Genomic DNA, 115,343 nt, shown 5'->3' with positions numbered 1-115,343 from the left:
AAGCATTAGAAAACTGAAGTTCCGTTGTTACTACCGGTTCCTTTTCACGAAAGTATTCAAGTATGTATTGATAGCGTTGCTGACGGGTCATATAAAAAAATGAAATTAATAAGGTACGCGTACAATAATATATTTGGAAAATCCCTGTCTTCCTTTCGAAAGAACAGGGACCAGAATCTATAAAGCCACAAGAAAGACTATTTTTTCTTTGCAGGAGCATTATTTTCCTCTGCAGAAGTCTCCTTTTTCGCAGAAGCACCCTTATAAGCTTTATTCAAACCTGTAACAACTTCGTCAGTAATATTAAATGCCTTATCAGCATAAAGGAGGTTGTCTCCCGACTTACTTAAAATAAGACTGTATTTCTTATCCACATTATATTTTGCAAGAAAATGTTGAATAGAATCCCTAAGTGCCTTGTTATATTTTTCTGTTTCTGCCTGAAATTCATTAGTGAGACGCTGGTTTAATGCTTGAAGATCATTACCCTGCCTCTGGAGATTAGCCTGAATGCCCTCTGCCTGTTCACGGGTATAAGCATTTTGCTGAAGCTTCTGTTGGAAATTTGCAGCTGCTGCTTGCAGCTGTTGTTGTTTGGCACTCAGCGTGTTCTGTATATTGTTACCTTTTTTCTCGAGAATATTGGCAAATTCCTTACAAAAAGCATATTGGGTCATGATTGAATCTACTTCTACATAGGCTATCTTCAAACTTGAGGGGACATTCTGTTCCGAAACTTTTTGGTCTACTTGTGGATTACTTTTGTTACATGATGTCAAAGCAAAAACTATGGTTGTAACTGCCATTGTTTTGAAAACCATTTTTTTCATAATCTTATATTTTTTATTTTTCCAAATTCAGGCTTAATTCGCTCTTTCCTCCCGGTCCTGATCGATTACGCAATGAATACCGAGTTTGCGAAGCGCGGGATTATCGTGAACATGCTGTGAAGAGAATCTACCATTCTTTCTTGCAATCACCTTTACGCAAAGCAAAGCAACCGCTATAGCAATTATTAACACGCTTAATAGCAATGTTCCAATCATTTTTGTTAAATTTGCAGTGTCAATAATGACAATTATCGGAACAAAGGTAATATTTTAAAATCAAAAGACAAAATAAAATATCATAAAAATGAGTAATGTAGAGTTAAAACCTGCTCGTGTCTTTGAGCAATTTGCAAAAATTAATCAGATTCCCCGTCCTTCGAAACACGAGGAGAAGATGATTGAGTATCTAAAAACTTTTGGAAAGAAACATGGTCTTGAGACAAAAGTCGATGAGACAGGAAATGTGCTTATAAAGAAACCGGCAACACCAGGTTATGAAAATCGCAAGACCACGATTCTCCAAAGCCATATGGATATGGTATGCGACAAACTGGTAGATGTTGATTTCAACTTTGAAACCGATCCGATCCAGACTTATGTAGATGGAGAATGGATGCATGCCAAAGGTACCACATTAGGTGCTGACGATGGCATAGGAGATGCTATCGAACTCGCCATACTCGATTCTGACGACATTGAGCACGGCCCTTTAGAGTGTGTTTTCACGCGTGATGAGGAGACCGGACTCACTGGAGCCTTTGGGATGAAGCCTGGATTCATGAATGGAGACTATCTCATCAATCTCGATTCGGAAGACGAAGGAGAAATCTTCATCTCGTGTGCCGGGGGTATCAATACTACAGCTATATTCAAATATACACGCGAATCTGCCCCTGAAAACTATTTCTTTATGCTCGCCTCTCTAAAGGGCTTGAATGGCGGCCATTCCGGAGACGACATTGAGAAGAAGCGTGCCAATGCCATCAAGATTTTGTCCCGCTTCCTGTATGATGAATCTCAGAAAACAGACCTCCGCCTTGCGCAATGGAATTCTGGAAGAATGCACAATGCAATTCCCCGAGACGGAAAAATCATCTTTGCCGTCCCATTTGATAAGAAAGAAGAAGTCAAAGCTGATTGGAACCTGTTTACGGAAGCAGTTGAGGATGAATACCATATTACCGATACAGCGATGGTATGGACTCTTGAAAGCACCGATGCCCAAACCATTATGCCCAAGGAAACAAGCGAAAAACTGATTCTTGCGCTTCAGGCACTCGATAATGGCGTGTTTGCTATGTGCCAGGACGAGGCACTGGCATGGATGGTGGAGACTTCCAGCAATGTAGCAAGCGTGCAAAGCTCAGAAGACAAAGTCGTTATTGTAACCAGTCAGCGTTCTAATGTTATGAGTAATCTCCGCAATATGGCCAATACCATCAAAGCAACATTCCAGTTGGCTGGTGCGGAGGTTGTCCAAAACGATGGTTATCCTGCCTGGAAGATGCGTACCGACTCAAAGCTTCAGGAAATCACAGTCGAGGCTTACAAAAAACTTTTTGGCAAAGAGCCTAAAGTTCTGGGAATTCATGCAGGACTTGAATGTGGACTTTTCTCTGAAAAGTATCCCAACCTCGACATGGTAAGCTTCGGCCCAACTCTTCGCAATGTGCACACTCCGGATGAGAAACTTCACATCCCGACGGTGCAAATGGTGTGGGATCATTTGTTGGAGATTCTGAAAAACATACCCGAATAAATGAAGCAAAGTTTTGTCATTCTCATATTTCTGTCCGCGGCCATCTTCACTGGCTGCGGACAGAAGCACTATGCCAAACAACTTATATCCGATTTTCTTGATAAAAACCTGAACGACCCGGATATCAGCAGTGTTTCGTATAGCGAACTTGATTCCACAATCTACATTACCGACAGTATTATTCAAGTGATGCATCAACAGGCAGACACGATGAAAGCATTCAGGCCTAAGATTCGATATACGAAAGGAAAACCCACCGAAAAACTGCTTTTCATGACCGTGAGATTCAGGCAAAACGATGAAAAGCATACATATACTTTCTACTTTGACCACGGGCTTCAGAAAGTTTTGGCATTTAAGAGAAACTGAAATAATATAACCTTATCACATAAAAAAGGAGTATGGTAATATGTCATAACATGTCCTTTTTTACTTAAAAATAGTCTATTTAGTATATTTTAGGAATAAAAACCTCCCAAGAATTGGAGCTTTATAGATTTTATTGTATATTTGCAACCAAGTATTAGAGGTAAGAAAAGATCAGACTGTTCAGTCTGGTAGGTTTCTTTTCATGTGAATGACGAGTTTCTCTACTAAATTTATGTATTCCCTTTTAGTTGACTGTTCAAGTGATCATATTCAACTTACCCATGTAGATTATACTTTCATTTAAAGCGATTTAATAATCCTCCGCAAGTGATTTGTAGAGGATTATTTTCATATATCCACATCCATAGACAAAAAAGATCAATAACTGGAACAGTTAGCTAACCCAAAAAGAAAGGCCTCCAATTCAGGAGGCCTCACTTGTCAAATCCACTCTTTCGGTCTGAAAAAAGCAGAAAGCGGCTTATTCATCTATCGGCTCCGCGTCATCAAAGCTTACAAGCGGCGCCTGATCATCAGGAGATTTGCCTTCAAAGACATCACTCTCGTTATCAGTTCCTGTTGCAGAGGTGCTATCACTCTTGATTTCCCCACTCTTCTTTGCCCACTCGGCCCGGCTTTCTTCTTCGACCGTAGCTTCAAGTTCTGAACTCATGACCTTGCAGACGCTTGCAATTACATCATTTTTCTTGGAGAGATTGATGAGACGAACTCCCTGGGTATTCCTGCCCATTACACGAACATCGGCAACGGCAAGGCGGATCGCAATACCGCTCTTATTGATAATCATCAGGTCATTCTCATCCGTAACAATCTTGATGGCAACAAGTCCACCGGTCTTTTCCGTAACATTCAAAGTGCGTACCCCCTTAGAACCGCGGTGAGTCTTGCGATACTCAACAACCTGTGAGCGCTTGCCATATCCTTCCTCACTCACTACCATCACGGTCTCCTCATCCGGTTTGTTGACAACGATCATGCCTATCACGGCGTCGTCGGCACCATCAAGGGTCATTCCCTTAACACCGGTAGCGGTACGCCCCATTGTGCGCACTTCTGTTTCATCAAAACGGCAGGCACGACCATGCTTGTCCGCAAGAATCAACTCGTTCTCGCCATTGGTCAGACGGACATCTACCACTTCATCACCATCAGCAATGTTGATGGCAATCACGCCTTTAGAGCGTGGGTTAGAATAAGCCTTTAAGGATGTCTTCTTGACAGTTCCGTTCTTTGTCGCAAATACTACATAATGGCTGTTCACGAATTCCTCGTCCTCCAGACCGCGGCCACGAAGGCGCAGGAACGCATTGACCGCATCGTCTGCCTCTATATTCAGCAAGTTCTGAATAGCACGCCCCTTAGAGGTCTTGTCGCCCTCCGGGATATTATAGCACTTGAGCCAGTAGCAACGCCCCTTCTTCGTGAAGAATAGCAGCGTCTGGTGCATAGTCGCGGGATAGATATACTCTGTGAAGTCGGTGTCCCGTGTATGGGCTCCCTTGCTTCCCACCCCCCCACGAGCCTGCTCGCGGAAGTCTGCCAAAGGAGTACGCTTGATATAGCCCAGATGGCTGACCGTGATGACAACGGGATCATTCGGATAGAAATCCTCGGCATTAAACTCATGTTCGGCCGGGATGATCTCCGTTCGGCGCGCATCGCCATATTTTTCCTTAACCTCAAAGAGTTCGTCCTTCATCACCTTCTTACAAAGTTCCGGATCATCGAGAATAGACTGCAGGTAGACAATCTGAGCCTGCAGCTCATCAAACTCAGCGTGTAACTGATCCATGCGCAGGCCTGTAAGCTGTGAGAGACGCATATCGACGATGGCCTTACTCTGCAAACTGTCGAGCTCGAAACGCTGCTCAAGGTTCGTCTGGGCTTCTGCCGGAGTCTTGGAAGCACGGATAATATGTACCACCTCATCGATATGATCACAGGCAATAATCAATCCCTCAAGAATGTGGGCACGCTCCTGGGCTTTCCTCAAGTCAAACTTCGTACGGCGAATGGTTACATCATGGCGATGATCTACGAAGTACTTGATGCACTCCCGTAAGCTAAGCAAGCGGGGACGACCTTTTACAAGGGCGATACAGTTAACGGAGAATGAACTCTGAAGCGCTGTCATCTTGAAAAGCTTGTTCAGAATCACATTGGCGTTGGCATCCCTCTTCACATCGACAACAATACGCATGCCTTGCCGGCCGGTCTCGTCGTTGACATTGGAGATACCGTCGAGCTTTCCTTCCTTTACCAAGTCGGCAATATATTCTATGAGTTGCTGCTTGTTCACGCCGTAGGGAATTTCCGTAACGACAATCTTGTCGTGGTTCTCGCCGGCCTCAATTTCGGCCTTTGCACGCATTACGATGCGACCGCGGCCAGTCTCATAAGCTTGACGGACGCCTTCCAGGCCATAGATATACGCTCCCGTGGGGAAATCCGGAGCAGGAATATACTCCATCAAGCCCTCTATATCAATTTCCGGATGATCAATATAAGCGCAGCAACCATCAATTACCTCACCCAAATTATGGGTCGGAATATTAGTCGCCATACCTACCGCAATACCATTACCTCCGTTTACCAACAAGTTGGGAATCTTCGTGGGCATTACGACAGGCTCCTGAAGTGTGTCGTCGAAGTTGTTCGTCATATCGACAGTATCCTTTTCCAGGTCGTCCATGATATGTTCGCCCATACGAGAAAGGCGGCACTCCGTATAACGCATGGCTGCGGGGGAGTCGCCGTCGACGGAGCCAAAGTTCCCCTGTCCGTCGACAAGTTTGTAGCGCATATTCCAATCCTGTCCCATACGGACCAAGGCCCCGTATACCGAACTGTCGCCGTGAGGGTGATATTTACCCAACACCTCACCCACTACGCGGGCACACTTCTTATAGGGGGTGTTGCTGGTATTTCCGATTCCAAGCATTCCGTAGAGGATTCGGCGATGCACCGGCTTGAAACCATCACGAACATCCGGAAGGGCGCGAGCCACGATCACCGACATACTATAGTCGATATAGGAGCTCTTCATCTCTTCCTCGATGTTAATCTTTTTGATCCTGTCCTGATCAATAGTCAGATCTTCATCCATTTTCTTTAATATTTATTTTTCTGATTAATTATAATCGTTTGTTCCGCTGCTTAGAAACCACAAAATCGGCATAGAGGCCCTTTAAACGCCCCAGAATCGATTTTTGCGCTTTCTAACAAGGCTCAAAATTACAAAAAAAAATCGACATGCAAAAACTTTTCAAGCGGTTTTTAAGCCATACGCCACCACTCCGTCCACCATTTTCAGCAGATGACCCTGCCGGAGAGTACTTGCCACACGACAAAATCGGCGAAATCGTAAGACAAAATCGGCGATTTCGTCCCACAATCTCGCCGATTTCGTCAAGCTTGCGACGGCTTTTCACGCCCGACTTCATACGCTGCGGCCAAGCTGGGATTTGCCTTTGTCGGCGCAACACCCATCCAATGGCAAGAGATACATGCTTTTTATATAAAATAAAACGGGCACAAGAAGAAAATCAAAAAAAAGTTGTATCTTTGCCATTGTAATCCAAATACCGGAAAGATGAATACATCCCCAATGTCAACCAACATCGATGATACGGGCTGCGCCCCACTCGTTTCTGCCAGATACCCATATAACAACGAAAAACAACCACATCTATGAGCAAGAAAATCATCATTGCGACCCTATTGATTCTCAACAGCCTTAACCTCCACGCACAACAACCCGGAAGGCTGTCGGCCCATGTGAATCCCATGATCGGCACGGGGGGCATGGGGCATACCTTTCCCGGAGCATGCGCGCCGTTTGGCATCGTGCAGCTAAGTCCCGAGACCGATACCATCCCACACAACCTAAATGGCAAATACCAGCCGAAGGTCTATTCCTATTGCGCCGGCTATCAGTATGACGACACCTCGATCGTAGGATTCTCACACACGCACCTAAGCGGTACCGGACACAGCGACCTTGGCGACATCATGGTGATGCCGCAGACCGGAAAACTAATTTTGAATCCCGGCACCAAAGACAATCCCGATGCCGGCTATCGGTGCCGCTATTCACACTCCACCGAGAAAGCTTTCCCCGGATACTACGAAGTAACGCTAAGCGACAATCAGGTGCGCTGCCAGTTCACGGCCACTCCCCGGGTAGGAATTCACAAATACACATTCCCGGCAGGTACGGAGGCACGCCTTATCATCGACCTTCTGCATGGAATCTATAACTACGACGGCAAGGTTTTATGGAGCTCCCTGCGAGTGGAGAACGACACTTTGCTCACGGGCATGCGCCTGACAAATGGATGGTCGCGCGGCAACTATACCTATTTTGCCATCTCTCTCTCAAAGCCGATTAAGGACTATGGATATAAAGACATGAAAGAACCTTTATACAAAGGGTTCTGGAGGAAGTTCGACACTCATCACAATTTCCCGGAAATGGCAGGCCAAAGCATCGTAACTTACTTCAATTTTGAAAACGATGGGCAACCTATCGTCATGAAAGTAGCACTTTCCGGAGTAAGCACTAATGGCGCTTTAAAGAATTTGGAATCAGAAACCTGCGGGAAGTCATTCGAGCAAATCGTCAGAGAAACCAATGAGGCGTGGGAACGCGAATTAGGTGTCTTGGAGTGCAGAGGAACCGCAGATCAGAAAGTCATGCTCTACACCTCGTTCTATCACACCATGATCAACCCGTCGATTTACATGGATGTCGACCGCCAATACCGTGGCGTAGATGGCAATATACACATAGCAGAAGGATTCGACAACTATACGATTTTCTCCATTTGGGACACCTACCGCGCCGAACATCCGCTGCTCGGGCTGCTGAAGACCTCACGCAATACCGACATGGTCAAATCGATGATTAAACACCAGCAACAGGAACGACTTCACATGCTTCCGGTCTGGAGCCTTATGGGCAATGAGGGGTGGTGTATGACGGGCTATCACGCCGTAACCGTAGTTGCGGACGCACTTGTCAACGGCGCAAGCCTTAACGCGGAAGAAGCATTAAAAGCCATGGTGGAGACCTCAAACTGCAAGTATTTCCCCAGCGTGGAGAAGTATCGCAAGCTGGGCTATGCCCCCTATGACAAGGATGCCACCGCGGCTTCCAATACTCTGGAATACTCGCTTGACGACTTCACCATCTATGCGGCGGCACATAAGCTCGGCAACAAAACCATCGCAGACGAATATGCCAAGCGCGCCCTGTTCTATCGAAATACATTTGACCGAAAGGCCGGATTTGCCTCCCCCCGCTACGAAAATGGAAAGTTCAAGGAGAATCTGGACCCCTATCAGACCTACGACGAAGGCTTCATTGAGGGCAACTCCTGGAATTTCTCCTTCTCCGCACCGCAAGATGTCTATGGTCTGATGAATGAATTTGGCGGCGAAAAGATTTTCCAGAAGAAATTAGACCGGCTCTTCGAGATGAAGCTTCCTGCCAAATACTATGAAGACAACGAAGACATTGAGGCAGAATGCCTGGTCGGAGGCTATGTGCACGGCAATGAGCCAAGCCACCACATACCTTATTTATACGCGTGGACATCAGCTCCATGGAAGACACAGAAATGGATGCGCACCATCATGAACCAAATGTACAGGAACGATATACGAGGTCTGGGAGGAAACGACGACTGCGGTCAGATGTCGGCATGGTATCTTTTCTCTGCCATGGGCTTCTATCCGGTCTGCCCGGCTACCGGCCAATATGTACTTGGGGCACCCTACCTTCCCTATACTAAAGTAACACTTGAGAATGGGAAGGCGATAACCATCATCGCAAAAGATGTAAGCGACGAGAATCGTTATATAAAAAGCGTAAAGCTAAATGGCCGTCCTTACCGTAAACTTTATATCACCTATGAAGATTTGACGAAAGGGTGTACGATAGAATTCACGATGGGGAGCAAGCCAAACAAGAGCCGAGGCTTGGCCCCGGAAGACAAACCTTTCTCGCTGGGAAGATAAAAGACACAAGAAACGGGAAACGCGAAGGACTCTCTTTTAATTGCCGCTGGCCCTCGCCTTGTATACACAAGTCTGACAAATATCAGTGGTTGACAGTCCTTATTGTCCCACTACGATCTACAGGAAAGAGGCCCAAACGGCTCAAACAGCAGCCCATAAATCCATTAAGACCAAAGTGCTATAACACCGGGAATCCCCTTTTTCACTTTTGGAGAAAGGGGATTCCCGACTCGTCTATGCCCTCAACGCCCTCATTGCGTTGAGAACCGCCAAGACCATCACTCCCACATCGGCAAACACGGCCATGCCCATGGTTGCCAATCCGAAAGTTGCGAGAACGAGCACGGCCACCTTCACGGAAATGGCAAACACAACATTCTGGCGCGCGATACTGATTGTCCGGCGGGCAATTTTTATTGCTGTAGCCAACTTGGATGGCTTATCATCCATCAAAACCACATCGGCAGCCTCAATAGCAGCATCAGAGCCCAGGCCTCCCATGGCTATTCCCACATCCGCACGCGCCAAGACCGGAGCATCATTGATGCCGTCGCCGACAAAAGCGAGGCTCCTGCCGACCGGCTTTGACCGCAGGAGCTCCTCAACCTTAGAGACTTTTTCCGTCGGAAGCAGTCCTGCCTTATAATCATCAAGTCTAAGCCGGGCAGCAACGGAGGCAGCAACCTCCCGTCTGTCGCCGGTAAGCATCACCACTTTCTCCACCCCCAGCTCCTTCAGGCGGGCTATCGCTTCTTCGGCATCAGCCTTTACTTCGTCTGATATTACTATATGTCCGGCATATTCGCCATCAATGGAGACATGAATCGTCGTTCCCACCTGCTCCTTGCACTGCTCACACTCATGGATGCGGGCACCCGAGAAAGCCATCATCTTCGCATTCCCCACGCATACCAACTTTCCATTAACCCTGGCCCTGATGCCGTGTCCGGCAACTTCCTCGACATTCTCGACCGAGCATTTGTCCGGCTCGTCAGGATAAGCCTGGCGCAGAGCCGCGGCAATAGGATGAGTGGAATATCGCTCCACATGCGCTGACAGATGCAAGAGTTCAGTGCCTGAAATTCTTTCAGGATGCACGGCATTGACCGAGAAAATGCCCTTGGTAAGTGTCCCGGTCTTGTCGAACACCACGATTCCGGCCTTCGCAAGCGTTTCCATGTAATTTCCCCCCTTAACCAGTATTCCGCGGCGAGCGGCTCCGCCAATTCCCCCAAAAAAGGTAAGAGGCACCGAAATGACCAAGGCGCATGGACAGGAAACCACCAAGAAAGTCAATGCCCGATATAGCCAAACTGGGAAAGCCCCGGTATAACTGTCTGCAAAGAACGGAGGAATGAATGCCAACGCGAGGGCAAGAAATACCACAATGGGGGTATAAACACGGGCAAAACGGGTGATAAAGCTTTCGCTCTTCGACTTATTTTCCCCCGCATTCTCCACAAGGGCGATAATTTTAGAGGCCGTAGACTCATTGAAAATCTTAGTGGTCTTGACTTTAAGCATCCCGGAAATGTTTACACACCCTGATACGACCTCATCTTCCACGCCCACATCCCGAGGCAGGCTTTCGCCCGTCAAGGCAACTGTATTCAGACTCGAACGTCCCTCAACGACAACTCCATCCAAGGGAATCCGCTCTCCTGGACGAACTATGATGCGCTCTCCCACCCCGACCGTCTCCGGAGAAACCGATAGCACCTCGCCATCGCGTTCTACATTGGCTGTGTCAGGACGAATATCCATCAAGTCGGATATCGAGTCGCGGCTCTTGTCTTCGGCATAATCTTCAAACAATTCTCCTGTCTGAAAGAACAGCATTACAAATACCGCTTCGAGGTACTGGTTTTCCGCGCCAGGCAGAAAACCTATCAGCAACGCGCCCAAGGTAGCTATTGACATGAGAAAGTCCTCGTCGAAAGGGTCGCCCTCGCGTATACCCTCCCATGCCTCAGCCAATATGTCGTAGCTGATCAGCAAGTAAGGAACAAGATAAACCATGAGCATCTGCCACATCGGAAGATTCAAATTCTTCTCCACGAGCCACGCCCCGGAAAGGAGTATGGCTGTAATAATAATTCGCAATAGTTTCTTATTCATTCTGTTGTTTCATTCTTTTTTTCAGACGCAAAGATACGAAGTAAAAGATGCAACTCGGTTGCAAAGTTGCCGACACTCGCTCCTCGCTCCGCGAAAAGCCGCTAATTTGAGAGTAAAACAGCCTGAATTAGTAACTAAAACAGCCTGTTTTAGTCAGTAAAACAGGCTGTTTTAGTTTTCTCTTAACTATCAAGAGATTAGAAAGAATAAGAAAAACCTATCGACATATACTCCTTCAACTGCCAGTAACCATGATTATCAATGCGGGCGACACCGTCGTCGAACCGGGGATAGACAAACAGCTTGGTCGAAATCCACTTGTTGAACTGGAAAGTAAAGGTGTTCTCCCATTCCAGCTCCGCACGCTCATAAGTCGTATATCCATAAAATCGGGTCTTCCAACTGATGTTGTCGCTGAACTTCCAATTTAAGTCTATCGTGAACTGAGAACCGAAATCATGCAGTTGGTGCTTGTTCTCCTCTATGCCATAGCGGACAGCAAGGATGCTCCTATGTACATATTTAAAGTTATAAGCCAAAGGAGCAAGGTGGGCAGTTCCCGTAAGTCGCTTTTTCAACCACATGACATTATAGTCCATACCGAGGGAGATGTTCATCACGAAAGGCCCCATGAACTCGGTAGTAAGTTCGTCGGAATTACTCTTCCACTGTCTCACGAACTGGGTATAGCCCATAACCTGAGCTGTATAATACCATTTCTTCGAGGCCTGCAGGCCGAGCTTGCTGGTAAGTCGGAGCAAGTTCTCGCTGGTGCGGAAGCTGTGTTTTGTGTCCTCGCGCGATGTCTGGAAGCCGAGTTTCATTTCCAGGCGGTTGTCCCATTTCAGTTTCTGCTTATTATTATAGTCGGCATTTAAAGTTATCGATCCTACCATGGAATAGTTGCTCTCGCCGCCCTTATACCAGTTCGACGAGACATAATTCTGGAGGAATTGCAGATAATGGTCTCCCGTAAATGCCCAAAAGTTCGGCTTCAGGATTACCACATCCACTGGCGCGGCAACAGGTTCAATGGCCTTGGGGGCCACTTGATCTACAATTTCCGGCGCATGATCTATGTGAATGAGCTCCGCGTCGACGGTGCCCCCGATATCACTAAGCTGTGCCTCTGTCCTCACGACAAGATCCGGACGGGTCAAATAAAGGCCCAACATGGTCTTGTCGAGCGGGGTCGGAGTCTTGTCCAAGGAGAAGTTATTATGGGAAACGCTCTTATAAAAAGTCGGTGGAAGGAAAAGGGAATTATACTCTATGCCGGGCTTGGAATCACCCATCCTCTCTCGCAAAACCTGATACTTGGCAACCTGTGAAAGCGTTGGATCCGCAAGCAGGCTGTCTAACTTCCGCCGGAAACTATTGAGGGAATCCTCGTATTGGAACAAACGGACATGCTGTCTCCCCCTACCCAAAGAGGATTGTGCAGAAACGGTAAATACTCCAAGACACAGACTTAGAAGCAGTAAATATTTAAACTTCATATGATGAATTCAAAATAACGGCTACAAAGTTAAGAAAAAAATGGAAGAAAGCGCAAAAGCTCGGATTAAAAAACAGAAATAGCTTGTTCTTTTCATATTTTTATAGTATCTTTGCAACCTGAATTAAACATTTAAATATTGTGGCAGAAACAAAGTATATCTTCGTTACGGGCGGAGTGGTTTCGTCTCTTGGCAAGGGAATCATTTCCTCCTCTATTGGTAAGTTGCTTCAAGCAAGGGGCTATAATATTACCATTCAGAAATTCGACCCGTATATCAATATCGACCCGGGCACGCTGAACCCTTATGAACACGGCGAATGTTATGTTACGGTGGACGGCATGGAAACCGACTTGGACCTTGGGCACTATGAGCGCTTTACGGGCATTCAGACCACCAAAGCAAACTCCATGACGACAGGGCGGATATATAAAAGCGTCATTGACAAGGAGCGCCGTGGAGATTATCTCGGCAAAACGATCCAGGTGGTCCCACATATTACAGACGAAATCAAGCGTAATATTAAACTGCTTGGACAGAAATATCATTACGATTTTGTGATTACCGAGATTGGCGGAACAATCGGAGATATTGAGAGCGCGCCTTTCATGGAAGCCATCCGACAAATGAAATGGGAACTAGGAAAGAACGCCGTCAATGTGCATCTCACTTATGTTCCTTATCTCAAGGCCGCTGGTGAATTGAAAACAAAACCCACTCAGCACAGTGTCAAGGAACTGCAAAGTGTCGGCATTCAACCAGACATACTGATTCTCCGGACTGAAAAGCATCTTGAGGAGAATCTCCGCCGTAAAGTCGCGGCATTCTGTAATGTGGATTTTGACTGTGTCATCCAGAGCGAAGACCTCCCCAGCATCTATGAGGTGCCCGTGAACATGCAGGACCAAGGCCTTGATGCGGCCATTCTTAGAAAGATGGGAGAGCCTATTGGCCCCACTCCGGGGTTAGGCCCGTGGAAAGCCTTTCTTGAAAGAAGGAAGAAAGCATCAGAGATTGTCAATATCGGATTGGTTGGGAAATACGATCTGCAAGACGCCTACAAGAGTATTCGAGAGAGTCTTTCACATGCCGCGACCTATAATGACCACAAGGTGAAGATCACCTATGTGAATTCTGAGGAGATAACAGAAGAGAATGTCGCGGAAAAACTCAAAGGCCAGGATGGAGTTGTCATATGTCCGGGATTCGGTCAGCGAGGTATAGAAGGGAAAATCGTTGCTGCCCACTACACCCGCACTCATGATATCCCGACATTTGGCATATGTCTCGGAATGCAAATGATGGTTATTGAATTTGCCCGAAATGTACTTGGATACCTGGATGCGAACTCCCGAGAGATGGACGAAAAGACTCCGCACAATGTCATCGATATCATGGAGGAACAGAAAAACATCACGAATATGGGAGGAACCATGCGCCTTGGCCAATATGAATGCATGTTGAAACAAGGATCGAGGGTCTTTGACATTTATAAGAAAGAAAGCGTTCGGGAGCGCCATCGCCATCGTTATGAATTCAATAGCAACTATGAGCAAGAGTTCGAGCGCAACGGCATGATGTGTGTAGGCCATAACCCGGAAAGTGATTTAGTGGAAATCGTTGAGATTCCCGGGCTAAAATGGTATATTGGGACACAGTTCCATCCGGAATATCAGAGCACGGTGCTGAAGCCACACCCGCTTTTCGTAAACTTCGTTGAAACAGCTATAAGGAATCATAAATAGGATATGGACAAAAATACGATTATCGGCATCATTCTGATAGCCGTAATACTGATAGGATTCAGCTGGTGGAACCAGCCTTCCGAAGAAGAAGTCAAAGCGCAACAGGAACAGTTGGCAAAAGAAAAAGCAGCAAAAGCTCAAGCTGAGAAGACAGCACAGTTCAAAGCGAAACAGCAGCAAAAGACCAGAGAAAAAGTAGAAGAAGATACCACCGCGCTTTTTCATCATGCACTGAAAGGGACTGCCCAAGACATTGTTCTCAAGAATGGGAAAGTGGAACTTACCTTAAGCACGAAGGGGGCTACAGTTGAAAAAGCCATCATCAAGAACTATATTTCCCATGAGAAAACCATCAAGACAAAAAGTAATGATGATGACAAAATGGATGTAACCCTTTTCGATGAGAAAGAACAATCCCTGAATTATACCTTTGCGACAAAGGAAGCCAACATATCTACACAAGATTTGTTCTTCCAGCCATCAGAAGTAACAGATACGACGGTTCTCTTTACTGCCAAAACTGGTACCGATAAAACAATCCAACTAAAATATGTGCTCGGCAAAGACTACATGCTTCATATGAAGATGAGCATTAACAATATGGGCGATTTGTTTGCTCCGAGCACATCGATGATGTTTGTAGACTGGTATGACAAATGTCGTCAGCAGGAAAAAGGGTTTACATTTGAAAACCGCTATGCTACCCTCACCTATCATAAGGCTGCCGGCGGTACTGATTACCTAAGTGAGACATCAGAGAAAGTTGACGAGGTGATTGATGATAAAATTGACTGGGTTGCGTTTAAGAACCAATTCTTCTCGGCAGTAATGATAGCCAAGAACGACTTTGCAGAAAAGTCGCTCATGACATCAATTCCGCAAGAAAAGGAATCAGGGTATTTAAAGAGCTATCGGGCCAAGATGAATGCCTTCTTCGATCCGAGCGGAAAGATTCCGTCTGAATTTGATTTCTATTACGGTCCCAACGATTTCCGCCTACTGCAAAAGATTGAAAACGAAAGCACATTTGGGAAAGACTTACAAATGCAACGCCTGGTTTATCTGGGCTGGCCATTGTTCCGCATCATCAACCGCTGGTTTACCATCTATGTTTTTGACTGGTTAAGCAGGATTTTCCCGATGGGCGTTGTGCTCATTCTAATCACGCTGTTGCTCAAGGCCATCACCTACCCAATGGTCAAGAAGAGCTACATGAGCTCTGCCAAAATGCGCGTCTTGAAGCCGAAACTCGATGAGGCGACAAGTCAATATAACAAGCCCGAAGATCAGATGCAGAAACAACAAGCAATGATGAGTGAATATGCCAAATATGGAGTTTCGCCATTAAGCGGTTGTCTGCCCATGCTGATTCAGATGCCAATCTGGATTGCCATGTTCAACTTTGTGCCTAACGCAATCCAACTGCGCGGACAAAGCTTCCTGTGGATGACGGATCTGAGCACTTACGACCCTGTTTTCGAGTGGGGAAAGAATATTCCGCTGATTGGAGACCATCTAAGTCTTACCTGCATTCTTTTCTGCATTGCCCAAATTCTTTATTCTTGGATGACAATGCGGCAGCAAAAAGACCAGATGGTTGGTGCTCAGGCTGACCAGATGAAGATGATGCAATGGATGATGTATTTAATGCCCTTGATGTTCTTCTTCATCTTCAATGATTATTCTTCCGGCCTCAACTTCTATTATTTCATAAGTCTTTTCTTCAGTGCCGCTATCATGTGGATTCTTCGCAAAACAACAAATGACGAAAAACTGCTGGCTATCTTAGAGACTAAATATAAGGAAAACCAGAACAATCCACAGAAGATGAAGGGACTCGCGGCGAGAATGCAGGCCATGCAGCAACAGCAGCTTGACATGCAGAAGAAAAGAGAGGAACTCGAACGCAAAAAGAACAAGCTTTATGGCAAATAAAATTATAACGCTGTTTGCGGTTCTCACATTGGGCTGCAACAGCATGCAAGCACAGACAATGATAGGCAAAAACAACATTAAGCTCTCGTCGGACCTTATGTCTCCGGAAGCTTTGTGGGCAATGGGAAGAATTGGCGGGGCACAAGTTTCGCCAGATGGGAAACAGGTGGTCTATCAGGTTTCCTATTACAGCGTAAAGGAAAACAGAAGCCATACCATGCTTTTCGTCCAGTCAACTAAGACTGGGAAACAAATTGCCAAGCCGACACAGCTTACTGCAGACGCAGAGAACGAGACAGATGCCGCATGGATTGAAGGCGGGCAAAAGATTGCCTTCCTCCGCGGAGGACAGCTCTGGAAGATGAATCCGGACGGAACCGACAGAGTAAAACTCTCCTCCTCCAAGATTGACATTGAGGGTTTCAAGTTCTCTCCCGATGGAAAACGGGCGCTTCTTATCAAAAGTCTGGAATACCATCAATCCATCCAAAAGAATCCGGAAGACCTCCCGAAAGCAACGGGCAGAGTCGTTACCGACCTCAACTACCGCCATTGGGATCATTATGTAGAATCGGTATCGCATCCCTTTATTGCCGAGGTTTCAGGAAGCAATGTCGGCGATGGAACCGATATCCTTGATGGAGAGCCTTATGAATCCCCCATGGCTCCATTCGGAGGTATAGAACAGCTTGATTGGAGCAGAGATTCCAAACAAGTGGCATACACCTGCAGGAAGAAGACCGGTGTCGACTACGCCATATCCACGGATGCTGACATTTACCTATATGATATAGAAACCAAGACCACGAGGAATCTTTGCAAGCCGGAAAACTATGTCGAGCCAGAGATCAATCCCACCAAGAGCATGCGGAATCAGGCCGTAAATCACCAGCATGGTGATATGAATGTGGGCTATGATGTCAATCCCAAGTTCTCGCCCGATGGCCAATATATAGCCTGGCAGAGCATGGCCCGCAATGGATACGAGAGCGATCGCAACCGCCTGTGTATCTATAACCTGTCTACCGGAGAAAAGAAATATGTAACGGAGAGTTTCGATTCCAATGTCGACGACTACTGCTGGGACAACGATTCCAAGTCTTTATATTTCATAGGAGTATGGCATGCGGTGGAAATGGTTTACCGGACCAACCTGAATGGCGAAGTAAAACAACTCACTGACGGCTGGTATGACTATGGCTCCGTACAAGTATTAGGTAACACCAAGCAGCTGCTTGTTGCCCGCCATTCATATCTGCACCCGGATGATCTCTTTGTGTTAACGCCCAATAAGAAAGAAAAGAAATCGGAGGTCATACAGATTACGGATGAGAACAAACACATTTTTGACCAGCTCGCAACTCCTGCCATACAGCAACGCTGGGTTAAGACGACAGACGGGAAGCAGGAACTCGTCTGGATTATCCTCCCGCCCCATTTTGACGCAAATAAGAAATATCCGGCCCTGCTCTTCTGCGAAGGCGGACCGCAAAGCCCTGTCTCACAGTTCTGGAGCTATCGTTGGAACATGTCGATCATGGCGGCACACGGCTATGTGGTAGTCGCCCCCAACCGCAGAGGTCTTCCGGGATTCGGAATGGAATGGAACGAAGCCGTCAGCCAAGACTGGACCGGACAGTGCATGAACGACTATCTGTCGGCCATTGACGATGCTGCCGCAAACCTCCCGTTCATTGACAAGGATCGCCTGGGGGCGGTGGGTGCCTCTTTCGGCGGCTTCTCGGTCTATTATCTTGCCGGACATCATGACAAGCGCTTCAAATGCTTTATCGCCCACGACGGTGCGTTCAACCTCGAATCGATGTATACTGATACAGAAGAGGCGTGGTTCTCCAATTGGGAATACGACGATGCCTATTGGAACAAAGACCTGACCGAGGCAGCAAGGCGCACCTATGAGAACTCTCCTCACAAGGCTGTCGACAAGTGGGACACCCCTATCCTGTGCATTCATGGGGAAAAGGATTACCGTATCAATGCCAATCAAGGCTTCGGAGCCTTTAATGCCGCCCGCATGAGAGGCATTCCTGCCGAACTCCTCATCTATCCGGACGAGAACCACTGGGTGTTAAAGCCCCAGAACGGCATCCTGTGGCAGCGCACATTCTTCAACTGGCTTGACCGTTGGCTGAAGAAATAGATTGCAAGGACAAGGACTCATCGTTTGAGAGAATAAAACATATAAATATGACTGAACAAATTAAAAAAACACTGAGAGACTCGGCGGCCCTGCGTTGGACGGCCCTCCTCCTTCTGGCATTGGCAATGTTTTGTGCCTACATCTTTATGGATATACTCTCTCCCATCAAAGACCTGATGCTGAGTGAGCGTGGGTGGAGCTCTACGGCATTTGGCACGATGCAAGGGGCGGAAACATTTCTGAATGTCTTTGTGTTCTTCCTGATCTTCGCAGGCATTATCCTCGACAAGATGGGCGTGCGCTTTACGGCCCTGCTTTCCGGCGCGGTGATGCTCGCAGGGGCACTCATCAAGTATTATGCCATCAGCGACAGCTTTATAGGCAGCGGACTTGAGGCCTGGTTTACAGACAATCTCAACCATATTCCCGTATTCGAGCAGCTGGGGGTCTCTCCGTTCTATGAGGGCATGCCTGCTTCCGCCAAGCTCGCAGCCTGCGGGTTTATGATTTTCGGCTGCGGTGTAGAGATGGGAGGCATCACGGTATCCCGCGGAATTGTCAAATGGTTCAAGGGCCGCGAAATGGCGTTGGCCATGGGCTCAGAGATGGCGTTGGCCCGTCTGGGCGTAGCCACCTGCATGATATTCTCACCCTTCTTCGCTAAGCTGGGCGGTAACATCGATGTATCCCGCTCTGTAGCATTCGGTGTCGTCTTGTTGTGCATAGCCCTGATCATGTTTATTGTCTACTTCTTCATGGACAAGAAACTGGACGCCCAGACCGGCGAGGCCGAAGAGAAAGACGGGCCGTTTAAAATCAGCGATATCGGCCAGATTCTCACCAGCAGCGGGTTCTGGCTGGTCTCCCTGCTCTGCGTGCTTTACTATTCGGCCATATTCCCCTTCCAGAAATATGCCGTAAACATGCTGCAATGCAACCTTACATTCACGGAAATACCCGCGGATTCTTTCTGGAATTCCACCTCTATAACTATTATCCAGTATGTAATCATGCTCGTCGTGGCGGCAACAGCTTTCATGTTTAACTTCATGAAAAACAAGACGACGAAGTACAGCATACTGTGTCTTTCGGTCCTGGCACTCATCACCTATTGCTATATGGGCTACATGCGCCAGTCGGCAGAATCCATTTTTGCAGTATTCCCCTTGCTCGCCGTAGGCATTACTCCGATTCTCGGCAACTATGTCGATCATAAAGGCAAGGCGGCCTCCATGCTCGTATTAGGCTCGCTGTTGTTAATTGCGTGCCATCTCACATTCGCTTTTGTCCTGCCGGCTTTCAAAGGCAGCCAAATCGGTGGTGTTGTCGTCGCCTATCTGACGATCTTGGTACTTGGCGCATCGTTCTCGCTGGTTCCCGCCTCCTTGTGGCCAAGCGTGCCTAAACTCGTAGACGCGAAGGTAATCGGGTCGGCCTATGCCCTTATCTTCTGGATTCAGAATATAGGCCTGTGGCTATTCCCGCTATTGATTGGCAAAGTCTTGGACAAGACCAATCCGGGCGTAACGGATGCTACTCAGCTCGACTACACGGCTCCCTTGATCATGCTTGCCAGCCTTGGCGTCGCCGCATTGATTATCGGGCTGATTCTCAAGGCCGTGGACAAAAAGAAGGAACTTGGCCTCGAAGAGCCGAACATTAAGTAGTTCATCGCACAATTAGAACAGAACACTCTCTTCCGAATAATAACAAGGGGATGTGCCAAGGGTCTTTGATAGAATTAGCAGCTGCCGATAACAGGGTTACACGCCGCTTGTAATGTCGTTACAAACAATTGGTAACAGGGTTACACGCCGTTTGTAACACCGTCCACAGACCTCCTGGCACATCCCCCTTATTACCAATCAGGTTAAATTTTGCATGAAAACCAGGCCTAATGACTCCCCCATCAAGAGATGGACCGTACTTATTCTCGTAGCCATCGTTATGATGATGGGGTATGTATTCTGGGATATCGTGTCGCCAATATCCACCCAGATCAGGGCTTCCCTCAGTGAAGGCGGCATGGGGTGGACGGCAGCTGAGTACGGATTCTATGCCGGCAGTTACTCCATCTTTAACATCTTCTTGCTGATGTTATTCTTCGGCGGTATCATCCTTGACAGGTGTGGTATCCGATTTACCGGCTTGCTCGCAACCGGCACCATGCTTCTTGGAGCCCTGATCAATTATTATGCGCTGACAAGGATTTCTCCGGAGCTATACATCGATTTGTCTTTCACGCTATTCGGATTGATTCCTGAACACGCCAAGATACAGGTGCTCGTCTCGGCTTTGGGCTTCGGACTTTTTGGAATGGGATGCGACATAACAGGCATAACCATATCCAAGATCGTTACCAAATGGTTTACGGGTTACGAATTGGCATCGGCAATGGGCATACAGGTGGCATTAGCCCGTCTTGGCACCACCTCTGCCTTAAGTTTCAGCCCGCTCATTGCACAGTCGTTTGGGATTTCCGCGCCTGTCTTAGGCGGGGCACTTCTCTTGCTGTTCGGATTTTCACTCTTCGTTCTCTATGCCTTTATTGACAAGAAATTTGACAATTCCCTCTATGAGCATGCGGAGGCCAATGAGAAGAAAGAAGTTGCAAAAGGCGAAAGCTTTTCATTCCGAGACTTTGTCGTCGTGCTGAAGAACCCAGGCTTTTGGCTGATTGCCATCCTCTGCGTATTTTTCTATAGTTCCATTCGCCCGTTTATGAAATTCGCCACAGACCTGCTGATTAACAAGTTCGGGGTCGCTGACACTTCCGCGGGCTGGATTGTTGCCGCTATTCCGTATAGCACGATGATACTAACTCCGCTGTTTGGAAGCATCTATGACAAAATCGGGCATGGCGCAAAGCTGATGCTCATAGGTTGTATCATCATCACGGTTTCACACTTCTGTCTGGCATTACCCTTTGTCCCTACAAGCGGATTCGCTCTTGGAATCATGATCCTTGTGGGCATAGCTTTTTCCATGGTGCCCAGCATCATGTGGCCCAGCGTGCCCAAGCTCGTCCCATTAAGACAGCTGGGAACAGCCTACAGCATCATCTACTATATCCAGAACCTTGGATTAATGCTCGTCCCGATGTGGGTGGGAAACATTATCGATGAGAATACAAATCCCGCCACAGGCCATGTGGACTATCTCGCGCCCATGTTGGTTTTCACGGGTCTCGGAATCGCGGCAAGTGTTGTCGCGGCACTTCTGCTATTTATGGACCAGAAAAAGCATTATGGATTACAGAAGGCAAATATCGGCGTGAAATAACATCCCCATAAAGACAGACTCCCTGATACCACTTGATATCAGGGAGTCTGTTTTTATATTAAGAGAGTCTCTACTGGGTAACCCGTTCAAGCCATTTTACCATTCCAAGCATTACCCCCATTGAAATGAGGCATACAACAAGAAATACGCTCCAGCACTGCCACAAAGGCATCTTGTTATACATCAGCGGGCCTATCCAGATAAGCAGATTGCCAACGGCCGTAGCCCCCAGCCACAGACCTTGACATACGCCCTGCAAATGCTTGGGAGCCACCTTGGAGACAAAGCTTAGGCCAAGCGGGGAGATAAAGAGCTCTGCAACGGTAAGGAAGAAATAGGTAACGATAAGCACCCATGGCCCTGCCTTGAGGGCCTCCTTAGCCGTAACATCCATTGCCTTAAACTCCTCACCTGAAGGATAGCCACTTGCATAAGAGTAAACCGACAGGAACAGATAAGCCAAACCTGCAATAAACATGCCATAGGCAATCTTTCTCGGGGTGGAGATAGCATGCCCTGCGGCTGTCAGTTTAGAGAAAATCCACATGATGATAGGTGTAAGCACTATCACGAAAAATGGATTCACAGCCTGCCATATTTCAGGGGCAATAGAGTCAGTCTTCACAAAATCACGGGCAAAAACAGAAAGAGACTGCCCGTTCTGGTGGAATGAGAACCAGAAGAAGATAGCGATACCGAGTACAGCGAATAAGGCATACATACGCTGCTTGATTTCCTTAGCCATCGCCACTTTCTCTTCGGGAGTATAGTTGACCGTTTCAGAAGCAGACTTCTTTGCGGGAATCGGGAACTTCTTCTTATAGCCTATAAAAATCGTAAGCGAGATAAGCATGGCTACTACAGAGGCAATGAATGAATAGTGAACTCCTGTATTGAATACCTCCAGATAATTGCTACAAGCATTAGCCATATCGCCCACATTACCGCCAACATCAGTCATCAGCTTGGTTAGATTGGCAGCTTCCTCGTTGCCCATCACTTTACCTTCAATAAACTTATGACAAAGAGCCGGAAGCTCCGCGTTATAAAGCAGTCCCTTAGTTCCCAACCACCATTGACGGAGATAAGGAGCAATGAAAGGGGCTATAAGGCCTCCTATATTAATAAACACATAGAAAATCTGGAAACCGCTATCGCGCTTCCCCTGAACAGCCTTCAAGGCTTCTGGACCTTTTCGTGCTGCCTCGGCTTCAAAGTTGTCGTACATCTGGCCAACAATTGCCTGCAGATTGCCCTTGAACAAACCATTGCCGAAAGCGATAAGCAACAAAGCGAAACAGGTAAATGGCAACAACCAGCTGATATTGGCAGCCGTAGATAGGATGGGGAAAGAAAGCAATACATACCCGGATGCCATGACGACAAGTCCTGCCATGATTGTGCCCTTATAATTCTGTGTACGGTCGGCAATAATGCCCCCCACAAGACTTAGCACATAGATGAGTGCATAAAACACGGAGTAGATAATACCACTGGTTTCATCGCTCAAGCCAAACTTTGAGCAAAGAAAAAGCAGTAAAACGGCATTCATGATGTAATACCCAAAACGCTCGCCCATATTGCTGAGAGCTGCAGGAATCAGTCCTGTTGGATGATTTTTAAACATAATATTATGATTTTAGTTAATGATTATTCTTCTTTGTCTTCGTAATGTCAAACAAATAGGTTAATTTAACGAGTATGTTTCCGAAATTCGAACTGCCAAAATAATCCCTCTTGGTGTCTCCATAGATATTTCCTAATCCATAGTAGTAACGCGCCTCAAGAAGAAAATGCCCTGCTCGGGGTATACTGTATTCCGCGCCAAGACCAAGGGCAATACCATAGTCGAATTTATTTTCTACAGCCATCGTATCCTGCGCCACTATCGAGGTAGCCCTGTCTGCAATATTCCGCTGAGCAAGATCGAAATTCATTGATGTGCTTTCGTCAAGATACACACCAAACTGCGGTCCCAGATTGAGGAAGAAATTGATTCCTCGGTCTTCTTTCCCCCATGCCAGATGAGCCATCACAGGTATTTGAATATAATTAATCGTACGGCTATATTGTTCTGCCATACCCGTTATCGCATTTATTACGGGCTTGTCTTCTCGGGTGAGGATGTCCTCTTTCCACCCAATAGACGCATAGTTGATCTCGGCATATACAGATGCTATCGTCTTAAAATACTTTTCGCAAACATAACGGAAAGATAGCCCCCCGGTCATACCTCCATGCATTTTTTGAGGAACTTCAGGTGTAAAACTAATATTACTGAGCGCATATCCTCCATTGATACCTACAGAAAAACCATTTCGATGCTCACCGATTTGCGCCTGAGCTAGCACAGGAAACAAAAACAATATATATAATAATGCACTTTTCATCTAATAAGTGAAGGATTCTATGGTTTTATTATTCTTATAATGGATGAGCTGGAAATTCTCATTCTGCATGCCGCCGCTTCCTTGCCTTACAAAGTAATAGGTTGTTTGCACTGGCGTTGATGGGTCCTTTTCTTTCCCTCCCTTGAAGTCCTTACCATATTTATGTAGTCCCTGAAGGAAGAACAGAGCCTGATCATATCCCGTAAGGGCAAAGCGAGGAAGAGCATGTTGCATTTCCACACCAAACCATTGATGAAATTTCTTTTCCAACTGTTGTGTTTTCCATGACATCGGGTTATAGTAGAAAGTTGTGGGAATATAGGTGTCAAATGCATAGAAATTGTCAAGATCATAGTTCGTATACATTAGCCACTCGGTATATCCAAACATCGAGATTCCAACTTGTGGATTATTAGCCCTAAAACCATTCAGTTTCTGAAAAGCAATGTTTAACTCCGGAGACCGACTGGTATTGAGCACAACGACATTGGGCTTAGTACGAGAGAATGCCTTTGCAAACATTTCTTCTGATGACTCAAGATTCGTGATGCTGTAGTTAATTCCTTTCTGTTCAAGCTGATTACGCAAACCGAAAGTAAAAACTCCCTTGGTTGAATTCTTATCATTGCAATCTATGAAAACCGGATGACTGCTCTTAAAATGACTCAAGAACGCCTTAATAGCATCATTATTCAGCTTGCTCCCTGTTTGATAAACCTGGAATATATTTGGATTGCGAGTAACCTCATCACTTGCTATTGAAAATGGGATAACCAGTCTAATATCATTTTGCGCACAAAAATCCCCTAATGCCTTTACCTGCGGTGTATAGAGGGGACCAAAAATAATATCAAGACTCTTGACCTCCGGATTTAGAAGCGTTTGCCGAATATCAGCATCAATAGGGACATTCCACGCATGAATCGCAGAAGAAATCCCTTGTGCTTTCATATCTTCAATGGCAAGGAGGAAGCCGCGATAATACTCCACCATGCGACGGCCATCCCCATCGTTATGATGCAAAGGAAGCATGATGCCCACACGAATCTCACGATTACGGACATCTGTCTTCACGGCGGTAACCGGAGCTGGCTTCTGGAGGTCTTGCCCCCGAGGTTTCGCAAAGGGAATGAAAACCGTATCATCCTTTTTGAGATTATAGTTTTCTTTCTTCATTTCCGGATTCGCATCCTTCAGTTCATCAAGCGTAATGCCATACTTCTGGGCAATACTGTACATCGTATCCTTTTTCTTAACCTTATATAAATCTCTCCATTGATTGATCTGGGCATAAGCCATGCTACCCATGAATAGCATCACTCCCACTAATATATATTTAATATATCGCATCATCATCCATATTAGAATTACATATATTCAGTTGCAAAAATACAAAAAATATCTAATCTCTCATCAATAATCGACATTCTTTTTGTAACTTTGCATGAATATTTTGAAAGAAAAAAAATAGAAATGAAACAAATATTAGTTTTCTGGATCAGTCTCTTCGCCGTAGGAAGCATTGCCGCACAAACACCAAGCATAGCACCTTCGGCAACTTTTTCCGATTCGGAAGGCAATGAGACCACCGATAACAAATTCAGCGGCTCTGCCCCCGTAACAGCTCGTTTTTCAGCGAATCCATCCGAGGTCGGAGATTATTCTCCCCATTACGAGTGGCGCTTCTATACAGAGGGGAATGCAGACGCTCCTTACCTTATCCGTTATGAGGAAAATACCAACTACACTTTCACTCGGTCGGGGGTGCATTATATTGTCTGTTACGCTACTTTCACAAAAGGAGCCGACATCATATCATTCACCCAAGAATATTGGCAAAGTGCAGGAGCGTTTCAGGTCTCGATTGCTGAAAGTAAACTCGAAATGCCGAATGCTTTTTCTCCCAACGGCGATGGAATTAATGACATTTACAAGGCCAAAAGTGGTTTTCAGAGTATCATTGAATTTCATGGATATATCTTTAACCGTTGGGGGCAGAAGCTGTTTGAGTGGACTGATATTAACGGAGGCTGGGATGGCAAGTACAAAGGAAAGGATGCCAAGCAGGGGGTATACTTCTGTCTGGTCAAAGCCAAGGGGGCGGACGGCCGTGAATTTCAAATCAAGCGCGATGTCAACCTCCTCAGAGGATTCACCGAAGGAAGCACGACGAAATACTGAATTGCAAAAAGTGGCTTGAAGCCTTGCTTTAAGCCGCTAAAAGGAGAGTAAATAGCCGTTAAAAGGAGAGTAAAAAGCGGCCTTTTGCTTTTCCGCTTAAGGCGAGAAGAAATATGGAAAGAGAAGACGAAAAGATCAATGTGTGGGGAGCCCGTGTGCACAATCTTAAGAATGTGGATGTAGAAATTCCCCGCAACTCACTCACTGTAATAACCGGCTTGTCTGGTTCGGGTAAGTCCTCGCTGGCTTTTGACACTATATTCGCCGAAGGACAACGGCGGTATATAGAGACTTTCTCGGCCTATGCCCGTAACTTTCTTGGTAATCTGGAGCGTCCGGATGTCGACAAAATCACGGGACTGAGCCCCGTGATCAGCATAGAGCAAAAGACCACGAACAAAAATCCTCGCTCTACCGTGGGGACGACAACGGAGATTTACGATTACCTCCGCCTCCTCTATGCTCGTGCCGGAACAGCATACAGCTACCTCTCTGGTGAAAAGATGGTGAAATATACCGAAGAAAAAGTGCTTGAAATGATCCTTGGCGAGTATAACGGAAAGTCTATCTACATCCTTGCCCCACTTGTTCGTCAGAGAAAAGGACACTATCGAGAACTCTTTGAGTCTATGCGCAGAAAGGGCTATCTTTATATCCGTGTGGATGGAGAAATCCAGGAAATCACCCGAGGCATGAAAGTCGACCGTTATAAAAACCACAATATTGAGGTTGTAGTCGACAAACTCCAAGTCCACGGAAAGGATGACGAACGCTTGAAAAAGAGTGTTCGGATTGCCATGAAACAAGGCGATGGAGCCCTCATGATCATGAACAAAGACAGCGGTGAAATCAGGAATTTCTCAAAACGACTGATGGATCCTGTTACAGGAATTTCCTATGGGGAACCTGCCCCCAATCTGTTCTCCTTTAATTCGCCTGAAGGCGCATGTCCACATTGCAAAGGGCTGGGATGGATAAACGAAATAGATCTCAAAAAGGTAATTTCTAACGATAACCTTAGCATTCACGACGGAGCCATTACCCCATTAGGAAAATACAAAAACCAAATGATTTTCTGGCAGATAGATTCCATCCTTCATAAATATGAATTGAATATCAAGACACCTGTAAAAGAGATTCCTAAAGATGCTATGCAAGAAATTCTTTATGGCTCGCTGGAAAATGTAAGAATTCCAAAAGATCTTATCAAGACATCCAGCGACTATTTTGTAACTTTTGATGGTGTTGTAAAATATCTGCACAATGTGATGGAAAGCGACGATTCCGCGTCGGGACAGAAATGGGCAGAACAATTTATGGCCATGACAGAGTGCTCAGAATGCCGTGGACAAAGGCTTAAACAAGAGTCGCTTTCCTATAAAATATGGGACAAGAATATATCTGAAGTTGCCAATTTGGATATGATCGACCTTAAGCATTGGCTTGATCATGTTGAGGAACATCTCGAAATACAAAAACAACAAATTGCCACTGAAATAGTGAAAGAACTCCGATCTCGTGTTGACTTCCTACTGGAAGTCGGCCTGGATTATCTGGCTCTGAACCGGCAATCAGCCTCGCTTTCCGGAGGTGAGAGCCAACGCATTCGCCTCGCGACTCAAATCGGAAGTCAACTTGTGAATGTGCTGTATATTCTTGACGAACCTTCCATTGGCTTACATCAGCGAGATAACGAACGACTGATAATGTCCTTGAAAGAACTTCGCGACATAGGAAATACTGTTATTGTTGTAGAACACGATGAAGATATGATGCGAGCATCCAACTGGATTATAGATATCGGTCCGAAAGCTGGACGCAAGGGCGGACAAGTTGTATTTCAAGGAAGGCCAGCTGACATGCTTAAGTCTTCAACTATTACTGCCCAGTATCTTAATGGGAAGCTGAATATCGTTATTCCATCGGAACGGAGAAAAGGGAGTGGGAAGAAGATATTGCTTCATGGATGTAAAGGCAATAATCTGAAGAATATCGATGTAGAGTTTCCGCTTTCTAAGCTAATTGTTGTTACAGGAGTCTCCGGATCAGGAAAATCTACCTTAATCAATGAGACTCTCCAACCCATACTCTCCCATCATTTTTATCGGTCTCTCAAAAAGCCGATGCCATATGACTCTATTGAAGGAATCGAAAATATAGACAAGGTCGTAAATGTTGACCAAACCCCTATCGGACGCACTCCTCGATCTAATCCTGCCACCTATACAGGTGTATTCTCTGATATCCGTAACCTATATGTAAATCTTCCTGAAGCAAAGATTCGCGGGTATAAACCAGGGCGATTTTCATTTAATGTGAAAGGTGGAAGGTGTGAAGCTTGTGGGGGAAATGGCTATAGGACTATTGAAATGAACTTTCTTCCTGATGTAATGGTACCGTGTGAGGTCTGTCACGGCAAACGCTACAATCGGGAAACCCTTGAGGTAAGATTTAAAGGGAAGTCCATTGCCGATGTGCTCGACATGACCATAAACCAAGCGGTAGAATTCTTTGAGAATGTCCCTAATATTCTTCAAAAAATAAAGACTCTCCAAGATGTGGGATTGGGATATATCAAACTTGGTCAGTCGAGTACAACTCTCTCCGGTGGTGAAAGTCAACGAGTAAAACTTGCGACAGAATTAGCTAAAAGGGATACGGGCAAAACTCTGTATATTCTTGATGAACCAACCACAGGGCTTCACTTTGAGGATATTCGTATTTTAATGGATGTCTTACAAAAACTCGTAGACAAAGGGAATACAGTTATTATAATAGAACATAATCTGGATGTGATGAAACTGGCAGATTACATCATTGATATGGGCCCGGAAGGAGGCCGTGGAGGTGGTCAGGTTCTAAGTACTGGCACACCGGAAAAGGTCGCTGAAAGCCAAGAAGGCTATACTCCAGATTTTCTGAAGCAAGCTTTAAAACAAAAAGAATAACCCCTTGTATACAAATATATTAAAGTAACTCCACCTTGCTCCCTATTGTTGCCTCAAAGTAAGGAGGCTCATCGCGAAGAGAAATATTGTCATAAATGAAATCGGCAACAATGGTATCTTTACCATCTGGTATTATCAATCCCATTTTTCCATCCTTTTCCGCAATGACAGGGAACAGCTGAAGGTCATCAACATATACATAGGGAGTACGAAGAAAATCGTAAAAAGCATGCACAAGAATTTTCCCTTCATGGTCTTTCATGCCAAACTTTCCATTTTCTTCATATATCTTGTGATAACGAATATATTTATCTTTAATACGACTGAGATAATAGGCCATACGCTCCTTGTCATTGACAAGTTTTAACATATAGCTGAAAGTATCACAATAATTTGCAATAGCCCTGGCTAGCACAATCTTGAAATCTAGTCCATCAAGCACCTTACGGTTGAGGTCAATATACAAAGCTATAGCTCGCTCTTTTTCTAACAGCGATAAATCCTTAAGACGCTCTTCGAAACGCTCCATAATGGACTTTGAACCTGACATGCCTTTAATATAGCGGTGGATCTGCCGGGCCATCTCCTTACATACAAATTTGTCTATTTGCATTTCTTCTATCGGGTCGGCAAACTTTTTGTCAAAATTCTCCTGCGTAATCATAAGCATCCTTCATTTGCTTCAAAGTTAAGACTTTTTCAAGAATTAGCCAAATTATTTCTTCTTTATTTTCAGTTTAGGTATTTTTATTTTCTGACCTTCTTTTAATTCCTTAACTCCACCATTTACGGCCTCAACATAGCATTCCATACCCGGTCCAAGATGGTTTTTACTAATCGACTTTAATGTCTGTCCCTTGCGAACAACAACAATCTGATCTATACCTATAATATTATAAGCCCCTGTGCGAATACGCGGATCTTTTTCATATTGAGTTGTTTGAGAAGATTCTCTCACTCTTGCAGTTGTCTTTGATGAAGTTTGTTGAATCGGCACTCCCCTCTTTCTTCCTGCTGCAGACATCGTAGAAGGTGTAACTTTTTCTAATGTTTTTTTTGAAGCAGACTGAGATATGGTCTCCTTCACCTTATTTGTAGCAGTAGCAGACTGCTCGGGTGTTTCTCCGATCTTTTCTGTATGAACAGGTACCTCCTGTTTTACATTATTATTTATATGTATTTGCGTCAGCAAATACTCTATCTGGTTGTCCCGAAGCTTCAGCTGATTAAATACATAAACAGAAGCCCCAATAAATAACAACAGTAGAACCGCTGCTATAATACCAAAAATATTTGTAAGGCGTTTAAACTGTAAAACTTGATCTCGAAGTAATTTATTCGCAGATGAAAGTACTTTATTCTCTGCATTTATCCGATCATTAGCCCATTTTTCTTGAATTCTCGCTTCTGGCTCCAACGAAGCCATTTGCGCTTTAGTATCAACACTATCGGTAAAGTCCAATAAGGGGGTAGCTGAGGCCGCACTCCTCATGGAAACTTGATCTTCTTCCAATATTGAATTATCTTCTGGATTTATAACCGAAGCAGGAGAAAGACCCTTTTCAACTTGTTCGGCCCAAACATCACTTGGTGCAAGTCCCTCCACACTTTCCTCTGTATCTACGGCAATAGGTGAATTATCTACCCTTGTTATTTCGTCTGGTTTATCTATCGAATCCATAGGTCCGGCATTGTCATCTTCTTGGGCTTCATCCAAATCAGATAAGTCTACTTCGTCATTCAAGACAACCGTTTCGAATGAAGCAAATGGCCTGTTTACTAAATCACGCATTCCCGCATCGGGAATATATGAAATTTTTTCGCGCTCTGCAATTTCGATTGGCTCACCTGTATTCACATCAACGCTTTTACGGGCATTCACACTCTGAACTTTAAAAGTGCCCAGCCCTTTAATCTTCACGAGCTTCTCATAACGGAGACCATCATTAAGCACATCCAGCATCTGAGAGATAAACCTATCTGCCGCATCTTGACTCAAACCATGTCGCTGTGCAAGGACTACAGCCAAGTCTTTAAATCCAATCTTACTCATCACCCTGTTCTTTATTTTTCAATTTATCTTTGATATAGATATTCGGCTTGAAATTCAGTACTAACTTTGGAGGCACAAGCATCCGCTTTCCTGTTGAAGGATTGATGACCATCCTCTCAAGACGCTTTCTCACCTCAAATGTCCCAAAATGTGAGAAAGATACCGAATTGCCTTCATCAAAATTTCTCCCCATTTCATCGATAATCGTTGAAATCAATTTCTGTGTATCCGCTTGGGTATAACCGCTTCGCTGAGATAATTCAGCTATAAATTCTTTATTATTCATAAAATTTCTCCATATAAATCAAACTCTGTAGAATCCGTAATTCTTATATTATAAAAAAAACCTGTGCGAAGGGGGCGTGTCGCAGGGATTAACACTTCCGGATCCACATCAGGCGAACAAAACTCTGTACGCCCGATATAATAACTACCTTCCTTTCGGTCGATAATCACTTTCATTGTCTTACCGATCTTAGCAGCCTCTATTTCTAAACTTATTCCCTGTTGAAGGGCCATCAATCTGTCAAGGCGTTCCTGCTTCACATGCTGGGGTACATTATCCTCATAATGCAATTGGCTATAAGTGCCATCTTCTTCTGAATAGGCAAAAGCTCCCATTCTTTCAAATCGCTCACATCTAACAAATTCCATTAATTCCTTAAAGTCTTCCTCGGTTTCTCCAGGAAAACCAACCATGAGGGTAGTCCGCAGATGAATCTCCGGTATTTTCTCGCGAATCTTAGCTATTAAATCAAGCGTTTCCTGTTTGCTGACATGGCGTCGCATACGCTTAAGCACATGGTCGCTTATATGTTGCAAAGCTATATCCAAATACTTACAGATATTATCATGGCGAGCCATTACATCAAGCAATTCCATCGGAAACTGGTTTGGATAGGCATAGTGCAATCGAATCCATTTTACCCCTTCAATATTAGCTATATCTTCAATGAGTTCTGCTATATGAGACTTTCCGTCAAAATCCATCCCATAATAGGTAAGCTCCTGCTCTATCACTTGGAATTCCTTTACTCCATTGGTTACTTGCTCACGGACTTCGGCCAAGATTTCTTCTTTTGGACGGGATATATGCTTTCCTGTTATCAACGGAATTGCGCAATAAGCACAATGGCGGTCGCACCCTTCAGCAATTTTCAAATAAGCATAATGGCGAGGTGTAAAACGGGCACGTGTAGCAAATCTTCTTTCTCGGTCAGTAATGAAATCTCTCTTAGCGTCAGGGATATCTTGAAGAAGCTTTTTAAAATTAAACTTGCCATAATACTTATCAACTTCAGGAATTTCATTCTCAAGTTCTTTCTTATAGCGTTGAGATAAGCACCCCATCACATACAGACGGTTCAACTGTCCCTTCTCTTTTCGTTTAACAAATTCAAGAATTGTATTAATACTCTCCTCTTTAGCTGCTTCTATAAAACCACAAGTATTTATTACGGCGATTTCACCTTCTGGTCGATGAGAATCCGGAACACAACAGTAGCCTTTTTCTTCAAATCGCTTGACAAGTCGCTCTGAATCGACCAGATTTTTAGAGCATCCCATCGTAATAATATCTATCTGATTCTTTTTCATTTCACTAAAAAATGAACTGGGCTATTCATTATTAAAAAGAGAGTCGACAAATTCAAGACGATTAAAGAGCTGTAAGTCTTCGAGCTGCTCCCCAAGCCCAATATATTTCACAGGAACCTTTAACTGATCACTAATCCCAATTACGACACCACCCTTTGCAGTACCATCAAGCTTCGTAATCGCAAGTGAAGTAATCTGTGTGACAGCAGCAAACTGCTTGGCCTGTTCAAAAGCGTTCTGTCCTGTTGAGCCGTCAAGAACGAGCATCACTTCATCAGGCGCTTCTGGAAGAACTTTCTTCATTACCTCCTTTATTTTCTTCAGCTCATTCATCAACCCAACCTTATTGTGTAAACGACCAGCCGTATCAATAAGGACTACATCTGCATTATTAGCCTTAGCACTTTGCAATGTATCAAAGGCAACCGATGCAGGATCGGCCCCCATCTGCTGTTTAATCACAGGAACCCCTACCCGTTCTCCCCATATGGATATCTGTTCTACAGCAGCGGCACGAAAAGTATCTGCTGCGCCCAAATAAACTTTTTTACCAGCATTCTTAAATTGATAGGCCAACTTCCCTATTGTTGTGGTTTTTCCCACGCCATTCACTCCCACTACGAGAATCACATAGGGTTTATGGTCAATGGGAAGATCCCAATTATCGTTATCCCCTGCATTATTTTCTGCTAATAAAGAAGCAATTTCTTCCCGCAGTATGCCATTCAATTCACTTGTCGATACATATTTTTCACGAGCGACATGCTCTTCTATGCGCTCTATAATCTTGATAGTAGTATCTACCCCCACATCAGAGGTAATAAGGATTTCTTCTAAGTTATCCAAGACTTCGTCATCTACCTTAGACTTTCCTGCAACAGCACGGGAAATCTTATCAAAAACACTTTGCTTGGTTTTCTCTAAACCATGGTCCAGAGTTTCCTTTTTCTTAGAATTAAATAATCCAAATATTCCCATTTCTATTCTATTTTCGGCAAAGATATTAAAAAAAAATGAGAAAGCAGCGATGAAATGGACAAAAATTAAGAAAGTACATTATCACATAGACTTAATAGACAGACACATGGGGGCATGTTTTAAATCTGTCGTTGAATTTGGAGGTCTCGAAAAATATAATTACCTTTGTAATCTTAATAATTTAAATATATAAGATGAAAAAACTGCTTATCCTTATTATCGGACTGATGCTCTCTTCTCTATTGAGCGCCCAAATCTACAAAAATCCCAGTATTCCCGTTAAGGACCGGGTGGAAGACCTACTCAAACGGATGACACTTGACGAGAAGATTGGACAAATGAATCAGTTTCTAGGGTTGGAATATCTGAAAACCAATCGAGCAAATCTTGACAAAGGTGATGCAAAAAACAAAAATGAGAATGTTTTCTATCCGCACACTCCCATTGCCCAAATTGAAACTTGGACAAAACAAGGCATCATAGGTTCTTATTTGATGGTTTTTACAGCTGAAGAAGCGAATCATCTCCAACGACTTGCCATGCAAAGCAGATTGGGCATCCCTCTGCTTTTCGGCATTGATGCAATACATGGTAACGCTATGTGCGACAACATGACTACATACCCCTCAAATATTAATGCTGGCTGTTCCTTTGATCCGGAATTAACCTATAGGATTGCAAGAGAGACTGCGGAAGAAATGGTAACCGTAGGTATGAGATGGGCTTTTAACCCGAATGTAGAAGTTGCTCGTGATGCTCGTTGGGGGCGTGTCGGTGAAACTTTTGGAGAAGATCCCTATTTGGTAAGCGTGATGGGAGAGCAAATTGTAAAAGGACTCCAACGAAATCTTGACCAACCGACCGATGTGTTGGCATGCATCAAGCATTTTGTTGCGGGAAGCCAACCGCTTAACGGTAAGAATGTGTCGCCCGCGGATATCTCAGAACGCACACTTCGAGAAGTTTTCTTTCCACCTTTTAAAACGAGTATCGACGCAAGGGCGGCAACACTTATGGTTGCGCATAATGAGGTTAATGGAATCCCTTGTCATACCAACAAATGGCTGATGCAAGATATATTACGCAAAGAGTGGAAATGGCCCGGATTCATCGTCAGCGACTGGATGGACCTCGAACACATCTGGGAAGTACACAAAACCGCACCCAACATGAAAGAAGCCTTCCGGCAAGCCATCAACGCCGGAATCGACATGCACATGCAAGGCATACACTGGCAAGAAATGGTTAGCCAACTCGTCGAAGAAGGAAAAATCAGCGAAGAACGCATCAACCAATCCGTCAGAAGAATACTCACCACCAAATTCCAACTCGGACTCTTCGAGAAACCCTACACCGACGAGAAACTCAGAAAGAAAATCTGCCAAAGCCAGCAACACCTCAACACCGCACTCCAGGCAGCAAGAGAAGGAATCGTACTCCTCAAAAACCAAAACCAAACACTCCCCATCCAAGAAAGCAAATACAAGAAAATACTCGTTACCGGAGTCAATGCCAACAGCCAAAACATACTCGGCGACTGGAGCAACTGGATGGGAGACAAAACCAGCACCGTGCTCAAAGGACTCAAAGAAATAGCACCCAACACACAATTCCTCTTCGCAGACCAAGGCAACAACCCCAGATACATGAAACAGGAAAACATAGACAAAGCCGTGGAAATGGCCAAAGAATGCGACCTCAACATCATCGTAGCCGGAGAATACATGCCCAGAAGCGACTGGAATAACCGCACCGATGGAGAAAACCTAGACCGATCAGACATCAACCTCGTAGGACTCCAAGAACAACTCATACAAAAACTGCACGCCACCGGGAAACCCACCATCCTCGTGCTCATCAACGGAAGACCTCTGAGCACCGAGTGGGCAACCGAGCACATACCCGCCATCATCGAAGCCTTCGCACCCGGAATACAAGGAGGAAAAGCCATCGCCGAAATCATATACGGAAAAGTAAACCCCAGCGCCAAGCTCGCCATTACCATCCCAAGAAACACCGGACAGATCGTCAAAGTATACAACGAAAAACCCGCTGCAGCCTTCCATCCCTTCACACTCACACAAGACACACCCCTCTACCCCTTCGGCTACGGACTGTCCTACACCCAATTCAAATGCTCCGACATCACCCTCTCCAGCCGTGAAATCAACGCCAACGGAGAACTACAAGCAACCATAAACCTCACAAACACCGGAGACAGAGAAGGAACAGAAATCGTGCAGCTCTACATCAGAGACTGCTACAGCAATGTGTCCCGCCCCGTCAAAGAACTCAAAGACTTCATGAGAGTCAGCCTACAGCCCGGAGAAACGAAGACCCTAACCTTTACCCTCCCCGCCCACAAACTCGCCTACTACAACGAAGACATGGAATGGACCGTAGAGCCCGGAGAATTCGAAATCATGATCGGAAGCTCATCCGCCGACGAAGATCTCATCAAGAAAACCTTCCTCGTCAAATAAAATAAAAAAGAAACCCGCGGAGCTCAAAGCCCCGCGGGAAAACAAAAAGGACAGCGTCCCTAGTTGTTCACCGTGCCACCTACGATATCCAGCAATTCGCTCGTAATGGCAGCCTGTCGGCTCTTGTTATACTGCAAGCTGAGGTCGCGCAGCAACTCGTCGGCATTGTCGGTTGCCGTCTGCATCGCCACCATGCGGGCAGCATGCTCCGAAGCATTGCTATCCAGAAGCGCCGTATAGATCATTAAGTTCAACAATTTCGGTACCAGCTTCTGCATCACCGTAGCCAAGTCCGGCTCCACCAAGAAGTTATCGTTCAAAGGAACTGCAGCCTCTTGCTCGCGCTTCTTGCTCGCGCCCTTCTTCCGCAAATACTCCTGAGCCTTTGCCGTTACAAGGTTTGAAGTAAGGTCGCGATCGTTCATAGAGCCAATAGACTCCGTCGATAAGTCGATCGGAAGAAACTGGCGACGAGTAAGAATCTGGCTTCCCGCACTCTTGAAATGATGATAGATCAGCTCTACCTTATCAATCTTGCCACCCATATATGCTTCCGTTAGCGCACGAGAAATCTCCGCGCAAGCACGGGCACTCGGCTTCTCAGCAAGCTCCAGGAAATCACCAGCCGAAGGAATCTGAAGCTTTGCCACCTTCTCGGCAACCTTGCGACCGATCGGATAGACCACAAACTCAGAGACACCCTGCTTCTGATACTCATGGATCACCTGCTCCATCAGCTTGAGCACATTCGAGTTGAAGCCACCACAAAGGGAAGAATTGCTCGAATATACCACAAGAGCAACACGACGAACTTCCGAATGCGACTCCTCGAAGATGCTCCGCGCGTCTGGAGTAGACACCAAGAACGACTTGAGGATATGCTCTAGGAGACTCTCATAGGGAAGCATGTTCTGAATGGCGACCTGAGCATGATGAAGCTTAGACGACGCAACCATCTTCATCGCACTCGTAATCTTACGAGTACTGTTTACACTGGCTATACGAGTCTTGATTTCTTTCAGAGAAGCCATACACACTTACTTTTTATATTGTCCAACAATATTATCCATTGTCTGTTCCAGAACAGCTGTACAATTTTCATCTATTTTACCAGAAGCCAAGACATTGAGTATATCGCCATGCTGCGAACGCATTTGCTCCAAGAATAAATCCTGACAACTACGCACCTCGCTTACTGGCACATCATGCAGCAAACCATGAACCCCACAGTAAAGAATTGCGATCTGTTCGTCCACTGGCATTGGAGAATACTGTGGCTGGATAAGCAACTGATTATTCTTGCGTCCCCGGTCGATTGTCATGGCCGTTACCGGATCCATGTCACTTGAAAACTTAGAGAAAGCCTCAAGTTCACGATATTGAGCCATATCTATCTTCAAGGTACCAGCTACTTTCTTCATACTCTTAATCTGGGCACTTCCACCTACACGCGAAACGGAGATACCGACATTGATAGCCGGACGGAAACCTTGGTTGAAGAGATTGCTCTCCAGATAGATCTGCCCATCGGTAATCGAGATGACATTCGTCGGTATATATGCCGACACGTCGCCGGCTTGAGTCTCGATGATAGGAAGCGCCGTCAGAGAACCTCCGCCCCGCACATATCCTTTCATGCAGTCGGGAAGATCGTTCATCTTCTCTGCAACTTCCTGCTGGTCGTTGATTCGCGCAGCACGCTCAAGAAGACGGCTATGAAGATAGAACACATCTCCCGGATACGCCTCGCGACCCGAAGGACGACGAAGAATCAGCGAAACCTCGCGATAGGCAACAGCTTGCTTAGAAAGATCATCGTATACCACCAATGCACTATAACCGCGGTCGCGGAAATATTCACCGATAGCTGCACCCGCAAACGGAGCATAATACTGCATAGCCGCAGGATCTGCCGCCGTAGCGCTGACAACGATCGTATAAGACAATGCCCCATGCTCCTTCAGAGTCTGCACAAGAGTGGCCACCGTACTTGCCTTCTGTCCGATAGCAACATAGATGCAATATACAGGATTTCCCTGTTCATAGAAACTCTTTTGGTTGATGATGGCATCAACGGCAATCGCCGTCTTACCCGTTTGACGGTCTCCAATAATCAGCTCGCGCTGCCCACGGCCGATAGGGATCATCGAGTCAACAGCCTTCAATCCCGTCTGCAAAGGCTCCTTTACAGGCTGGCGATAGATAACGCCAGGTGCCTTTCGATCCAAAGGCATCTCGAAACTATCTGAGAGGTCTATATCTCCCTTTCCGTCAATGGCCTGTCCTAGTGGATTTACCACGCGACCGAGGAAATTGTCATTCACGCGGATGGAGGCAATGCGATGCGTACGCTTGACCTTCTGCCCTTCCTTGATACCTGCCGTTGGACCCAAGAGCACACAGCCCACATTATCCTCCTCTAGGTTCATGACAATTGCCATCGTGCCGTTTTCGAACTCCAACAACTCGTTGGCCTCGGCATTACGAAGACCATAGATACGAGCTACGCCATCACCGACCGTGAGCACCGTACCTACTTCGTCAAATTTCTCACCCAAGTTAATGTCTTCAAGTTGTCGCAATAGGACTTCCGACACCTCACTCGGTCTTATTTTATCTGACATCTGTTCTTTCTTTTTATTTCTTTAATTCTACGAACATGCTGTGCAATTTCGTCCTCACACTAGCATCCATTCTATAAGTGTCATACTCAAGGATGAAGCCTCCGATGATTTCAGGGGCCACCTCGGTATTGAACTCCACAACACCTTGAGTCCGACTTTCAACCATCTGCTGCATTTTTGCCTCTACTGCATGAGAGACCGCTGTAGCGGTAGTCAGCTTACCACGAATGATATTCTTCTGTTTTCTATAAAGAGTTATATAAGAAGCTGCCATGAATTGCAAGACCTTTTCCCTGCCCTCGTTCAGAACCAAGGCGATAAACTTCTTGGTCAACTCACTGACATCATTGCCACTAGCTGTCTCCAAAAGCATCTGCTTCCTGTCATCCATGAGCATGGGATTCTCTATCGCAGTACGAAGTCCCGGCATGTCCAGATAGCTTCTCGAGAGAGTCTCCATCTCGGCATATACCTTGTCTTCGCTCTTCTGCTCCATGGCACTCTTCAGTAATGCCCGGGCATATCTGACCGATATTACACCTAGATCCATAACCTTCTATTATTCCGACTTTTGATTCACAGAGATTTCATCCAGTAATCGATTCACTAAATCCATCTGCGCCGCATCGCTACTGAGTTGTTCCTTGACAATCTTCTCGGCAACCAGAACAGAGAGCTCTGCAACTTGCGAACGAATATCACGAATTGCGTTTTGTTTCTCAATCTCGATTTCTGCCTTCGCTTCTGATATGAGGCGGGCACTTTCTGTCCTTGCCTTATCTTCTGCCTGTGCGATGATCGTATCACGAGTGCCAGCAGCCTCCTTTAAAATCACGGATTGCTGTTCCTGTGCTTTGCGCAAAATGGATTCACCCTCTTTTTGTATACCGGCAAGTTTTTCGTTGGCCATATGAGCCTTTTGCAGGCTATCGTCTATAAAGGTCTTTCGGTCATTCACCATCTTGATGATTGCTGGGAATCCCCAGAACAACAAGACAACGAAGACAATGGCGAAGACGATGGTCATCCAAAACAACAAGCCACTATCTGGAAGTAATAAATCCATATCTTGGGGTTAATGTTGAGAATAAATTCTTCAGGCTACATAACGACGGCAAGGAAAGCCACAATAACAGCCAAGAAGGCTACACCCTCAACCAATGCTGCCGCAACGATCATTGAAGAACGAAGGTCGCCCATCTTCTCTGGCTGACGAGCCATGGCATCCATAGCCTGACCTCCAATACGACCGATACCAAGACCTGCACCGATTACCGCAAGACCTGCGCCCAAGGCGCCACCCAATTTTGCAACTTCTGCTGCCAATAATAATGATAACATAACTGTAATTTTAAAATTGTTTATAATCTATTTCTTTTCTATCTGATGAGACTACGCCTCTTCTGTACTTTCCTTCACATGAGCCATAGATATGAATATTGCGCTCAGCATCGTGAAGACCATGGCCTGAATGAAGCTCACAAGGATCTCTAGAAGCATCATGAAGACACTTAACGCCACACTGATCACAGACATTCCAGAGCCTGCTAAGGTGTTAACGAGATCACTCTCTGTAAGGTGGAACACGATAAAGATCATCCCCGCAAAAGTCAAGGCGATGGCATGGCCTGCCATCATGTTGGCAAAGAGTCGGATAATCAATGCCAGAGGTTTCGTAAAGATGCCCACAACCTCTATGATTGGCATTAAGGGAACGGGCACTTTCAGCCAAGTCGGCACTTCGGGCCAGAAGATTTCCTTCCAGTATTCCTTCGTTCCCGTAATGTTTGTTACTAGGAAAGTACATACACCCAAGAACGTGGTACAAGCAATATTACCGGTCAGATTACCTCCTCCCGGTGGGAACGGGATTATTCCCATGATATTAGCCACAAATATAAAAAAGAAGCAAGTAAGCAGATAGGGAGCGTACTTTGTCGATTCCTCCTTCATTATGGGCTGGATGATTTCATCATAGACATACATAACAAACATATGCATCAGTCCTGTAAAACCTCGAGGAGCAGGATCATCTATTTTATGTCGTCTACACCAACGAGCCGGCAGCAAGATACACAGGAGTAAGACGAAAGCATCGATAAACAAGACCACGACCGTTTTGGTTATGGATATATCTAGCGGACGAACTTCCTGACCATTCACCGATTCGCAAATCTTATTCGGATAAGTCTCTGCATCGGCATTCTTAATATAAAGTCCGTAAGGTCCGGGGCGATTACCCCCTGCATCCTTCTCCTCCGAGAACTGGCTGCTGCAGAACACATGCCACCCTGTAGAGCTCTTCACGATTATGGGAAGATGGATTACAATAGGCTCATCGCCAATATTGGTAATATGCCATTCATAAGAATCTTTGATATGTCCCCACAAGATTTCCTTCATGTTAATGTCCTGTTTGCCTGCGAACGAAGGCAAGGCCACCAGAGTCAATAGCAACACAAGGAGATATTGTTTGATTGATTTCATACCTTTCTCTTATTTATTAATCTTTTTATTTTTCTCGACTCTTGCAAAAAACAGGCAATCGAAGATGAGTAATAGCAAGTAGAAACTCACGAAAATACCTACAAATCCCAATAACTGTGGTTTGGAATCGCGCAATATGGCCATCCCTGCAAGCACAACGACCAGTGCCAATATCATCCTCAAAGCCGAGGCTGCCATATAGAAATGGGTCAGCACATTCAAAGAACGACGGGCTAAGGATTTCCAGCATATTCCGTAGATGAGCGTAACTACAAGTGAATAAGCAGCCGTAAAGAGCAAACTGTTCACCAAACGCAGATCTGAAGTAACCTGCATAACCAGCAGGCCAACCAGCAAGGCCGCAGCAATCAGCCACAACGACACCTTATTATATAAACGGTATATAGAGTCTATATTCTCCGGGGTTAGCATAGCAAACGCTCCTTACATTTCTACACACAAAGAGATCTCATTCCGTTTCACCTCTACGAAACCTCCCTGTATATTCAATTGCCGTTTTCCGTTGGCAGTTGTATAAACCACCCGTCCCTTCTCCAAGGTTGAAATAATGGGTGCATGATCCTTAAGAATTTCAAATTCTCCGACAGTACCAGGCACGAGCACACTTTCCACCTCACCACTGAAGAGTATCTTTTCAGGAGATATAATCTTTAAATTCAACATAGTCAGAATCCTTGAGCTTATCCCTTCGCGGCCTCTAACAGCTTCCTGCCCTTGGCAATGGCGTCGTCTATCGTTCCTACATTCAAGAATGCCTGTTCCGGAAGATCGTCAACTTCACCGTCCATAATCATGTTGAAGCCTTTAATGGTATCCTCAATGCTTACCATCACACCCGGGACACCCGTAAACTGCTCCGCAACGGCAAACGGCTGAGAGAGAAAACGCTGAACCCGGCGGGCTCTTGCCACCGTCAGCTTATCCTCATCAGAAAGCTCGTCCATACCGAGGATGGCAATAATATCCTGCACTTCCGCATAACGCTGCAACAACTGCTTTACACGCTGGGCGCAATCATAATGCTCCTTACCCACGATCAGCGGGTCAAGAATACGCGATGTGCTGCCCAGAGGGTCTACCGCCGGATAGATACCAAGCTCCGTTATCTTACGCGAGAGTTCTGTCGTTGCATCCAGATGAGTGAAAGTGGTCGCGGGAGCAGGGTCTGTCAGGTCATCTGCCGGCACATAGACTGCCTGCACCGAGGTGATAGAACCTCGCTTTGTCGATGTGATTCTTTCCTGCATGGCACCCATTTCTGATGCCAAAGTGGGCTGATAACCCACTGCTGAAGGCATACGGCCAAGCAGCGCAGAGACCTCGGAACCTGCCTGTGTAAAACGGAAGATATTATCAATAAAGAACATAATGTCGGCCGGTTCCCCATTCTTGCCTCCGTGATCGCGAAACTCCTCCGCGACGGTTAGCCCCGAAAGTGCTACCGAGGCACGAGCTCCGGGAGGTTCATTCATCTGCCCATAGACCAGCGTGGCCTGACTTTTCGACAGTTCTTCTGAGTCGACCAGCGAAAGATCCCACTTACCTTCGTCCATGGCCTTTCTGAATTTCTCACCATAACGAATGACACCGGACTCCAGCATATCCCGAATCAAGTCGTTTCCCTCACGGGTGCGCTCACCCACGCCGGCAAACACTGAATATCCGTCATGCCCTTTGGCGATATTGTTAATGAGCTCCATGATCAGAACGGTCTTTCCTACTCCAGCTCCGCCAAACAAACCAATCTTACCGCCTTTCATATAAGGCTCAAGCAGATCGATGACTTTAATACCTGTGGCCAACATCTCCTTATGCGTAGAAAGCTCGTCAAACTTCGGTGCTTCACGATGGATGGGATAAGCTCCCTCCATATTCAAAGGTGCCATGCCATCTATCGGGGCCCCGATGACATTCATCATACGGCCCTTGATCTGTTCTCCAGCCGGCATCGTAATCGAACTTCCCGTCGGAACAACTTCCAGGTCGCGCTGCAAGCCATCCGTATTGTCCATTGCCACACAACGCACCGTGTCCTCACCAATGTGCTGCTGCACCTCGATTATCAAGTCGCGGCCGTCAAAGCGTTTCACCTTCAGAGCCTCATAAATCTTTGGGAGCACCTTCTCCGGATCTTCTCCTTTAGTATCGAAGTAAACATCGACGACAGGACCGATAATCTGAGAAATGCGTCCGTTAATTTGTGCCATAAACTTTATTGTTAATATGTTTGTTTTTGATATAATCCGTTCGTGGACTTGTCTGCAAAGATAAAAAAATTAATCCAAGCGAGCAAAACCTTTCCCCACTTTTTCTAAATACTCAATTCATCGAGCACCTTTATCAGTTTTCTGTCAAACGGTTTGTCGGAGCGAATGGCCTCCAAAAGAGGGATGTAAACCACCTCATTGTTTCTCACTCCCACCATGATATTGCGCTGTCCCTGGAGGATGGCCTCTATGGCCCCTACCCCTGTACGGGAAGCCAGTATACGGTCATGGGCAGACGGGCGCCCCCCCCGTTGCAAGTGGCCGAGAATCGACACCCGGACATCATACTCCGGGAACTCCTTTTTCACGCGATCGGCATAATAGAGAGCCCCGCACTTTGGACTTTCCGAGACGATTACGATGCAGGAACGCTTGCTTTTGCGAATGCCGCGCTCCATGAATTGTGCCAACTGGTCGACATCGGTGGAATCCTCAGGGATAATCGCCGCCTCCGCTCCCGACGCAATGGCGCTGTTCTGTGCCAGATAGCCGGCATCACGCCCCATGACTTCCACGAAAAAGATACGCTCGTGGCTTTGGGCCGTATCGCGGATGCGGTCGACGCATTCCACTATCGTATTCAGGGTCGTATCATATCCAATGGTAGAATCAGTGCCGTAGAGATCGTTGTCTATCGTACCCGGAAGTCCGATACAACAAACATCAAACATCGCCGCGAATTCCATTGCACCGGTCAGCGAGCCGTTTCCACCAATAACCACCAGGGCGTCTATCTCCTCTCGCCGCATGGTTTCATAAGCTTTCTGTTTGCCCTCGTCGGTCATGAATTCCTTTGAACGGGCCGTTTTCAGGATCGTACCGCCCGACAAGATAATGCCACTCACATTCTCCGTGGTGAAATCCTTCACTTCCCCATTTATCAATCCATCATAACCACGATAGACGCCCTTGATCTTGAATCCATTACATATACCGGCTCTTGTTACCGCCCTGATGGCGGCATTCATTCCGGGAGCGTCGCCTCCAGAGGTCAGGATTCCTATCGTTTTAATCTTCCCCATGTCTCAATTTATGTTTTACAAAATAAAGTACATTGTCAATAGTCCAACCAAGCCGCCCACAAGGCACTTCTGCCCCACATGCATGAAATACCATCCCACATGCAGACGCTCTGCCTTCAGCAGCGCCAAGCCGCTTATAGAACCGATGCAAAGCAAATTTCCGCCCATCGCCGAACAGAACGCGATGATTTTCCAATAATCCGCATTCATCTCCGCAGACGGATTCAGAGTGATGAAGCTCAGCGAGGTCGCGAAACTATCGAGAACCGACGATATGCATCCTGCAGCCATGCCGTATACCCAGACATTATGTATCTGCGCCTCAAGCTGCGCCCAAAGCCAGTCGATGGCACCGGTTTCATTCACCGCCCCCACTGCCAGCATAATGCCCATCACGAAGAGCATCATCTGGATGATCCCATACTGAAAGACCCTCGGCATCCTGCGCTGTATATTGGCATCGGCCGCAAGGAGTTTCCTGTTGACAACTTCATTCACGATCCAGAGCACCGAAAGCACGCATAAGGCGCCGATAAACGGGCTCAGCTTCGTGATACTGTGAAACGACGGAATGAACCACAGCCCGCCAATGCCGACGAAGAGCATCAGCAGACGCTGCCAGATATTCAGCCTTGTGTCGTCGCCACGATAAGGCATCGTGGCGAAATCTGTTTCCACCCGCTCCGGCAGACTGCGCCCGAGCCACCATGTCGGCAATGCCCATGCTATCAGGCAGGGCAGCAAGAGGGACATCGAGAAATCAGTGGCGGAAACAAGGCCGGAATTCCACAGCAGCAGTCCCGTCGAATCGCCGATAACCGTCAGGGCTCCTCCGTAGTTGGCAGCAATCACGATGACCGAGCCATAGAGCATCCTCTGCCTACGGTTCGGGATGATTCCGTGCATGATGGTAAGCATCATCACGGTCGTAGTAAGATTATCGAGATTGGCGGAAATGACAAAGGTAACGATGGCAATCGTCCACAACATTTTCCGGCTCCTCCGCGTTCTTAGCAACTGGCGGATAAAATCAAAGCAGCCATTGTTATCCAGAATTTCAACGATAGACATCGTCGCCAACAGAAAGAGGACAATTTCGGAAGCCCTGCCGACATATTTCAGGAAGACATTCCTCGCTATATACTCCTTGACGGCACTGCTATTGGCAACGGCCCCTTCCAAAAAACTTGAGTACTCCGGGGCATGCCTGGCCATCACAAAGTCAGTCCCGTAAGCGATATACACCATCCAACACACAGTTCCCGCAAAGATCGCGACAGCAGCCTTGTTGATATTGGTAAGCCTCTCCGTGGCTATCAATACGAATGCGAATATCAGGATTGCGGTAATTACGAGTGTTATCATTTTCTGTAATTTGCTCACAAAGATATTGAATTATCTTTTAATATGCAAGAGCAAGCCGCTTTTTTTAAACACGATTAACGCTGGAAAGTTGAAAAAAACAGGCTTTTCCCGATTTCGGCAGTATCCAACCGAATGGTTACAGGCCGCATATAGCCCGATTACAAGCCGCGTGTAATGATGTTACAAACAGCGTGTAATGGCGTTACACACGGCTTGTAACATCTCCGCCAGCCATCTCTACAGATGCCCGATGAGTTTCCGAAGGGTGAAGTAGGCTTCCTCCTGCAGGCGAAACAGCGGCCAGCAAGCGGGATGGCGCATGGGAATATAGCCAAACTTAATTTTGTTCTTGCAGGCAAGCCGCCGCGTATCTATGGACTTCCACGCATGCTTTATCTCGCGAAGACCATACTCATTATCCGCCTGCGACAATTTGTTCCGATGCTTGAAATAAAACATGTAGAGGCCCACGACATTCTGCCACCGCTCATTTTCATAAAGATTTAGGATGCGGTCTCCGCAGTTCATCTCCTCCAGCATCGCCTTCATGTGTGCGTTCGCTTTCAGATAGTCATAGCGGCCCGTGCCAATCTTATGAGTTGAGGAATCTGGGTGTTGTCTGTAAAAATATTTACCTTCACAAAAACGCACCTCTCTCGCGGCCAAATAATGCAGCCGCGTCGTGTTGTCATCACTATAGCTGCGACATGTTTCATCATAAGGATACCGCCTATGAATATCCGTTCTGACCATATACACTCCGTGGATAGTCCATGAAAGGCTTTTCTCGAAGGCTTCCTGTCCGTCCATCACCTCGAAAGGAGGCATGGGATAAGTCTCCTGAAGGGTCTCTGAATAATAATTTATAACATTAAATAACACGCAGTCCGCCAGTGGATTAGATTCAAAAACCTCAACAGCCTGTTGAAGTGCGTCCGCGGCCAGCCAGTCATCCGAGTCCAAAAAGCAGATATAGTTTCCATTTGCCACTTTCAGGCCGGCGTTCCGGGCATGAGCCTGTCCCCGGTTCTCCTCCAAGAACAAGGAGTGGACACAGCTATTTCCGGCGGCATATCGAGCTATGATTTCCCGTGTTCGGTCGGTCGACTTGTCATCAATGACTATCACCTCTATATCCTGTAAGGTCTGACCCAACAATGAGTCAAGACATTTCCCTATATATTTCTCCGCGTTATAGGCCGCTACGAGTATGGTGCAAACGGGTCGGCTCATCGCTTTATCCTCCTCTTCAATGATTCCCACAGGTGCGTCTTGCTCTTCAAGACCGCGACGGAATAAGACAGGCTTGCGCCGAGCAAGGCTCCACCCAGCAGCCAATAGACGACGGGATTGCCTTGACACACGGCTCCATACGACATCAGCCCCAGCAAGAACTGTATGGAAGCATACTTGAGCACAGAGCTCCCTAACCGATAGCCATACTTCCAACGCATATAGACACACAGCACCATCAGCTCCAGAAGCGATGCCAAGGCGAGCGCAAGTCCGGCTCCCCAGAGCCCCCAGGCCTTAAAACCCCAAATAACGAGCAAGACCACGGCAATGTCGTAGACTGCCTCCATCAGCAGATACGATACCGAGTCGCCCTTTGCCAACGGCAGATAGGCTATTGGGAGGGTGATGGCCCGCAAATACATGGCAAAGATTGCCACCTGTATCATCCCCCTCGCGAAGATAAACTCTCCACTATAGAGCAGGGGCAAGAGGATGGGAATGATGACCATCAATGCTACAAGCAGCGGGGAAATTAACAAGATGCTCACCTCTATCTGCCTGTTGACACAGGTATTTAATGAGAACCCTGTGCCTTGAATAGAGGAAAGGCGGGGAAAATAGTCGGTCTCCATCGCCGAGAAGACCATTCCCGCATAGGTCATGATCATCATATATCCCGCATTATAGAGACCAACCGTCTCAAGAGAGCCGGCATTGTTGAGGAAAGAGCGGATGATGAACTCCGCTCCGCTGCCCATAATCCCTGCCAGGACAAAAGCCCCTCCCAGTTTAATCATATTCATGCCTTTCCGCAGAAACTGCCTGTTGAACGACAGGCGAGGCGGGCAAAGCCTGTAGGAGAACCCTATGGTAAGAAGCATCTCTATCAATGCCATGACAAAAAGAGAAGGAACTATTCCCGACTCCGCATAGAAATAATAGATGGGAACACTCGTTATCAATGCCCCGACGACATTATACACGGAAATCTTGGCGAGACTTTTCAGCTGCCGCAGTCCTTTCAGGATGGCGGCTTCACCTCCTGTTATAGCCATCAATGCCACGACCGGAGAGAGAAAAATGAAATGCAAGGTGTGGTCGCCCCAATTAAAAGTCCACCGATTGAGCAGCGGACTCAACACGACGCACAGCGCCATGCCCAGCAATGCGGTAAGAAAGGCCCACGAACGAATCAGGGACACGGAGGCTTCCCGCTTCGCCTTTTCTTCCTGCGGGTCGTAGTCCTCCGAGATTTGCTTCACTCCGCTCATGGCAATGCCAAAGTTCGTGGAATCGGAAAGGAGCTTGACGGTAGAATTAAAAAGGGAAACCAGCCCCATTCCATTTGGCCCGAGAATCATCGCGACAAGCTTGTTGCGAATGACCCCGACCAATATGTTGATCCCTTCTACACCTCCGAAGATTCCGGTATACTTAAGGATATGGTGATAATTAGCTTCCTGGTTCTCCATCTGAAATATGAACGAAGAATTGCATGTTTTAGTATAAAAATCACGAAACATAAACTATATTTCCAGGATTTTCACTATCTTTGCATATATGAAGCTGACTGTCGTCATACCTGTTTTCAACACCGAGAAGACTCTTCGTAGCTGCGTGGGGAGCATTCTGGGGCAGAACTATCCTGACATGGAGATAATTCTGATAGATGACGAGTCGCCTGACGCTTGTCCGAGCATTTGCGATGACCTCGCGGAAGCCGATACCAGGATTCGGGTTATCCACCAGAGCCACGGAGGACTGGGATGTGCCCGAAACTCTGGGGTCGCCTTGGCCAAGGGAGACTATATCACCTTCGTCGACAGCGACGACACCCTTGCCCCTCAAAGCCTTGCCAGGCTTATGGAGATGATTGACGCCCATCCGGAATACGACTTGCTTGAATTTCCCATCGCGGAACGAATCGGACATCCCCGAAAGCAACGCGTGGTCCAGTTTCCACAACAAGAATATGACGACATGAAAGCCTATTGGCTCAAGGGAAAAGCTTATCGTCATGCCTATGCCTGTAACAAGATCTATAAGAGGAAGCTGTTTGACGGGATAAAATATCCCGAGGACAGGAACTTTGAGGATGTAGCCGTACTCCCCCTACTGTTGCAAAGGTGCAGAAAGGTGGCTACCACTCCCGTGGGACTCTATAATTATTACTATAACGGTGAGGGTATCACCGCGAGAGCTACCCCCCAAGATCTCGAAGCTCTCTTACAGGCTCATAATCGGATATTGCCTTTGTGGCATGATTCCGAATACTATGCGCATGTCGTCAACATTGTCCTTGATGTCTACGACCTGTCGGGCCGGGTTCCCCAGTTGGTCTCTCTGCCCTATCACGACAGCTTGAAACTGAAACTGAAACAATCAATAGGATTAAAAAATCTATGCAGACTTCACAAAATATTTCACAGAATCCACTAATCAGTTTTATTATAACCGATTATAATATACCCGGAAAGATGCTCGAAGAATGCCTGCAAAGCATCTTTAGCCTCTCTCTAAGTCCTTCGGAAATTGAAGTAATTCTTGTCGACGACGGGTCTGACATCTCTCCGCTGACCACCATGGAAGCCCTGATTGCCCACAGAAACGAGGTGGTCTATATACGCCAGAAGAACCAAGGGCTTTCTGTCGCGCGCAATATCGGGCTCAAGATGGCCAACGGGAAATATATCCAGTTCGTTGACGGAGACGACTATCTTCTTCGTGCCCCCTATGAGCACTGCCTGGATATTGTGAGATATCACAATCCAGACATCGTCTTATTTGATGAGACCAGTAAGCCGCAGCCCGAAATTCCATTTGCCTTTGAAGGACCTTTGACCGGGACCGCTTATCTTCACAATCACAACATGAAAGCAGCGACATGGGGCTATATCTTTAAAAAGGATATCCTTGGCAAGCTTCGTTTTACCCCGAATCTGCTCCATGAGGACGAGGAGTTTACCCCTCAGCTCATTCTGCGTGCCGAGAAACTGTATAAGGCGGAGGCCAAAGCCTATTTCTATCGCATGCGCAAAGATTCCCTAACCAACACTCCTGACCCGACTATGAAGGAAAAAAGGCTTAACGACACGATGCAGATTATCGCACATCTGCAAGAGTTATCGGAAAGACTTCCGTCAAGCGAGCGAATTGCCTTGGAGCGGAGAGTTCACCAACTGTCAATGGATTTGTTATATAATACGATCAAGGAGACCCACTCCGCAACTCAACTGGAGCACACCATCGCTAACCTGCGAGGAAGAGATCTTTTCCCTCTGCCCGACAAGAAGTATTCCAAAAAGTATAATACTTTCCGAAAGATGGTGAATTCCAGGCTCGGAAGACGAATTCTTTTAATAGGCATCCGGTAAATGAGGATCTTGCTCATAGGCGAATATAGCAGTGTGCACTGGACGCTTTCGGAGGGGCTCCGGGCATTGGGGCACGAAGTCGTCGTTCTCTCGAACGGCGATTTCTGGAAAGACTATCCACGCGACTGGAACCTTGAGCGAAAGCTCACACCGATAGGCGGATTACAATATCTATGCCGCCTGCTCGGATATCTTCCACGGATGAGAGGATTCGATGCGGTCCAACTCATCAATCCCATGTTTCTTGAATTAAAAGCAGAACGAATAGCCCCCATCTACAAATATCTCCGCAGACACAACAAAAGAATCTTTCTGGGAGCTTTCGGCATGGATTATTACTGGGTGAACGAATGCAGTACCCGGAAACCTCTTCGCTATAGCGACTTTAATATGGGAGATGAATTGCGCATGAATGCGGATGCCTTGAAAGAAAAAGCAGACTGGTCAAGTACTCCGAAAGAATCTTTAAACAAGAATATAGCCAATGACTGTGATGGCATCATCGCCGGCCTATACGAATATTATGCATGTTATAAACCCAACTTCTCCTCAAAAACCACTTTCATTCCCTATCCGATACGGTTTGGGAAAACGCCTTCCATCACCCGGCATGACAAACTGAACATTTTCATCGGCATCAATAAAGAGCGTTCAGAGTATAAAGGGACGGATATCATGTTGAAAGCCGCAAAAGAGATCGTCGCCAAATACCCCGACAAAGCAAAGCTCAAAATCGCGGAAAGCATACCTTTCCATGAATACCAAACCATGATGGACGACTCAGATGTCATCCTCGATCAGCTCTACAGCTATACTCCGGCCATGAATGCCTTGGCAGCAATGAGCAAAGGCATCATCGTGGTCGGGGGCGGCGAACCGGAGAATTATGAAATCTTGCACGAAAAAGAACTCCGCCCCATCGTAAATATACAACCCTCTTATGAGAGTGTTTTCCATGAGTTGGAACATCTTGTATTGCACCCGGAAAGCATCATTCCTTTGAAAAAGCAATCGGTGGAGTACATCAAGCGCCATCACGACTATATCAAGGTGGCCAGACAATATATAAAGGCCTATGGCATGGAAAAGGACCTATATCTGTGAGCAATGCGGATACAAAGCGGAGGTCTACGAAGGAAAAGGTCTCTTCGGCCAGCACATTACCCCTATGACTTGCCCGGAATGCCACACCATCCAGAACATTGTGGTAGGCGGGGTCATCGGAGATGTCGCTCCATCGTACAGTACAGAGACAGGCAGACTCTGTCTAAGGTGCGGAAGTGATAAGATTAGGGTATGGAACCTGTACACCTGTCCGAGGTGTGCGGGCGAGATGAGAGTTACCGATGAGAAAGAATTCTGGACTTAATCTATCTCGAGAATCAGGATATTCCTGGTTTCTGCAGTTATCCTGAAACGATTATCGGGCCTTTCGTTCATGATCCAGAGAATGTTGCCACTCACATCTGTTACCACAAGTTGCTCCCGCTTCGACAAAATATCTTTCTTTAAATCCGTGAGAAAATCACTCACAAGTTTCGTCCCTTTCATTCCGAATGGAGCAAAGCTGTCCCCGGTTATGGTATTCCTCACGGTCAAGGGAAACTTCACGAGCTCCGCATCAAGCATGGCCACCGTTTTGCTCTTGTCTATCCTAAAGTCCCCAGGCTTCGGTACTGAACGGATTATCAGTTTTAATCCACTGTTTGGGAGAATATAACTACCCTCTCCGATAATCTTCATTGAAAAGAAATCTTGCTTTTTGATTTTATCGATGACAAAACCATCTCGATCGGTAACCACAACATGTGAGTCTGAATGCCATTCCTTGCCACTCTGGGAACCAATGGCCTCAAGCATCTCTTCTATCTGAAAAGACGAGAAATGAAAGTCTTTCAACACATACCAAAGACTAAACTCGGGAGAGGGGGTTTCCCGTAAGCGCTTGAAAAGTATCTTTTTACCCTCCAGAAGACCGTCCTTAACCGTACTGAGAGCCGCTTTCTCCACCTCTCTAAGGTATAAACTACTTTTATAAATATTCTCAACAGCTTTTGGATTGATTTCTTTCAAAAGAGGTATCACCCGCAAACGAATCTTATTCCGCTGAACATCCTCCACAAGGTTTGTGCTGTCCGTTACAAACTTCTGGGCTCTTTGACTAAGATAATCCTCCAAATCTAAACGGCTGACGCAAAGCAACGGACGGACTATGTGCCCGTTTCTGGGAGCAATGCCGGTAAGGCCCTGAATGCCTGTTCCCCTCACAAGATTCAGAAGAATTGTCTCCACGCTGTCATCGCGATGGTGAGCCACACAGATATCATCGGCCTGTATATCCTTACGAAGTTGTTCAAAATATTTATACCGCAGTTCTCGAGCGGCCATCTCGATACTCACTTTATGCAACTCCGCATAGCTTTTGGTTTCAAAATGAACCCGATGGAGCGGAATGCCCTCCTCTACACAAAGGTCGATACAGAACCGTTCATCCCTATCCGACTCTTCACCACGAAGATGAAAGTTACAGTGAACGGCTTCAATCTGATAGCCTAAGGATTTCAAAATCAATAGAAGTGATACACTGTCGGCACCTCCCGAAAGAGCCACGAGGTACTTCCCGTCTTTTCGAAGAAGGTTATTCTGAAAGATGTATTTTTCTATGATTCTATTCAACATAAAGAACTAAGCCTTTCAAATATTCCCCTTCCGGATGATAGATATCAATAGGATGGTCAGCGGGCTGATGCAACTGATGCAAAATACGCACTTTCCTGCCTGTCTGGGCGGCGGCGGTAAAGACCGCATTGCGGAAATTTTCCTTTGTAACCACTTGCGAGCAACTAAAGGTAAAAAGGATTCCACCCGGCTTGATACGCTCCAACCCTTTGACATTGAGCCGTATGTATCCCTTCAATGCGTTGTGTAATGCACTGCGGTGCTTGGCAAATGCCGGGGGATCCAAGACTATCAGATCATACTTACCGTCATTGGCGGCAAGATACTTAAAGACATCTTCAGAGAAGGCCTGGTGCCGCTTGTCATCAGGGAAGTTTAAGCCAACATTTTGATTGGTAAGTTCTATTGCCTTCGCGCTACTGTCTACAGAATGAACAAAGGTTGCACCTCCACGCATTGCGTAGACCGAGAATCCCCCTGTATAGCAGAACATGTTCAAGACGGAGCGATTTTTTGCATACCTTTCGAGCAATGCACGGTTTTCTCTTTGATCTACAAAGAATCCCGTCTTCTGCCCTTTCAGCCAATCCACATGAAATTTCAGACCATTTTCCACAGCTATATCATCATTGCTACCGCCATAAATAAAGCCGTTCTCCTGTCCCAAACCTGCCTTATAGGGCAGCGTCGTCTCACTCTTATAATAAACATTCCGGATTCTTTCACCCATCACTTGCGTCAAGGCATTGCATATCTGCTGACGACCCATGTGCATCCCCACACTATGAGCCTGCATTACCGCCGTCTCTCCATAGCAATCTATCACTAATCCCGGAAGGTTGTCGCCTTCACCATGAACCAGTCGATAGGTATTATTTGACGGATTGTCGGCAATACCTATATTGATTCTCATCCGAAGGGCAGACTTTAAACGACTTTCCCAGAAGTCCTGATTGATCTCAATATCACGAAAAGACAGGACGCGCACGGCAATAGAACCGACCTGGTAATGTCCCACCGCGATAAAATTACCATGATTCGTAAGGACTCTAACGACTTCCCCTTCCTTGATTCCTTCATCCATTTCCTGGATTGCACCGGAAAATATCCAAGGATGAAAACGCAACAAACTTTCTTCCTTTCCCTTTTTCAATAGGAGGGTCTTGTATCTGGCCATTTCGCTATACTTTTAGTTCTACAACTGGTTCAGGGACTTTTACGAGTTCATAGTCTCCTGTTCTTTTCAATCGGAGTATCTCTTCATAGAGATTTATACAGGTCCACGCATCCGTGGCGGCATACTGTTTTTGTCTGTCGCTCAGCACATCTGCTTCCCAGTTAGAAAGCCTTTGCCGCTTACTTATTTTCTGATGGAAGAGGTTGGCGTAAAGTTTCTGCAAAGCCAAATCCTCTATTCCAAGCTCCCCCACTATGTTCTGAAGGTCTATGAAGTATCCCGGCTTAAACTCCGCCCTTTTATGCAAGGCCAGCAAATCATCGTGCCAGGAAAGCCCAACCATAGGAACAGAGGTATTCTCAAGTAGTTTTACCATGGCGGGAGTCAGCCCAGTGCGGTTTAAACGGAAGAGGAAACAGGTGTCCCTTGAGGATACCTGCAGGAGCGATACCTTGAAATTATCCCCTTTCCTGAAAGATGGGCGGGTCTCCGTATCAACTCCCAGAATGTCTTTCGACAACAGATAATCCACCGCCTTCTGGGTCTCGCCCGGACTTATAATTGTGATTATGCGGCCGGGAAACGAGACTGTTGGCATCTCCGTGATAGCTCTCTTATCAAACTTATTATATATTATTTTTCTCATCACTCGTTTATAACAATGTGCAAAATTAGAAAAAAGTTACGAAATTATGAACGATTCTGGTTTTTTTCCACTATTTTTGCAAGGAAAAAGAATAACATCCAACAAATGGCAAGAAAGAAAACTGAGCGTAAGCCGAGAAGTGTAGGTGAGGCGGTCGGCTTTAGCAATATATTCAGCAACGAGAAAACTGACTTTATTTTAGGACTTTTACTGATGGCATTGGCAATCTATGCCATCATCGCTATGATTTCCTACTTCTCGACAGGACAGGCAGATCAAAGCCTGTTGGAAAGCCTTCGCCCCAGAGAATGGATAAATACGAACAAGACTTTCACCAATTATTGCGGGTCGATAGGAGCCATCATCGCCTATAACCTTATCACGGTGAACTTCGGTTTGTCGGCATTCATGATTCCTGCATTTGCCATTCTGGTTTCCCTGAAGCTTATAAAGGCCTACCAGAAGATAAACCTATGGAAATGGTTCTTTGGCACAATGCTCGTAATGATTTGGTGCTCGGTAACATTTGCCAAGTTTCTTACCCCGCTCATGGGCGACCTGGTCTTTAATCCTGGTGGCAACCACGGGCTCTTCTGCGTACAGCGGCTTGAGGATATGATTGGCCCTCCGGGACTCACGGCATTGCTCCTTATCGTGGCCATTGCATTCCTTACTTATCTGAGTGCCGAGACCATAGAAGTTATTCGCAAGGCCTTGAATCCCATCGGATACATTACTTCTAAAATTAAGTTTACGGTTACCAACAATCACAATGGCCAAAACAATGAACCAGAGTATATTGACAGCACTGCGGGAGAAGTCGCCGACCCAGAGCCCACCTCTTCGGTGATAGACCTGACACCAAATCCTGTTATACAAAAAGAAGACATGGCGGGCACAAAGGCTAATCTTATCCCAACACCCAAGGAAGCGCAAGCTGAAAACAACGATAAACTTACCATAGAAGTTGCCAAGAGTGAAGAAAGCGTAAAGGGAAACCAAGTCATGTCAGGCATAGACTTGAGCACCCCCATCGACCCTCGTGAGCCATTCTTAAGATACAAGTTCCCCACCCTTGACCTGCTAAAGAAGTATGAAGCGGACAACAAGGCACAGGTTGATATGGAAGAAATCAAGGATAACAATGCCCATATCGTGCAAGTCTTGAATAGCTTCGGCGTTACCATCAAGGAAATTAAGGCAACTGTTGGCCCAACCATCACCCTTTATGAGATTACCCCGGGAGAAGGAATGAGAATCTCCAAGATTCGCAATCTGGAAGATGATATCGCCCTAAGTCTTTCCGCGCTGGGCATTCGTATCATAGCTCCGATTCCGGGGAAAGGCACTATCGGTATCGAGGTTCCTAACAAGAAAAAGAACATCGTGTCGATGGAGAGCGTCCTTGGAACCAAGAAATTCAAGGAGGCCAAGATGGATTTGCCGCTCGCACTGGGTAAGACCATCACCAATGAGGTGTTTATGGTCGACCTCGCGAAGATTCCCCATCTGCTTGTGGCGGGCGCAACGGGCCAAGGTAAGTCTGTCGGCCTGAATGCCATTATCACCTCCCTCCTCTACAAGAAGCATCCCAATGAGCTGAAGTTCGTCCTCATCGATCCTAAGAAAGTTGAGTTCTCCGTATACAATAAGATTGCCCCTCATTTCATGGCATCACTCCCAGAGAATGAGGAAGAGCCCATCATCACGGATGTGCAGAAAGTCGTACGCACCCTGAACTCGTTGTGCAAGCTGATGGACTATCGCTACGATCTCCTCAAGATGGCAGGAGTTAACAAGATAAAGGATTACAATGAAAAATTCCTGAGCCATCAGCTTGACCTTACCAAGGGGCATGAATACATGCCATACATCGTCGTCATCATCGATGAGTTCGGCGACTTGATCATGACGGCGGGAAAGGAGGTCGAGCTTCCAATCGCCCGCATTGCCCAACTGGCCCGTGCCGTGGGCATCCACATGGTAATAGCCACCCAGCGCCCGACGACCACGATCATCACGGGTAACATCAAGGCTAACTTCCCCGGGCGCATGGCCTTCCGGGTAATGGCACAGATCGACTCCCGCACCATCCTCGACACAAAAGGTGCCGACCAGTTGATTGGCCGCGGCGATATGCTTTTCCTGAATGGCGGAGAGCCTGTCCGCGTGCAGTGCGCCTTTGTTGACACGCCTGAAATCGCGAGGATCAACGACTTTGTGGCCGACCAACCCGGTCCGATAGAACCGATGGAACTCCCGGAGCCGTCGGAAGAAGGAGCTGGCGGCAATGGCGGCGGAGGAGCCAATATGAATAATGTAGATCCCTATTTCGAGGAAGCCGCCCGTGCAATCGTACTCACCCAGCAGGGCTCTACCAGCATGATCCAGCGCCGTCTGGCCATCGGCTACAACCGTGCCGGCCGATTGATGGATCAATTGGAAGCCGCAGGAATCGTAGGATCGGCCATGGGCAGCAAGCCTCGTGATGTACTTGTACAAGACGAAAACACATTGAACGAGATATTAGCAAAACTGAAATCATGACGAAGAAATTAAGTATATGCCTGCTCCTGATGATGGCAGGCCTTACATCGGGAGCACAAAATGCCACTTTAGCAAGAAAAGTGCTTGACAAGACCGCTGCCGTCGTAGGCAGCAAAAACGGTGCAAGTGCCGACTTCTCACTGACAAGCAAGAAATACGGAAGCGTTACCGGAGCCATCGCCATCAAAGGCAACATGTTCCACGCAACGACTCCCGAAGCCATTGTATGGTATAACGGCAAGACCCAATGGAGCTACATGAAGAAAACCAATGAAGTAAATGTGAACCATCCTACCGAGGCCCAGCAAATGAGGATGAACCCCTATAAGTTCATCACCCTGTATAAGACAGGCTACAATATGGGTATCACCGACAAGGGGAGTAACTACTGGATTCACCTGACTGCACAAAACAAGTCGGCAACCGTACAGGAACTCTACATCCGTATCGGCAAGAAAAGCTATAGACCAAGCCAGATTCGCATGCGACAAGGCTCGGACTGGACAGATATAAACATCTCGAATTTCAAGGCGAAGAGACTGCCGAACAGTCTGTTTACATTCAATGCCAAGGATTATCCTACTGCGGAAGTAATCGATTTAAGATAGACACACACACCTCCCACCCATGAAGAGACTGGCATTATTCAAGGAATTGCGCAGGCATCGCAAACTCGCGGAGAAGAGAGCGCTAAGCTATCGGCAAAACAAGGCGGCAAAGGTGATGATTTACATTGGCTCTTCCCTCATGCTCCTATATCTGATTTTCATCGCGATCATGCTCTCCCTTGTCGCAAACGATAGCACCAGCGTTACGCAGCTGGAGTTTATCTTCGGACTGGCACCTTTCATCCTCCTCATTGATTTCGGCTTCCGGTTCATGGTACAGCAAACGCCCGCACAGCTGGTAAAGCCCTATATCGTGCTACCTATCCACAAATTTGCCTGTGTCGACACTTTCTTGGGAACCGCGATGCTGAATAGCAGCAACCTCATTTGGTTTACCTTGCTGATTCCATATGCACTGATGTCGCTCATTTTCAGCTACCCAATCTGGACAACTCTCGTGTTTCTGCTCTTCTGGTGGTTGCTCATCGTTGCCAACAGCCAATGGTATCTGATATGCAGAACCAAGATTACCGACAGCCAGCTATGGTGGCTGTTGCCCGTTGCGGTATATGCCATTATGGCTGCGCCCATCCTCTCGGAGCTTGGTAAAAAGAAAGGATGGGAAAACTTCTTTGAACTTTATGCCGGCATCGGCACCCTCATGGAACGAGGGAATCCACTTCCGCTCCTGGGGGTCATTGCCCTGCTCACCGCTCTCTTTTTCATCAACAGGAAGATCCAGTACTCCCATGTCTGGAAGGAACTGGCAAAGGTCGAAATTACCAAGCTGCACAGCGTTACCAGATTCTCATTCCTCGACCAATACGGGGAGATTGGCGAATACCTGAAACTCGAGATAAAAACAATCTTAAGGAATAAGAACCCACGGAAAAGTTTTATCTCGAGTGCCGCTGCAGTTTTCTTCTTCATCTTGCTGATTGCGTTTACAGATGTGTATGACGGCGATTTCTCCTCCAACTTTTGGTGCATTTACTGCTTCGTCATCTTGGGAACTATGAACATTATCAAGGTGATGTGCAACGAGGGCAACTACATAGACGGCCTCATGGTGCATAAAGAAAACATCCTGAACCTGCTGAAGGCCAAATACATCTTTTACTGTGCCATGCTGATATTCCCGTTCCTGCTGATGCTCCCGACGGTCTTTACCGGCAAATGGGATATCGCCATGCTGCTTTCCTACGGAGTCTTCACGGCGGGATTCCAGTTCTTCATCCTCTTTCAGATGGCCGTTTACAATAAGCAGACAATACCCTTGAATGAGAAATTCATCGCAAAAGGAAATGTAGATAACAACTATTTCTCCGTGGCAGCCTCCATTTCCGCGTTCGCCATACCGATGATTCTGGTCAACATCCTGCAGAATCTATTGTCCAAGGACATGTCTTATCTCATCATGTTCCTGATAGGCCTGCTCTTCATTGCGACCAGCCGGCTATGGTTGCGCAACATCTACAATCGCCTGATGAAGCGTCGTTATGTCAACATGGAGTCTTTCAGGGCTTCCAGATAAGGGCTTTCTCGCCCATTTCTGTCAGTAATTGGCGAACATAACTTCGTTTCCAGTCATCCTCGTGATACCTTTTATCATCAAAATAGAGGATGTCGAGATCTATGCGCACGATTCCTTTCCCGTGCTCGCCTTTACCGCTTCCCATGGTTTTCTCTATGTGCCGCAACGCCCGATTCACCTGAGTATAGTTATGGACACAGCTCCCCACGGCGATACAATTCAGAAAATCGTCCGACTCTATGCCGATGGGCTCGGTAGAGATGACTGTCGAAAAGGTTATCCCGGGAAACAACTTGCCCAAATGAATCTTAGCCAAGTCAATATTTGCGTCAGCATCCATATTAGCTCCAAGAGCTATAATCAGTTTATGTTGTTTCATAGCCATGGCATTATGTGTTTTGGACAAATTTAGCAAAAATATCCAATTATAATACTTTTATTTGCATTTTTTAAGAAAAATAATACGCCAAGCGAATTCCGGTGGATTCCAGAAGCAAGTATAAAATCAGCAAGAAATATTCTTAACGACCTCTATGGCTGCATCCATATGTTTGTTTTCATTCGTTTCCGGAGCCTTGCATCAGGTCTGAAAGTCGGCTTCCCGCCCCGCATGAATCGGAGAAAAGCCATATCTTAGATTTCATTCAACTTTCCTTCCGACGGCAAAGAGCGCGACAAAATCGGCGAAATTGTCCGACGAAATCGCCGAAATTGAGCGACGAAATCGCCGATTTCGTCAGACTCCTGGAGGCTCCCCACACTGCCGGAATCTGTCTCCGTCCCAGCAATACATGCTCGAAGCAAAAAAGAATGGCGATACGGAATTGACTCCTGGATATACAAAAGATTCACGCAAAATGGGTGTATACCCTTAAATCTTGGGCAAACAATAGGCTTTTACGAACTTTTTCACTACATTTGCACCACCGAAAACAGCTCATCAATGTAATGAATGGTCATAACATAAACGGCAGCATTTCCACGAAAGGGCCCATGCCGCCCCATGATGAAATAGCCAATGGAAGGACTCCGAGGTCGTCCCGGAGAAATGTCCTTGTGGGCGTAGGCATGCTTGGCGCATGTATAACATTCTCTCTTCATGGATTTCTTTTGGTGTATGCATGGCTGATGATTGTGGTATTCCCGGCCCTCCCCATGGCAAGACCCTGCATGCGGAAAGCATCGATGACCTTGTAAGCCAAATTAATGCCTGCCACATACCAATGGTAGCGGGCAATATAAGTTGACCGGCAACGGCGCATAAATGATCGGGCATCCATATTGATTGTTATTATGAGTTAAAAGTAATCGGGTTAACAATCGCTTTTCAACATTATTAAGTAATTTTGCGACAAGAAGTTCAATTCATGAAGAAAAAACTAACCATCGCCTTCCTGGCTGCCTGCGTGTGCCTCCAGATTCACGCCCAGATGAAATGGAACCAGGCCTACCAGACCTATATCGACCAATATAAAGACCTCGCCATCGAGGAAATGCTGAAATATGGCATACCGGCAAGCATCACCCTTGCGCAGGGTGTCTTCGAGAGCGGTGCCGGGAAGAGTGATTTGGCAGTCAGAGGCAACAACCACTTTGGCATCAAATGCCATGACTGGACAGGGGCGGCGATGTATCATGACGACGACGCAAGGGGCGAATGCTTCCGCGTCTACAATAATGCGAAGGAGAGCTACACAGACCATAGTAAATTTCTTGCCAACAACCTCCGCTATCGCCGCCTCTTCTCGCTGAAGAGGACAGACTATCGGGGATGGGCGCAAGGCCTCAAGGAGTGTGGCTATGCTACCAATCCACAGTATGCGAGCAAACTGATCCAGCTCATTGAACTCTACCGCCTGCATGAATACGACTATGCCAGAAGCTACGATAAGTTCATGGCAAAGCGCACGGAAGACAGCCCTCTCTCCAAGGCTCTGGGCCTGCACCCCATCTATCTCTATAACCAAAACTACTATATCTATGCCCGCGAAGGCGACACCTTTAAGGACATAGGGAAAGAAATAGGTATCAGCTATCGCTCGATAGCCAAATATAATGAGCGCAATCACAAGGATGTGCTCCACAAGGGAGAAATTGTCTATCTGAAAAAGAAGCAGAAGAAGGCACTGAAAGAATTCAAAAATCATCCCCACATCGTGCAACCAGGAGAGAGCATGTATCTCATTGCCCAGAAATACGGTATCCGCCTGAGCAGTCTCTACAAGATGAACAAGCTCCCGGAAGACTATGAGATTAAGGTGGGAGACCAACTTAGAGTTCGCTGACTATTCAATATAATAAGGTATAGGCTATGAAAAAAATGATTTTAATGCTACTCTGCCTGGCATGCGGGGCGGCAAATGCGCAGAGATTCGAGGACTACTTCGTGGATAAGACCCTGCGAATCGACTATAACTTCGCGGGAAACAACCAGGAGCAGAGCATCTCGGTTGACCAGCTCAATGTGTCGCCGCGATGGTACGGCAAGACGAAGAACCTTGCCGGGCTTCCCGTTGAGGGTAACGGGCAGATAACCGTGCGCGACCATAAGACGCAGAAAGTGATTTACCGCAACTCCTTCTCTACCCTTTTCCAGGAATGGCTCTCCTATCCGGAAGCAGCCTCCGGCATCCGAAAATCGTTTGAGAATGTGTTTCTCGTACCGTTTCCGAAAGATACCATTGACATTACGCTCGACCTGAGGGACAACCGCCGTGAGGTTATGGCCTCACTCACCCACCAGGTCGTACCCACCGACATCCTGATCCGCCATATCGGCGAGCGGGAGGTAACTCCTTATGTAACGCTCCAACAGGCCAAGGATACCACTCGTTGCATCCACATTGCATTCCTTGCGGAGGGCTACCAAAAGGATGAAATGCAAACCTTTATACAGGACGCGAACATCGCAATCGAGGCCCTCTTCCATCATGAGCCTTTCAAAAGCAATCGGGAAAAGTTTCATATCATCGCCGTCGAAGCCCCCTCAAAGGATAGCGGAACGAGCGAACCGTCGAAAGGTATCTGGAAGAACACCGCCCTCCATTCCCACTTCGACACTTTCTATAGCGAAAGATACCTCACGACGCTGCACCTGAAAGATATGCACGACTGGCTCGCAGGCACCCCATACGAACATATTATCGTGCTCGTGAACACGGAAAACTATGGCGGCGGCGGAATCCTGAACAGCTACAACCTCTCCATGACACATCATCCGGCCTACCGCCCGGTTGTCGTGCATGAGTTCGGGCACAGCTTTGCCGGACTCGGCGACGAGTATGCCTATGAGAACGAGCGGATTCCCATGTATCCGACGGATATCGAACCCTGGGAGCCAAATCTGACCACGAAGGTAAACTTTATCAACAAATGGGAGAACCTGATCGGCAAGAAAGACAAGAAAGTGGGACTCTATGAGGGTGCCGGATATTCCCTGAAAGGTGTCTATAGAGCCTATCCCGATTGCAGGATGCGCACAAATCAGCATCCGGAGTTCTGTCCGGCCTGCCGCCAAGCCATCCAAAGGCTCATCGACTTCTACACGAAATAGGTATTGAGGAAGGCTCTGCTCATAGCTATCATTCTATGTGCCGCACTTGGAAAGCTTCAAGCCCAGACATCAGACAGCGAGAAACTGGGAAGGGCACTTGAATACTTTCAGACAGAGAAGTATCATGAATGCATGCTGCTCCTTGAAAAGCTCGATCATCAGCATCGCCTGAACCCTCGCTTCAGAGCCTATCTGGGAGTATGCTATTACTATGAATGGGACTACGAAAAGGCTTACAGGCTGCTTGACACGCTGATTCCCGAACTCAGGAACTTCGCCCCCCATGAGCGCTCCATCTACTACTGGACTTGTGCCGAAAGCCACTTCAACATGAAGCAATTCGCCGCGGCCGCACCCTTATATGGCAATATGCTGGAAGTCTGCCATGAGAACGAGAAGCCCGACGCGCTTTACAGGCTGGGATTCTGCCACATGTTCCGGAACGACTGGCAGCAGGCATACGATTGTTTCAATGAGGCCCTGTCTCTCTATCTCAAGTACAAGGATAAAGACCAGACACCACGAATTGCGCAGATAAGGAACATGCTGGCCGGAATCAAGGAGCACCTTCCGAAGCCAAAGCCGGCGGCAGAGAACCCTAAAATAGACCACTCTCCCCAAATCCTTGTCGGCCAGAAATCCCCGATATCAGCAACAGCAATTCCAATATCCTGCATGAGGGTAGATCGTATCAAGATAAAACCTTCCGCAAAAAGAGATACGCTAAGAGGAAAAGAAGTAAAAGACATCAGTCCTGACACCATACTCAAGTCTCATGCCGAGAACAAACAGACCTTGACGGATAAGAAAATCGGTTTTAGGAAAGCAAAAAATCCCTGAGAATAGGGAAAAAAGGCTGTTAGGAGCATTGACTCCGACAGCCTTTCAGGATCCAGATCAATTCTCCTGTGAAGGGGCTGGGCGACCGGCTGCCTTCTTAAAGGCCTGACGATGAAATCTGTTCTCTGCCTTGATAACCTCAAGGACCTTGTTTGCCGGGATCACATTCATGAATTTAAGATGATACTCCTGCTGAATCATTTTTATCTGAATGTCAATCTCATCCATGCGTCTCACGGCCTTACCGCAAGCTTCTATATCGTTCGCGTCGACATGGCGGCACCGTTTCATCTCGTGGAAACACGCCCTTTGCTTCTTCTGCATCTCCCTATAAAGAGGGAAAAACTTGCTTGCCTCAACAGGAGTAAGGGCGGCCTGCCGGGTAATATACTGCTCCATCTCGACCTCAAACTTCTTCGGATCAAAACGGTGTCTACCTTCCTGCTGTGCACTTAGACTCAGCGTGAACACCCAAAGCATGAATATTGTTACAACTTTCTTCAACTTCCTATATCCTAATATATTATTAATTATCTGTAAGAGATGCATAGATCGCCTCATTGTCCATCATGACATAATCGGCTATTTCATCCATCGTGTTATCAACATTCTCAACGGGAGCACTGGCAAGTGATGCCTGTCGGGACTCCAAAGACCCAAGATAAACGCCCACGCTGAAGACTGCGGCACAGATACAGGCCGCGGCAAGCATCGATGCCCGATGGCGACACCACCATGGGCGCATGGGAACTACTCTGGTTTCCCGCGCCGGCAACTGGGCCATCAGTTGTTCGGCAAATTCCTCAAAATAGCCTTCCGGCACCCGGAAAGGTGCCTTGTTGCCAAAGTTTTGCCTCAAGATCTGTTCATCCTTGTCTATGTTCATTTGTTTTATTTTATCTATTTGACGCTATCGGACTAAGAAGGTTTAATTCTTATGCTTAAAATATTCGGAAATCTTCTGTACTGCTATATGGTAACTTGCCTTCAGCGAGCCTTCCGAAGTATTGAGAATCTTGCTTATCTCGGAATACTTCATTTCCTCATAATACCTCAAATTGAAGACCGTGCGCTGTACATCAGGAAGACGGGCTATGGCCTCCTGCAATTGTGCCAGCGTCTCGTCTCCGTCGAAATACTCATCCGCCATCAGGCGGTCAGCAACTCCTTGACCGCCATCAGTACTGATTTTATTAGAGGTCTTTTGCTTCCTCAGAAACCCCAAAGACTCGTTGATAGCTATTCGATAAAGCCAAGTGGAAATCTTTGCGTCCCCCTTGAATCCATCCAAATTAACCCACGCCTTGATAAAAGTGTTCTGAAGAACATCATTCGCGTCCTCATGGATAAGCACGAAATGACGGATCTTCCAATACAGAGGTTCGCTGTATTGGCGTACCAGCATCTCAAATCCCTGACGCAAAGTCGCAGGATCTTTCAGCAGTAGCATTAGCTGGTCGTCGCTCGCATTCATCTATAATTCGCAAAATATCGATAAATCACTTTGTCGTAGCCATATACATCGCTGAATTCCTCTATTTCTCCTTTCTCATTCGGGTAAAGCGTGTAGTATGTAATGAAAACAGGAACCTCGGGTTCTACTGGAACCGTTCCTATGACTTTGCGCTTGTCCAAGGTATCGGGCTTGTTTATATCCTTTCTCCCGTTCATGCCTAAACTGCTAACATCTGCATGCATCGAATAATGGATACGGCCGATCGTTTTTTCATCCTTGTCGCCGAGAAGGAAGACTGCTAACTCGAACGGCCGCTCTACACGAACACAGCCATGCGAGACCCCTCTGTCTTCACGCGAAAACATTCCTTTGGAGGATGTGTCATGAAGATATATGGAGAAGCTGTTATCAAAGCGAAAAATGATTCGGCCCAACGAATTGCCGTCTCCCCCCTCTTGAATAACCAGAAAATTACGGTCCTCCAGGACGGCCCGCGATATCCTGTTCAGCGAGACAGCCTTGCCTGTCCGCCTGTCCCTGACAAAATAACGATGGCGGGAGAAATAACTACTGTCGCCGGCATGGTTGATAATACTTTTTTCAATGATGCTCCTCGGAATGATCCACTGCGGATTGATATCCATCCGTTTAATGCGACTGGTCAATAAGGGTGTCTTCGTTTCCAGAGTACCACAGCCAATCCTCATCTCCAAAACGGAATTTCCATCTACAGCCTTGAGCCTGAACGAGGGCACATTCACCAAGACATACTTGGTATATTGCTGCGGATATTCGTTCAGCCGCCATCTGCAACGCTCCATGTTTACCATGATCTTTGGCTTTTCTGCTACCTTGGTCGCCGCACTATTGAGCCTTGCAAGAAGTCTATTATACAATGAACTCTGGGGCTGAATTGCATGCAGGAACTCAGAGATACTGTCATTATAGACCTTTCTGAGAGCATCGTCAAAGAAAGAAGTCTTCGGATGTTGCATGGGAATGGCAAACAGGGCACGATAAGAAACTTTGACACTATCACTGTCATGCACATCCAACTTGTTGAAAACATACTTAGGATTGATGAAGCCAAATCTCTGCCCTGTAGCATAACGAAGATATGCCTTCGTCAGATTGTATTCCAAACGACCCAAAACTTTATCAATCTTGTTATCTAATGTATCAAAATCCAGATTGCGAAACCGCCGCAAGTCGCCCATTATCCTCTGAACCTTGAACTTTGACTTGGAGAATCCCAATTCATCTATCCTATCGAGAAAGAAAAGCAAAGTGTCAGCCCTGTCATCTACACCCATACGATTAATCCACAACCAGGGCTTCTTGCGAAGATAATAGCTTCGAGCCCTGAAGTCGGCAGTAAGACTATCCTCATCTGAATGAATCTGACGGTTAATTTCCTCTTGAATCTTTGTCGAATTTATTTTATATTCCGATACCATCATATCGGAATAACCGTCAAGCGTAAGGTTCTGATAAGGATGGTTGACATGATGGCGGCATGAGACAAAAACAACCGCCACGGCGACCATAGATAAAAAGAACTTCGATAATTTCAAGGTATTAACGGATAGATACCTTACGAACCACCTTACCTACTTTCACGATATAACAGCCCTTGGGCAGACTCAAGTCATAATTCCTCTCGTCGCCATCGACCTTTACACTCATCACCTTGACTCCTGCGACATTATAAACCTGAAGCATCTGACCATTGGCGCCACTGACTTTCAACACTGAACCGGCCAAGGTGATCGTGATCGTATTGAAATCATTATCAACTATTTCGATGGCTGGGCTTGCATATATTTCTGTAGGATGCCCCATTAAGAGTATCACGGAGAAAAGAATAGAAAGTATATATTTTGCCATACGCGTACAATATTAGTATTGCAAAAATAAAGAATAATTCCAAAAGTGGCTCCTCCACATATGCGTTTTATTGCGTTTTTAGGTTTATTTAACACTGAAATCCTTTCCTTCACAAGCCAAATAAGTATCGGGGAACAATGCCTTAGCCTCATTTAGGATCTGGTCTTCATCATTGTATCTTGCACTAAAATGCCCTAAAAGCAACTGTCCGACATGAGCATCCCGAGCTACCATTGCCGCTTGTTCAGCAGTACTATGATAATAAAGCCTGGCCCTCTCTGCGCAAGCCTTGCCATAGGTGCTCTCGTGATAGAGCAAGTTAACGCCTTCTACCAATTTATGTAACGACGGGATATAGCGCGTATCACTACAATAGGCATAACTGCGGGACGGGTTCGGGTCAGCCGTCAGCCGGCTATTGGGTATAATCCGGCCATCAGGAGCTGTCCAATCCATCCCGTTTTTTATATTATCTATCTGACTAACGGGAATCTCATAGCAGTCTATCATATCGCGGAGGATATGCCTACGGCCCGGCTTTTCACGGAAAAGGAACCCGCAACACGGCACCCGGTGCAGAAGAGGGATTGTCTCTACGGTAAGACTTTTATCATCGTAAATCACCTGATTCTTTGTCGTATCAACAGCATGGAATACCACCTCGAATTCAAGACCATGACAAAACATTTCCATCTGAGCATGCAACATCGGTTCTAACTCCTTGGGAGCATAGACATGGAGAGGGGTTGCACGCCCCAACATGCCAAATGTAGAAATCAAACCTATCAGCCCGAAGCAGTGATCGCCATGGAGATGAGAAATAAACACACAGCTGACTTTAGTAAAACGGAGTCGCGTTTTGCGCAGCTGGATTTGAGTTCCCTCTCCGCAATCCACCATAAAGAGCTTATTCCGAAGTTCCACAACCTGCGAGGATGAGAAATGTTTTAAAGTCGGCAAAGCGCTTCCGCAGCCGAGAATATGTACCTTAAACGGTTCCATTATCAAAGTCCGGGCATTTTATTTTTGTCGCTTGAATGTGAAGATTCCCTGCTTATTTTCCAAATAAAGACTATCGGCACCCAGTCCGTCTATTTGGAAAGTATCTTTATTCAGCAACAATTGACCATTATAAATCTTCCAAGAGACCCATGGATTCGTCTCTGCCTTAATGTTGGATTTAACGATTCCTCCCTCCTGAATTTCAAAGTTTTTGTCTATGCTCATCCACTTTCCCTGTAAGGTTGTAAGATTAATCACCTTGCTGGCAATGTGTTCCTTCTCTTCATTTACATACCCGACAACGGCAAGACGGTCGCCGGCAAGCAGACCGCCGACCACGAGGCTTTCCTCCGGACCTTCATCCAGTACCTCGTAAGTAAGGGTATCACCACCATCGGTAAGCAACTCCAGAGAATGCATGGATGTGCCCTCACCACATACGCCATAGACTGTACTATCCGGAAAAGCATCTTCTTCCATGGCGATACTGTCCGTTTCCGTTGCCTGATTATTAGTCTTGTTACCAAAACAACTTGCAAATAGCACCACGACTGTCATAAAGACAACTATATATCCGACCTTCCTCATAATTAATATCTATTTCTTTTCCATTTGTTTTGCTTCATTCCAAAGTTCATCCATGTCGCCTAATGTTATATCTTTCAATGCTTTACCCATATCTTTCGATTTCTTTTCGACATAGTTGAAACGACGGATGAATTTCTGATTCGTATGCTCCAGCGCATTATCCGGATTCAGATGATATAACCTCGCGGCATTAATGACGCTGAAGATAAAGTCTCCCAACTCTTTTGTAGATTTTTCCTTATCTTCCTTTTTAAGTTCAGCTTCCAGTTCTGCAAGTTCTTCCCTCACCTTATCCCATACATCTTCTTTCTTCTCCCAGTCAAAACCCACATTACGGGCTTTATCTTGTATGCGATAAGCCTTTATCAGAGAAGGAAGAGATTCAGGGACACCGGAAAGAACGGTTCTGTTCCCGTCCTTCTCCTTCTGCTTGATTTGCTCCCATGTAGCCTCAACGCCAGCCGCGTCGTCAGGCCTCTCTTGCACATCCGCCTCTGGGGCGTTGGGCCATCCCGTCCAGTCTATAAACGGATGGCGAAACATGAGCTTCCGGGCTTCATGATCGCAGACATCGGCTATGTCGAACTCTTCCTCTTCGTCTCCGAGGATAGAATAGAACATCACATGCTCCATCACATCCCCCAGCTCCTTCATCACATCCTGTAAATCATGTTTTATCAGGGCGTCTGCCAATTCAAAAACCTCTTCTATCGTGTTTGGCCGAAGACTCTCGAAAGTCTGCTTTCTATCCCAAGGACATTCCTTACGCAACCGATGCTGGACATCAAGCAGGCGGCCGAAAGCTGCCAGTTTTTCCTCTCTTGTGTGCATAACCACATTTTATTTATTGCAAAAATAATCATTTCCCACGAAAAATTAGTAACTTTGCACTGTTTTTTATAAAATAGAAACTCAACGAGGAAGATAACAGATTTTTACATATATGGAATTAGCGAGTAAATATGATCCTAAAGAGGTAGAGTCAAAATGGTATCAATATTGGCTTGACAATAGGCTTTTCAGTAGCAAGCCCGATGGCCGTGAGCCATACACGGTGGTTATTCCGCCCCCTAATGTAACCGGTGTTCTGCACATGGGACATATGCTCAACAATACCATTCAGGACATTCTTGTTCGTCGTGCCCGAATGGAGGGCAAGAATGCGTGCTGGGTTCCAGGCACCGACCATGCCTCCATTGCTACCGAGGCAAAGGTCGTGAATAAACTTGCGGAGCAGGGAATCAGGAAAACAGACCTTACACGCGATGAGTTTCTCAAACACGCATGGGACTGGACCCATGAACACGGAGGCATTATCTTGAAGCAGTTGCGTAAGCTCGGCGCGAGCTGCGACTGGGATCGCACGGCGTTTACCATGGATGAAACTCGTAGCAAGAGCGTCATCAAGGTATTCTGCGACTTATATAACAAGGGCTATATCTATCGTGGCGTGCGAATGGTAAACTGGGATCCTATGGCTCAGACCGCACTCTCGGACGAAGAGGTGATCTATAAAGAGGAGCATTCCAAGCTGTTCTATCTGAAATATCGCGTTGTAGAGGACGACTGTACGCAGGCGGACGAGAGCAACATCATGCACAAAGACGAAAAAGGCTATTATGCCGTCGTTGCTACCACACGCCCTGAAACCATCATGGGAGACACCGCCATGTGCATCAATCCCAAGGACATTAAGAACACATGGCTTAAGGGAAAGCATGTCATCGTGCCCCTCATCGGTCGTGAGATTCCCGTTATCGAGGATGATTATGTAGATATAGAATTCGGTACGGGCTGCCTGAAAGTTACTCCGGCTCATGATGTCAACGATCATGCGCTGGGTCTGAAACACGGATTGGCGACCATTGACATCTTTAATGACAATGGGACTATCAGCGAGGCAGCAGGACTTTATGTGGGAGAAGACCGCATGGAGGTGCGCGAGCAGATATCCAAAGACCTTGAGGCAGCCGAATTGATGGAAAAGGTGGAGGGCTATGACAACAAGGTGGGATTTTCCGAGCGCACCAATGTACCCATCGAACCCAAGCTTTCCACCCAGTGGTTCCTAAAGATGCAACACTTTGCCGATATTGCGTTGAGCCCTGTCATGGACGATGAAATCGAGTTCTATCCCAAGAAATACAAGAATACTTACCGCCATTGGCTGGAAAACATCAAGGACTGGTGTATCAGCCGACAGCTCTGGTGGGGGCATCGCATACCTGCCTACTACTTCAAAGATGCCGACGGAAAGAACGCCTGCGTAGTGGCCGAGACGGCGGAGGAGGCCCTGAAGGAAGCACAACGGCAGAACCCCGTATTGAAAGCGGAGGATCTGGAACAGGAAAGCGACTGTCTGGACACATGGTTCTCCTCATGGTTGTGGCCGATTTCTGTGTTCGACGGCATCAACCATCCGGATAACGCGGACATCAAATACTATTATCCGACCTCCGACTTGGTAACCGGACCGGACATCATCTTTTTCTGGGTAGCTCGCATGATTATGGCCGGATATGAGTATAAAGGCACTTTCCCGTTCAAGCATGTCTACTTCACGGGCATCGTGCGCGACAAGCTCGGGCGCAAGATGAGCAAGAGCCTGGGCAACTCCCCCGACCCTATCGAGCTCATCGAGAAGTTCGGGGCCGACGGTGTGCGCATGGGAATGATGCTGAGCGCCCCTGCCGGCAACGATATCCTTTTTGACGAGAGCCTGTGCGAGCAAGGGCGAAACTTCAACAACAAGATCTGGAATGCCTTCCGCCTTGTTCAGGGATGGCAGACGACCGCCATCGAGCAACCTGCAGCCAACAAGATTGCCGTCAGCTGGTTTGAAGCAAAGTTGAAGGAAACCAATGAGATCTTGGATGAACAATTTAAGCAATATCGCATTTCCGAAGCGCTGATGACAGTATATCGGCTCTTCTGGGACGAGTTCTCCAGCTGGTATCTTGAGATGATCAAGCCGGAATACGGCAAGCCCATCGACCTCCAGACCTATGAAGCCACCCTGCGTTTTTTCGACACATTGCTCAAAATGCTGCATCCGTTCATGCCGTTCATCACGGAGGAACTCTGGCAGCACATCTACGACCGAAAGGGCGGCGAAAGCATCATGAGGGCCACGCTGACCCTTCATGCGCCCACAGAGGCCGACAAGAAGCTCTGTCAAGACATGGAAAGTGTCAAGCAGGTCATAGGCGGCGTTCGCATGGTGCGCAACCAGAAAAACATCGGTCCGAAAGAGCCGCTTGTCCTACAGGCTGTCGGTGAAAATGCCGCTGAGGCCTACGAGAGCGTCATCATCAAGATGGCAAACCTCAATTCCATAGAAGTCGTCAGCGAAAAAACCGCCGATGCCAGTGCCTTTATGATAGGCACCAACGAATATGCGGTTCCTGTTGGCAACCTGATTGATGTTGAGGCTGAGCTCCAGAAACAGCAGAAGGAATTGGAACACCTTGAAGGCTTCTTGGCCGGCATTAAAAAGAAGCTGGCCAATGAGAATTTCGTGGCCCATGCACCTGAGGCCGTGGTAGCACGCGAGCGTAAGAAACAGGGAGATTCGGAAGAGAAAATAGCAGCCCTCAGACTATCGATAGCAGAACTTCAAAAGAAATAGCAAGATGACAAATCGCTTTTTCGGGATATTATTGGCAATCCTCTCTATCTTGTCATTCGCGGCATGCAGAGATGACAACGGCGGTTCCGTGGCTCCTGTCATAGCAGAGAAAACAATTTTCTTCTATATGCCGTGGACAGGCAACGATTCTCCCAAGGGAGAAAGTCTGTATTCCTATTTCTTGGCCAACATCGCCCATGTGGAGAGTGGCATCATCGCCCAGAAAGGCCTGGGGCAGAACCGAGTGCTGGTGTTCATCTCTCCCTCGCCCACCAACTCCGCCCTTTTAGAAATCAAATATGCGGGAGAACGGTGCGTCAGGGATACCCTCAAGCGGTATGGCAACCTCGACTATACGACACCCGAAGGCATCGCGGTCATTCTGAATGATGTGAAATCGAACGCCACAGCCCACCAATATGACATGATTATCGGTTCTCACGGCAACGGATGGATTCCTAAAGGCGTGGATAACTATTACCGTACCCGGGCTTTCGGCGGCTCTACCCTCCGCTATCAGATGAACATAGCTGATTTGGCCGCAGGCATTTCACAGGCGGGCATGCACATGCAGTTCATCTGTTTCGACGATTGCTACCTGGCTCAGGTTGAGGTTGCCTACGACCTTAGAAACGCAGCCGACTATCTGATAGCATCAACCAGCGAAGTTCTTGCTGACGGCATTCCCTACAACGAGGTCTGGAAATACATCACCTCGGCAACTCCCGACTACGAGAAAATCTGTCAGACATTCTATCTGCACTATATGTCGCAAACCTATCCCTACGGGACTTTGTCGGCCATCAAGTGCTCTGAGATGGAGAACATGGCAGCTCTCATGAAAAACATAAATACCAACTACACTTTCGACGCCAACAAACTTGGCGATTTACAGAAGCTCGATGGATACGGCCAGACGGCATTCTTTGATTTCGCCGATTATGTCGAAAAGCTCTGCGGAGATGCCACGCCCCCGGAATTCACCGCCGCCATCAGCCGACTGGTGCCCTATTACAACTGCACGCCGCAAATCTATACTGCTCTGAGCAAATATAATGGCGGCTTCAACACCGTTCCCGTAAACACTTTCTCGGGAATTACCATCTCCGACCCGACGGACAACACTTATCTTGTGGGCTACAAGACACAGACCAACTGGTGGAAGGCAACTCACTAAACGGCATCTTCCCGTAAAGACGCCAGCGCCATCCCGGATTGGTGCAAGCCGCTGAAACTTCAAGTTTCAGTTATTGAAACTCAGAGTTTCAGCCGTTGAAACTCCGAGTTTCAGCTGCTGAAACACCTCTTACAAACGGCCTGTGTAAGCCTGGAATGCCATTATTCAGAACCTATAACACTCTTTATACTCATCAAAAGAGAGGTTCTCGGTGTAGCCAAACCTCGTGAAAATGTCCAGAATTGCCTGTTGCTGCTCTTCCGTGAGCTTGTAAACGCCCTTGTTAAAGCGATAATACGAGGTCTTTCCTCCAAGATATTCCTGTACTTTCTGCCTCAGGAGCGCAATGTCCTTGCTCTTCACATCCATGAAAAGACGTCTGAATCCATATGCCAACTTTTCCTTCACGGCAGGATTATAAAAATCACACTTAGCGTCATTAAGGGCATTCGGAAATATAGCAGTACCCCATTGCCTGTCTGGCGGAATAACCAAACCGGCAAGATGATGCGTGCAATCTTCCCGAAGAGGACATTCCCGGTTGAAACAAAACTTGTAGGAAAGGGGCAAATCCTGATAATTAAGATGAATGTTTGTATTCATTTTACTATGATTTATATTTTGTTCGCATGATATCTCCGACAGTTCTTAAGGGCGCATAGAGCATCTTCCGAGAGCCAGCCCAGCGCGATGACGACCCTAATTTTCTCTTTCTTGGCGCATGTGTAGCCATAGACGAAACCGGCAAGGCGTGTAAGAATCTCTTCCTCCATCCGCCTCCCCATGCAGAATCAACCCCCCGATTTCTGAAAATGAGCGGCAAGCCACCTGCTCAGGGGCAGGTCGTAGAAACGCATGCAAAGGTATGCCACGAGCAAACTCACGGCGATAGCCCCGAAGGCTGCCGGAAGTGCCTGCTCATAGGGAACATGGTTGTCCCACACCCATGCATAGAAAAGGTACATGAACGGATAGTGCACCATGTAGACCGGATATGAGATGTCGCCCAAAAACTGGCAGATCTTCACGGTATACCTATCTTTCTTCTGTTCTGATGCCACCATATAAAGAATGCCGGGAAAGACCACAAGAATACAGAAACCATCGTAGAGTCCGTTCATCCATGGGTGTTCCATGCCGCCTATATGGGGAACAGCCAGGAGAACGCCCAGCAGTATCGTGCCTATCCAGAAGCTGCCACGGATATGCAACGGCTTGAAATTCCGGGCCATCAACATGCCCATGGAATAAGAAAACAGCATGCGCAGCATACCCCCGAGAAAGTTATACTCGCCCAGAGACCATCCCACGCCCAAATGTCCATACCCGCTGAGATTGAAAACACCAAAAGCCAGAAGCCCACTGCCCGAGACTCCGACTACGGCGGCCAGCCATCTGGTCGACAACCGGCGAAGCATCAGAGCATAAAGGATATTCCCGATATACTCAAAGAAGAGCGACCACGACGGCCCATTGAGAGGAAACATCTCGCCGTTTCCCCTCACTTCGCAGCCAACTCCGGGAAAGACCGGCAACAGGAGCATGCCCATGAACAAGGCGAGAAGAATGGATGAAAAACCTACGGATGTCCCATCCCATCGCACACAACCCTGCACACAGAAGGTCAGCGCGCCTATCACAGCGCCCATGATCACCATCGGGTGGAGACGGATGAGCCTCCTGCGGAAGAAATCCTTCAACGACATTCTTCCCCAACGGTCGTCATAGGCATATCCGATGACGAACCCTGAAAGGATGAAAAAAAAGTCTACGGCTAAATAGCCGTGATTAAAACGCTGGTCAATAGGACTTGTAGCGAATCCTTCTCCTACATGATACCATATCACCATAAGGGCCGCAACCCCACGAAGGCCGTCAAGTAGTTGATAGTGAGGCTTGGAATCCTGGAATATCTGAACCATTCCTATCTGCTGCTTTCAGTTATTTCTCCCTGTGAATGACGGTTCCATTGGCCTGATGGGTGGCCAACACAAGCACCTCGGCTATCTGCACATGCCCGGGAGCACTCGCGGCATAGAAAGCCACATCGCCTATATCGTCGCCCGTCAGAGGCCTGATACCGTCATATACATGGCCGGCACGCTCGGCATCGCCATGGAAACGCACTTTTGAGAAGTTGGTCTCCACCAAACCGGGCTTAATGTCAGTAACACGGATGCAAGTCTGCGCCACATCAATGCGGAGGCCATCGGTAATGGTCTTCACGGCCGCTTTCGTGGCACAATACACTCCGCCGCCGGCATAGGCAGCGTCGCCTGCCACACTACCAATATTAATGACATGCCCCCGATTGCGCTCCACCATTCCCGGAACCACAAGGCGGGTCATGGTGAGCAGGCCTTTAATATTCGTATCTATCATCTCGTCCCAATCCCGGTAGCTACCCTCGTATTCCGGTTCAAGGCCTCGGGCAAGCCCGGCATTATTGATAAGCACATCTATATTGCGCCACTCTGCAGGGATGTCCCCTACCGCTCTCGCGGTAGCTTCACGGTCTCTGACATCGAAGGTCAGCGTGAGCACCTTAGCTCCGAGCTGCTCCAATTCGGCCTTCAGCTGTTCCAACTTCCGCTCGTTGCGCGCCGTTACGATGAGGTCATATCCTCCCCGGGCAAATCTCTTTGCGCACCCCATGCCTATACCACTGGTAGCGCCTGTAATCAAAGCTATCATAATCTATCAAGTTTGATTGCAAAAATATAAAAAATAAATGAGACTTCAAGGCAGAAAACAAAAAAACCTTCGAATGAAATCGAAGGCTTGCGGTGCGTACGAGACTTGAACTCGTGACCTCCTGCGTGACAGGCAGGCATTCTAACCAACTGAACTAACGCACCAGTAGTGCAATTTTAGAAAAGGCTTGCGGTGCGTACGAGACTCGGACTCGTGACCTCCTGCGTGACAGGCAGGCATTCTAACCAACTGAACTAACGCACCTTGGTGTTCATGCCTTTTCTCAATTGCGTGTGCAAAGGTAAGGATATTTTTTTGTTCCTCCAAATGTTAGGTGTACTTTTTTATAAAAAAAAATGCATCATGAGGGCGTCGTGATACCGCTTGCCATCGAAAAGCCAATGCTTCAAAATGGTATCCCCCGTGAAATTCTGCTTTCGAAAAAGAGCCAATGCCTCTTCGTTCTCCATATCGACAACTGCGTAGATCTGATGAAGATGAAGAACCCGACGACTATACTCAATGGCTTCCCTGAGAGCAGCCGTAGCCAACCCCTGATGGCGATAGCGACTCTCGACGACGATTCCGACCTCTGCCCTTAGATGCTTGGGATTAAAGTCTACGAGGTCTAAAATCCCTACAGGATGGCCCTCGGCATCTTCTATCATCAAACGAACCTGTTTATCAGTATATATGTCATTCGACGCATGAGCAATATAATCATGCAGAGCATATCTGGAATAAGGTACATTGGTGTTGCCGACACGCCACAGGGCTCCGTCATTCTCTATCTTGTAGAGCATGTCAAGATCTTCCGGCTCAAGAGCCCTGAAGTTTACCTTCCTCATACAATTACCTCACTTTCCGTAATAATCACCTTTGTGCGCGGATTAAAAGTTCCCAGTCTTATATTCTCCCGAGACTGGGAAGACAGTTGATTGAAGATTTCCATATAGCTATAAGTCTCTGTATCATAGACCGTCAATATCGGTCTTTTAGATGAGCCGGCAAGAGCACACTCTTCTATTGAAAGGACCGACAGACCTCTTTCCCTCATGATTCTCATAAACTCTTTCCTGTTGCCCTCACTTCCCAAGAAAACATAAACGGGCTCCTGTCCCTTAAGGCTTCCCGGGAAAAAGCCTAAGCTTCTACGCACAGTCCCCGCTGCCATAGACAGCAAAGCCATAAAAGCCTTAAAATAAATGGCCACCTTGATGGGAATACTCAACCAGAAACTCAACGAAGCAAAATGCTTTCGGAAGAAAATGAGCATCGCTCCATAGAAGACATGCACATAGCGAAAAGAGGATTTGCGAGTGCTCAGCCCCTTGTAATGAAGGATTTTCAAAGGTAAGTACCAATTCTCCCAGCCCGCCTTATAAATGCGATATGACAAATCAATATCTTCGCCATACATGAAATAATCAGTATCAAGGAGTCCGACTTCATCCAATATCTTCCGACGAACGAGAAAGAATGCTCCGCTGATTACTTCTATCTCGGCTGGCTCATCCCATGAGAGATAGCTCATATAGTAATGGGCAAAGCGACGGCTTGCCGGAAAACGGGCACAAAGACCACTCATCTTATAAAAAGCTGCCATGGGTGTCGGGATTCCCCTTCTGCTCTCCATAGCATCCGTGCCGTCGGTCTTCATCATCCTCACGCCTACGGCACCTACCTCCCCATGGGTATCCAAGAATTGGAGCGCCTCACGAAGGGTATTCTCCGCAACGATCGTGTCGGGATTCAACAGTAAAACATAGTTACCCTTAGCAGCCTTTACCGCCATATTGTTGGCACGGGCAAAGCCGGAATTATGCTGTAAGGCGATCATGTGAGTATCCGGAAAGCGTCTTTGGAGGTATTCCACCGACCCGTCACGCGAATGATTGTCTACCACAAAGACTTCTGCCTCTATGCCCTCAAGCGCTTTCTTCAGAGAATCAAGACATTGCTCGAGATAATACTTGACATTATAACTAACTATTACGACCGTCAGTTTCATCCAGACAACGCTCTAAGGAGGGATAGATAAAGCATAGGCTCAACAACAGGATCATGGCGAGGTAGGCAAAGGCCACATGCATAAAGAGATAATATAATAAGGTGTTGACCACCATGGGAATGCAAAGCAAGGCTAACCTGTATGTGCCCCATTTCTGAAGATAATGCTCCTTCTTTTCAGAACAAAGCTGATTATGAATCTTATTAAACCGAAACAGATATAGTGCGAGCGGAATAAAACAGATTGTAGTCAATTCCATAACAGAGACCATTACAAACTCAGAACTTTTATCTTCACTCAACAGTCCTGTTTCCAGAATATCCATTTCAAAGAGCGCCACCAAAAGAAGAGAAACAACTATTGGCATCCAGAACTCAAGCTGCAGTATTTTTTGTACTTTCTTCATCCGACATAATACTTAAGACAATTATTTACCAAACGGGGTTCTGTTAAGAATCGAGCGACCCAAAGTTACTTCGTCCGTATACTCCAATTCATCGCCTACTGATATTCCACGGGCAATTACACTTAGCTTTACGCCTGTATGTGCCAATTTCCGCGAAATATAGAAATTGGTCGTATCACCTTCCATCGTGGAGCTCAGTGCAAGAATGACCTCATCAATTGTCCCCTCTTCCACTCTATCAACCAACGAGTCCAGCTCAATGTCATTAGGGCCAATACCATCCATGGGAGAAATAATTCCTCCCAATACATGATAAAGACCTTGATATTGCTGGGTATTCTCCACGGCCATCACATCTTGAATGTTCTCCACAACACAAACCGTATGTACATCCCGATGTACATCAGAACAAATCGGACAAATCTCGGTATCACTTATATTGTGGCAGATCCGGCAATACTTTACCTCCCTTCGCATTCGCTCTATCGACTGAGCAAACTCAGAGACATCTTCATTACCTTGACGAAGCAAATGAAGAACAAGGCGCAAAGCTGTTTTGCGCCCTATTCCCGGTAACTTGGAGAATTCCTGAACAGCTTTCTCCAAGAGTTGAGATGGATATTGCTGGTCCACTTTAAATGCTCAATCGTCGAAGAGATAAATACCCAAACCGATCTTCAGTCCGACTGTAGAGTAGTTACTGTCGTTAAAAGAGTGATCATAGTAGATTGCGGGCTCAATGGTTACTGAACGATTGATAAAAAATGCATAGCCAACCTCAATACCCGGCATTACATCATTATAATCATGATTGGCATGGATATACTTTCCATTAACACCTAGAAACAAACCGTTTTGAATGATGTAATAGCGAAGGCCTGCACCGATTGTGATATGGTCAGCAACAGCCTCTGAGCCATTATGATTCAAGGATGCCTCACCTAATAACATCCAGTTGTCTCGAAACAAATATCCAGCCTTAGCCTCAACACCCAGGTTGAAGCCATCAGCGCTATTATAATGTAGATTCAGCCCTGTGAGCGATGCCCCCAGATAACCTTTCCCTTCTTGGAACTGTGCACTTGCCGTGATTGTCATCACCAGCAATACAAACATTATTACAATTTTCTTCATAAAAACCAGATTAATGAATATTATTTATTAATTTTCCTATACCACATAAAAAACCACACGCTCGCCATAAGCAGACAGATGATGCCACATACATACGCCAAAGTATGATCGAGAGCGAATGCCTGTTTGGAAATAAACAGATAGGTACTTACCACGGTGGTCATAAAGAGTGCTGGAATCAGTGATACCCAGAAATTCTTCTTGCTTATAACAAGAAATACCGTGATGGTCCACAGAGTGAATACCGCCAGTGTCTGATTTGCCCATCCAAACCACTGCCAAATGATATTGAAACCATCCGGGCTCTCCATTTGCCAGACAAGCAATCCGATTGCAGCCATAAACATTGGAAAAGCAATATAGCAGCGCTTGGCAATAGGCTTCTGATCCAGATGAAGAGCTTCTGCTATAATCAGGCGAGCACTTCGGAATGCCGTATCCCCACTGGTAATAGGAGCTGCAACAACACCGAAAACTGCCAAAATGCCACCAAAGATTCCAAGCCACCCCGTACATACCTTTTCCACGACATTCGGTGCCGAAAAATATTGGACTAAAGACCTCCCATCAGGAGCATTTACTTGTGCAAGAAAATCATTCACTGCATTGGCATCAAGAACATCTCTCCAGCCTCCATTATAGAAGAAATAAGCCGATACCGTAGCCCATATCAACGCCACAAGTCCTTCTGTTATCATCGCTCCATAGAATATAGGGCGCCCCATCTTCTCACTCTTTATGCAGCGAGCCATTAAAGGGCTTTGGGTGGCATGAAATCCACTGATAGCCCCACAGGCAACGGTGATGAACAAACATGGGAAAAGAGGATTCTTCACAAAGAAGCTCTCCGTCCCCAATACAGCTGCAGGAGTATTATGATTTGCCGCTTCCAAACTTCCCCACAATTCGGGCAGATCTGGCATCTTTACAAATAGCACTACCATCAATGCGACCGCCATAAACAGCAAGGCAAAGGCAAAGACAGGATAGAACTTCCCGATAAGCTTATCTATCGGCAACATCGTTGCAAAGACATAATAGGCAAAGATAATGAGTACCCATATAAGCGTATCAAAACAAAAGTCCTTTAGGATAAGAGCCGGACTGTATACAAAGACAACTCCTACCATGATAAGCAGGAATACTGAGAAAAACAGCAGCACCTTCTTGGCTGTTGTCCCCAGATAGTCGCCTACAAGTTCCGGAAGGTTGGCCCCACCGTGACGGACACTTAACATTCCAGAGAAGAAATCATGGACGGCACCAGCAAAAATACATCCCAAAACAATCCAGAAGTATGCTGCCGGCCCATACCAAGCACCCATAATGGCACCAAAGATAGGTCCCGTACCTGCAATATTCAAAAACTGGATCATGAAGACTTTCCAATTAGGCATTACGATATAATCCACACCATCTGCCATCGTAACGGCTGGTGTCTGACGGTCATCGGGAACAAAAATCCGTTCAATGAACTTACCATATATGAGGTAACCAAGAACCAATGCTACCAAAGCAACAGAAAATGAAATCATTTGCGGAAAGCCTTTATTTCTTCCATGCAAAGATACGGCAAATTATTGGAAATACAAAAAATATAAGTACCTTTGTAGAAAATTTAGAAATGAGACGGACTTTTTTTCTCCTTTTATATATATCGATAGCCACCGGCATTCATGCCCAATACTTTAATTACGGTTTTCGGAAGCCCAAATATGAGGCAAGGGCCGTGTGGCTTACAACAATCGGAGGCATTGACTGGCCACACTCCTATGCACAAAACGAGTATTCCATAAGAAAGCAGAAGCTGGAATTGACCAAAATTCTCGACCAACTTCAGAAGGCGGGCATCAACCAAGTATTACTGCAGACTCGAATAAGAGCCACTACTATTTACCCTTCCCACTATGAGCCTTGGGACGGCTGTCTGAGCGGAAATCCGGGAAAAAGCCCTGGGTACGATCCTCTTGCATATGCCATTGAAGAAACTCATAAGCGAGGAATGGAACTTCATGCCTGGATAGTTACAATACCTGTAGGGAAATGGAACACATTGGGATGTGCGCAGTTGCGGAAAAGGTATCCAAGCATGATAAGAAAAATAGGCCATGATGGATTCATGAATCCAGAAAAGGCACAGGCAGCTACCTATTTAGCCGACCTCTGTGAAGAAATTGTCTGCAATTACGATATCGACGGAATTCATCTTGACTATATTCGATATCCTGAAACTTGGAACATCAAGGTTTCGAAAACCGAGGGGCGACGCTATATCACAAATATTGTCAAGGCTATCCATGACCGCATCAAGCCGATAAAGCCTTATTTAAAACTTAGCTGCTCACCTATCGGCAAATCAGATGACCTCAGCCGCTACTGGAGTCATGGCTGGAATGCCTACAACCGCGTGTGCCAAGACGCACAAAGCTGGCTAAGGGACGGACTCATGGACGAGCTCTTTCCTATGATGTATTTTCAAGGACAGCAATTCTTTCCTTTTGCCATCGACTGGAGCGAAAACACTTTCGGAAAAATCGTGGCACCAGGATTAGGCATCTATTTCCTCTCCGCAACAGAAAAGAACTGGTCTTTGGATATCATTACCCGCGAGATGGAAGTGCTCCGCCAATATAACCTGGGGCATGCCTTTTTTCGCAGTAAATTCTTTACCGATAATGTAAAAGGCATTTACGATTTTGCAGCAAAGCGGTTTGACAACAACCTTGCGCTCGTTCCTCCAATGAGTTGGCAAAACAATGTACGGCCGAAGTCTCCCCTCGCACTTGAAATCAAGAACCATAAACTCATTTGGAGAGGCCGGGACGGTGAAATGTTTAATATCTATAGTAGCAGAACTTATCCCGTAAATATCAATGATGCTAATAACCTCATAAAGATAAGAACCAAAGATACTTATCTCACAATTCCTGTTAAAGATGAGCCACGCTATTATGCCGTTACCGTGATTGACAGATATGGCAACGAAAGCATCCCGTTGCAGATGGACCTGCCTACTGAATCCATAAAGGCCATCCGTTCCCCAATGCTTTTCTGCAATGGTCTTCAACTCAAACTGCCCGTCCGGGATTCCCAAAACGATGCCGATATTCTCATTATTGAAGACCTTAAAGGCAAGAATATCAGCAGTCATCTATGGAACAAAGAATTTCTGGAAGTCGGAAGTTTACAAGACGGAATGTATCAGTTGAGAAGTCTCAACAATAAAGGTATCACACGCCGTCTGGGCTTTTTTAGGATCAGAAGATAAAGTGTAGGCTCTTAAAAAGTTGCCTTCTGAGGCCAAAAAGACTATCTTTTACCAACTAGTCAGCTTTTCAAAGACAAAAAGTTATTTCTCCTCAATTAAAATCTATAAAGAAAGGGGCTTATCCGAAAAATAATTCCTATCTTTGCATCCGGAAAAATTAGAAGATATCTATGGATTGGTTAATTAATCTATTCACAAATCAAGATTCTGTTGCGCACATAGCCTTACTCTATTCCATAGTAATCGCGATTGGCGTACTATTAGGGAAAATTAAATTCGGCGGCATCGCCCTTGGTGTAACCTTCGTACTATTCACGGGTATTCTGGCAGGCCATATAGGTTTTACAGCTCCCACCGCAACTCTCACATTCGTACAAGACTTTGGCTTGATCCTATTCGTTTTCATGATCGGTCTTCAAGTTGGTCCAGGATTCTTTGAGAGCTTCCGCAAAGGGGGCGTAACCCTCAACATGCTTGCAACTGGGACGATTCTGCTGAATGTTGTGGTCATGTTCGCCTGCTACTATCTTTTCTTCGATACCAGTAACGCTAACAATCTCCCTATGATGGTAGGCACTTTATTTGGTGCAGTTACCAACACCCCTGGACTTGGCGCCGCAAACGAAGCCCTAAGCTCCATATTTACAGAAAGCAACATTCCCCAAATTGCAAGTGGATATGCCTGCGCCTATCCCTTGGGTGTACTTGGAATTATCGGAGCAACCATCCTTATACGCTACATTTGCAAGGTTAAATTAGAGAAAGAAGAATCAGAGTTACAGGCACAAGAAAACGAAAACCCTCACGAAAAACCATATCAGATGCGCCTGAAAGTGGAAAACTCATATCTGAATGGCAAGAACCTGCGTCAGGTTTCAGAATTTTTGAATCGCGACTTTGTTTGCTCCCGTATGCTTCATAACGGCGAGATTTCCATCCCAAACCGCGATACCATATTTAATATAGGAGACGAACTGCTCATCATCTGTGCAGAATCCGATGCAGAAGCCGTAAGGGCTTTTATCGGTCCCAGCATCCAAGAGGAGTTTCCGGAAGATGACGAGAAACAGCCACTGGTTGCCCGTAGGATCGTAGTAACCAATCCTGCCATGAACGGAAAGTCGCTTGGAAAGATGCATTTCTCAAGCGTATATGGCGTGAATGTAACCCGCATCAGCCGTCAGGGGATGGATCTCTTTGCGTCTCGATCCCACCACTTCCATGTAGGCGACAAAATCATGGTTGTGGGTCCTGAAGATAATGTAAACCGAATTGCTGACATCATGGGAAATTCTGTCAGACGCCTGGACGCTCCCAACATAGCAACTATCTTTATTGGTATTATTGTCGGAATTCTATTCGGCAGTATCCCATTGGTCATTCCTGGCATGCCAGTTCCCCTAAAGCTTGGCATAGCAGGAGGTCCGCTGATTATCGCAATCCTGATAGGCCGCTTCGGTTACCGCATGCACCTCGTAACATACACAACCACCTCCGCAAACATGATGCTCAGAGAAATCGGATTAGTACTGTTTCTTGCATCCGTAGGAATAAAGGCTGGTGCAGGTTTCTGGGAGACTGTAGTGCAAGGCGACGGTTTAAAATATGTTTATACAGGTTTCTTGATAACCATTATACCTATTTTAATTATAGGCACATTGGCAAGACTGCGATATAAATTTAATTATTTCACTATCATGGGTATGATTGCCGGTACTTATACAGACCCTCCTGCACTGGCATACGCAAACTCCATTTGTTCAAAAGAGGCTCCTGCTGTTGGGTATTCCACGGTTTACCCACTAAGCATGTTCTTGAGAATTCTGACCGCCCAATTGATCGTATTATTCTGTTGCGGTATTTAATAATATAAATTGAAAATGCAGGTTGCTATTTAACCTGCATTTTCAATTTACCATTCTCTGTTACACAGACATCTACCTGATAAGAACTTGGTTCATCAGGAGTAGCAATAGAAGCCGTATAATGGATGCCTTCCGCGTCGATCTTGGAAAACAACAAATCACTTAGGATACTCACTTTCAAAAATTGCGCCGATATCTCGTTCGCAAAGTCTTGCTTTCTGAAATCTTTGGAAAAGAGCCTCTGAGCCCCTTTATAAATACTCAAATGAACGATATTATCATAATACGCATTCCCCACTTCCATTCCATCGTCATTGTAGGAAGGCTTAATTACTTTGTAGGTCGTTGGATTCACCTGTACATAGCAATGATATTTCCCATTACTGCCCATGATAACCGTATCACGCTTTATCGTGCGATTCTGATTTAAAACAGCCGGACGATGGCTTTGTATTTCTTCAAAAAGAGCCAAGTCATTAGGATCTTCCGATTTCACAAGCCGCACTTGGTCGCCATTCTGATTAGCAAAAACAAACAGGTGAGGTGCCTGCTTTACAATAGTATACTTTACATCGCTGACTCCATGAAGTATTAAAGTATCATGGAATATCTGAAAATATGCAGGTAGACTAACCGAATCGGCATAGTAGACCGTATCGCCCTTTACTCGAAAGGCAACATTCTCCTCACCTTCATTCATCCAGACACCTTGAAACATCTCTTTGGCAACCCTGTCTTCTTTCTGAAAGACTTGCTGGCTACTTTTCCTTTTACAGCCAGAAAAAAAGAATATACTGAGAATCAGACCTACTAGAACAAAACTTTTCCTCATCTTCCAATGCAATGATATATGAAGCCTGCAGCCTCTAATTCCTGCGGATCAAAGATATTGCGACCATCGATGATAACTTTCCGCTTCATGGCCTTACCAACAACTTCCCAACTTGGGAGACGGAATTCTTTCCATTCAGTAAGCAGAAGCAATGCGTCAGCACCTAAAACGGCATCATACATATCCTTACAGTAAATAATGCCATCATCACCCAACCTCCGTTTACACTCTACCATAGCAGCCGGGTCATAAGCACGAATAGTGCTACCAGCCTTGAGCAGAAGATCGATCATGACGAGAGCCGTTGACTCACGCATGTCATCCGTCTCTGGCTTAAAAGACAATCCCCATAGAGCAATGGTTTTTCCCGTGAGGGATTCATCACCATAGACTTGCTTCAACTTCGTAAAAAGAATCCCCTTCTGTCGGGCATTTACGCGCTCAACGGCTTTTAAGACTTCCATGGAATAGCCATTGTCATCTGCGGTCTTGATGATTGCTTTTACATCCTTTGGGAAACAACTTCCCCCATAACCGCAACCTGCATAAAGGAATTTCCTGCCAATACGGGTATCACTCCCAATACCTTGACGCACCATGTTAACATCAGCCCCTACCTTCTCACAAAGATTCGCAATATCATTCATGAATGAGATACGGGTAGCAAGCATGGAGTTTGCCGCATATTTTGTCATCTCTGCACTTGGTATATCCATAAAAATGACACGGAAATTATTGACAAGGAAAGGTTTGTAAAGGCGAGTAAGAATCTCCTGTGCACGACTACTCTCAACCCCGACAACAACGCGGTCTGGACTCATGAAGTCTTTTATTGCATTACCTTCCTTTAGAAATTCCGGATTACTGGCAACATCAAACTGTATATCGACTCTTCGCTTATTGAGCTCTTCCTGAATTGTTGCACGAACTTTGCGAGCCGTCCCGACGGGAACCGTACTCTTTGTTACGACAACCATATATCTATTCAAATTCTCTCCTATTGTCCGCGCTACTTGAAGAACATACTGCAAGTCGGCACTTCCATCCTCATCAGGAGGAGTTCCCACTGCAGAGAAAACAATTTGCTGATCGTTTAGAATAGAAGCTAAATCGGTAGTAAACTTCAGTCTGCCCGCTTTAACATTCTTCTTAACAAGCTCATCAAGACCCGGTTCATAAATTGGGATATCGCCTCGGAGAAGATGTTGGATCTTCTTCTCATCAACATCGACACAAGTAACACAAGCACCCGTATCAGCAAAACATGCTCCTGATACAAGGCCTACATATCCAGTTCCAACAATCGCTATATTCATTTTATTCGAATAAATCTGTTTCTGCTAATGCTTTTGCCTGTAAATCCTTTTCACTGATGACCACTTCTTTGGAGTCTATAGGCCATTTTAAAGCCAACGATTCGTCATCCCAGCGAATACTTGCCTCATATTGCGGGGCATAGATATTATCCACTTTATATGTAAAGACTGCTTCTTCTGACAAAACAAGGAACCCATGTGCAAAACCTCGGGGAATAAAAAACTGACGCTTGTTTTTTTCGCTTAACTCCACCATGACATGCTTACCGAAAGTAGGAGAACTTTTGCGAAGATCCACGGCGACATCAAGTACTTTACCTCTGATGACTCTCACAAGCTTAGCCTGTGAGTATTTTCCTTTCTGATAATGAAGCCCGCGAAGCACTCCATAACTTGACCGAGACTCGTTTTCCTGTATAAAATCTACCTTGCCTACATACGCCTCAAATTCTTCCTTTTTCCATGCCTCAAAGAAATAGCCTCTTGCATCATTGAATACCTTTGGCTCTATGATATAAACACCCTCTATCTCCGTTTTTATATAGTTCATTTTATTTTAAACTTTGATATATTTAGCTACAAAGATAGAAAATAAAAATGAGGACAAAGCAGTTTAGAGAGATTATTTTCCTTTTTTCTTTTTTTTAAAAGATTTACTTGTCTGATTCAACAAAAAGTGTTATTTTTGCACTTGTGATTGAACTGGAAAGACATATAGAGATACTACTCCTAAGCAATGATTGTGTAATCGTCCCTGATTTTGGAGGATTCATGACCCATCATGTAGATGCCTGCTATGATGAAAAAGAAAATATTTTCTTTCCGCCACAAAGGACTCTCGGATTCAATCAACAATTGACCCTGAACGATTCCCTTCTCGTCCAATCTTATATCGAAGCCTATGACATCAGCTATCCAGAAGCATTAAGACGAATTGAAGACGAGGTTTGGGAACTCAAACAGCATCTTGAACACAAGGCTGAATATGAATTCAACGACCTCGGGACCATTCGGTTGAACGACGAAGGCAAATATGAATTCACGCCTTGCGAAGCTGGCATTCTGACTCCTGGGCTCTATGGCCTTAACTCCTTTGAGATGGAAAGACTGCTGACGGGCTTTGCACCAACTATAAATGTCGAGACCAAGCCTATTATTATAGAAGCAGAAAAAGAAACCGAAGAGCTTGTAAAGACTGAAATACATCAGAAATTCAGTTCTAATATCTTTCTGGATAATGAAGATGAAGAACCTTATACCATTCGCCCTGGTGTTGTTCGCAATCTCCTCGCAGCGTGTATTGCGGCGTTGGCATTCTTGCTATTCCCTGCAAATATCGGCAATGGAGATTCCCGCTCTATACTGATAAGCAAGATAGATACGGGAATGCTCACTCGCATTATCTCTTTCGAAGCAACGCAAAGGCCTCCTATCATAGAGAAAATTGCCGTCAAAGAAAACATTGCCAAAAACAACACTTTCACCTCACAAGACTCTATAGAGCCGACTCGAGTCCCATTCTACACCATCGTTCTTTGCAGTCAAGTATCTCTAAAGAACGCAACAAACTATAAAAATACACTTCATAAAAGCGGTTATACAGAGGCTGAAGTCCTACAGAAAGGCAAAAGCACAAAAGTAATTTACGGCAAATACGAGACCGAGAACCAAGCATATAATATTCTAAATAAACTTCGCAACCACCCAGAATTCAAGGATTGTTGGGTGATGAGAGTAAAAGGATAACATGAAGCGAGTCAGGTGTCCCAAATGTGATAATTATATCACTTTCGACGAAACCCAATACCAAGCCGGGCAGTCTCTTGTCTTTGAATGCCCTCAATGCCATAAACAATTTGGCATTCGAATGGGCGTTTCCAAACTTCACAACACACAAAAGGAATACGATCCGGAACATACTGCAGAAGACAAAGGTTACGGTTCTATTGTCGTCATCGAGAATGTCTTCCACTACAAGCAAATCCTCCCTTTGCAATTAGGTGATAACATTATAGGAAGATACATGAAAGGATCCGACATCAACTGCCCTATTGAAACCGTAGATCCAAGTATCGACATGAATCATTGCTGCATCAATATATCATATGACAAGAAAAACAATCTGAAATATATTCTCACAGATGGCCCCTCGAATACAGGCACCTTTGTAGACAATGAAATTTTAGGAAATCGAGAGCGACGGGTCATTGAAGATGGAAGCCTTTTCACGATTGGGGCAACTAGCATTATTCTCAAAACCAAAGGCAACATGGAAAAGTAAATTCCGCCTTTGTTGGCAATTTCCAATTATTTCCGTGTTTTCAATAAATTGTTTTTCTTAACAGCGGTGATTCTGAGAGAAAATCCGTATCTTTGCATTTGTTCATAAACAAATGAGAATTGAAAGTTGCCATCGTAAAATATAATGCAGGAAATATATACTCTGTAGAAAACGCTCTTCGCAGAGCCGGAGTTAATCCCATCCTTACCGACAAGGCCGAAGAGCTTATGTCCGCTGACAAAGTACTTTTCCCAGGACAAGGCGAGGCAAGTACTACCATGGCCTACATACACGAACATCGACTGGATGAGATCATCCGAAATCTCAGACAACCAGTCCTGGGTATCTGTATTGGACAACAACTCCTCTGTAAGCATTCGGAGGAGGGTGATACTGAAGGCATCGGAATTTTCCCCGTAAGCGTAAAACGCTTCCTGTCTCAACGACACGAAGATAAGGTACCGGCCATGGGATGGAATCGCTTGAATATAAAAGAAGAGAACAACAAAGCTGGCAAAGGCCTCCTGATGAATCTCGGCAACAATCCTTATGCCTATTTTGTACATAGTTTTTATGTGCCTATTTGCGAGTGGACAATTGCCGAAGCCAATTACATTCTGCCTTATAGTGCGGCACTCCATAAGGAAAACTTCTACTCTACCCAGTTCCATCCGGAGAAAAGTGGAAAAGTCGGAGAGCAGATTCTCAAAAATTTCTTGGATTTATGATAGAACTCATTCCCGCTATAGATATCATTAATGGCCAATGCGTCCGACTCACAATGGGCGACTATAGCCAGAAGAAGGTTTACGACAGCAACCCTACCGAAGTTGCACGGCGTTTTGAGAAGATGGGCTTTCGGCGTTTGCATGTAGTCGACCTCGACGGGGCCAAGTCAAAGCATATTGTCAACGATGCCGTCTTGCATTCTATCTCTGAGAACACAAACCTGGTTATAGATTTCGGCGGTGGCATCAAGACGGAGGAAGATGTAGAGAAAGCTTTTGCCGCAGGCGCCTCTATGGTTGCAGTTGGTAGCATTGCCGTTACAAATCCAGAACTGTTCCATATCTGGCTGGATAAATACGGAGCCCATCGGTTAATCCTTGGAGCCGATGTCAGGAACGGAAGAATTGCGATCAATGGCTGGAGAGACGATTCCCAAGAAGAACTACTACCCTTTCTCCGGCAATATGTTGACCGAGGAGTCAGACATGTACTATGCACCGAAATCAACAGGGATGGTGCCTTGCAAGGTCCAGACATTGAGCTATATCGCCAGATTATGCAGGAATATCCCCATCTACATCTTATCGCAAGTGGTGGCGTGTCATGCAATGAAGATTTCCATAGGCTTGAGAGGGCCGGAATCCTGGCCGTCGTATTTGGCAAGGCCTTCTACGAGGGCCGGATTGATGCTGGGAAATTACTGGCATCTCATCCTCAAAAAGACCCGGGATTGGCAAAGAGAATCATTCCTTGTCTGGATGTAAAGGATGGTATGACTGTGAAAGGCACCAACTTTATCAATCTCCGCCAGGCTGGTGATCCCGTCGAGTTGGGGCAAGCCTATAGCAATGCCGGAGCCGACGAACTTGTATTTTTAGACATCACGGCCAGCATTGAGGGGCGCAAGACTTTTACCGATATGGTAACCCGGGTAGCTCGCAAGATAAATATACCATTTACAGTCGGTGGCGGTATCAACGAGCTTGAAGATGTTGAGCGCTTACTCTATGCCGGAGCTGACAAGGTGAGTGTAAACTCCGCAGCAATCCACAATCCTCGTCTCATTGATGAAATCACGGGAAAATTCGGTTCACAAGTCTGCGTTTGTGCCATTGATGCCCGCCTTGATGACACTGGCTGGCATTGTTATATGAAGGGGGGAAGAGAGAAAACCAAGCTCAGTCTCTTCGAATGGGCCAAAGAAGCTCAAGACCGTGGTGCGGGAGAGATTCTTTTTACAAGCATGAATCATGATGGAGTGAAAGCCGGATTTGCCTATGACGCATTAGCCCAGCTATCCGACGAGTTGTCAATACCAGTAATTGCAAGTGGCGGAGCTGGTAAAATGGAAGACTTCCACGATGCTTTCACACTTGGAAAAGCCGATGCGGCACTGGCTGCAAGCGTCTTCCATTTCGGAAAAATCAAAATACCGGAATTAAAGAAATTCCTTCGTAACAAGGGCATCAATGTAAGACTCTGAACAAAAGACAACCTTTTTATAAAAAACGAAAAAAGATAAACATATGAACATAAACTTCAATAAGATGGACGGCTTGGTGCCAGCAATCATACAGGATGCGACGACCAGAAATGTCCTTATGCTCGGCTTCATGAACGAAGAAGCTTATGAGAAAACTCTTAGGACCGGCAAGGTTACTTTCTGGAGCCGTTCCCGCAACTGCCTGTGGACGAAAGGAGAAACTTCCGGACATTTTCTGAGTCTTGTTGAGATTAAGAACGACTGCGACGAAGACACCTTGCTCGTAAAAGTTCATCCTACAGGGCCTACATGCCACAAAGGTGCTGATACTTGCTGGGGTGAAGACAATGAACAGAATCCGCTGCTCTTTCTTGCCGAACTTCAAGACTTCATCGAGAAACGCCACGAAGAAATGCCAGAAGGAAGTTATACCACCAGTCTATTCAAGAAAGGTATGAACCGAATGGCACAGAAAGTGGGCGAAGAGGCATTAGAGACGGTCATCGAGGCTACGAACGGGAGTAACGATAAACTTATCTATGAGGCTGCCGACATGATGTATCACCTCATAGTCCTGCTTACCAGCAAAAATCTCCGTATTGAGGACCTTGCGACGGAATTGCAAAAGCGGCATAACCCAAACTGGGACAAAAAACGCCGTGAAGAAAAGACTAAGAACAGCAAAGAATCAGAATGAAAATAAGTAAAGCATGTTAATCGATTATCAAAAAGTAAATATTTATCAACAAGACACCCTTGTTCTACAGAATGTAAACTTCCATGCGGACGAAGGAGAGTTTATTTATCTCATCGGAAAAGTCGGTTCGGGGAAAAGTTCTTTATTGAAAACCTTCTATTGCGAACTGGACATCGACATGGAAGAAAGCGGAAAGGCTGAAGTACTGGGCAGGAATATCAACATCATCCGCCGCAAGGAGGTACCCGCACTAAGGAAAGAGATAGGTATCATCTTCCAAGACTTCCAACTGCTTCACGACCGCAATGTATACCGCAATTTCTCATTCGTGCTTGAAGCAACGGGATGGAAGAATCGTGATGAGATCAATCAGCGCATCGAAGATGTGCTCACTTCTGTCGGCATGATTGACCATAAAGACAAAATGCCTCATGAGCTTTCCGGAGGTGAACAACAACGAATTGCCATCGCACGAGCCCTCCTCAACCACCCGAAGATGATCATTGCGGACGAACCCACAGGAAACCTTGATCCTGAAACGGCGAGCAACATCGTTAAACTGCTTAAAGATATCACCCGCCAAGGCACTGCCGTGCTCATGTCGACACATAACATACCGATGCTTGACATGTATCCTGGCATCGTATACCGCTGTAAAGACTGTATCATTACAGATGTAACTAATGAGTATAACAAAATGGACTTGACAGAAGATGGTGAGGAAGAATAAAAACTAAAAGAGCATAGACTATGAAAGTAATGAAATTCGGCGGTACTTCAGTAGGCTCACCCGAGCGCATGAAGGGGGTTGCCACCTTAGTTACCAAATCTGGAGAACCTACATTCGTCGTTCTTTCCGCAATGAGTGGAACGACCAATTCACTTATAGAAATCAGCAACTACCTGTACAAAAAAAATCCAGGGAGCGCAAATGAGGTAATCAATCATCTTGAGCGGAAATACATGCAGCATATCGAAGAGCTGTATGCCACCGATGAATACAAAAACAAGACGCGCGACTTCCTCCATGGAGAGTTTGACTACTTGCGTTCCTTCACAAAAGATTTATTCACCTCTTTCGAAGAAAAATCCATCGTTGCCCAAGGCGAGATCATAAGTACGAACATGGTCGTCAACTATTTGCAGGAGTCCGGCGTAAAGGCAATTCTCCTGAATGCACTCGACTTTATGCGCACCGATAAGAATGCCGAGCCTGATTCCCGGTATATCAAAGAGAAACTGGGAATCGTCATGGAAGCTAATCCCGCTTATCAAGTTTACATCACCCAAGGTTTCATCTGTCGCAATGCATATGGTGAAGTCGATAACCTTCTGCGTGGCGGGTCTGACTATACTGCATCTTTAATAGGAGCCGCATTACCTGCCGAAGAGATTCAGATCTGGACAGATATAGATGGCATGCACAACAATGACCCCCGAATCGTGGACAATACGGAAGCCATTCCACAGCTAAATTTCGAAGAGGCCGCAGAGTTGGCGTATTTTGGAGCAAAGATTCTCCATCCCACTTGTATCCAGCCCGCTAAGTATGCGGGTATTCCCGTCCGTCTAAAGAGCACTATGGACCCTGACGCACCCGGCACCATTATCGACAATGTCATCACGCGCGGCAAGATTAAGGCGGTTGCCGCAAAAGATAATATTACAGCTATTAAGATCAAGTCGTCAAGAATGCTTCTTGCAACAGGTTTTTTACGAAAGGTCTTTGAAATTTTCGAGAGTTATCAGACACCTATAGACATGATTGCAACCAGTGAGGTCGGCGTTTCTATGAGTATCGATAATTCTACCCATCTGACAGAGATTGTAGACGAATTGAAGAAGTATGGCACCGTAACCGTCGATACAGACATGTGTATCGTATGTGTAGTCGGCGACCTCGACTGGAGCAATCTTGGTTTCGAAACATTGGCAACTGACGCGATGAAGAATATCCCGGTTCGCATGATTTCTTATGGAGGAAGTAATTATAACATCTCTTTCCTCATCAAGACTGCTGACAAAAAGCGAACCCTCCAGAACCTTAGTCATGTACTTTTCAAATAAAGAAGAATGAAGGGCTGTTTTCCAATTGAGCAATTTAATCACATAGAGACCCCATTCTACTATTATGACACGGCACTCTTGCGTTCCACCCTCCAGGCCATTAACAAGGAGGCTGGTAGGCATGAGAACTTTGTCGTGCACTATGCTATAAAGGCCAATGCCAATCCAAAGATTCTGAATGTCATAAGCCTGGCCGGTCTGGGAGCTGATTGCGTCAGCGGTGGAGAGATACGAGCTGCTTTGTCTACGGGCTTCCCGGCATCTAAGGTTGTATATGCAGGCGTTGGTAAAAGTGATTGGGAAATCAATCTTGGATTGGATAAGGATATTTTCTGCTTTAATGTTGAAAGCAAAGCCGAACTGGAAGTCATCAATGAGTTGGCCGGGAGAAAAGATAAGACTGCCAAGATCTGTCTCCGAATCAATCCTGATGTGGGGGCTCACACCCATGCAAACATAACGACCGGACTTGCGGAAGACAAGTTTGGCATCGCTATGAGCGATATGGATCAGGTTATCGAGGCCGCGAATAAGATGGGAAACATCCAGTTCTTGGGGCTTCACTTCCATATTGGTTCCCAGATTCTTGAGATGGATGACTTTGTGGCGCTTTGTAATCGCATTAACGAAATTCAGAATCATCTCGAAAGGCATCATATAAAAGTGGAGAACATCAATGTAGGAGGTGGTCTCGGTGTTGACTACATACATCCCAACCGAGTTCCCATTCCTGATTTCAAGACCTATTTCAACACCTATGCCCGACACCTCAAATTACGCGATGGGCAGAAGCTGCATTTTGAATTGGGAAGAGCTGTCGTTGCTCAATGTGGCTCCTTGGTTACTCGTAGCTTATATATAAAGCAAGGAACCCACAAACAATTCGTGATCGTTGACGCCGGCATGACCGACTTAATCCGTCCCGCACTCTATCAAGCCTATCACAAGATTGAGAATATCAGTAGCGAAGAACCTACGGAAACATACGATGTGGTTGGGCCGATATGCGAGTCGAGTGATGTCTTTGCCAAGGCCATAGACCTCAACAAAAGCCATAGAGGCGACTTGATTGCCATCCGAAGTGCGGGTGCCTACGGTGAAATTATGGCAAGCCAGTATAATTGTCGCAAAATTCCAACAGGTTATATTACGGAAGATTTATGACTATAGACTATGTTACGATAATTGGAGCGGGCATCGTTGTGGTTGTTTCTTTACTCTCCGTAATCATCAACCCTTTCTTCAGACGATCCTTTCTCGAGAAGGCTTCTCGCGATGAAACAAGGGACGAGGATTCCGAAAGAGATGCATTGCCTCCCCTTTCGGTCATCATCACGCTCCACGACAATGCCCGCGAGATAGAAGAAAGACTGCCTTTGTATCTGAATCAGAATTATCCATCAGACTTTCAGGTTATTATTGTTTACGAAGAAGGCGACAGCGAGACCGAGGACATACTGAAAAGATTCGCCGACAACAGACATCTCTACCATACATTCATCCCAGACAGCTCGCGGTATGTAAGTCGCAAGAAACTGGCCGTAACCATGGGCGTAAAGGCCGCCAAGAACGAATGGATTCTCTTGACTGCTATCGAGTGCCGACCCGCAGGAGAGAATTGGCTCCGCACGATGGCATGCAACGCAAGAAAAGATAAGAACCTGGTGCTGGGAATCAGCAAATATGTGGACGAGGCTAAGCCCTACTACCGTTTTGAACACTTCCACACTTTATATTATGTCCTCCGCAAGGCAGCCAAAGGAACGGCATATCACACGAATTGTGCCAACCTGATGTTTCGGAAGAGCGACTTCCTTGCACAAAGCGGATTCAGCGGAAGCCTCGATCTGCAAAGAGGGGAATATAATTTCCTCGTCAATAAATATGCCCGGAAACATACCACTGCCATAGAGACAAGTCCCGACGCTTGGATGATTGAGGACAGGCCAACCGCAAAAGGGTGGAGAAACAAGCATATCCATGATCTCGCAGGCAGGAATCAGATGCAGAGGGGCCTGTCTTACCGATTGCTTTATAATACAGACCAATGGGCGATTCACCTACCCTTGCTTTTAACTGTATCAGCAATTGCCTTCGCGGTAATTACCCAGAGGTGGATACTCGCCGGCACCGGCATCTTCTGCTTACTATTAATGGCGGTCTTAAGGACATTAACCGCCAGGAAAGCATTAAGCGCGTTTGAAGAAGATATGCCGTCATGGAAAATCTATCCATATGAAATAAGTATCATATGGCATAATCTGGTGAGCATCATCAGATATAAACGGGCAGACAAGTTAAATTTCACAAGCCATAAGCTATGAGGCTCATTCTATACATGTCAAAGACCGACTACAAGGATGAAATCAGCCATCAGCTGATAGATGCCTTGCTCAAAGCCTACGGAGAAGACGCGGAACTCCGGCATGAAGCATCTTTGAAGGGGACGCCCCCCACCCTTGTCCATGTCTTTGGATGTTGGAATCGCACAGCGGCAGACATGATTTTCAAGGCACACAGAAAAGACATACCCACGGTTTATTCGCCCTTAGGAGGACTGATGCCATGGAAGTTAAAGGAACAGAAATATGGCAGGCAACTGAAAATGCTGTCTTTTCAGAGACAGATGACCACGAAAGCCTATGCGCTCCTTGCCTTTAGCCAATTGGAGGCCGAACAACTTCTGGAGATCAAGTGGAACGAAAAGGTACAATTTGTTGAGAATCCATTTGTTACGAACCAGATTTCAGAGGAGGGAATGCTGCAAAAGATACGGGCATTCTACCAGAAAGTGCTTGATTCTAACAGCTCCAGCCTGCTCGACCGGAATACACTTGGCATCATTGGAGGCCTCCTGCAAGCCAGCCTGGACAAGGACGCCTTCCTGGACGAGAACCATAAGACAGGACTTCTGAACGCCATCCGGAATCTGAGGGAAGAAGACTGGAGGACCATCTTCCTATATGCCTCCGACGAACTCATCATCAATCGACTCCGTCAAGGCATTGCCTATCTAAAAATTCAGGCACCCGACATCCCACTTCATGATACAGTAAGATTCGATCCCAACCGTCAATATACGGAGCAACCCATCACAATAGAAGGCGCGGAACCAGAAAAAGAGCTCGCTAAAGTGTTTAAAACGCTCTACGGCGAAGTTCGTCATGATTCTATGCCTTTCAGCCATCTCGCAGACCTATATCAGATTTTAAGATTCGTAAATTATGATGAAAACAAGTTTGAAAGTATTATCAGGAAAGACAGACAGGAAAAGTTTGTAGGCCGGATATTAGGTGTCATGGCCAACATTCTCAATCTCACGGAAGGATTTATGCCCATCTCACCTGTCAACGACAAGGAAACGGACAGACTCACTGGAAACATTACGAAAATAAGAAGATTATGAACGCCAAGAATTATAACATCGAACGAGACATGCATTATCTGCAACTGCTATCACAATCTTTCCCCACGATTGCCGATGCCAGTACTGAAATCATAAACTTGCAGGCAATATTGAACCTCCCGAAAGGTACAGAGCACTTCCTTGCCGATATCCATGGAGAGCATCCGGCATTCCAACATGTGCTGAAAAACGCGTCTGGCAATATCAAACGCAAGGTAAACGAGCTCTTCGGGACCACCCTCAGAGACTATGAGAAGCGCGAGCTCTGTACGCTTATCTATTACCCCGAACAGAAACTGGGACTCGTAGAAGCTACAGAAAAAGACCTCAACGACTGGTATCATATCACAATCCACCGGCTGGTGGCAATATGCCGCGATGTATCGAGCAAATACACACGGTCGAAAGTCCGGAAGTCATTGCCCCAAGACTTCAGCTACATCATTCAGGAACTACTCCACGAGCGGACCGACGATGCTAATAAGATTGCGTATGTCAATGTGATTATCGATACCATCATCAGCACCGGGCGCGCCGACGACTTCATCATAGCAATTGCCAATGTGATACAGCGCCTTGCCATCGACCAGCTCCACATTCTCGGCGATATCTATGACCGGGGACCCGGCGCACACATCATCATGGACACTCTGGCCAACTATCACAACTGGGACATACAATGGGGAAACCACGACATCCTGTGGATGGGGGCCTGTGCCGGCAACGACGCATGCGTCTGCAATGTCATCCGGCTCTCGCTCCGATACGCTAATCTCGCGACGCTCGAAGAAGGATACGGAATCAACCTCGTGCCGCTTGCCACCTTTGCCATGGACACTTATAAAGACGACCCCTGCGAGGAATTCCTGCCGAAGCTAAGCGGAGGGGCCGAACATATCGACGAGCGACAGAAAATCCTTACCGCCCAGATGCACAAGACCATCACCGTCATGCAGTTCAAGGCCGAGGCCCAGCTCTTCGAACGCCACCCCGAATGGAAAATGCAGGACAGGGAACTGCTCAAGGCCATTGATTATCAGACTGGCACCATCAGACTGGAGGGAAAGGAATACCAGTTGACCAGTTGCCACTTTCCCACCATCGATCCCGCAGACCCCATCGCCTTCACCGAAGAGGAGAAAGCATTAATGCAGAAGCTACATCACTCTTTCAGGGTCAGCGAGAAACTGCATAAACACATCAATCTGCTCCTCGGCCATGGATGCATGTATGCCATCTACAACAACAACCTTCTCTTCCATGCCTCGGTTCCGCTGAATGAAGACGGCACACTGAAAGAAGTTGAGATTTACCCCGGCCGGAAATATTCCGGCAGAGACCTGATGCACCGCACGGGAATGATGATTCGCCAGGCCTTCCAGAATGATGCCGCCCCCGAAATGTGCCAGTATGCAAGAGACTATTTCCTCTATCTATGGTGCGGGCCTGACAGTCTGCTATTCGACAAGTCGAAGATGGCCACCTTCGAACGCTACTTCATCACCGATAAAGAGACACACAAGGAGGAAAAGGGGAGCTACTTCAAACTGCGCAACGATGAGAAAATCGTCGACCACATACTCGACGCGTTCGAAGTAAAAGGAGCCAACCGCCACATCATCAATGGTCATGTGCCCGTACATGTGGCCAGCGGTGAGAATCCCATCAAGGCCAACGGCAAACTGATGGTCATTGACGGAGGTTTCTCGCAGGCCTACCACAAGGAGACCGGAATAGCCGGGTACACCCTGGTCTATCACAGTCGCGGATTCCAGCTGGTGCAGCATGCCCCCTTCACTTCCACCACCGAGGCCATCGAGAAAGGCACCGATATCAAGAGCACCATCCAGATCGTGGAGATGAGTGCCCACCGCATGCTCGTTGCTGATACCGACAAGGGCGTTGAACTAAGGCAGCAGATCAAGGATTTAGAGGAACTTCTCTTCGCTTATCGCCACGGCTTCCTGACTGAAAGAGAGCGCAAGAAGTAATCGCAGGCTGCTTGCCGTGGGATTACAAACAGCCTGTAATGGGGTTACACACGGCGTGTAACCGGATTACAAACTGCTTGTAACATCACCGGAAACGGCCGGAAAGAATAAGGGAAACTCCCTTTGGAGAGGAAAAGAGCTGGAAAATGAGGCTATTCTTCAAGTCAACAGCACTTTTTTCCCTTTTTATTTCTTCAATCCTGAAATTTTAATTACCTTTGCATCCGCGTTTACGAGTTGAGCGCATAGAATTCAAACCTAATTAAAAAAATTATTAAAAATGGCAACAAAAATCAGATTGCAACGCGGCGGCCACAAGGGATACGCAGTTTACAGAATTGTGATCGCTGATGTTAACGCACCACGAGATGGTAAATTTACTGAGAAGATTGGCAGTTATAATCCAAACACCAATCCTGCAACCGTAGATTTGAATTTCGATCGTGCACTCTATTGGGTTGAGGTGGGTGCCCAACCAACAGACACAGTGCGTAACATCCTCAAGGGCGAGGGCGTTTACTTGATGAAACACCTGAAAGGTGGCGTAAAGAAAGGAGCTTTCGACGAGGCCGCTCTCCAGCAGAAGTTTGAGGCTTGGAAGTCTGGCAAGGAACAGAAAGCAAGCACTCTCATCGCCAATCAGGCTCATGACAAGAAAAAGGCCGAAGAACTGAGATTGGAGGCAGAGAAGAAAGCCAACGAGGCTATTGCTAAAAAGGTGGCCGACAAGAAGGCTGCTGAAGCTGCCGCAAAGGCAGAAGCAGAGGCTGCTCCCGCTGAAGAGCCAACAGAAACTCCCGTAGAGGAAGCCCCGGAAACTCCCGCAGAAGTGTAACCTTTCTCAGAAAGAAACCATAAAGGCGAGCTCCCATCAGAGCTCGCCTTTTCTTTTAACATCCTCAAAGACGCTATCTCCCGGCAGGATGAATCACCTCATTAATGGCATCGCCCACACAGGCATTGGGCATCTGGATATGCAACAACTCACAGACCGTGGGCGCAATATCTACGATGCGCGTTGGTATTGAAGTCTGGCCCTTATCGATATGCCATCCCATGAAAACAAGCGGAATATGGCTGTCATAGGGATTCCATACGCTATGGCCCGTCCCGATATAGTTGGGATCAGGATCCGCATCCACGGTTCCCGGCTTCGTTATGACATAGAAATCGCCACTGCGCTCGGGGTTATAGCCGTTCACGATACGCTCACGAATCAACTGATTCAAGGTCGTGCTCTGCACATTCTCATAATCTACGACACGATAAACCTTTTCATTCTTACTGAAGAAATCCATGGCTTCCTGCTTTATCTTACCATAGTCTGCGCCTGCTTTCTGAACAGCAGTCCGGTCTATATAGACACGATCGGCGTTAGCGGCAAGCAAGGGCTTGAACCCGTGCTCCGCATGATACTGCTCATTGAATTTCTTTACCTCTTCCCATGCCGCATAAGCATCTGCCTTGATACGATGTCGACGCATCAAGTTATAGTTGTGAATAGCCCCATGGTCTGCCGTGAGGAAGAAAAGATAGTTTTCTTTCCCCACCTTCCGGTCAAGGAATCTGAAAAAATCCGCGAGATCCCTATCAAGCTGCATATAGGCTTCATAGTTCTCTTTGCCGCGAGTGCCATACTTATGGCCAATGGCATCAGTGGAAGATACGCTTACCGCGAGCAGGTCGGTAATTTCATCTTGCCCCATCTGCTCATTCTCGAGAGCGGCTTTCGCCATCTTAAAGGTCAGGGTGATTCCTTCGTTGCTTGTCTTCACATCCTTCCCGGGAGCCTGCTGGTTCTCCTTATTGAATCTCCGTACCCATTGGGGGAGTTCCTTCATGTAATAGGTGCTGGAGATATAATGTCCGGCTTCCGTATCCCACCAGTAGGCCGCGTCAGCACCATGACCCGCGGGAAGAATGGCCGCCCGGTCTTTCAATGCCACTCCAATGACCTTCGCTTTATAGTCGGTGGCGATTTTCAGGACATCGCCAATACCAGAAGCCAGCAGGTTCTTGGGCGACATTTTGCCGGCCCGACCATTAGAGCCGACACTCCGCACATCATCATCCTGACAGCAATACACCTGCTTGCCATTGATGAAGAAATCATTCCCGGCAATGCCCGTAAGTGCCGGCACAGAACCTGTATACGCGCTTGAATGCCCGATGGCCGTAACCGTAGGCACATAATTAATCATCGTATTTTCACAACTGAAACCATCATTGACAAGACGCTTCAACCCACCCTCACCATATTGATCGTAATAATAATACAGGTAGTCCCAGCGCATCTGGTCGACGACGAGGCCAACGACGAGTCTGGGCCTCTCAATTTGTGCATTCATGCCAAGCATTGTCCCGATGAACAGCAGGCTTAAAAAAGTTCTTTTCATGTTATGTAATTGATTAGTTTTGGCTGTTTTTGCAAAGATACTGTTTTTCTTTGACATTACCCTCCCGAGCTTCATATTATTTTTATTTGTGCTTTTTACACTTGAATATTTTCTTTCATATATGGGGGAATTGCCTTGCATTTTGTCATTTTTTGAAGAAAAAACCAAGCATTTCTTTTGTGTTTCACAAATTTTACTTATATTTGTACCGTGTTTCCAGAGAAACGCAATATTTTATCTGCTCAATTCCTCAGTCGAATCTGCAATACGAAAATGAAAAGAGCAGCACAAATACACATTGAGAAGGTGCCATAAGGCGCAGGCTTCACCATAGTGTATTTGGGCATTGCAGAGCCCGACTGAGGTATGGCGAGAGTCTGCGCTCTTTTTTTGTTTTAAAAAGTTAGTGCTGACTTTCGAGTGGAATTTAGTAATAACTCTATAAAAAGACAAGAACATGAAGAGGAAAAGTTATCAATTCCCTTTCACGAAAGTTGTATCTGTAGAGACCGAGAACTTCATTTGCGTATCGGGAAAGATGGGAGACTGGACATTGGACAAGGACGATTCAGATGAGGATGACTGGAGTGATGACGACGACTCGAATAATAGCAAGCCGACGCAGCTTTCCATGAGAGAAACTGGCAATAAGGGATTTTTCAGAAGCATGTCGTTATGCAGCTGTTTGCTGGTGGCATTCCTATTTTCGACTTGCTCTTCCCACGAGGAGGTGGGGCGAGCCGTTACCGTTGCGAAATCAGGCTATGAGGTTTCTCTTGATGTTGAGATAGAGAAACCAAAGAAGGCGGCAGCAAAAGAGATGATGTCGCGCATTGCTGTTACGGAGGATGAGGTGAGCGGGCTCAAGACCACTTGGGAAGACGGCGACAAGCTGACCGTGGCCTACCGAAGTGGCGGCGTTTTGAAAACGACACAACTTTCCGTAGTTTCAACGAACGGCAGGTCCGCTACTTTTCATGGAAGCGTGGAGAGCAGTAGTGATGCCCAGGCTTTCAGGACAAGCACTCTATACGCTGTCAACGACAATGCCTCGGACAAGATCAGCACATCGATTTCGGGCAACAAGCTGAAGGTGAGGGTCGATTTTTCTAGGCAAACGGGCGAAGCAGGCAAAATAGCAGACTATGATTTGTTGTATGCAGAGGGCCAGGCAACATCGGGACTTCGTTTCGCCCATAAGGTAAGCGTCATGCGGTTAGACATCGTTTCAGCCTCCGAGGGCTCTTCGGGAAATGCCATTTCCGGCTTGTCGCTGATTTATGTACCATCGACCTCTACCAGCAAGAGCGTTTTTGCAAAGAGCGCGGAGTTCGAGTTTGGAGACGCCTCAACGAGCACATACGATGGAGCAACCTTTTTTCAGCTATCTAATCTTTCCATTCCTTTCGTTAACGGGAAAGCTGCCGTCTATGCCGTGCTTCCCGCTAACGACGAAAAACTTACGGGCGAGCTCTCCGTGAGGTTAGAAGAGAACGACGGACGGGTCTTTCGCAGGCACATCAATCTTACGGGGAAGTCATTCTCCACGCATAAAGTGGTGGCAAAGACAATCAGGCTGAAGACGGAGCATCGGATTCCCAATATCGGAGATTATCTATATAGCGATGGTACATGGGGACCACTTGCCTATTACGCGGACAAATTCCCCGTGGCATTAGTGTTCAGCAACTATACGAGTGAGGCCGACAGGCAGAAAGGTTACAAGCATGGCTATGCCGTAGCCTTGCGTGACGCGGCGTGGCCAACTCCTTGGAGCCCTGACAACGAGGACTATCCAGAGGCGGAGAATGTGTTTGAGCATATTGGCGCTACGGCTCCTCTCACCATGATGAAAAACTTGGACGGGCTGACGACTTGCCAAAAGCTGAACACTGAATATTTGAGTAACTACACTTATGATAATTACTATAACCATGGCGGAAAGAAGGCGGCCATCCCCTTGGCAATGGAATACGGGAAGCAATGGTGGCGGCATGCTTACACCGGCTCACCTGAAGTACCGGTTCCCACAGGTACAAGCGGCTGGTATCTTCCAAGCATCGGACAATGGTTTATGATGTTTACAAACTTAACGGGACTCAATCCCAACGACCTCATCAAGAGAGCGGACCAATATGGACAGGTGTATACATTGAGCTGGACTTTCAGTTCCGCAAGTGAAAAGAGAAAGTATTTGGATAAGTTCACCAAATATTTTGATAGCAATTCCAACCCGATATTAAAAGCATATTATGAGTCTCATAGAATTCCGGAGATAACTTTCTATCTGCCCGCCGATGGGCAATCGGATTGGTATCTGTGGACCTGCGACGAGGCTAAAAGCGGTGGCTATGCTTGTTGTGTCCATCTGTCGCAGACGGCGATTTCCTTCACTTACCTTGACAAGCGGTCTGGCGAAAATTCACTTAATGGCTATGCGGCCCGCTCGGTAATCGCTTTTTAAATAGGCGCGATAAAAAATAATTGATACGGCCTCTTTTCTGCAGCTTTTCTCCTAACGGTTTTTTACTCTCCTAAAAGCCGTTAGAAGACGGGCTGATAACGATCGTCTTCTCGACCGGAAGCGATCTTTTCCTTTCGCGAGGCATTCGCCTGCATACTGTTTCTGCATAATTCCCGGATTTTATTTGCATATTCAAATAATTTTGCCTACCTTTGCTGCCGTTTATAAAGGGTTCTAAAATTAGCAATGCCAAAACGACATTTAAAAAAGTGGACTTATGCCGTACCGAACAAGAATTGATCTCTGCAAATATGAAGGTGAATTATTTGGCTGCTCCAAATAATTTGTTTCTTCCTCTCGCACATATAGACGAGCCGTCGCTTACACTCCCCAAAAACATTTCTGCTCCGCACATGCGCAAGAGATAGCGTGCTAACACTATCATTCATAGGAATCTTATAACAACCCTTTCCGTATCGTTATGCCAAATCTACCAAAAGTAGAATAAGGTTGGGAATAGCGGTCAATATTTCAACGAACAATCATTTAAATAAAGCAAAAAGAAGATATGAATTGAAATCAAATTATAAGACATCGCAAAATGGAGTCGCGGAAATGAAACGATAGTTGCTGGTGTGCCTATATAGTAAAATCGTTCCAAGAGCGTTATACCCACCGCTTTGAGTAAGGTGATTGTGAGACAAGAAAAAATCCTGCATCTAACGCTATAAAAGAAAGAAAAAAAATACCTATCAAACTGCTCTTTGATATGTCAAAGAAATATCAAAATATAAAAAAGCAATGAAAAAGAGAATTTATAATCAACCTGCTGTTGAGCTGTTCCTACTATCCTCTGCGGAGCTGATGCAACTACCCGGTGCATCACAATTCGACAATGATGGTGATGGACAGACAGACCAAAGACCCCCTATTATCGGCGATCCGGACGAAGGTATTGGCGCAAAGAGAGGAATCTTCGATTATGATGAGACATGAGGGAATTTAGGAGAATTAGTTTAAATCAAAAGTTTTAAAAAAGATGAAGCGAAAGAATTTACCAAACATATTTGTGCTCGTATTACTCTTTGTCGCAGGTAAGGCAATGGCGCAAGGACAGAACTCCAACTTTCAATGGATAGGCAATCCGGTAACCTCAGTGGCCGACGAAACCGATGAGGACCAAGGCACGGTGTATCTTTACAACATGGGAACGGGCAAATACCTCAATACAGGAAGCTACTGGGGCACTGTGGTTGTAGGCTTTAATGTGGGTATGACCGTAACCATTAAAACCTCAACCATTCCAGGATATTACCAGATGATCGGCCCGTTGGTGACCACGGAGGGAAAAAATATCGCCTTCGGCAGACAGATGGACACACCTGGACATGATAACCTCATCAATTATAACCGCGTGTATGTGGATAGAGGTGTATCTTATACAGACCCTTTCACCAATACAGAACATCTCAATGGTATATTGGAATGGAAGTTTACAGAGACAAGCAATGGCAGCAAGACCTATTATATCCACTGCACCAATGATGAAACCCGCGCCGGAATGGGTGGAGAAATCTATCTCACAATGGCATCTACGGGTACCGGAAAGACCTACGACATCACCTATCCGCATACCGAGAACGGTGCTTACAGCCAATGGAAGATTGTAACCAAGGCTGACCTCAAGGCTGCGTTCAAGGAAACCTACGCCTCCGACGAAAAGCCCGCGGATGCCACATTCCTTGTCTACGACCAGAATTTCGAGCGCGGCAATATCCATGTGGGTAAATGGGTGCCAAGCGGAGGCCTCACCGGCACATACAACAACAAGTTTGTCTTCGATCCATCCAAATCGGGCGAAACTTATTATGTGGGCAATGGTGCCATCAGTAGCAACTATTACATGGCCAACTATGCCGGCTACACTACGGCCAATGTGCGCAATATCGGCCACGACAACAAGGCCAATGGTGCCATAACGCAGTCGGTTACTACCCTTAAAGCCGGATGGTACAAGGTTACATGCAATGGCTTCTATCATGCGGACAGCAATAGCGGCATAGTTTCCAAGATGTTTGCAAGAGTGCAGGGTGCCACAGAGCCACAGTCCAATGTGGAAACAACACTCGACCTGCTCAGTAAAAGCGACCAATTCGCCTATACGGTGAGCGATATGACACATGTTTATGATGGGACGGATTTAGACAATCATGTCATCAGTCCATATGCCAAGGCAGGAATGCTGTTTGCTGAAGGCAAGTACGAGAACTCCCTCTTGGTGTATGTGCCCACTGCGGGTAATATCCTGAACCTTGGAATAGAGATCAGCGGCTCTACTGAAGACCTCGACTGGACCTCGTGGGACAACTTCCAACTGCAATATTGCGGCAATCGAGACATGGTATTGGACGAAGCACAGACAGGCCTGAATTATATCACGCAACAGGTTGATGCCAATTATGCCAACACGCTCATCCTAAAACGCACCATGAAAGTGGGCTTGTGGAACTCGATCATGCTGCCCGTGTCGCTCACAGCCGCACAAGTGAAGACTGCTTTCGGCGACCAGACTAAGCTCTCGAAGCGGCCTAAACAGTCTACAAACATTGCTACGAGAATTGATTTTACATCTGTCAGTCTCACTAATGACGCAGATATTGCTATTGAGGCCAATACGCTCTATATCATTAAGCCAAGCAAAGAGCCTGTCGGGACAGGAAATGCCCCATATACAAAGCGGCTCAAGGACAACACCGATATCTCCGTAACAGCACCTTACTATATCATCAATAATGTAACATTGGCTACCGACCCTGCCATCAACTATTCAGATGGTATTGTGAAAGAAGAGTCTTCTACTTCTACCACTATCGATGGCAAGTTGCAGTTCTGTGGTTCGCTTGTCAATAAAAGCAATAAGGTTGTACCAGCCTATTCGTATGTTTTGGGGGCGAAAGATGGATTGTGGTACTACACACAGAATGCGAATGCGATAAAGGGTTTCCGCTGCTGGATAGCCACCGGTTCTGAAGCGCAGGCTAAAGCGCTGACATTCTATATAGATGGAATAGAAGAAAATACCATAACGGGCATAGACTCGATTGTAGCCAATGGGGATACAAGCATGGCAGGAAATGTCTACTCCATCAACGGACAGCTTGTGCGTAGCAATACTACTTCGCTCGAAGGCTTGAGTAAGGGCATATATATTATCAATGGTAAGAAATATATAGTAAAATAATAGCAGTAGACAGCACATTATGAATAATGATAAAAAGCTATCATTTAGCTCCTAAAAAGAAAAGCTCCATAGTACTATGGAGCTTTTCTTTTTGCAAACAGTATGGTTCCTTGCAAAAATTTGATGTAGAATCTCTCTTAAGATTCTATGTTGCTGTTAATAACAATGGCTTAGGCAGGGAGCATCTCAATTCATTTGAAAAGGTATTTTCTTCTCCTTGAATAAAAATACTGATAAATCGATGTCTAACTTGGATTTCAATAGGAATAATTATTGTCCCCCGAACGGGGATATATACCCCTCGCCGTTTTGCATTGATTCCTCGTCTATTCAAGGGGGGATCTTTTCAATTATAGATCAGCTTGACAAAGTATATCAATATGACTATCAGAGTGATTCCGTTGGGATTCGAAGATATGCTGATTATCAGATATTTACATAAAAATGGTACGAATTTTGTACTTCTATAATGGGTTGACAGCAAGCTCTACTTTGAAGACCCTTATAATATCAGACTTGGAAACATCTTGAAAGTCTCCGTATTTAGGATCTTTATTTTCAGGAACAAGGCGCACCTTGTCTTCATCATTAGAGCGCACAACCCACTTTACGGTACGCATATCACTTCTTGTAATAAGTGCGTAGACTTCCCCGTAAATTATTCCGTTCACGCCATCTTCTATGTGTTTGAGGCATATCTTTGCCCCAGACCTGATGAGAGGAGACATGCTATCGCCCGTCAGGTTGCACCAATAGAACCCAGCCTTGTTGTATGGTTCCATACTTATATACGAAACGGGGATTGTTGTTTGGTCATTTACCATCAAGTCAAATCCACCAAGGAAGTCTACATTGTAGTATGGTCTACCAACCTTGGACACTTCAATTGCATTTTCTGTCTCGTCATGTAGCCACATCTTCCCCTCTCCCGTTTCGAGCCACTTGATGTTAAAAAGCGGTTGGGCGTTACGGATGTTCTCATAAGTACTCCTGTATAATCTCTTTTGATCATCCGGAGTGTCTCGCTTCTCGGCATTATGAAAGAAGCCATTTGGCAGACCAAACTCTCTTTCAAACGATGTAGGAGAATTGTCTGAACTTTTTTGAAGATAACTGTCAAGGACCGTCAACAATCTTTGATAAGAATTAATATTTGCCATAATTTACTGTATTTTAGGTGTTTACTTAATAATCAAATCACATTTGCTTCGTTTTAATATGTTTCATAATCAAAATATATGTTAAATATCTATTCAAAATCTATTGCGTTTTAGATTTTATGCCTATATTTGCCATAAGAAATCTTACCATATACTGATATGAATAAAACGAAATCTACGATGTCTCACGACATATATTAGATTAATTTTGCAAATATACAAAAAATCATTAGATTAATGTGTAAATTAAATGGAAAAACTAATATGGCAAGTGAAGAAACATATCTGACGACGAGACAGACCGCTGCCGTTCTCAATGTAAGTGAGAAGACCGTGCGGAGGTATGTGAGAGACTGTATTATACCGTTCACAAAACCAAGGGGACGCTACTACTTTGCAAAAAGTCAGCTAATAGCTTTCATCAACAATGAGCTATAGGCGCAAGAGCCTATAACGCCGAAAGCAAATTTATTGGAAAACAGACGCAGCCGTTGCGTCCGCCGAAAGACAGGTCCAAGTTGAATGTAGGCAAAGCGGTTGGGGTGGTTGATTAAAAGTTGCACCTCTATAGAATATCATAGACATATTCATAAAAACGTATAAAAGGCTAAGACAAAAAAAATGAGTAGTCATGGACTTTAAAGAATTGATAACGCAATTCGCTCAAATAAAACATAGCCACACATCTTTCCACGGATAGGTGTGTGGCAACATGGAAGGCTGGCAGAGTGGTAATGCAGCACATTGCTAATGTGTAATACAGAAATGTATCGGAGGTTCGAGTCCTCCGTCTTCCGCAAAGCTCGTGAGAGTCACTTTTTATCATACCAAATAAGTATTTAATTGATTCTTTTTTACAGGGGAGCGCCCCTGTTTTTATTGGAGGCGTGATGGAATTGGTAGACATACCCCGAATACGGGATGGCATAAGGTTGAGAGTGGCCATGCTAAAGCCTTTGTAAGTCCGTGCAGGTTCGAGTCCTGCCACCTCCACTATTAGACTACAAACAAAGTGATAAATCTTGTGTCCGCATTGCCTGTGAAGGTAGTGCGGATTTTTTGTTGAACATAATTTATAAGATATATGGAAGGAAGAACATTTATTGGTATAGACCCTGGAAGTAAAGGATATTTTTCTGTAATCTACCCCGACAACTCGAAAGAATTTATTTCTATAGCCGACAATGACGAACTTGGGTTGTCAAGAGAATTAAAAAGAATAAAAGACAAGTCTAACGAGAATGTCGTGGCTTGTATGGAAGAGATACATGCGATATTCGGATCTTCCGCAAAATCCACATTCTCTTTTGGTCAGACATTCGGAATACTGAAAGGCATTCTTGTCGCTCTTGAAATACCCTACCACCTTGTGCCGCCAAAGGCGTGGCAGAAAGAGATTTGGACAAATTCAGATCTGGTTGTGTCGTATAAGGTCATAAAGCGCAACGGGAAAGAGACCAATGTAAAAGATATAAACACAAAGGCTACTTCTTTTAACGCTTCAAGGAGACTATTCCCTGATGTGGATTTAAGGAGAAGCGAAAGGTGTAGGAATCTTGATGATAACAAATCGGACTCTTTGCTTATTGCAGAGTACGCCAGGAGAAAGAATTTATAAGTGTTATATTTGCGTATTTAGGTGTAGGCTAACCGTCTGTGAAGATAGTTAGCTTTTTTTATTTCTGTGTATGATAGATGTATACGATATAATAAAGCAGATAAACAAACAGAAAGCTGAGGCCCACAAGTTTCCAATCTCTGCTAATTTCAACGAGGTGATGGGCGAAGTTACCGCCCAAGTTAAAAGTGAAATTAATCAAATGGTGTCCGAAAACAAAATAACCTATAACCAAACATTAAACAGCTTTTCGTTTGAAGTGATTGATGATATTTTTAACCAACAAATAAGTGAATAATTATGGAAGAAAATTTTAACCAAGTGCCATCTGTGGAAGAAGCGCAAATGGAAGTTATCGAAGTACAGCAGGCAGAAATGCTTGCGGCAATCAACAAGAGTGAGATTGACACGCAGATTGCAACGGCAAAGCAATACCCACGCAATCTTGCAAGAGTATTAAACAACATTGAAACACTTGCTACTATGGATGAGGAAACGGCTGCAAGTTGTTTCTATGTGCTTCGCAGACAAGGAAAGGTTATTGAAGGGCCTTCGGTTCGCATGGCAGAAATTATTGCGTCAGCCTGGGGCAATCTGAGAGTCCAAGCACGCATCATTGGCAATGACGGAAAGATGATTACCGCACAAGGTGTATGTCATGATCTCGAAAGCAACTATGCAACATCTGTTGAGGTGAAACGCAGAATCACCGACAAAAATGGGAAGACATATTCGGACGACATGCAAGTTGTAACAGGGAACGCAGCCTGCGCTATTGCCATGCGTAATGCTGTAATGAAAGTTGTCCCATCTGCCCTTATCAAGAAAGTTATTGGCAAGGCAAAAAAGGTGTCCCTTGGGCAATCTATGGCGCTTGAAAACATCCGGCAGAGTATGATGCAGTATTTCTCAAAAATCGGCGTCGAAGAGCAATGTATTTTGGACTACCTATCTGTATCAAAGGTTGACGAGATTGATACTGATATGGTCGTTGAACTGCGAGGTCTTGCTACTGCGATCAAAGAAGGGACAACAACCGTTCAAGAGACATTTTTCCCTAAGAGTACCACGCCCTTGGAGGCCACGGAAGAAGAGGTTAATCCTGCCAAAGACTTATTTGGGGAAAAAGATAAGGCTCCCTCTGAAAAGAAAAAAGGCGAGAAGAAATGAACGACTTACAAAGAACGACAGATTGGTACCTCGCCCGAAAGGGTCGTGTGACCGCCTCTGAAATCTATATCCTCCTTGCCAACCACAAGGAGGATATGACAGAAGAGGAAATAGAGGAGTATAAGAAACTTAATCCAAAGTCACGAGTCAGAACAAAAGAGGTCCCGTTCTCACAAGGCACATTCTCTTATCTTGATGGGAAGATAGCCGAGCAATTCATGCCTGACAACGCTTTCCTTGAATATATGGAAGATTGTGCGCCGCACTCACGGGCAATGGATTGGGGAACGCTTATGGAGAATTCTGCACGAATGCGGTTCTGCAATGAAACCGGGGAAGAAGTGCTTGACGCTCCATTTATACCGCTTAAGGGCTATGAAAGGTTTGCTGGAGGTTCACCTGACGGTATTATCCGCAGTGGTGGCATCTTGGAAATCAAGTGCCCGTTCAACCCTGCCATTCATCTTAAACATTTCTTATACGAAACGGCAGAAGATTTAAAAGAAGACAATTTGCAATATTTCAGCCAGTGTCAGTACAACATGATTTGCGTTGAACGTGAAACTGATATCGAAGTACCATTCTGCAAATTTGTAAGTTACGATCCGCGTACTTCCAAGAGCAAACAACTAAAGGTGCTTACCATACCAAAGGATGTTGAGTTTCAGAAGCAACTTCTTGAACGCACGGAGTTGGCGGTGCAGTACTTTAGAGAAAAGATAGAAAAGATTAATAATGCTAAAATGATAGTATGACAGACGGTGAACTTGTTTACAAAAGCAAAGACGGAAAGGCTTTGACAACAAGCCTTAAAATAGCAGAAGTATTCGGAAAAAGAAATGCAGATGTATTGCGCGATATTCGTAATTTACATTGTAGCCCCGAATTTAGAGAGCGCAATTTTGCGTTAATGGTGAATATCAACAAGTTACCACAAGGCGGCGCACAAAAGTCTGAATACTACCAAATGACAAAAGACGGCTTCACTATACTTGTTATGGGGTACACCGGGGCCAAGGCAATGGCGTTCAAAGAAAAGTACATTGAGGCTTTCAATAGAATGGAAGAAACCATTAAAAATGGTGGATTCTCACTTCCGCAAACCTTTGCTCAAGCATTAATGCTTGCTGCCAAACAGCAAGAAAAGATAGAAGAGCAAAACAGACTTCTTGTAGAACAGGAACCTAAAGTTCAATTCTTTGATGCAGTAGCGAGCAGTAAGGATGCCATTGAAATGAAATCTGTTGCCAATACGCTTGATTTTGTGGGCGTAGGACGAAACAAGCTCTTTGAGATACTTAGAGACGCTGGAGTTCTCACTCATAAGAATCAACCAATGCAGCGTTTCATCGACAATGGGTGCTTCAGAACTATTGAACAGAAATACGAGAAGTCTGATGGTGAAATTTGCATCAATATCAAGACACTTGTCTATCAGAAAGGAGTAAATTACATAAAGAGCCTGCTTGAAAAGTTAGGCTACAAACAAAGGTAAACTAAAATAAATTCATAACAATGGATATACAAATTATCGGCACTATTGTCAATGTGCTGCCAAAAGTTACGGGCTCCTCCCAAAGGGGTGATTGGAGCAAACAAGAGTATGTTATCAATGTAGAGGGCGAAAACGAGCAATATCCTCGCTCAATCTGCTTTCAGATTTTGGAGAAGAAAAAATCTTAAATGCAGGTCTACAATTAAACGAGAGGGTTCGGGTGCACTTGGATATTGACTGCCATGAGTACAATGGGAAATTCTACAACCAAATTTCTTGTTGGAAAGTAGACCGAAATGCCCAACAGCAAGGAAATGCGGTCGTTTACCCCGAAAACCAACAAGCTACTACTCGGCAGACCACTCAGCAACAGTTCCCTCCACAGGTGAATAGCCAAGGGGTGCCTCAACGACCAGCTACACCACAACCAAAGGAAGATTCCGATGACCTCCCCTTCTGATATATGAACATGTTAGCCCTGCCTTTGTCGGTGGGGCTTTTTAATTTGATGAGATATGAAAGCGAGTCAAAGATTGTTTTATAAACGATAATATTATTTCATGGTAAGCCGGATAGGCGGTGTTAGCTACTCTCGTCGAAAAGGTGTTCCCAATCGCCCTGCCGGTTTATCTTTTACAAATTGGGATAAAATAGATTGGGATGAAAAAAGACCAAGAAAAAAACGCTCTCATACGAAGAGCAAATCAGAAGTCCACATTGGCAGAAACGCAGATTACAGATTTTGCAGCGTGATAATTTCACATGCCAAATTTGTGGTAGTACAGAGAAAACACTACATGTGCACCATCTTTGTTACAGGAACGGTGCAAAAATATGGGATTACCCAGACAAGACGCTAATAACTTTGTGCGAAGATTGTCATATGATGGAACATGAAATGCGAAATGGAAATGACCATTCTGTAACAAATCTTATCCACGACTTATCAATTAGTGGATTTACTAATTTTGAGCTTGTTTCTATATTGTACAAAATTGCGCATGAAAGTTTCGTTCATGACAACCAATTTGTTATAAGTAACTTGCTAAATCGCAAAGAGGAAATACCACTTGAAGGTTGTCCATGACTACGACACGCTGCTCTTTTCTGATACTAATAGCGTATTAAGAAAACTTGCGGAAAGAAGAAGTTGTATTAAGGAAGCAAATTATAGTCTATTATGGATGGTAGTTGGATAAAGTTATATCGGAAATTCCAAGATTGGGAATGGTACACCGACTCACAAGCGGTTCATTTGTTCCTACATTTACTTTTGTCTGCAAACAGCAAAGACAAGAAGTGGAGGGGTAAAAAGATATGCAGAGGGAACTTGTTACATCTGTAAAAAGTCTTAGTGAAGCCACAGAAATACCAGTAATAAGTGTAAGGAGGAAGCTAAAAACCCTCCAGGAAAGCGGCGCAATTTTGGTAAAAACGACAAACAGATTTAGCGATATAACTATCTGTAAATATGACGATTACCAAACAAATGAGCAAAAATGAGCAAACAAATGAGCAAACAAATGAGCAAA

The 115,343-nt window shown here is 45.9% G+C and carries 104 protein-coding genes, 4 tRNA genes and 2 pseudogenes (1 of these 110 running past the window's edge); 52 read left to right on the top strand and 58 right to left on the bottom strand.

Translation table 11 applies throughout. The annotated features are described in order from the left end of the window. The 3 genes from nth to C7120_RS14190 form a co-directional block, all read right to left on the bottom strand. Positions 1 to 91: the 5' end (the start) of an endonuclease III gene (gene nth / locus C7120_RS09930; protein WP_107621545.1), read on the bottom strand. Its footprint begins 557 nt before the window's first position; the window shows 91 of its 648 coding nt (coding positions 1–91); it begins with the start codon at positions 89 to 91; the stop codon falls past the left edge of the window. A 106-nt stretch (positions 92 to 197) separates the two neighbouring features. After that, positions 198 to 830 carry an OmpH family outer membrane protein gene (locus C7120_RS09925; RefSeq protein WP_107621544.1) on the bottom strand — a complete coding sequence of 211 codons (633 nt, stop codon included), beginning with the start codon at positions 828 to 830 and terminating at the stop codon, positions 198 to 200. A 33-nt stretch (positions 831 to 863) separates the two neighbouring features. Beyond that, positions 864 to 1,046, bottom strand: coding sequence for a hypothetical protein (locus tag C7120_RS14190; RefSeq protein WP_107621543.1), 183 nt, complete (start codon positions 1,044 to 1,046; stop codon positions 864 to 866). An 88-nt stretch (positions 1,047 to 1,134) separates the two neighbouring features. Between C7120_RS14190 and C7120_RS09915 the strand changes: the two genes are divergently transcribed. Then, a complete protein-coding gene (locus C7120_RS09915; RefSeq protein ID WP_107621542.1) occupies positions 1,135 to 2,589 on the top strand; it encodes an aminoacyl-histidine dipeptidase in 1,455 nt (484 codons plus the stop codon). Beyond that, positions 2,590 to 2,958, top strand: coding sequence for a hypothetical protein (locus tag C7120_RS09910; protein WP_107621541.1), 369 nt, complete (start codon positions 2,590 to 2,592; stop codon positions 2,956 to 2,958). It begins immediately after the preceding gene. 481 nt (positions 2,959 to 3,439) lie between these two features. Here the strand turns inward: C7120_RS09910 and gyrA are convergent, their stop codons facing one another. Next, the gene (gene gyrA / locus C7120_RS09905; protein ID WP_107621540.1) at positions 3,440 to 6,085 is read right to left on the bottom strand and encodes a DNA gyrase subunit A; all 2,646 of its coding nucleotides are present in this window, start codon (positions 6,083 to 6,085) and stop codon (positions 3,440 to 3,442) included. A 584-nt stretch (positions 6,086 to 6,669) separates the two neighbouring features. Here gyrA and C7120_RS09900 point away from each other — a divergent pair. After that, the gene (locus tag C7120_RS09900; protein ID WP_107621539.1) at positions 6,670 to 9,000 is read left to right on the top strand and encodes a GH92 family glycosyl hydrolase; all 2,331 of its coding nucleotides are present in this window, start codon (positions 6,670 to 6,672) and stop codon (positions 8,998 to 9,000) included. Positions 9,001 to 9,234: 234 nt separating this feature from the next. Here C7120_RS09900 and C7120_RS09895 read toward each other — a convergent pair whose 3' ends face one another. Together C7120_RS09895 and C7120_RS09890 are read right to left on the bottom strand one after the other, a co-directional pair. Then, positions 9,235 to 11,118 carry a heavy metal translocating P-type ATPase gene (locus tag C7120_RS09895; protein WP_107621538.1) on the bottom strand — a complete coding sequence of 628 codons (1,884 nt, stop codon included), beginning with the start codon at positions 11,116 to 11,118 and terminating at the stop codon, positions 9,235 to 9,237. Positions 11,119 to 11,315: 197 nt separating this feature from the next. After that, positions 11,316 to 12,617, bottom strand: coding sequence for a DUF3078 domain-containing protein (locus C7120_RS09890; protein ID WP_107621537.1), 1,302 nt, complete (start codon positions 12,615 to 12,617; stop codon positions 11,316 to 11,318). Positions 12,618 to 12,757: 140 nt separating this feature from the next. Here C7120_RS09890 and C7120_RS09885 point away from each other — a divergent pair, with 140 nt between their 5' ends. The 5 genes from C7120_RS09885 to C7120_RS09865 all read left to right on the top strand — a co-directional run bounded on the left by C7120_RS09885 (position 12,758) and on the right by C7120_RS09865 (position 21,740). After that, the gene (locus C7120_RS09885; protein WP_107621536.1) at positions 12,758 to 14,362 is read left to right on the top strand and encodes a CTP synthase; all 1,605 of its coding nucleotides are present in this window, start codon (positions 12,758 to 12,760) and stop codon (positions 14,360 to 14,362) included. 3 nt (positions 14,363 to 14,365) lie between these two features. Continuing rightward, positions 14,366 to 16,297 carry a membrane protein insertase YidC gene (gene yidC / locus C7120_RS09880; RefSeq protein WP_107621535.1) on the top strand — a complete coding sequence of 644 codons (1,932 nt, stop codon included), beginning with the start codon at positions 14,366 to 14,368 and terminating at the stop codon, positions 16,295 to 16,297. Further along, a complete protein-coding gene (locus tag C7120_RS09875; RefSeq protein ID WP_107621534.1) occupies positions 16,287 to 18,458 on the top strand; it encodes a S9 family peptidase in 2,172 nt (723 codons plus the stop codon). Before yidC ends, C7120_RS09875 begins: the two co-directional genes overlap by 11 nt. 47 nt (positions 18,459 to 18,505) lie before the next feature. Next, complete coding sequence (locus C7120_RS09870) at positions 18,506 to 20,125, top strand: MFS transporter (RefSeq protein WP_107621533.1); 1,620 nt, start codon at positions 18,506 to 18,508, stop codon at positions 20,123 to 20,125. A 214-nt stretch (positions 20,126 to 20,339) separates the two neighbouring features. Continuing rightward, positions 20,340 to 21,740, top strand: coding sequence for an MFS transporter (locus C7120_RS09865; RefSeq protein ID WP_233247086.1), 1,401 nt, complete (start codon positions 20,340 to 20,342; stop codon positions 21,738 to 21,740). Between the two features lie 70 nt (positions 21,741 to 21,810). Here C7120_RS09865 and C7120_RS09860 read toward each other — a convergent pair whose 3' ends face one another. From C7120_RS09860 to C7120_RS09850, 3 genes are read right to left on the bottom strand one after another with little or no spacing between them, the layout of a single operon-like run. Next, positions 21,811 to 23,367 carry a peptide MFS transporter gene (locus C7120_RS09860; protein ID WP_107621532.1) on the bottom strand — a complete coding sequence of 519 codons (1,557 nt, stop codon included), beginning with the start codon at positions 23,365 to 23,367 and terminating at the stop codon, positions 21,811 to 21,813. Between the two features lie 16 nt (positions 23,368 to 23,383). Beyond that, the gene (locus tag C7120_RS09855) at positions 23,384 to 24,130 is read right to left on the bottom strand and encodes a porin family protein (RefSeq protein ID WP_107621531.1); all 747 of its coding nucleotides are present in this window, start codon (positions 24,128 to 24,130) and stop codon (positions 23,384 to 23,386) included. After that, the gene (locus C7120_RS09850; protein WP_233247107.1) at positions 24,131 to 25,447 is read right to left on the bottom strand and encodes a LysM peptidoglycan-binding domain-containing protein; all 1,317 of its coding nucleotides are present in this window, start codon (positions 25,445 to 25,447) and stop codon (positions 24,131 to 24,133) included. Positions 25,448 to 25,603: 156 nt separating this feature from the next. Here C7120_RS09850 and C7120_RS09845 point away from each other — a divergent pair, with 156 nt between their 5' ends. Next, on the top strand, positions 25,604 to 26,311 hold the full coding sequence (locus tag C7120_RS09845) for a gliding motility-associated C-terminal domain-containing protein (RefSeq protein WP_107621529.1): 708 nt from the start codon (positions 25,604 to 25,606) through the stop codon (positions 26,309 to 26,311). Positions 26,312 to 26,424: 113 nt separating this feature from the next. Next, on the top strand, positions 26,425 to 29,259 hold the full coding sequence (uvrA, locus tag C7120_RS09840) for an excinuclease ABC subunit UvrA (RefSeq protein WP_107621528.1): 2,835 nt from the start codon (positions 26,425 to 26,427) through the stop codon (positions 29,257 to 29,259). Positions 29,260 to 29,278: 19 nt separating this feature from the next. Here uvrA and C7120_RS09835 read toward each other — a convergent pair whose 3' ends face one another. The 5 genes from C7120_RS09835 to ftsY are packed head-to-tail and all read right to left on the bottom strand — an operon-like array spanning position 29,279 to position 33,886. After that, positions 29,279 to 29,929 carry a hypothetical protein gene (locus C7120_RS09835; RefSeq protein WP_107621527.1) on the bottom strand — a complete coding sequence of 217 codons (651 nt, stop codon included), beginning with the start codon at positions 29,927 to 29,929 and terminating at the stop codon, positions 29,279 to 29,281. Between the two features lie 45 nt (positions 29,930 to 29,974). Continuing rightward, positions 29,975 to 31,312, bottom strand: a complete 1,338-nt coding sequence (locus tag C7120_RS14185) for an HU family DNA-binding protein (protein WP_233247085.1) — start codon at positions 31,310 to 31,312, stop codon at positions 29,975 to 29,977. Next, positions 31,305 to 31,598: an HU family DNA-binding protein gene (locus C7120_RS09825; RefSeq protein ID WP_107621526.1), complete on the bottom strand. Its 294-nt coding sequence runs from the start codon at positions 31,596 to 31,598 to the stop codon at positions 31,305 to 31,307. The genes C7120_RS14185 and C7120_RS09825 overlap by 8 nt, the downstream gene beginning before the upstream one ends. Then, a complete protein-coding gene (rimO, locus tag C7120_RS09820; RefSeq protein WP_107621525.1) occupies positions 31,595 to 32,908 on the bottom strand; it encodes a 30S ribosomal protein S12 methylthiotransferase RimO in 1,314 nt (437 codons plus the stop codon). Before rimO ends, C7120_RS09825 begins: the two co-directional genes overlap by 4 nt. A 21-nt stretch (positions 32,909 to 32,929) precedes the next feature. Continuing rightward, positions 32,930 to 33,886 (bottom strand): signal recognition particle-docking protein FtsY, encoded by a 957-nt coding sequence (gene ftsY, locus C7120_RS09815; protein WP_107621524.1) that lies wholly within the window; start codon positions 33,884 to 33,886, stop codon positions 32,930 to 32,932. 194 nt (positions 33,887 to 34,080) lie between these two features. On the opposite strand from ftsY, the gene C7120_RS09810 reads away from it, so the two are divergent. After that, complete coding sequence (locus tag C7120_RS09810; RefSeq protein ID WP_107621523.1) at positions 34,081 to 36,369, top strand: glycoside hydrolase family 3 N-terminal domain-containing protein; 2,289 nt, start codon at positions 34,081 to 34,083, stop codon at positions 36,367 to 36,369. Positions 36,370 to 36,428: 59 nt separating this feature from the next. Here C7120_RS09810 and C7120_RS09805 read toward each other — a convergent pair whose 3' ends face one another. From C7120_RS09805 to C7120_RS09745, 13 genes are all read right to left on the bottom strand, one after another. Next, positions 36,429 to 37,400, bottom strand: a complete 972-nt coding sequence (locus tag C7120_RS09805; protein ID WP_107621522.1) for a F0F1 ATP synthase subunit gamma — start codon at positions 37,398 to 37,400, stop codon at positions 36,429 to 36,431. A gap of 6 nt (positions 37,401 to 37,406) precedes the next feature. Then, entirely contained in the window at positions 37,407 to 38,993 is a 1,587-nt protein-coding gene (gene atpA, locus C7120_RS09800) for a F0F1 ATP synthase subunit alpha (protein WP_107621521.1), read from the bottom strand. A gap of 13 nt (positions 38,994 to 39,006) precedes the next feature. After that, positions 39,007 to 39,543: a F0F1 ATP synthase subunit delta gene (locus C7120_RS09795; RefSeq protein ID WP_107621520.1), complete on the bottom strand. Its 537-nt coding sequence runs from the start codon at positions 39,541 to 39,543 to the stop codon at positions 39,007 to 39,009. 9 nt (positions 39,544 to 39,552) lie between these two features. Then, the gene (gene atpF / locus C7120_RS09790) at positions 39,553 to 40,059 is read right to left on the bottom strand and encodes a F0F1 ATP synthase subunit B (protein WP_107621519.1); all 507 of its coding nucleotides are present in this window, start codon (positions 40,057 to 40,059) and stop codon (positions 39,553 to 39,555) included. A 35-nt stretch (positions 40,060 to 40,094) separates the two neighbouring features. Further along, entirely contained in the window at positions 40,095 to 40,334 is a 240-nt protein-coding gene (gene atpE, locus C7120_RS09785; RefSeq protein WP_107621518.1) for an ATP synthase F0 subunit C, read from the bottom strand. Positions 40,335 to 40,385: 51 nt separating this feature from the next. Further along, on the bottom strand, positions 40,386 to 41,480 hold the full coding sequence (atpB, locus tag C7120_RS09780; protein WP_107621517.1) for a F0F1 ATP synthase subunit A: 1,095 nt from the start codon (positions 41,478 to 41,480) through the stop codon (positions 40,386 to 40,388). Positions 41,481 to 41,489: 9 nt separating this feature from the next. Continuing rightward, a complete protein-coding gene (locus C7120_RS09775) occupies positions 41,490 to 41,858 on the bottom strand; it encodes a hypothetical protein (protein ID WP_146154253.1) in 369 nt (122 codons plus the stop codon). A gap of 66 nt (positions 41,859 to 41,924) precedes the next feature. Continuing rightward, positions 41,925 to 42,164 (bottom strand): ATP synthase F1 subunit epsilon, encoded by a 240-nt coding sequence (gene atpC, locus C7120_RS09770; RefSeq protein ID WP_107621515.1) that lies wholly within the window; start codon positions 42,162 to 42,164, stop codon positions 41,925 to 41,927. Positions 42,165 to 42,181: 17 nt separating this feature from the next. Continuing rightward, positions 42,182 to 43,708 carry a F0F1 ATP synthase subunit beta gene (atpD, locus tag C7120_RS09765; protein WP_107621514.1) on the bottom strand — a complete coding sequence of 509 codons (1,527 nt, stop codon included), beginning with the start codon at positions 43,706 to 43,708 and terminating at the stop codon, positions 42,182 to 42,184. A gap of 104 nt (positions 43,709 to 43,812) precedes the next feature. Next, a complete protein-coding gene (gene pfkA / locus C7120_RS09760; RefSeq protein ID WP_107621513.1) occupies positions 43,813 to 44,790 on the bottom strand; it encodes a 6-phosphofructokinase in 978 nt (325 codons plus the stop codon). 15 nt (positions 44,791 to 44,805) lie between these two features. Continuing rightward, positions 44,806 to 46,152: an SLC13 family permease gene (locus tag C7120_RS09755; protein ID WP_107621920.1), complete on the bottom strand. Its 1,347-nt coding sequence runs from the start codon at positions 46,150 to 46,152 to the stop codon at positions 44,806 to 44,808. 240 nt (positions 46,153 to 46,392) lie between these two features. Further along, positions 46,393 to 47,418 (bottom strand): glycosyltransferase family 2 protein, encoded by a 1,026-nt coding sequence (locus C7120_RS09750; RefSeq protein WP_369916869.1) that lies wholly within the window; start codon positions 47,416 to 47,418, stop codon positions 46,393 to 46,395. Then, entirely contained in the window at positions 47,385 to 48,863 is a 1,479-nt protein-coding gene (locus tag C7120_RS09745; protein WP_107621511.1) for an oligosaccharide flippase family protein, read from the bottom strand. Before C7120_RS09745 ends, C7120_RS09750 begins: the two co-directional genes overlap by 34 nt. Before the next feature lie 88 nt (positions 48,864 to 48,951). On the opposite strand from C7120_RS09745, the gene C7120_RS09740 reads away from it, so the two are divergent. Genes C7120_RS09740 through C7120_RS09725 form a run of 4 tightly spaced genes read left to right on the top strand, consistent with a single transcriptional unit; the run spans position 48,952 to position 52,134 of the window. Continuing rightward, positions 48,952 to 49,830, top strand: coding sequence for a glycosyltransferase family 2 protein (locus C7120_RS09740; protein ID WP_107621510.1), 879 nt, complete (start codon positions 48,952 to 48,954; stop codon positions 49,828 to 49,830). Beyond that, positions 49,794 to 50,765, top strand: a complete 972-nt coding sequence (locus tag C7120_RS09735) for a glycosyltransferase (protein ID WP_107621509.1) — start codon at positions 49,794 to 49,796, stop codon at positions 50,763 to 50,765. Before C7120_RS09740 ends, C7120_RS09735 begins: the two co-directional genes overlap by 37 nt. Further along, entirely contained in the window at positions 50,766 to 51,869 is a 1,104-nt protein-coding gene (locus tag C7120_RS09730) for a glycosyltransferase (RefSeq protein ID WP_107621508.1), read from the top strand. It abuts the gene before it with no gap. Then, positions 51,841 to 52,134 carry a hypothetical protein gene (locus tag C7120_RS09725; protein ID WP_107621507.1) on the top strand — a complete coding sequence of 98 codons (294 nt, stop codon included), beginning with the start codon at positions 51,841 to 51,843 and terminating at the stop codon, positions 52,132 to 52,134. Before C7120_RS09730 ends, C7120_RS09725 begins: the two co-directional genes overlap by 29 nt. Here the strand turns inward: C7120_RS09725 and tilS are convergent. The 3 genes from tilS to C7120_RS09710 are packed head-to-tail and all read right to left on the bottom strand — an operon-like array spanning position 52,131 to position 55,267. Further along, the gene (gene tilS, locus C7120_RS09720) at positions 52,131 to 53,444 is read right to left on the bottom strand and encodes a tRNA lysidine(34) synthetase TilS (protein WP_107621506.1); all 1,314 of its coding nucleotides are present in this window, start codon (positions 53,442 to 53,444) and stop codon (positions 52,131 to 52,133) included. The two genes, C7120_RS09725 and tilS, sit on opposite strands and share 4 nt — an antisense overlap. Then, positions 53,434 to 54,621: a class I SAM-dependent rRNA methyltransferase gene (locus tag C7120_RS09715; protein WP_107621505.1), complete on the bottom strand. Its 1,188-nt coding sequence runs from the start codon at positions 54,619 to 54,621 to the stop codon at positions 53,434 to 53,436. Before C7120_RS09715 ends, tilS begins: the two co-directional genes overlap by 11 nt. A gap of 4 nt (positions 54,622 to 54,625) precedes the next feature. Continuing rightward, complete coding sequence (locus C7120_RS09710) at positions 54,626 to 55,267, bottom strand: 3'-5' exonuclease (RefSeq protein ID WP_107621504.1); 642 nt, start codon at positions 55,265 to 55,267, stop codon at positions 54,626 to 54,628. A gap of 105 nt (positions 55,268 to 55,372) precedes the next feature. Here C7120_RS09710 and C7120_RS09705 point away from each other — a divergent pair, with 105 nt between their 5' ends. Genes C7120_RS09705 through C7120_RS09695 form a run of 3 tightly spaced genes read left to right on the top strand, consistent with a single transcriptional unit; the run spans position 55,373 to position 59,956 of the window. Beyond that, positions 55,373 to 57,814 (top strand): DNA translocase FtsK, encoded by a 2,442-nt coding sequence (locus tag C7120_RS09705; protein ID WP_107621503.1) that lies wholly within the window; start codon positions 55,373 to 55,375, stop codon positions 57,812 to 57,814. Further along, entirely contained in the window at positions 57,811 to 58,422 is a 612-nt protein-coding gene (locus C7120_RS09700) for a LolA-like putative outer membrane lipoprotein chaperone (RefSeq protein WP_107621502.1), read from the top strand. The genes C7120_RS09705 and C7120_RS09700 overlap by 4 nt, the downstream gene beginning before the upstream one ends. Before the next feature lie 19 nt (positions 58,423 to 58,441). Beyond that, complete coding sequence (locus C7120_RS09695; RefSeq protein WP_107621501.1) at positions 58,442 to 59,956, top strand: DUF5687 family protein; 1,515 nt, start codon at positions 58,442 to 58,444, stop codon at positions 59,954 to 59,956. Here the strand turns inward: C7120_RS09695 and C7120_RS09690 are convergent. The 3 genes from C7120_RS09690 to C7120_RS09680 all read right to left on the bottom strand — a co-directional run bounded on the left by C7120_RS09690 (position 59,940) and on the right by C7120_RS09680 (position 61,236). Next, on the bottom strand, positions 59,940 to 60,335 hold the full coding sequence (locus tag C7120_RS09690) for a 2-amino-4-hydroxy-6-hydroxymethyldihydropteridine diphosphokinase (RefSeq protein WP_158267370.1): 396 nt from the start codon (positions 60,333 to 60,335) through the stop codon (positions 59,940 to 59,942). The genes C7120_RS09695 and C7120_RS09690 overlap by 17 nt on opposite strands. Positions 60,336 to 60,868: 533 nt before the next feature. Beyond that, complete coding sequence (locus tag C7120_RS09685; protein ID WP_107621499.1) at positions 60,869 to 61,057, bottom strand: hypothetical protein; 189 nt, start codon at positions 61,055 to 61,057, stop codon at positions 60,869 to 60,871. Beyond that, positions 61,054 to 61,236: a hypothetical protein gene (locus C7120_RS09680; RefSeq protein ID WP_107621498.1), complete on the bottom strand. Its 183-nt coding sequence runs from the start codon at positions 61,234 to 61,236 to the stop codon at positions 61,054 to 61,056. The genes C7120_RS09685 and C7120_RS09680 overlap by 4 nt, the downstream gene beginning before the upstream one ends. A gap of 87 nt (positions 61,237 to 61,323) precedes the next feature. Here C7120_RS09680 and C7120_RS09675 point away from each other — a divergent pair, with 87 nt between their 5' ends. The 3 genes from C7120_RS09675 to C7120_RS09665 are packed head-to-tail and all read left to right on the top strand — an operon-like array spanning position 61,324 to position 64,349. Beyond that, on the top strand, positions 61,324 to 62,241 hold the full coding sequence (locus C7120_RS09675) for a glucosaminidase domain-containing protein (RefSeq protein ID WP_107621497.1): 918 nt from the start codon (positions 61,324 to 61,326) through the stop codon (positions 62,239 to 62,241). Between the two features lie 26 nt (positions 62,242 to 62,267). Next, positions 62,268 to 63,509, top strand: coding sequence for a M64 family metallopeptidase (locus C7120_RS09670; RefSeq protein WP_107621496.1), 1,242 nt, complete (start codon positions 62,268 to 62,270; stop codon positions 63,507 to 63,509). A gap of 3 nt (positions 63,510 to 63,512) precedes the next feature. Next, positions 63,513 to 64,349, top strand: coding sequence for a tetratricopeptide repeat protein (locus tag C7120_RS09665; RefSeq protein ID WP_107621495.1), 837 nt, complete (start codon positions 63,513 to 63,515; stop codon positions 64,347 to 64,349). Positions 64,350 to 64,406: 57 nt separating this feature from the next. Here the strand turns inward: C7120_RS09665 and C7120_RS09660 are convergent, their stop codons facing one another. The 8 genes from C7120_RS09660 to mazG form a co-directional block, all read right to left on the bottom strand. Then, a complete protein-coding gene (locus C7120_RS09660) occupies positions 64,407 to 64,853 on the bottom strand; it encodes a hypothetical protein (protein WP_233247084.1) in 447 nt (148 codons plus the stop codon). 22 nt (positions 64,854 to 64,875) lie between these two features. Beyond that, on the bottom strand, positions 64,876 to 65,235 hold the full coding sequence (locus C7120_RS09655) for a hypothetical protein (protein ID WP_107621494.1): 360 nt from the start codon (positions 65,233 to 65,235) through the stop codon (positions 64,876 to 64,878). 42 nt (positions 65,236 to 65,277) lie between these two features. Next, a complete protein-coding gene (locus tag C7120_RS09650; RefSeq protein WP_107621493.1) occupies positions 65,278 to 65,823 on the bottom strand; it encodes an RNA polymerase sigma factor in 546 nt (181 codons plus the stop codon). Further along, entirely contained in the window at positions 65,820 to 67,379 is a 1,560-nt protein-coding gene (locus C7120_RS09645) for a L,D-transpeptidase family protein (RefSeq protein ID WP_369916868.1), read from the bottom strand. Before C7120_RS09645 ends, C7120_RS09650 begins: the two co-directional genes overlap by 4 nt. A gap of 4 nt (positions 67,380 to 67,383) precedes the next feature. Next, positions 67,384 to 67,692: a T9SS type A sorting domain-containing protein gene (locus C7120_RS09640; protein ID WP_107621491.1), complete on the bottom strand. Its 309-nt coding sequence runs from the start codon at positions 67,690 to 67,692 to the stop codon at positions 67,384 to 67,386. 84 nt (positions 67,693 to 67,776) lie between these two features. Continuing rightward, positions 67,777 to 68,694 carry a ribonuclease Z gene (locus tag C7120_RS09635; RefSeq protein WP_107621490.1) on the bottom strand — a complete coding sequence of 306 codons (918 nt, stop codon included), beginning with the start codon at positions 68,692 to 68,694 and terminating at the stop codon, positions 67,777 to 67,779. A gap of 18 nt (positions 68,695 to 68,712) precedes the next feature. Beyond that, complete coding sequence (locus C7120_RS09630) at positions 68,713 to 69,282, bottom strand: hypothetical protein (RefSeq protein WP_107621489.1); 570 nt, start codon at positions 69,280 to 69,282, stop codon at positions 68,713 to 68,715. Between the two features lie 9 nt (positions 69,283 to 69,291). Beyond that, positions 69,292 to 70,113, bottom strand: coding sequence for a nucleoside triphosphate pyrophosphohydrolase (mazG, locus tag C7120_RS09625; protein ID WP_107621488.1), 822 nt, complete (start codon positions 70,111 to 70,113; stop codon positions 69,292 to 69,294). A 112-nt stretch (positions 70,114 to 70,225) separates the two neighbouring features. Between mazG and C7120_RS09620 the strand changes: the two genes are divergently transcribed. Then, entirely contained in the window at positions 70,226 to 72,910 is a 2,685-nt protein-coding gene (locus C7120_RS09620) for a valine--tRNA ligase (RefSeq protein WP_107621487.1), read from the top strand. A 4-nt stretch (positions 72,911 to 72,914) separates the two neighbouring features. Further along, positions 72,915 to 74,087 carry a clostripain-related cysteine peptidase gene (locus tag C7120_RS09615; RefSeq protein WP_107621486.1) on the top strand — a complete coding sequence of 391 codons (1,173 nt, stop codon included), beginning with the start codon at positions 72,915 to 72,917 and terminating at the stop codon, positions 74,085 to 74,087. Positions 74,088 to 74,252: 165 nt separating this feature from the next. Here the strand turns inward: C7120_RS09615 and C7120_RS09610 are convergent, their stop codons facing one another. The 12 genes from C7120_RS09610 to C7120_RS09560 all read right to left on the bottom strand — a co-directional run bounded on the left by C7120_RS09610 (position 74,253) and on the right by C7120_RS09560 (position 81,867). Continuing rightward, a complete protein-coding gene (locus C7120_RS09610; protein ID WP_107621485.1) occupies positions 74,253 to 74,690 on the bottom strand; it encodes a DUF6078 family protein in 438 nt (145 codons plus the stop codon). A gap of 11 nt (positions 74,691 to 74,701) precedes the next feature. Next, on the bottom strand, positions 74,702 to 74,860 hold the full coding sequence (locus C7120_RS13970) for a hypothetical protein (protein ID WP_158267369.1): 159 nt from the start codon (positions 74,858 to 74,860) through the stop codon (positions 74,702 to 74,704). Between the two features lie 18 nt (positions 74,861 to 74,878). After that, on the bottom strand, positions 74,879 to 76,009 hold the full coding sequence (locus C7120_RS09605) for an acyltransferase (RefSeq protein WP_107621484.1): 1,131 nt from the start codon (positions 76,007 to 76,009) through the stop codon (positions 74,879 to 74,881). 19 nt (positions 76,010 to 76,028) lie between these two features. Further along, complete coding sequence (locus C7120_RS09600; protein WP_107621483.1) at positions 76,029 to 76,781, bottom strand: SDR family NAD(P)-dependent oxidoreductase; 753 nt, start codon at positions 76,779 to 76,781, stop codon at positions 76,029 to 76,031. A 90-nt stretch (positions 76,782 to 76,871) separates the two neighbouring features. After that, positions 76,872 to 76,945, bottom strand: a tRNA-Asp gene (locus C7120_RS09595). A 26-nt stretch (positions 76,946 to 76,971) separates the two neighbouring features. After that, a tRNA-Asp gene (locus C7120_RS09590) sits at positions 76,972 to 77,045 on the bottom strand. A gap of 80 nt (positions 77,046 to 77,125) precedes the next feature. Beyond that, entirely contained in the window at positions 77,126 to 77,629 is a 504-nt protein-coding gene (locus C7120_RS09585; protein ID WP_107621482.1) for a GNAT family N-acetyltransferase, read from the bottom strand. Continuing rightward, positions 77,626 to 78,792 (bottom strand): glycosyltransferase family 2 protein, encoded by a 1,167-nt coding sequence (locus C7120_RS09580; protein WP_107621481.1) that lies wholly within the window; start codon positions 78,790 to 78,792, stop codon positions 77,626 to 77,628. The genes C7120_RS09585 and C7120_RS09580 overlap by 4 nt, the downstream gene beginning before the upstream one ends. Beyond that, on the bottom strand, positions 78,767 to 79,198 hold the full coding sequence (locus C7120_RS09575; protein WP_107621480.1) for a hypothetical protein: 432 nt from the start codon (positions 79,196 to 79,198) through the stop codon (positions 78,767 to 78,769). Before C7120_RS09575 ends, C7120_RS09580 begins: the two co-directional genes overlap by 26 nt. A gap of 21 nt (positions 79,199 to 79,219) precedes the next feature. Then, entirely contained in the window at positions 79,220 to 79,831 is a 612-nt protein-coding gene (gene recR, locus C7120_RS09570; protein ID WP_107621479.1) for a recombination mediator RecR, read from the bottom strand. 9 nt (positions 79,832 to 79,840) lie between these two features. Beyond that, positions 79,841 to 80,332 (bottom strand): DUF3575 domain-containing protein, encoded by a 492-nt coding sequence (locus tag C7120_RS09565; RefSeq protein WP_107621478.1) that lies wholly within the window; start codon positions 80,330 to 80,332, stop codon positions 79,841 to 79,843. A 20-nt stretch (positions 80,333 to 80,352) separates the two neighbouring features. Then, complete coding sequence (locus tag C7120_RS09560) at positions 80,353 to 81,867, bottom strand: carbon starvation protein A (RefSeq protein WP_107621477.1); 1,515 nt, start codon at positions 81,865 to 81,867, stop codon at positions 80,353 to 80,355. 89 nt (positions 81,868 to 81,956) lie between these two features. Here C7120_RS09560 and C7120_RS09555 point away from each other — a divergent pair, with 89 nt between their 5' ends. Both C7120_RS09555 and C7120_RS09550 read left to right on the top strand, forming a co-directional pair. Next, positions 81,957 to 83,600 (top strand): glycoside hydrolase family 10 protein, encoded by a 1,644-nt coding sequence (locus tag C7120_RS09555; RefSeq protein WP_107621476.1) that lies wholly within the window; start codon positions 81,957 to 81,959, stop codon positions 83,598 to 83,600. Between the two features lie 170 nt (positions 83,601 to 83,770). Continuing rightward, complete coding sequence (locus tag C7120_RS09550) at positions 83,771 to 85,465, top strand: putative transporter (RefSeq protein WP_107621475.1); 1,695 nt, start codon at positions 83,771 to 83,773, stop codon at positions 85,463 to 85,465. A 25-nt stretch (positions 85,466 to 85,490) separates the two neighbouring features. Here the strand turns inward: C7120_RS09550 and C7120_RS09545 are convergent, their stop codons facing one another. Genes C7120_RS09545 through rfbC form a run of 3 tightly spaced genes read right to left on the bottom strand, consistent with a single transcriptional unit; the run spans position 85,491 to position 88,163 of the window. Continuing rightward, complete coding sequence (locus C7120_RS09545) at positions 85,491 to 86,297, bottom strand: DUF4738 domain-containing protein (RefSeq protein ID WP_107621474.1); 807 nt, start codon at positions 86,295 to 86,297, stop codon at positions 85,491 to 85,493. After that, complete coding sequence (locus tag C7120_RS09540; protein ID WP_107621473.1) at positions 86,294 to 87,613, bottom strand: UDP-glucose/GDP-mannose dehydrogenase family protein; 1,320 nt, start codon at positions 87,611 to 87,613, stop codon at positions 86,294 to 86,296. The genes C7120_RS09545 and C7120_RS09540 overlap by 4 nt, the downstream gene beginning before the upstream one ends. 1 nt (position 87,614) lies before the next feature. Further along, positions 87,615 to 88,163, bottom strand: a complete 549-nt coding sequence (gene rfbC, locus C7120_RS09535; protein WP_107621472.1) for a dTDP-4-dehydrorhamnose 3,5-epimerase — start codon at positions 88,161 to 88,163, stop codon at positions 87,615 to 87,617. Between the two features lie 143 nt (positions 88,164 to 88,306). On the opposite strand from rfbC, the gene C7120_RS09530 reads away from it, so the two are divergent. The 13 genes and pseudogenes from C7120_RS09530 (at position 88,307) to C7120_RS09470 (ending at position 101,102) form a co-directional block, all read left to right on the top strand. After that, positions 88,307 to 89,359 carry an SPOR domain-containing protein gene (locus C7120_RS09530; RefSeq protein ID WP_158267368.1) on the top strand — a complete coding sequence of 351 codons (1,053 nt, stop codon included), beginning with the start codon at positions 88,307 to 88,309 and terminating at the stop codon, positions 89,357 to 89,359. 1 nt (position 89,360) lies between these two features. Next, on the top strand, positions 89,361 to 89,894 hold the full coding sequence (locus C7120_RS09525; protein ID WP_107621471.1) for an FHA domain-containing protein: 534 nt from the start codon (positions 89,361 to 89,363) through the stop codon (positions 89,892 to 89,894). A gap of 119 nt (positions 89,895 to 90,013) precedes the next feature. Continuing rightward, positions 90,014 to 90,622 (top strand): imidazole glycerol phosphate synthase subunit HisH, encoded by a 609-nt coding sequence (hisH, locus tag C7120_RS09520; RefSeq protein WP_107621470.1) that lies wholly within the window; start codon positions 90,014 to 90,016, stop codon positions 90,620 to 90,622. Beyond that, a pseudogene (hisA, locus tag C7120_RS09515) lies at positions 90,619 to 91,326 on the top strand (1-(5-phosphoribosyl)-5-[(5-phosphoribosylamino)methylideneamino]imidazole-4-carboxamide isomerase); the annotation flags it as partial. The gene hisH and the pseudogene hisA, both read left to right, overlap by 4 nt. After that, positions 91,324 to 92,106: an imidazole glycerol phosphate synthase subunit HisF gene (hisF, locus tag C7120_RS09510; protein ID WP_304590102.1), complete on the top strand. Its 783-nt coding sequence runs from the start codon at positions 91,324 to 91,326 to the stop codon at positions 92,104 to 92,106. The pseudogene hisA and the gene hisF, both read left to right, overlap by 3 nt. Before the next feature lie 40 nt (positions 92,107 to 92,146). Further along, positions 92,147 to 92,803: pseudogene (hisIE, locus tag C7120_RS09505) on the top strand (bifunctional phosphoribosyl-AMP cyclohydrolase/phosphoribosyl-ATP diphosphatase HisIE); the annotation flags it as partial. A 13-nt stretch (positions 92,804 to 92,816) separates the two neighbouring features. Next, a complete protein-coding gene (locus C7120_RS09500; protein ID WP_107621468.1) occupies positions 92,817 to 93,533 on the top strand; it encodes a cell division ATP-binding protein FtsE in 717 nt (238 codons plus the stop codon). Between the two features lie 20 nt (positions 93,534 to 93,553). Continuing rightward, positions 93,554 to 94,870, top strand: a complete 1,317-nt coding sequence (locus C7120_RS09495) for an aspartate kinase (protein WP_107621467.1) — start codon at positions 93,554 to 93,556, stop codon at positions 94,868 to 94,870. Positions 94,871 to 94,876: 6 nt separating this feature from the next. Continuing rightward, positions 94,877 to 96,034, top strand: a complete 1,158-nt coding sequence (gene lysA, locus C7120_RS09490; RefSeq protein WP_107621466.1) for a diaminopimelate decarboxylase — start codon at positions 94,877 to 94,879, stop codon at positions 96,032 to 96,034. Beyond that, complete coding sequence (locus C7120_RS09485; RefSeq protein ID WP_107621465.1) at positions 96,031 to 97,194, top strand: glycosyltransferase; 1,164 nt, start codon at positions 96,031 to 96,033, stop codon at positions 97,192 to 97,194. Before lysA ends, C7120_RS09485 begins: the two co-directional genes overlap by 4 nt. Continuing rightward, positions 97,191 to 98,276, top strand: coding sequence for a hypothetical protein (locus C7120_RS09480; protein ID WP_146154252.1), 1,086 nt, complete (start codon positions 97,191 to 97,193; stop codon positions 98,274 to 98,276). Before C7120_RS09485 ends, C7120_RS09480 begins: the two co-directional genes overlap by 4 nt. Continuing rightward, positions 98,273 to 100,267: a fructose-1,6-bisphosphatase gene (locus C7120_RS09475; RefSeq protein WP_107621463.1), complete on the top strand. Its 1,995-nt coding sequence runs from the start codon at positions 98,273 to 98,275 to the stop codon at positions 100,265 to 100,267. Before C7120_RS09480 ends, C7120_RS09475 begins: the two co-directional genes overlap by 4 nt. A 280-nt stretch (positions 100,268 to 100,547) precedes the next feature. Continuing rightward, on the top strand, positions 100,548 to 101,102 hold the full coding sequence (locus C7120_RS09470; RefSeq protein WP_107621462.1) for a 30S ribosomal protein S16: 555 nt from the start codon (positions 100,548 to 100,550) through the stop codon (positions 101,100 to 101,102). Positions 101,103 to 101,175: 73 nt separating this feature from the next. On the opposite strand, the gene C7120_RS09465 is transcribed toward C7120_RS09470, so the two are convergent. Then, positions 101,176 to 102,663, bottom strand: coding sequence for an alkaline phosphatase family protein (locus C7120_RS09465; RefSeq protein WP_107621461.1), 1,488 nt, complete (start codon positions 102,661 to 102,663; stop codon positions 101,176 to 101,178). A gap of 457 nt (positions 102,664 to 103,120) precedes the next feature. Here C7120_RS09465 and C7120_RS09460 point away from each other — a divergent pair, with 457 nt between their 5' ends. The 3 genes from C7120_RS09460 (at position 103,121) to C7120_RS09445 (ending at position 108,368) form a co-directional block, all read left to right on the top strand. After that, on the top strand, positions 103,121 to 105,127 hold the full coding sequence (locus C7120_RS09460) for a hypothetical protein (RefSeq protein ID WP_107621460.1): 2,007 nt from the start codon (positions 103,121 to 103,123) through the stop codon (positions 105,125 to 105,127). A gap of 801 nt (positions 105,128 to 105,928) precedes the next feature. Continuing rightward, the gene (locus C7120_RS09450) at positions 105,929 to 106,123 is read left to right on the top strand and encodes a hypothetical protein (protein ID WP_107621458.1); all 195 of its coding nucleotides are present in this window, start codon (positions 105,929 to 105,931) and stop codon (positions 106,121 to 106,123) included. Positions 106,124 to 106,166: 43 nt separating this feature from the next. Further along, complete coding sequence (locus C7120_RS09445) at positions 106,167 to 108,368, top strand: adhesin (RefSeq protein WP_369916867.1); 2,202 nt, start codon at positions 106,167 to 106,169, stop codon at positions 108,366 to 108,368. Positions 108,369 to 108,832: 464 nt separating this feature from the next. Here the strand turns inward: C7120_RS09445 and C7120_RS09440 are convergent, their stop codons facing one another. Further along, a complete protein-coding gene (locus C7120_RS09440; protein ID WP_107621315.1) occupies positions 108,833 to 109,528 on the bottom strand; it encodes a S24 family peptidase in 696 nt (231 codons plus the stop codon). Between the two features lie 264 nt (positions 109,529 to 109,792). Between C7120_RS09440 and C7120_RS09435 the strand changes: the two genes are divergently transcribed. The 11 genes from C7120_RS09435 (at position 109,793) to C7120_RS14175 (ending at position 115,314) form a co-directional block, all read left to right on the top strand. Next, the gene (locus tag C7120_RS09435) at positions 109,793 to 109,966 is read left to right on the top strand and encodes a helix-turn-helix domain-containing protein (RefSeq protein ID WP_158267367.1); all 174 of its coding nucleotides are present in this window, start codon (positions 109,793 to 109,795) and stop codon (positions 109,964 to 109,966) included. 276 nt (positions 109,967 to 110,242) lie between these two features. After that, positions 110,243 to 110,325: transfer RNA gene (locus tag C7120_RS09430), tRNA-Ser, on the top strand. Positions 110,326 to 110,409: 84 nt separating this feature from the next. Then, a tRNA-Ile gene (locus C7120_RS13965) sits at positions 110,410 to 110,521 on the top strand. Between the two features lie 91 nt (positions 110,522 to 110,612). Beyond that, positions 110,613 to 111,146 (top strand): hypothetical protein, encoded by a 534-nt coding sequence (locus tag C7120_RS09425; protein WP_107621313.1) that lies wholly within the window; start codon positions 110,613 to 110,615, stop codon positions 111,144 to 111,146. A gap of 70 nt (positions 111,147 to 111,216) precedes the next feature. Next, positions 111,217 to 111,444 (top strand): hypothetical protein, encoded by a 228-nt coding sequence (locus tag C7120_RS09420; RefSeq protein WP_107621312.1) that lies wholly within the window; start codon positions 111,217 to 111,219, stop codon positions 111,442 to 111,444. A 2-nt stretch (positions 111,445 to 111,446) separates the two neighbouring features. Further along, complete coding sequence (locus C7120_RS09415; RefSeq protein ID WP_107621311.1) at positions 111,447 to 112,316, top strand: hypothetical protein; 870 nt, start codon at positions 111,447 to 111,449, stop codon at positions 112,314 to 112,316. After that, positions 112,313 to 113,071 (top strand): lambda exonuclease family protein, encoded by a 759-nt coding sequence (locus tag C7120_RS09410; protein WP_107621310.1) that lies wholly within the window; start codon positions 112,313 to 112,315, stop codon positions 113,069 to 113,071. Before C7120_RS09415 ends, C7120_RS09410 begins: the two co-directional genes overlap by 4 nt. Then, entirely contained in the window at positions 113,068 to 113,811 is a 744-nt protein-coding gene (locus C7120_RS09405; RefSeq protein WP_107621309.1) for a phage regulatory protein/antirepressor Ant, read from the top strand. Before C7120_RS09410 ends, C7120_RS09405 begins: the two co-directional genes overlap by 4 nt. A gap of 20 nt (positions 113,812 to 113,831) precedes the next feature. Beyond that, positions 113,832 to 113,999 carry a DUF3127 domain-containing protein gene (locus tag C7120_RS14180; protein ID WP_107621456.1) on the top strand — a complete coding sequence of 56 codons (168 nt, stop codon included), beginning with the start codon at positions 113,832 to 113,834 and terminating at the stop codon, positions 113,997 to 113,999. 32 nt (positions 114,000 to 114,031) lie between these two features. After that, positions 114,032 to 114,271: a hypothetical protein gene (locus tag C7120_RS14365; protein WP_369916866.1), complete on the top strand. Its 240-nt coding sequence runs from the start codon at positions 114,032 to 114,034 to the stop codon at positions 114,269 to 114,271. 857 nt (positions 114,272 to 115,128) lie between these two features. Then, positions 115,129 to 115,314: a hypothetical protein gene (locus C7120_RS14175; RefSeq protein WP_146154251.1), complete on the top strand. Its 186-nt coding sequence runs from the start codon at positions 115,129 to 115,131 to the stop codon at positions 115,312 to 115,314. Positions 115,315 to 115,343: the final 29 nt, after the last annotated feature.

Origin of the sequence: Prevotella sp. oral taxon 376, from assembly GCF_003043945.1 — a bacterium.
In the GTDB taxonomy this organism is placed as follows: Bacteria; Bacteroidota; Bacteroidia; order Bacteroidales; family Bacteroidaceae; genus Prevotella.
The sequence above is the reverse complement of the archived record's forward strand: the minus strand, read 5'-3'. Positions and strand labels throughout refer to the sequence as shown.

What these genes read in the sequence shown, in the direction of transcription:
- C7120_RS09925 (WP_107621544.1), bottom strand. Translation starts at nt 830, where the DNA reads ATGAAAAAAATGGTTTTCAAAACAATGGCAGTTACAACCATAGTTTTT.
- C7120_RS14190 (WP_107621543.1), bottom strand. Translation starts at nt 1,046, where the DNA reads ATGATTGGAACATTGCTATTAAGCGTGTTAATAATTGCTATAGCGGTT.
- C7120_RS09915 (WP_107621542.1), top strand. Translation starts at nt 1,135, where the DNA reads ATGAGTAATGTAGAGTTAAAACCTGCTCGTGTCTTTGAGCAATTTGCA.
- C7120_RS09910 (WP_107621541.1), top strand. Translation starts at nt 2,590, where the DNA reads ATGAAGCAAAGTTTTGTCATTCTCATATTTCTGTCCGCGGCCATCTTC.
- gyrA (WP_107621540.1), bottom strand. Translation starts at nt 6,085, where the DNA reads ATGGATGAAGATCTGACTATTGATCAGGACAGGATCAAAAAGATTAAC.
- C7120_RS09900 (WP_107621539.1), top strand. Translation starts at nt 6,670, where the DNA reads ATGAGCAAGAAAATCATCATTGCGACCCTATTGATTCTCAACAGCCTT.
- C7120_RS09895 (WP_107621538.1), bottom strand. Translation starts at nt 11,118, where the DNA reads ATGAATAAGAAACTATTGCGAATTATTATTACAGCCATACTCCTTTCC.
- C7120_RS09890 (WP_107621537.1), bottom strand. Translation starts at nt 12,617, where the DNA reads ATGAAGTTTAAATATTTACTGCTTCTAAGTCTGTGTCTTGGAGTATTT.
- yidC (WP_107621535.1), top strand. Translation starts at nt 14,366, where the DNA reads ATGGACAAAAATACGATTATCGGCATCATTCTGATAGCCGTAATACTG.
- C7120_RS09875 (WP_107621534.1), top strand. Translation starts at nt 16,287, where the DNA reads ATGGCAAATAAAATTATAACGCTGTTTGCGGTTCTCACATTGGGCTGC.
- C7120_RS09870 (WP_107621533.1), top strand. Translation starts at nt 18,506, where the DNA reads ATGACTGAACAAATTAAAAAAACACTGAGAGACTCGGCGGCCCTGCGT.
- C7120_RS09865 (WP_233247086.1), top strand. Translation starts at nt 20,340, where the DNA reads ATGAAAACCAGGCCTAATGACTCCCCCATCAAGAGATGGACCGTACTT.
- C7120_RS09860 (WP_107621532.1), bottom strand. Translation starts at nt 23,367, where the DNA reads ATGTTTAAAAATCATCCAACAGGACTGATTCCTGCAGCTCTCAGCAAT.
- C7120_RS09855 (WP_107621531.1), bottom strand. Translation starts at nt 24,130, where the DNA reads ATGAAAAGTGCATTATTATATATATTGTTTTTGTTTCCTGTGCTAGCT.
- C7120_RS09850 (WP_233247107.1), bottom strand. Translation starts at nt 25,447, where the DNA reads ATGCTATTCATGGGTAGCATGGCTTATGCCCAGATCAATCAATGGAGA.
- C7120_RS09845 (WP_107621529.1), top strand. Translation starts at nt 25,604, where the DNA reads ATGAAACAAATATTAGTTTTCTGGATCAGTCTCTTCGCCGTAGGAAGC.
- uvrA (WP_107621528.1), top strand. Translation starts at nt 26,425, where the DNA reads ATGGAAAGAGAAGACGAAAAGATCAATGTGTGGGGAGCCCGTGTGCAC.
- C7120_RS09835 (WP_107621527.1), bottom strand. Translation starts at nt 29,929, where the DNA reads ATGCTTATGATTACGCAGGAGAATTTTGACAAAAAGTTTGCCGACCCG.
- C7120_RS14185 (WP_233247085.1), bottom strand. Translation starts at nt 31,312, where the DNA reads ATGAGTAAGATTGGATTTAAAGACTTGGCTGTAGTCCTTGCACAGCGA.
- C7120_RS09825 (WP_107621526.1), bottom strand. Translation starts at nt 31,598, where the DNA reads ATGAATAATAAAGAATTTATAGCTGAATTATCTCAGCGAAGCGGTTAT.
- rimO (WP_107621525.1), bottom strand. Translation starts at nt 32,908, where the DNA reads ATGAAAAAGAATCAGATAGATATTATTACGATGGGATGCTCTAAAAAT.
- ftsY (WP_107621524.1), bottom strand. Translation starts at nt 33,886, where the DNA reads ATGGGAATATTTGGATTATTTAATTCTAAGAAAAAGGAAACTCTGGAC.
- C7120_RS09810 (WP_107621523.1), top strand. Translation starts at nt 34,081, where the DNA reads ATGAAAAAACTGCTTATCCTTATTATCGGACTGATGCTCTCTTCTCTA.
- C7120_RS09805 (WP_107621522.1), bottom strand. Translation starts at nt 37,400, where the DNA reads ATGGCTTCTCTGAAAGAAATCAAGACTCGTATAGCCAGTGTAAACAGT.
- atpA (WP_107621521.1), bottom strand. Translation starts at nt 38,993, where the DNA reads ATGTCAGATAAAATAAGACCGAGTGAGGTGTCGGAAGTCCTATTGCGA.
- C7120_RS09795 (WP_107621520.1), bottom strand. Translation starts at nt 39,543, where the DNA reads ATGGATCTAGGTGTAATATCGGTCAGATATGCCCGGGCATTACTGAAG.
- atpF (WP_107621519.1), bottom strand. Translation starts at nt 40,059, where the DNA reads ATGGATTTATTACTTCCAGATAGTGGCTTGTTGTTTTGGATGACCATC.
- atpE (WP_107621518.1), bottom strand. Translation starts at nt 40,334, where the DNA reads ATGTTATCATTATTATTGGCAGCAGAAGTTGCAAAATTGGGTGGCGCC.
- atpB (WP_107621517.1), bottom strand. Translation starts at nt 41,480, where the DNA reads ATGAAATCAATCAAACAATATCTCCTTGTGTTGCTATTGACTCTGGTG.
- atpC (WP_107621515.1), bottom strand. Translation starts at nt 42,164, where the DNA reads ATGTTGAATTTAAAGATTATATCTCCTGAAAAGATACTCTTCAGTGGT.
- atpD (WP_107621514.1), bottom strand. Translation starts at nt 43,708, where the DNA reads ATGGCACAAATTAACGGACGCATTTCTCAGATTATCGGTCCTGTCGTC.
- pfkA (WP_107621513.1), bottom strand. Translation starts at nt 44,790, where the DNA reads ATGGGGAAGATTAAAACGATAGGAATCCTGACCTCTGGAGGCGACGCT.
- C7120_RS09745 (WP_107621511.1), bottom strand. Translation starts at nt 48,863, where the DNA reads ATGGAGAACCAGGAAGCTAATTATCACCATATCCTTAAGTATACCGGA.
- C7120_RS09740 (WP_107621510.1), top strand. Translation starts at nt 48,952, where the DNA reads ATGAAGCTGACTGTCGTCATACCTGTTTTCAACACCGAGAAGACTCTT.
- C7120_RS09735 (WP_107621509.1), top strand. Translation starts at nt 49,794, where the DNA reads ATGCAGACTTCACAAAATATTTCACAGAATCCACTAATCAGTTTTATT.
- C7120_RS09730 (WP_107621508.1), top strand. Translation starts at nt 50,766, where the DNA reads ATGAGGATCTTGCTCATAGGCGAATATAGCAGTGTGCACTGGACGCTT.
- C7120_RS09725 (WP_107621507.1), top strand. Translation starts at nt 51,841, where the DNA reads ATGGCATGGAAAAGGACCTATATCTGTGAGCAATGCGGATACAAAGCG.
- tilS (WP_107621506.1), bottom strand. Translation starts at nt 53,444, where the DNA reads ATGTTGAATAGAATCATAGAAAAATACATCTTTCAGAATAACCTTCTT.
- C7120_RS09715 (WP_107621505.1), bottom strand. Translation starts at nt 54,621, where the DNA reads ATGGCCAGATACAAGACCCTCCTATTGAAAAAGGGAAAGGAAGAAAGT.
- C7120_RS09710 (WP_107621504.1), bottom strand. Translation starts at nt 55,267, where the DNA reads ATGAGAAAAATAATATATAATAAGTTTGATAAGAGAGCTATCACGGAG.
- C7120_RS09705 (WP_107621503.1), top strand. Translation starts at nt 55,373, where the DNA reads ATGGCAAGAAAGAAAACTGAGCGTAAGCCGAGAAGTGTAGGTGAGGCG.
- C7120_RS09700 (WP_107621502.1), top strand. Translation starts at nt 57,811, where the DNA reads ATGACGAAGAAATTAAGTATATGCCTGCTCCTGATGATGGCAGGCCTT.
- C7120_RS09695 (WP_107621501.1), top strand. Translation starts at nt 58,442, where the DNA reads ATGAAGAGACTGGCATTATTCAAGGAATTGCGCAGGCATCGCAAACTC.
- C7120_RS09690 (WP_158267370.1), bottom strand. Translation starts at nt 60,335, where the DNA reads ATGAAACAACATAAACTGATTATAGCTCTTGGAGCTAATATGGATGCT.
- C7120_RS09685 (WP_107621499.1), bottom strand. Translation starts at nt 61,057, where the DNA reads ATGAAGAGAGAATGTTATACATGCGCCAAGCATGCCTACGCCCACAAG.
- C7120_RS09680 (WP_107621498.1), bottom strand. Translation starts at nt 61,236, where the DNA reads ATGGATGCCCGATCATTTATGCGCCGTTGCCGGTCAACTTATATTGCC.
- C7120_RS09675 (WP_107621497.1), top strand. Translation starts at nt 61,324, where the DNA reads ATGAAGAAAAAACTAACCATCGCCTTCCTGGCTGCCTGCGTGTGCCTC.
- C7120_RS09670 (WP_107621496.1), top strand. Translation starts at nt 62,268, where the DNA reads ATGAAAAAAATGATTTTAATGCTACTCTGCCTGGCATGCGGGGCGGCA.
- C7120_RS09655 (WP_107621494.1), bottom strand. Translation starts at nt 65,235, where the DNA reads ATGAACATAGACAAGGATGAACAGATCTTGAGGCAAAACTTTGGCAAC.
- C7120_RS09650 (WP_107621493.1), bottom strand. Translation starts at nt 65,823, where the DNA reads ATGAATGCGAGCGACGACCAGCTAATGCTACTGCTGAAAGATCCTGCG.
- C7120_RS09640 (WP_107621491.1), bottom strand. Translation starts at nt 67,692, where the DNA reads ATGGCAAAATATATACTTTCTATTCTTTTCTCCGTGATACTCTTAATG.
- C7120_RS09635 (WP_107621490.1), bottom strand. Translation starts at nt 68,694, where the DNA reads ATGGAACCGTTTAAGGTACATATTCTCGGCTGCGGAAGCGCTTTGCCG.
- C7120_RS09630 (WP_107621489.1), bottom strand. Translation starts at nt 69,282, where the DNA reads ATGAGGAAGGTCGGATATATAGTTGTCTTTATGACAGTCGTGGTGCTA.
- mazG (WP_107621488.1), bottom strand. Translation starts at nt 70,113, where the DNA reads ATGCACACAAGAGAGGAAAAACTGGCAGCTTTCGGCCGCCTGCTTGAT.
- C7120_RS09620 (WP_107621487.1), top strand. Translation starts at nt 70,226, where the DNA reads ATGGAATTAGCGAGTAAATATGATCCTAAAGAGGTAGAGTCAAAATGG.
- C7120_RS09615 (WP_107621486.1), top strand. Translation starts at nt 72,915, where the DNA reads ATGACAAATCGCTTTTTCGGGATATTATTGGCAATCCTCTCTATCTTG.
- C7120_RS09610 (WP_107621485.1), bottom strand. Translation starts at nt 74,690, where the DNA reads ATGAATACAAACATTCATCTTAATTATCAGGATTTGCCCCTTTCCTAC.
- C7120_RS13970 (WP_158267369.1), bottom strand. Translation starts at nt 74,860, where the DNA reads ATGGAGGAAGAGATTCTTACACGCCTTGCCGGTTTCGTCTATGGCTAC.
- C7120_RS09605 (WP_107621484.1), bottom strand. Translation starts at nt 76,009, where the DNA reads ATGGTTCAGATATTCCAGGATTCCAAGCCTCACTATCAACTACTTGAC.
- C7120_RS09600 (WP_107621483.1), bottom strand. Translation starts at nt 76,781, where the DNA reads ATGATAGCTTTGATTACAGGCGCTACCAGTGGTATAGGCATGGGGTGC.
- C7120_RS09585 (WP_107621482.1), bottom strand. Translation starts at nt 77,629, where the DNA reads ATGAGGAAGGTAAACTTCAGGGCTCTTGAGCCGGAAGATCTTGACATG.
- C7120_RS09580 (WP_107621481.1), bottom strand. Translation starts at nt 78,792, where the DNA reads ATGAAACTGACGGTCGTAATAGTTAGTTATAATGTCAAGTATTATCTC.
- C7120_RS09575 (WP_107621480.1), bottom strand. Translation starts at nt 79,198, where the DNA reads ATGAAGAAAGTACAAAAAATACTGCAGCTTGAGTTCTGGATGCCAATA.
- C7120_RS09565 (WP_107621478.1), bottom strand. Translation starts at nt 80,332, where the DNA reads ATGAAGAAAATTGTAATAATGTTTGTATTGCTGGTGATGACAATCACG.
- C7120_RS09560 (WP_107621477.1), bottom strand. Translation starts at nt 81,867, where the DNA reads ATGATTTCATTTTCTGTTGCTTTGGTAGCATTGGTTCTTGGTTACCTC.
- C7120_RS09555 (WP_107621476.1), top strand. Translation starts at nt 81,957, where the DNA reads ATGAGACGGACTTTTTTTCTCCTTTTATATATATCGATAGCCACCGGC.
- C7120_RS09550 (WP_107621475.1), top strand. Translation starts at nt 83,771, where the DNA reads ATGGATTGGTTAATTAATCTATTCACAAATCAAGATTCTGTTGCGCAC.
- C7120_RS09545 (WP_107621474.1), bottom strand. Translation starts at nt 86,297, where the DNA reads ATGAGGAAAAGTTTTGTTCTAGTAGGTCTGATTCTCAGTATATTCTTT.
- C7120_RS09540 (WP_107621473.1), bottom strand. Translation starts at nt 87,613, where the DNA reads ATGAATATAGCGATTGTTGGAACTGGATATGTAGGCCTTGTATCAGGA.
- rfbC (WP_107621472.1), bottom strand. Translation starts at nt 88,163, where the DNA reads ATGAACTATATAAAAACGGAGATAGAGGGTGTTTATATCATAGAGCCA.
- C7120_RS09525 (WP_107621471.1), top strand. Translation starts at nt 89,361, where the DNA reads ATGAAGCGAGTCAGGTGTCCCAAATGTGATAATTATATCACTTTCGAC.
- C7120_RS09500 (WP_107621468.1), top strand. Translation starts at nt 92,817, where the DNA reads ATGTTAATCGATTATCAAAAAGTAAATATTTATCAACAAGACACCCTT.
- C7120_RS09495 (WP_107621467.1), top strand. Translation starts at nt 93,554, where the DNA reads ATGAAAGTAATGAAATTCGGCGGTACTTCAGTAGGCTCACCCGAGCGC.
- lysA (WP_107621466.1), top strand. Translation starts at nt 94,877, where the DNA reads ATGAAGGGCTGTTTTCCAATTGAGCAATTTAATCACATAGAGACCCCA.
- C7120_RS09485 (WP_107621465.1), top strand. Translation starts at nt 96,031, where the DNA reads ATGACTATAGACTATGTTACGATAATTGGAGCGGGCATCGTTGTGGTT.
- C7120_RS09480 (WP_146154252.1), top strand. Translation starts at nt 97,191, where the DNA reads ATGAGGCTCATTCTATACATGTCAAAGACCGACTACAAGGATGAAATC.
- C7120_RS09475 (WP_107621463.1), top strand. Translation starts at nt 98,273, where the DNA reads ATGAACGCCAAGAATTATAACATCGAACGAGACATGCATTATCTGCAA.
- C7120_RS09470 (WP_107621462.1), top strand. Translation starts at nt 100,548, where the DNA reads ATGGCAACAAAAATCAGATTGCAACGCGGCGGCCACAAGGGATACGCA.
- C7120_RS09465 (WP_107621461.1), bottom strand. Translation starts at nt 102,663, where the DNA reads ATGAAAAGAACTTTTTTAAGCCTGCTGTTCATCGGGACAATGCTTGGC.
- C7120_RS09460 (WP_107621460.1), top strand. Translation starts at nt 103,121, where the DNA reads ATGAAGAGGAAAAGTTATCAATTCCCTTTCACGAAAGTTGTATCTGTA.
- C7120_RS09450 (WP_107621458.1), top strand. Translation starts at nt 105,929, where the DNA reads ATGAAAAAGAGAATTTATAATCAACCTGCTGTTGAGCTGTTCCTACTA.
- C7120_RS09445 (WP_369916867.1), top strand. Translation starts at nt 106,167, where the DNA reads ATGAAGCGAAAGAATTTACCAAACATATTTGTGCTCGTATTACTCTTT.
- C7120_RS09440 (WP_107621315.1), bottom strand. Translation starts at nt 109,528, where the DNA reads ATGGCAAATATTAATTCTTATCAAAGATTGTTGACGGTCCTTGACAGT.
- C7120_RS09435 (WP_158267367.1), top strand. Translation starts at nt 109,793, where the DNA reads ATGGCAAGTGAAGAAACATATCTGACGACGAGACAGACCGCTGCCGTT.
- C7120_RS09425 (WP_107621313.1), top strand. Translation starts at nt 110,613, where the DNA reads ATGGAAGGAAGAACATTTATTGGTATAGACCCTGGAAGTAAAGGATAT.
- C7120_RS09420 (WP_107621312.1), top strand. Translation starts at nt 111,217, where the DNA reads ATGATAGATGTATACGATATAATAAAGCAGATAAACAAACAGAAAGCT.
- C7120_RS09415 (WP_107621311.1), top strand. Translation starts at nt 111,447, where the DNA reads ATGGAAGAAAATTTTAACCAAGTGCCATCTGTGGAAGAAGCGCAAATG.
- C7120_RS09410 (WP_107621310.1), top strand. Translation starts at nt 112,313, where the DNA reads ATGAACGACTTACAAAGAACGACAGATTGGTACCTCGCCCGAAAGGGT.
- C7120_RS09405 (WP_107621309.1), top strand. Translation starts at nt 113,068, where the DNA reads ATGACAGACGGTGAACTTGTTTACAAAAGCAAAGACGGAAAGGCTTTG.
- C7120_RS14180 (WP_107621456.1), top strand. Translation starts at nt 113,832, where the DNA reads ATGGATATACAAATTATCGGCACTATTGTCAATGTGCTGCCAAAAGTT.
- C7120_RS14175 (WP_146154251.1), top strand. Translation starts at nt 115,129, where the DNA reads ATGCAGAGGGAACTTGTTACATCTGTAAAAAGTCTTAGTGAAGCCACA.